The following is an 89311-nucleotide window of genomic DNA, read 5'->3' as shown; positions in this document are numbered from 1 at the left end:
CCCTGTTACTCGAATAAAGTAAAGGGCGTTAATTTTTGTTAATCGTCCCTTCTTAGGGACGCAATATATAAGAAAAGTAATGCGCCCCTTTGGCTGGGTGCAATATATAAGGCTTCCCCGCGCCCGGCCGCGTGCCAACCGTCGTCAGGCGGTCTTGAGCCTGCTTAACGGTATCCCCTCATCAGGCTGTAACCGTTGGCTTTCATGCAGTAGAAAACCAGCTTGGCGGCTTTCTGTTTTTCCAAACGGTTTGCATCGACATCTTTGCGGCAGTAGCCCAATTGGTCGAGTGCCTCTTGCTTGGAGACCCCGTCCTTATGCCAATATACATACGGTGTGGCGCAGGCAGCCAAGAGGGCTGCCGATACCGACATCAAAGCAATACGGTTTACTCTCATTTTTTACCCTTCTGAATAAAATTTAAAAAATTTTGATGTGCTGCATTTGAAATATTATTCTATTTTACAAATTTATTCAACTATAGTTTTATTTTAACAAGCTATAGTTTATTGTTTGAATATTGGGATTTTTCCATACTCCCTGCATGGAAAAACCGACCACCCCAAACCCCTACCGCCTTATCTTCGCCCAAAATATGAGGCAGGTCAGGCGTTTGAAAGAGCTTTCTCAAGAAGAGTTGGCTTTCAGTGCGCGCGTAAGCAAAACCTATATCAGTGAAATAGAACGCGGCAGCCGTTCGGTTTCCATTGATGTGATGGGTCAGATTGCCGATGCGCTGGGTATGCCTTTGGAAGAACTGGTTAGAAAAGACCTGCTGCAACTCAGATAATGTCGGCGCACCCGCCCTATGCCGCCGACCGCCATCGTACAGTTTCTGTTTTGTTTTCAAACGGTATCCTTCCGTTTCTATTAAAATAGCGCATTCCACTTTTCAGACGGCATCCTTATGTTTCCCGACCAATCCGCCCCCAACCTCCTGCAAGGCTTAAACCCCGAACAACTCTCCGCCGTAACCTGGCCGCCGCAATCCGCCCTCGTTTTGGCAGGCGCGGGCAGCGGCAAAACGCGCGTACTGACCACGCGCATCGCATGGCTGTTGCAAACCGGTCAGGCAAGCGTACACAGCATTATGGCGGTAACGTTTACCAACAAAGCCGCCAAAGAAATGCAAACCCGTTTGGGCGCGATGATTCCCATCAACGTCCGCGTCATGTGGCTCGGCACGTTCCACGGTCTCTGCCACCGTTTTCTACGGCTGCACCACCGCGATGCCGGTTTGCCGTCATCCTTTCAAATCCTCGACAGCGGCGACCAACTTTCCCTGATCAAACGTCTGCTCAAAAGCCTCAACATCGCCGAAGAAATCATCGCGCCGCGTTCGCTGCAAGGCTTTATCAACGCGCAAAAAGAATCCGGCTTGCGCGCTTCCGTCTTGAGCGCGCCCGACCCGCACACGCGCCGCATGATTGAGTGCTACGCCGAATACGACAAAATCTGCCAACGCGAAGGCGTGGTCGATTTTGCCGAACTCATGCTCCGCAGCTACGAAATGCTGCAAAGCAACGAAATCCTGCGCCAGCATTACCAAAACCGCTTCAACCACATTCTCGTTGACGAGTTTCAAGATACCAACAAGCTGCAATACGCCTGGCTCAAACTCATGGCGGGCGGCAACGCGGCAGTCTTTGCCGTCGGCGACGACGACCAAAGCATCTACCGCTTCCGCGGCGCAAACGTCGGCAACATGACCGCGCTGATGGAAGAATTCCACATCGACGCGCCCGTCAAACTCGAACAAAACTACCGCTCCGTCGGCAATATCCTCGCCGCCGCCAACGCCGTCATCGAAAACAACGACGAACGCCTTGGCAAAAACCTGCGCACCGACGCCGAAGCAGGCGACAAAATCCGCTACTACTCCGCCTTTACCGACCTCGAAGAAGCCCGGTTCATCGTTGACGAAACCAAAGCTCTCGAACGCGAAGGCTGGGATTTGGACGAAATCGCCGTCCTCTACCGCAGCAACGCCCAATCCCGCGTCATCGAACAAAGCCTGTTCCGCAGCGGCATCCCCTACAAAATCTACGGCGGCTTGCGCTTTTACGAACGCCAAGAAATCAAACACGCACTCGCTTACCTGCGCCTTGCCGTCAATCCCGACGACGACAACGCTCTCTTACGCGTCATCAACTTCCCGCCGCGCGGCATCGGCGCACGCACCGTCGAAAACCTTCAGACGGCATCACAAGAGCAAGGCGTTTCACTTTGGCAGGCAGCCTGCAACGCCGGCGCAAAAGCCGCCAAAATCGCCGCCTTCGTCCGCCTGATTGAAGCCCTGCGCAACCAAGTCGGACAAATGCCCCTGCCCGAAATCATCGCCGGCATCCTCAAAGACAGCGGTCTGACCGAACACTACAAAACCCAAAAAGGCGACAACCAAGACCGCCTTGACAACCTCGACGAACTCGTCAACGCCGCCATCGAGTTCAAACCCGAAGACAGCAATTTTGAAATCCTACCCGAAAACATTTCAGACGACCCCGCCTTCCCCATCCTCGCCTTCCTCAGCAACGCCGCCCTCGAATCCGGCGAAAACCAGGCAGGCGCAGGCGAAAAAGCCATCCAACTGATGACCGTCCACGCCGCCAAAGGCTTGGAATTTAACGCCGTCTTCCTCACCGGCATGGAAGAAGGCCGCTTCCCCAGCGAAATGAGCCTTGCCGAACGCGGCGGCCTCGAAGAAGAACGCCGCCTCATGTACGTCGCCATCACCCGCGCCCGCAAACGCCTCTACATCACCATGGCGCAACAACGTATGCTGCACGGACAAACCCAATTCGGCATCCTCTCCCGCTTCGTCGAAGAAATCCCCCCCGAAGTATTGCACTACCTGTCCGTCAAAAAAAACGCCTACGACAGCTACGGCAGCCCGCGCCAAACCGCCGCACCCAAAGACAAAATCATCGACGATTACAAACAGCCCCAAACCTACGCAGGCTTCCGCATCGGACAAAACGTCCGCCACGCCAAATTCGGCACCGGCGTCATCATCGATGCCGTGGACAAAGGCGAATCCGCTCGACTGACCATCAACTTCGGCAAACAGGGCGTGAAAGAGCTGGATACCAAGTTTGCGAAATTGGAAGCGATGTAAATTTGAAATGCAGGCCGGATATTCGTATCCGACCTACGGCAAAAACCTTAGCAGGAGAGAATAGAAACCCGTAGCGTGGGCTTTTCCTATGAATCAAGCCCAAAATTTCAGACGGCATTTTTAGCCGTCATTATCGTGGATGAAGCCCACGCTACAATGTACACACACAGAGCAAATAGAGATGTGGGTCGGATATTCGTATCCGACAAAAACATTTGACGCGCCTATTGTTTCCGAAACACCGCTGTTGGAAATGTCGGATACAAGAATCCGACTTACGGCAAAAAACGTAGCAAGGACAAGGCAAAAGGCCGTCTGAAAACGGGAAGGGCAATTTTGCCGCAACCGCCGCCGTCATTCCCGCGCAGGCGGGAATCCAGACCTTTCGGCACGGAAACTTATCGGATAAAAGGTTTCTTTAGATTCCACGTCCTAGATTCCCACCTGCGTGGGAATGACGGATGGTAAAAGCCGGGTATGAATACCCACTCTCTGTTATCACTGAAATCAATAAGGAAGAACATTATGTCCCAAGTTTTTAAAGATTTTGACTTGTCCTCTGTGTGGGAATCCGACAGTTGGGCAGATGAAAACTACAAAGAAGCCCCGTTTACCCCTGAAATTTTGGCTGCTGTAGAAAGTGAGCTAGGCTGTAAATTGCCGCAAAGTTTTATTGAATTGATGGCAGTACAAAACGGCGGGATATTTGTTAAAAACTGCTTTCCGACCACTCAGAGAAATTCGTGGGCGGAAGATCATGTGCAAATTTGCGAGGTATCGGGAATCGGTTCTGAAAAAGAAGGGAGTCTGTGCGGCGAAACAGGGCAAAAACTTTGGCTGGAAGAATGGGAGTATCCGCCCATCGGCGTGTATTTTGCCAACGACCCGTCAGGCGGTCATGCCCTGTTTGCCTTGGACTACCGAGAGTGTGGAAAAGACGGCGAGCCGAAAGTGGTGTTTGTCGAACAAGAATCGGATTTTGAAATCGTCGAACTCGCCCCCGATTTTGAAACCTTTATCCGCAGCTTGCGGCATGAAGATGAGTTTATTGACGAAGAAATATAAAACGGCGGTTGAAAAACCGGAATCATCAAGGGAAAACGGGCGAAATAACAGATAACCGGTTGAATCTGTAAGGAAAACGATTCGGCGGAACGTGCCATCCAAGACCTTTGCAAAGAAAAACTGTCCCCGACAGCATTGACATTATTAACAGAACTTATCAAATTTGGAGCTATCTCAAATATAATTCGGTTATCCTTTTGTATCCATTAAATTATATGCTTCAATTAAATGTTGTTCTAGCTCTTGCACTAATTGAGGATTGCGAATTCCTGACACAATCTCAAATTCTTCTGCATCTATGCAAACACCTGCATAAATTTCAATAACAAGGGAACGCAATAATTGAAGCTCTTCTCTTGTTAAAGAAATAATAATGTCATCACCTGTGTAATTGATTATATTCATAATAATTTTATTTTTGCTTGTCAAAGTAAGTTTTACCTAAGGTTGGTCTAAATGCAGTCCCACCATCTTTTGAATTTGGGTCTCTAATTACAATTGCTCCAGACTTATCATCCCAAATTGCTCTTATGTGTTTGGATTGTAATCTTCGAATTCCCAAGAAAAAAATCGTAATAAGTTTGAAAGTGTCAAATCCCAAGTTTCTTTTGAGCAATATTCTAATATTTTATCAATTTCACTTTTAATCATCTTATGATCAAACTGTTCTAATATTAATGCATTAGACCAAAAAAAACCTTCTTTATTACAATGATGGGAAATCCATTTAGGAGAACAAATGCAAAGTGAAAAAATAGATGAGCCTTGTTCTCCTTCGATTCCGATATCCAAATCTATCCATCTATGAAAATTATCTGGAATTTCGGGGGTAAATTTTTCAAAATCAATATCATATAAATTTATGCTTTTTAAATCCAATTTAATCATTAGGGCTGTCCTAGATAACTAGGGAAATTCAAATTAAGTTAGAATTATCCCTATGAGAAAAAGTCGTCTAAGCCAGTATAAACAAAATAAACTCATTGGGCTATTTGTCGCAGGTGTAACTGCAAGAACAGCAGCAGAGTTAGTAGGCGTTAATAAAAATACCGCAGCCTATTATTCTCATCGTTTACGATTGCTTATTTATCTAGGACAGCCCCATATCTTTTATAGATAGCTGCTTACCAAGTATCCTTAATTGCTAATTCAAGTCACTCTTCAAAACTATTAAAAAATTCATGGTTTTCTATATTATCTAAATTAATGACAATAACCCTAGGATTTCCTGTTACATCATTACCATCAAAATAAGCTTCCCATTCTCCATTACTAGCGAATGGGATAAGATTTAAATCAGGCAGGATAGAATTTCTAAATATATAAGCTACTTCTGTCCCTTCTGTTCCATAATTCTCAAACCACCAGTGAAAATTATGTCGCTGAATATAAGGTATTAAAGATGTATCGTTAGAGATACGAACATACTTTTCAGGATAACAAAACCCTTCAGGAAACATATTACTAGGATATAAATTAAATTCATTTTGAATAATCATTTCGTTACCTTAGGATCATAAATACTACCATTAGGAAACTGGGTAGACCAAATTACTAAAAATTAGATTAGTTTCAAAAATGAAAAATTACTGTTTTTCCATTTTTTATAGCATATTCAAGTACATGAATAATATTTTTCACTAAGGACTCTGTAGAAAAATCTGAATTTTGTAATTTTTCTTTTACAGCCAAAATACTTTCCTTATCTATTAGCCAATCCCCCTCACTTGGTCCAAATAACCAATTATCGGTAATTTCAGAAACAAGCCTCCATAATCCACGATTTTGATATTCAATAATTTGATTTTCTGTAATTTCTACAACTGTTTCAGATTGAATGTTTTTATAAGCCCAATCAATCATTTCAGTATATTCACTAATTGAAACATTGTCTTTTAAACAGAAAATTAACAGGTTGTGTTCATTCATTTGTCTAAGTTTTTGATATGAGTTTGTTGTTGTAAATAATCTTTTGCTTGCTTACCTTGTAAATTACCGGTTTTCACAACATTACCATTTGAATCAAGATACTGTTTTCGTGAATTATCATAGATTCTAAAATAGTTGTTTTCGTTATCTTTTATAATTGTAATTTTTCCATCTAAACTAGTGTATCGAGTTTTAACTTTATCAGGACTTAAAATACCAGGTGCATTGGGAGTTAGTGTTTTGTGCACTGAATCAAAACTTGCTGAACTCCAGTTACTACTAAACTTCTCAAAACTTTGTTTTCTTTTTTCAGCGGTGCTGTTTGGTAAAGATTTAATAGGTTTATTCCCACCTGCCATCTCCCCATCTACAGTCTGCATATGGCGGGCAGTAGGTTTTTCATAGCCGGTATTTTTAACCCAATCCCATTTAGTCGGGTTAAGTTCTACTTTTTTTACCTCTCCAAACCGTACCTGCGGCCTCTGCTACGGCAAGGGCAGTTTGGGCTGTTGCAGTTATATTCGGATGGACATCAGCCCATTGTCTGGCGGAATTGATGCCGTCTTTTACCGCAAAAGCACTGTCTTGTAATAGGCTCGCGGCAGCAAGTTGTGCTTCCGGACTTAAATTTCCTAATTCATTAATATCTTGTAAAGTTTGCTGCGCAGAGATGTAGGTCGGATATTTGTATCCGACAAAAATATTTGACGCGTCTATCGTTTCCGAAATGCCGCTGTTGAAAAATGTCGGATCCGAGAATCCGACCTACGGTTGCTGAACAATGTTTTGTAGAACTTGCTCAAAATCCATGTTTCGCCATTTTCCTTTATATATACCTAATGCAGCACGGGTTACGATTTCGTTTAAGTCATAAATAGCCATTTACGTCCTCTGCTAATTTTCAGCGAGTAGATTGGGTTACCAAACCCAACAAAAAAGCAGCCTGAAAAATTTCAGGATGCTTATTTTATGTTTTTTATCAATGAATTAGATTTTAATCCAGCCTGCGCTTGCTAGTTAAACAGTATTTACATAAAAATCTTGCACTGAACAAACAAGCGTATCATGTTCATCATGAAATGATGGGCATAACGTTAATCTACAAATGTTTACATTTAAAGATATTTTTTCAGTTTCAATATTTTTAATTTGTAAGGTTAATACATGAGGATATTTGTGATATAGCTGATTTTTTAATTGTTCGTTGTCTAATATAGCAAAAGGTAATTTTGCACACAAATAACCAATAACTTTGTTTTTATGAAAAAAAACTATCCAATTTTCAATTCCTTCATCCCAATCAAAAGTAAAATCCGTTCCTTCTATGATAAATTTAGCACAAGATATTAAATCTAACTTAACCCAAGTGGATTTATACAGACTCAATGCTGATGAAGTTATAATATTATCTAAATTATAAATTTTCATAAATCAACGTTCCTTACCTGGTGTTCCATGCACAGGTCTAATCCCATCTTTATTCGGCTTTCTACGATAAATGTTAATTATATGTGTCGGTTTTCCGTCTGTATAGCCAACTACGTCGTTCGTTGGAACTTTTGCCTTATTTTGACTATCCCATAAATTATGTTCATCTGCATATCTAGCAGCATCTAATGTAGCTTTTTCCGCATCAACATCTGATTTAAATAAACTTTTGCTATCTATCTTGTCTAGACTAGATGCATCAGGTTTGTGTCGTACCATACTGAGAGGGTCAGTAATATATTTGCCATCTGTAATAGCTGATCCACCATTATAGGTAGTATGCGTATAATTTTTTTGTGGAACGAGACTATTTTGCAAAGATTGTTGTGTAGAAACGCCAGCTTTGTCATTAGGAGTAGCTTGCTTCGCTGGCTTATTCCCACCTGCCATCTCCCCATCTAAAGTCTGCATAGGGCGGGCAGCAGGTTTTTTATAGCCGGTATTTTTAACCCAATCCCATTTGGTCGGGTTAAGTTCTACTTTTTTACCTCTCCAAACCGTACCTGCGGCCTCTGCTACGGCAAGGGCAGTTTAGGCTGTTGCTGTAATGTTCGGATGGGCATCAGCCCATTGTCTGGCGGAATTGATGCCGTCTTTTACTGCAAAAGCACTGTCTTGTAATAGGCTCGCGGCAGCAAGTTGTGCTTCCGGGCTTAATTTTCCTGAATTATTAATACCTTGTAGAGTCTGCTGCGCAGAGATGTAGCAACTGTATTTTTACCCCGTCGGGTAAAAATACAGTTGCTACGGCTGCTGGGAAAGCAGTTACTATTTTCCCAGTGGCTCAAAATTAATTGTTTCAGCAGATATTTTTATAATAATCCCTACATCAATAATAATTTCACTATAAAATAGGTATTTATATAGCTCTATTTCGGGTATAAACAAGGGAAACAAGCTATCTTCCTTATCCTCATAATCTACGAAATTATTTGTATCTAATTTAAAATTCAAAATATTACTGCATTTGATATATCCGAAATAATTACCTTCAATTGTATCTGTAAAAGATAATGTAAGGGTATTTCCATTATCGGAAAAGATTATTTCATAAAGGCTTACATTGTGAAAAATATTTTTTTTCATTTGACAAAGTATCCAGAATGATGATGATTATTTGGCAATGGATTGCCTTCATAATCTTGTCGTTGCGGATATTTTCCCTGTACACCATCGGTTCGCGGCACTCTTTGGGTTCTTATAACCTCTCCATTTGGACGAATATCTATTTTCACGCCATCAGGACCTTTCCATGTTTCATATTGAGCCGCATCTGAACCAGTACGTCTAAAACCTTGTTCTTGCAATGCTTGACGTAATTCATCTCGCGTAGTTGGGCTGATAGATTTAACAACTGGCTTGTTTCCTCCTGCCATCTTACCGTCCAACGTCTGCATAGGGCGGGCAGCAGGTTTTTTATAACCGGTATTTTTAACCCAATCCCATTTGGTCGGGTTAAGTTCTACTTTTTTACCTCTCCAAACCGTACCTGCGGCCTCTGCTACGGAAAGGGCAGTTTGGGCTGTTGCAGTTATATTGGGATGGGCATCAGCCCATTGTCTGGCGGAATTGATGCCGTCTTTTACCGCAAAAGCACTGTCCTATAATAGGCTCGCGGCAGCAAGTTGTGCTTCTGGACTTAAATTTCCTAAATCATTAATACCTTGTAGAGTCTGCTGAGCGGCTGTATCTGTGACCGGGCTTACCGCACTGTCTGTAATTGCCCCAATCCATACTCCTTGAAAACCCATTAAAAAAGGATTAACCGCACCTTGGACGATGCCGCGAATATCATCCATACGGTTAGCCCACCAATTTTTATTGGGGTCGTTTTCCCATATCAGTTTTCCTGCTTCATCCGCACGGCTGAAAAAACCAGAGGCGGCACCGGCATTTTCTTTTAGCCAACGGTCTGAAAATGGGGCTTGAGGGACAATATTAGTCTTTGTTTTTGTTGAAGTTCCTTTGACATAATAGCTGTATATATCCCTTGCTCCTCCGGGGGGCGGATAATCGCTGCCTTGCGGCCCGTCATATCCATCCTCCGGATGGATTTCCGACCCTGTCCGATGAAGTTGGTAAACGGTAAAACCGCCGTCTACACCGCCGCTGAAATCAGAAGTGCTTTTTGAATCATGATGATCAAACGGACTGTGTACTTCATGTCCATGTCCTGAAAAATGGGTTTCATAACCGATGACACCTTCAAATCCTGTCCGTTCGTGTGTAATAGGCAGTATGGGGCCGACCGCAGTTGCATCAAATGTTTGGACGGCGTAAACCCGATTTTTAACACTGCCGCGACCATTACCAAACAGATGGTATTTACCACCCGGTTCGTAGTGTTTTGCCTGCATATCATCGCGCAAACGGGCATCCAAACCGTTCGCATGACTAATGGGGATTTGCAGCAACGATATTGCTGCTGCAAACAGCATCATGAATTTTTGAATAGGCAATTTCATTTTGTTTTCCTTGGTAGCAAGCGGTTATGGCAGTGTGAATTAAGGTTGCCCTTGTCTATGTTGTCGCACTGCTTCATCGCTGTATCCATACCCCTCATGACTGTTATCAGTCTCTACGGATGGGGCAGAGTTACCCGTATGATTGCCGTATGGTTGGATATCGGAGAAATCGACCATTAATCCTTCTGTCGGTTTGATTCCTTTGCTTACTTTATACGGTCCCATCCACAATGCGTAATTTTCTTTATAGGCAGCTTCAAACGCATTGGTTTTTGGTTTGATGAGCAATTTTTTATTGGTTCTGTCTACTGCGAAATATTCCAGTTTTGTTTGGGCTTTCAGTGTTTCGGCATTGTATAGGTGCATTTCGGTTCTGTTGCGTATAGTTCCGAATACGTCGATGTTAATAAACACATCTGTATCGGCATTGGCAGGAGAAACAACGTCTATGCCGCGCAGGAAAAATACGGTCTGTACCAAGTGGGAAAGAAAGGCAGTGTCGCGCGGGTTAGTCGTCAAGGTTTCATTTCGATAATCCCCCATCCCGCCAATATTTAAGCCCAGACTGCTTTTACTTCCGCTACCGTCTGATTGGGTGCGCGAGAGTGCAGGGGCATTAAGTGTAGATAAAGAAGTGGTTAAACCCGTCAAACCGCCTGATGTTGTTTCAGCGGTGGTTTCGTAACGTGGATAGGTGTAATCGGTACGGACGGCAGGGCTGTTTATGTATTCGCCACGAATCAGTGCATCAATGGAGTAACGCCCTCCCGTCAAACTGCCTGAACCTTGGTCGCCCATAGTTGCAATGTACAATGCAACTTTTCGTCCGTGTAATGCCTGTAAATCCATGTTTTTAACAGCAGCTCTGGCAGAAGCGGCCACAAGTTCTTGTTCGACCGCAAAGCGTTTACCTCCGCCATGCGATGGAATACCTGTCAGTGTCCCGCAGGCGGATAAAATAAAAACTGAAAAAAGAATAGGTATCAGCAGCCGTGCCCGCATAGATTTTCTCCTTTGATAAAAGACAAATTGTATCAAAATTGTAAATAAATCATAAATTAAATAAAATATTTCTTTACTGGTTTTGTGGTTTGGTTTTCAATAGGCTGCCCGCACATAGCGGGATTTGCGGTTGCAATGGCGGCGGCGGATTTTAGGCTTTTTCCGGTCAGTTGCCGGTTAATCAGTCCCGGCAGTTCGGACAGGGTGTCGTCTTGTGCCAACCTGTTGCGGTAACGGCATAAGGTGCTGTAATCGGGGATGCTTGGTTCGTCAAAACGGCAAAACAGGTTGAAATCGGTGCGGGTGATGAGTACGGCGTTGCCCTTATGCCGATTTTGTCCGCCTGCTGCAAGGCGGTTTGCCCAATGAAAAACAAAATGCCGTCTGAACATCGTTCAGACGGCATTTTCAAATGGAAGGCAATATAGTCGGCATATGAAAAATTGATGTATAAGGCAGGATGGGTTTAGGCTTGTTAATCTCCATATAATAAATGGCCGTCTGAAGCCCATATGCGACTATATCTGCCGGCCTTATGGGCAATCAGCAGTGAACCAGTGTGCCCTCGTCTTCGCCGGTAATGACGCGTTTGAGCGAGCCTTGTTTGGCGATGCCGAAGACGACGATATTGAGTTTGCGTTCGCGGCAGAGCGCAAAGGCGGTCGCGTCCATCACTTTGAGGTTTTTCAACAAGGCTTCATCAAAGGTAATGGTTTCGTAGCGTGTGGCGGATGGGTCTTTTTTCGGGTCTGCGGTGTATACGCCGTCGACGTTGGTGGCTTTGAGCATCACGTCGCAGTTCATTTCCGCACCGCGCAATGCGGCGGCAGTGTCGGTCGTGAAGAACGGGTTACCGGTACCGGCGGCGAAAATCACGACTTTGCCTTCTTCCAAATATTGAATGGCTTTGGGGCGGGCGTAGGTTTCAGCGATTTGCTGCATAGACAGTGCGGATTGTACGCGCGCTTTGATGCCCAAAGTTTCAAATGCGTCTTTGAGTGCCAACGCGTTCATTACGGTTGCCATCATGCCCATGTAGTCGGCAGTGGCGCGGTCCATACTGCCTGCTTGGGCGGATACGCCCCGGAAAATATTGCCGCCGCCGACAACGATGCCGACTTGCACGCCCATTCTCACGATTTCGGCAATTTCGCCGACAGTTTGAACGATGGTATCGTGATTGATACCGAACGGATCGGAACCCATCAGGGATTCGCCGGAGAGTTTCAGTAATACGCGTTTGTATTTGATTTGCTGTGTCATGGGATACCTTGCTTTCTTTGGGTTGGTTAGTGCCGAGTGTTTAGAGCACTGCTTCAATTTGGGGAAAGGGCGTTTGATTTTTCAGACGACCTTTCGGGATGTTTGGCTGACAGGGTAACGCGTTTTCCGTGGGCGTATGGGTTTGGATAAATTATTATTGGTTGGTTATGATGAAATATTTTCTGTTCGACAGTATAGTGGATTAACTTTAAACCGGTACGGCGTTGTCTCGCCTTGCCGTACTATTTGTACCGTCTGCGGCTTCGTCGCCTTGTCCTGATTTTTGTTAATCCACTATATTTTAAACAGTGTAACTCTCAAAAAAAAGCACCCTGATTCGTTTGGAATCCAGGTGCTTTCTTTTTCATAGGTGCCTTACACTTTAGCAGCGGCGGCTACTTCTGCCGCGTAATCGACGGCTTTTTTCTCGATACCGTCGCCTACTTTGTAGCGGACGAAGCTGACCACTTCCGTGCCGTTTTCTTTGGCGAATTGGGCAACGGTTTGATCGGGATTCATCACGAATGCTTGGCCGTTCAGAGTGATTTCAGCCAAGAATTTGCGGATACGGCCTTCAACCATTTTCGCGGCGATGTCGGCAGGTTTGCCGGAAGCGATAGCTTGTTCGGTGTAGATGTGGCGTTCTTTTTCAACGGTTTCGGCATCTACTTCGGCTTCGCTTACGCATTGCGGTTTGGCGGCAACGATGTGCATACCGATTTTGCGTGCCACGTCTTCAGAGCCTTTGTACTCAACCAATACGCCTTCGGTAGCCAAAGCACCGTGGATGTAGGCAACCAGTTGGTTGGCAGTGTCGATCACTTGGAAGCGGCGAACAGACATGTTCTCGCCCAATTTAGCGATGATGGCTTTACGTTCTGTTTCAACCAATTCGCTCAGTTCTTCAACGGTAGCCGGTTTTTTCTCGGCAGCAGTTTTAGCAACGAAGTTGGCAAATTCTACGAAGCCGGCGTCTTTGGCAACGAAGTCGGTTTCGCAGTTTACTTCAACCAATGCGCCGACATTGCCGTTGATTGCGTAAGCCAATACGCCTTCGGCAGCAGTACGGCCGGCCAGTTTACCGGCTTTCGCACCGGATTTAATACGCAGGATTTCTTCGGCTTTGTCGAAGTTGCCTTCAGCTTCAACCAAGGCTTTTTTGCATTCCATCATGCCCAGGCCGGTAGCGGCGCGCAGGTCGGCAACCATTTTTGCAGTAATTTCTGCCATTTTGAATCTCCTAGATTTTGGGGAAACACGGAAAGAATTTTCCGTATTTGGGAATCGTGTGCCGCGAACGGACGTTCAGACGGCATATTTGAGAAAAGGGGCATAACGCCCCTCTTCGGTTTGCCGGATTACTCGGCAGCAGCTTCTTGGGCAGCGGCTACGGTTTCTTGCAGAGCTTGGTTTTTGCCTTCCAAAACCGCATCGGCGATGCCTCGGCAGTACAGGCGGATGGCTTTGGCGGAGTCATCGTTACCGGGGATGACGTATTTCACGCCGTCGGGGCTGTTGTTGGTATCGACTACGGCGATAACGGGGATGCCCAGTTTTTCAGCTTCAACCAGAGTACCTTTTTGGTAGCCGGTATCGATGACGAAAATCGCGTCGGGCAGACCTTTCATGTTTTTGATACCGCCCAAAGAACGTTCCAGTTTTTCAACGTCGCGTTGCATTTCCAGAATTTCTTTTTTGCTGAAACCACTTTCGGCAGCGTTTTCCAGGGCAGCGGTTTTTTCTTCCAGGCGTTTGATGGATTGCTTAACGGTTTTGTAGTTGGTCAGCATACCGCCCAACCAGCGGTGATCAACGAAAGGCATACCGGCGCGGGTAGCTTCTTCGCGGATGATGTCGCGGGCTTGGCGTTTGGTACCTACGAACAATACTGTACCTTTGTTGGCAACCAGACGGCGTACGGCTTCTTGCGCGTCTTGGAACATCGGCAGGGTTTTTTCCAGGTTGACGATGTGGATTTTGTTGCGCGCGCCGAAAATGTATTGTGCCATTTTCGGGTTCCAGAAACGGGTTTGGTGGCCGAAGTGGACACCGGCTTCAATCATCTGACGCATAGTAATTTGAGACATTTTGATTTCCTTGAAAGGGTTAAGGGCACACATTCAATCGCATAGAACTTGATAGGCGGCGCCTATTGTCAAGCACCCTTCGGCGAAAGTGGGCATAAGTTTTAAAAAATAAAAGCGTGTTTCCGAAATGGAAAACTGACGGATTATAGCGGATAAGAGGCCGTCTGAAAAGGGATTTTATACCTTCCCGTCCTGTTTTTCATCCGCCTGTACCGCCTTTTGGCGGGCCGCTTCAAACTCCGCCTGCTCCTGCCGTTTCATCAGGCGGTTGCGGCGGCGGATGGTCACGACAAAGACCGTAAACACAGTGGGCAACACTGCCCAAAAAACCAAATAAATCAACGCGCGCACGATGCTGGGCTGGGCGGCGGAATACATGACGGCGACGAAGAGGTAGCCGATAAGGACGATATGCCACATGGCGGAATCCTGTTTCGAGGTTAACAGAGTGTTTATAATCGCCGTATTCTACAACAACACTTAAAAGGCCGTCTGAAATGAGGAATGAGGAAAAACACGCCCTGCGCCGAGAATTGCGTCGCGCCCGCACGCAGATGGGGCATCAAGGGCGGTTGGCGGCGGGGCAAACGGTTAACCGCCTGCTCAAGCGTTATATTAAAAAAGGGCGGAAAATCGGCGTGTATTGGCCGATGGGCAACGAACTGCGGCTGGACGGTTTCGTCTGTGCGGCGCAAAAACGCGGTGCCAAACTCTATCTGCCTTATATCGAACCGCGTTCGCGGCGGATGTGGTTTACGCCTTATCCTGCCGACGGAGTAAAACAGGAACGCAAGCGCGGTAGGGCGAAGCTGCATGTCCCTCAGTTTGCAGGTCGGAAAAGGCGTGTACACGGTTTATCCGTATTATTCGTCCCGATTGTCGGCATAGACCGAGAAGGCTACCGTTTGGGGCAGGCAGGCGGTTATTACGACGCGACGCTTTCGGCGATGAAATACCGTTTGCAGGCAAAAACCGTGGGCGTGGGCTTTGCCTGCCAGTTGGTGGACAGGCTGCCGCGCGAACCGCACGACCTGCCGCTGGACGGTTTTGTGTCGGAGATGGGGATATTGTGCTTTTAGCCGTTCAGACGGCATTTCGGGCGGAAATGTCGTCTGAAGGCGGAATATCGGGAGAAAAGGATGTCGGAAAAGATAATACTGCCGGTCTTGTCGTTGGGCGGTGTTCGTCTCGAACCGTTGGATGTGCATCATGAAACGGGTTTGCGCGAGGCGGTTTGCGATGGGGAGGTTTGGAAGCTGGGGGTAACGTCCGCACCTCATCCGGATAGGGTGGCAGACTATATTGGAACAGCATTGGCAACGCGTTTGGCGTTTGCGGTTGTCGATGAAGAGGCGGACAGGGTGGTCGGGACAACGGCGTATTATCATTTTGAACCGCAGATTCCGCGTTTGGATATCGGATTCACATGGTATGCGGCATCGGCACAGCGGACACGGATAAACACCTGTTGCAAAATCATGCTGTTGGATTACGCATTTGATGTTTTGGCTTGCTGTTGTGTGGGATGGCGCACGGATATTCTGAACCTTGCCTCGCAACGTGCCATCGAACGGCTGGGCGCGGAAAAAGACGGCGTGCTGCGTATGCATATGCTCCGTAAAGACGGCAGTGTGCGCGATACGGTTGTGTACAGTATGCTGAGGAAAGATTGGTGCAAAAACAGGGAAATCCTGACCGGCAGGTTGGCAGGGTATGGCGTGCAGGTGTGAGGCAGTATTTTCAAATTTAAAAAACTTAACGCAATATGCTGACAATCTTTTAAAAATTAATATATAAACAATTTTGATTTTTTATCTATTAAAAATCTGATATATATAGATAAATAACTATTTTTATTTTTCATTTCGCAGTTCCACGGCTTGGCGGGCGACAGAAAATCTTTGCATTTCCCAGTAAAATCCACTACATTCACGATAACATATTACAAGCCCCTGAAGCGGTGTCGGAAGCCATACCTGCAACGCATTCCAACCCCGAAACGGCGTACTCGGACACACACCATTGCCGGTTTCCCCTGCTTTTGCGATTCAGGCGTTTGTAGTACGGCAAATAACCATAAGGGCAGAAGATGCCTGTTTTTTTAGGAGTAAACCATGGCTGAAGCGACAGACGTTGTCTTGGTGGGAGGCGGCATTATGAGCGCGACTTTGGGCGTTTTGCTCAAAGAACTCGAACCGTCTTGGGAAATCACCCTGATTGAACGCTTGGAAGACGTGGCGTTGGAATCGTCAAACGCGTGGAACAACGCCGGCACGGGGCATTCCGCGCTGTGCGAATTGAACTATGCGCCGCTGGGTGCAAATGGGATTATCGATCCGGCGCGCGCCCTCAATATTGCCGAACAGTTTCATGTCAGCCGCCAGTTTTGGGCGACGCTGGTCGCGGAAGGCAAGTTGGAAGACAATTCCTTCATCAATGCCGTGCCGCATATGTCTTTGGTGATGAACGAAGACCACTGCCGTTACCTGCAAAAACGCTATGATGTGTTTAAAACGCAGAAACTTTTTGAAAATATGGAATTTTCCACCAATCGGAACAAAATTTCCGATTGGGCTCCGCTGATTATGCGCGGACGGGACGAAAACCAACCCGTCGCCGCCAACTACTCCGCCGAAGGCACGGATGTCGATTTCGGACGGCTGACGCGCCAGATGGTGAAATATTTGCAGGGCAAGGGCGTAAAAACCGAGTTCAACCGCCACGTCGAAGACATCAAACGCGAATCCGACGGCGCGTGGGTACTCAAAACCGCCGATACCCGCAACCCCGACGGGCAGCTCACCCTCCGCACCCGCTTCCTCTTCCTCGGCGCGGGCGGCGGCGCGCTGACCCTGCTGCAAAAATCCGGCATCCCCGAAGGCAAAGGCTACGGCGGCTTCCCCGTGTCCGGCCTGTTCTTCCGCAACAGCAACCCCGAAACCGCCGGACAACACAACGCCAAAGTGTACGGGCAGGCTTCCGTCGGTGCGCCGCCGATGTCCGTCCCGCACCTCGACACACGCAACGTGGACGGCAAACGCCACCTTATGTTCGGCCCTTACGCAGGCTTCCGTTCCAACTTCCTCAAGCAAGGCTCGCTTATGGATTTGCCGCTGTCCATCCATATGGACAACCTCTATCCTATGCTGCGCGCCGGCTGGGCGAATATGCCGCTGACCAAATACCTGCTGGGCGAATTGCGTAAAACCAAAGAAGAACGCTTCTCCTCCCTGCTGGAATACTACCCCGAGGCAAACCCCGACGACTGGGAACTCATCACCGCAGGGCAACGTGTCCAAATCATTAAAAAAGACTCCGAAAAAGGCGGTGTGCTCCAGTTTGGTACGGAGATTGTCGCCCACGCCGACGGCTCGCTCGCCGCATTGCTGGGCGCGTCGCCGGGCGCATCGACCGCCGTGCCGCTGATGATCCGGCTGATGCACCAATGCTTCCCCGAGCGCGCCCCGTCTTGGGAAGGCCGTCTGAAAGAGCTGGTACCGGGTTACGGCATCAAGTTGAACGAAAACCCCGAAAGGGCGGATGAAATTATCGCCTATACCGCGAAAGTGTTGGATATTTAAGCCGAATCTTTCAAGAAAAGCCGTGCCCCATATGGTGTTGATGCCGTCCCTGCCGGTTATGCCCTTCATCCGGCAGGGCAGGTTTTGATACACGGGGCAGGTAATCGTTTTCCCCTTTGCGAGTAATGGGGAAAGGGTCAAAAAAACAGCGTTTTCATTTCTGAAAACGCTGTTTTTTGTTGCCTGATTAACGTGGGGAGCAGTCTTTGAAGACGATTTGGTTGTCAGGTGCGGTAATCATAATGGGCTGTTTGCGGTAGGATTTGCCATCCATCACGCCGGTACCCAAAACATAACCGCCTTCTTTACCGTAGAATGTTTCCACATTGTCGGATTTGTCCAAATTGACAGGCATTTGCACGCGTTTGCCGTTGATGACGGCGGAGGCGTATGTGGTCAGGCCTTGTTTGTTGAAGCCGTAGGTTACTTTGACTTTTTTACCTTGCTGGCAGACGTAGCTGACGGTTTTTTTGGCAACGGTGGGGTTGTTCGTGCCGGCGGCGGCAGCCATACTGCTGAGCGCGATTGCGGAAGACAGGATTGCGGTGGTCAGAAGTTTCATTTTTATTCCTTTGGATAGATGTGGAGTTTGCCCGTTTCGGGCTATTTGACATTCTAATGTCGGCGTATCTTGAAATAAACAGGAAATTGGATAAAGTTTGTAAAAAGGCAGGTTCGGGCGGTTCGGCGGTTTGATGCAGGGGCGGCAGGCGGGGTACGGCAGCCTGTCCGGTGTTTCAGACGGCATTGTTTGCGTTCTTCGGAAATAAAAAACCTCCGGACATCCGGAGGTTGCGGTTTAACCTTGTTTTTTTCTTTCGGCCTTGGTCTGTTTGGACAACTCGGCATACAGGTCGGGATGGTGTTTTTTCAACAGGGCGGCGATTTCCATATCTTTTTTGTTGACTTTTGCCAAATCGAGGCATTCGATATGGACGAGGCGGAGCAGTTCGCGTACGGGTTTGGGCATTTTGCGGCCGGTTTCGTAGCGCGAGCCTCCGGACTGGGTAACGCCGACCTTGCCCCAGAAGTCTATCTGGTTCAGCCCGGTCTTTTTGCGGATGGCTTTAACATCTTCTATATTTTCAAATATTTTCATAAAACTTCCTTTAAGTTTGTCTGGTTGCGGGGCAAATTCCGATTTGCTTTGTTTTTGTAATGTGCCGGGTCAAGCCTGTTTTTATATTGTACATTATATCTGCCGTTTCTTTCAGACGGCATTGTTTGTTTTTATGGGGTGGATACGTCCGGCTTCAGGGTTTGCCGGAGGCGGGGCTGACGGTGAGGATTTCGTAGCCGGTTTCGGTAACCAAAACTTCGTGTTCCCATTGGGCGGAGAGGGAGCGGTCTTTGGTTACGACCGTCCAGCCGTCGTTAAGGATACGCAGGTGGCGTTTGCCTTGGTTGATCATCGGTTCGACGGTGAAAATCATACCCGGTTTTAGAACGGGGCCCTGTCCTTTTTTTCCGTAGTGCAACACTTGCGGGGCTTCGTGGAAACCACGCCCGATGCCGTGGCCGCAGAATTCCTGTACGACGGAATAACCTGCATTTTCGGCAACCTGTTGGCAGGCGTAACCTACGTCGCCCAGCGTCGCGCCGGGTTTGACGGCTTCGATGCCCGCCATCATAGAGGCGTGGGTTACGTCGATCAGGCGTTGGGCGATGGGGGAGACTTTGCCGACGGTAAACATACGGCTGGAGTCGCCGTGGAAACCGTCTTTTTTGATGGTCAGGTCGATGTTGATGATGTCGCCTTCTTTGAGCGGCTTGTCGTCGGGGATGCCGTGGCAGATGACGTGGTTGACGGAGGTGCAGCAGGATTTGGGGTAGGGCGGGTTGCCGTAGTGGAGGGGGGCGGGATAGCCGCCTTGGACGTTGACGTGGTAGTCGTAAACGAGTTTGTCGATTTCGTCGGTGGTTACGCCGGGTTTGACGAATTGTCCGATGTAGTCGAGGGCTTCGGCGACGAGTTTGCCCAGCTCGCGCATTTTTTCGATTTCTTCGGGGGTTTTGATGATGATGCCGTTCATAATGCTTCCTTGTATTGCGGGTGTGCCTGCCGCGCCGGGTCAGAAGAGGTTGTCGAGAATCTCTTTATGGGGTTTGGGCGGCGTGTTTTTCGGGGTGTCCGGTTTGGTATGGTTTTCTTTGGGCGTTTCTTTGGGCTGCGCCTGTTTTTCGGGTGTTTCTTTTTTGGGCTCAGGACGGGGGATGTTTGTGGGCAGTACGGGGGTTTCGTTGAGTGTTTTTTCAGCTTGTGTTTCGGTGGCGGTTAACGGATCGGCAGCCCGGGCCGCATCCGAAGGACGCGGTTTGGCACGGTTTTTTTTGGCAGGGGCGGGAAGGGGCGGTTTGCCGCCGCTTTCGTTTTCATTGTCCGCACTTTCGGGTTCGGACGAGGCCGGTTCGGGATGTGCTGCGCCTTGTCCGACTGCGCCGTTTGGCAGCCAGAATTCGGTTTCGCGGGGGCTGTCGGTGTGTTGCGGTTCGGTTTGGAGGGTTTTGTCGCCGTTCAGGTTGAATGTGCTGACGATGCCTACTGCCAATGCGCCGATGGCGGTGATACAGATGAGCAATACGGCGCGTATCAGGAGTTTTGGGGTCAGCCTGAAGGGTTTGTTCGGTTTTTTTGTCATTTTGCTTGTGCTTGGTGTCGGACAATGCCGTCTGAAGGCGGTTCAGACGGCATGGGTATCAGCGTTGGACGTAGTTTTGGTAGAGGGTGATGACTTTTTGTACGCCGACGGTGGTGCTGACTTTTTGGGTAACCAGAGCCTGTTCTTCGGGGGTAAGGATGCCCATAACGTAGGTTACGTTGCCGTAGGTAACGATTTTGACGCGCACCTGTGTGGCGGGGCTGATGCCCAGCAGCGCGGCACGGACTTTGGACGTGTTCCAGGTGTCGCCGGCGATGTCGCCGGCGGTGCGCGGCAGGGAGGCGACGGTAATGTAGTTGTACACGCCTTCGGCTGCCTGTTCGGCACGCGCAATCTGACCGACGAACTGTTTTTCGTCTTCGGTGGCGACTTGTCCGAGCAGCAGCAGGTGGCGGTTGTAGCCGACGACGGAGATTTGGGGCGTGTAGCCTTTGGTTTGGTTGTTTTGGCGCAGGTAGGAACGGGCGGTGGTTTCGATACGCAACGCCATAACGTTGTCGTCTGTTTGCGCGCCGGTGGTGCGGCGGTCGACGGCGGATTTCGCGCCGACCGCCGCACCACCGACGACTGCGCTGAAACAGCCGCCGAGGGCAAGGCTGAGGACGGCGGCAATCAGGGTGCGGACGGTGTGCGGTTTGAGTTTCATCGGGGGCTTCCTTTCTTGGGCGTTTCAGACGGCATTGCTTTGCGCCATGCCGTCTGAAAAGGGTTACATTCCTTCCAGCAGTACGGAGTCGATACAGTCGCACATGGCGTGTATCAGCAGGATGTGGTTTTCCTGAATGCGGGCGGTGCGCGGATGGGGGACGTTGAGCAGTACGTCGGTGTCTTTGAGCATCGCGGCGATTTTGCCGCCGTCACGGCCGGTCAGGGCGATGACGTGCATATCGCGTTCGTGTGCCGCTTTGATGGCTTCGATGACGTTGGCAGAATTGCCGGAGGTGGAAATGCCGACCAATACGTCGCCTGCACGTCCGAGCGCGCGCACTTGTTTGCTGAATACATGGTCGAAACCGTAGTCGTTGCCGATGGCTGTCAGCGCGGAAGTGTCTGTTGTCAGTGCGACGGCGGCCAATTCCATGCGCTCTTTTTCAAAACGGCCGGTCATTTCTGCGGCGAAGTGTTGCGCGTCGGCAGCCGAACCGCCGTTGCCGCACGCCAGAATCTTGCCGTCGTTCATCAGGCATTGCAGCATCAGTTCGGCAGCCTGCGCGGCCGGTTCGGCGAGTACTTTTTCGGCTTCCTGTTTGGCACGGATGCTTTCGGCAAAATGGGCGGCAACGCGTTCTTGTAATGTCGTCATATCGTCAACCTGTAATATTCTTTATCCACTCGGGCGGGCGGTTTCCTTCAATCAGTACCGCATCGAGGCGGCACGGTACGTTTGTCAACCTGTTCTGTTGCAGATAATACTCTACACTTCGTTGCAGTTTCAATAATTTGGATGGGGAAATGCTGTATGCGGCACCGCCGAATTGCCGATTTTTGCGGTATTTTACTTCAACAAACAGAATCATGCCGCCGTTTTTGACAATCAGGTCGATTTCGCCGTAGGCGCAGTGCCAGTTGCGGGCAAGCAGCGTGCAGCCTTGGGATTGGAGAAAGGCAAGCGCGGCATCTTCCCCTGCCGCACCCTGTTTGTGGTTTAAGCGCATAATCGGTTTAACCTTTATAATGTCTGTTTTTCAGACGGCATTTTTTATGTTTCAGAAACACTTGCAGAAAGCCTCCGACAGCGTCGTCGGAGGGACATTATACGTGGTTGCCACGCCCATCGGCAATTTGGCGGACATTACCCTGCGCGCTTTGGCGGTATTGCAAAAGGCGGACATCATCTGTGCCGAAGATACGCGCGTTACCGCGCAGCTTTTGAGCGCGTACGGCATTCAGGGCAAACTCGTCAGCGTGCGCGAACACAACGAACGGCAGATGGCGGATAAGATTATCGGCTATCTTTCAGACGGCATGGTTGTGGCACAGGTTTCCGATGCGGGTACGCCGGCCGTGTGCGACCCGGGTGCGAAACTCGCCCGCCGCGTGCGAGAAGCAGGGTTCAAAGTCGTTCCTGTTGTCGGCGCAAGCGCGGTGATGGCGGCTTTGAGCGTGGCGGGCGTAGCGGAATCCGATTTTTATTTCAACGGTTTTGTGCCGCCGAAATCGGGCGAACGCAGGAAACTGTTTGCCAAATGGGTGCGGGCGGCGTTCCCCGTCGTGATGTTTGAAACGCCGCACCGCATCGGGGCGACGCTTGCCGATATGGCGGAATTGTTCTCCGAACGCCGATTAATGCTGGCGCGCGAAATCACGAAAACGTTTGAAACGTTTTTGAGCGGCACGGTTGGGGAAATTCAGACGGCATTGGCGGCAGACGGCAACCAATCGCGCGGCGAAATGGTGCTGGTGCTTTATCCGGCGCGGGATGAAAAACACGAAGGCTTGTCCGAATCCGCGCAAAATGTGATGAACATCCTTGCTGCCGAACTGCCGACCAAACAGGCGGCGGAGCTTGCCGCCAAAATCACGGGTGAGGGAAAAAAAGCTTTGTACGATTTTGCCTTGTCTTGCAAAAACAAAGATTTGATTTAGCCTTCTGCCGGTTCGGGCGGTGTGTGGGGGATGGTTTCCCGTCCGGGCAAACAGGATTTTTCTGGCCGGCAAGGTCCGATTAACGCCACATCGGCGATATGGGTATTTCGGGGGAAGGCGGGGAGGTTCGCACAATAAGCGGCGGCGGAATCGGGCGGGTATGAAAACCGTTGTTGCAAAATGCCGCCGCGCCGTCCGGCGTTCAGACGGCATCGGACACCGCCGTGCCCCGTTCCTGCCTGCGCGTTTCAGACGGCATCCGGCAATCGGCGGTTCGGCGTATCCGGACGGACAATCCCGATACCGGGCCGCCATTTGGACGGGTGCGCCCCGAGCGGCGGAATCGGCAAGGGTGCGCCTGTGCCGAAGGCGGACACAGTTTGCCTTCATGGCGCAGATTCGTTTCAAAACCCATCAGGGCGGGCGGGGCAAATCGTCGCCCCCACGGTATGTGAAATACCGCTTATCCCTTATAATAGCGTCCGAAATTCTGTTCAGACGGCATCAAAACACACGGCAATCCGCCTGAAACCTTATTTGAAACCAACAAACAAGAGCATTGAATGAAATTCATCGACGAAGCAAAAATCGAAGTCGCCGCAGGCAAAGGCGGTAATGGCGCAACCAGTTTCCGCCGCGAAAAATTCGTACCGCGCGGCGGCCCGGACGGCGGCGACGGCGGCAAAGGCGGCAGCGTCTGGGCAGAAGCCGACGAAAATACCAACACCCTCGTCGAATACCGCTTCGTCAAACGTTACCAAGCCAAAAACGGCGAAAAAGGCCACGGTTCCGACCGTTACGGCGCAGGTGCGGACGACATCGTCCTCAAAATGCCCGTCGGCACCCTCATCCGCGACCTCGACACCGACGAAATCGTTGCCGACCTCACTTATCACGGCCAGCGTGTCTGCCTTGCCAAAGGCGGCAAAGGCGGCTTGGGCAACATCCACTTCAAGTCCTCCGTCAACCGCGCGCCCAAACAGTCCACGCCCGGAGAAGAAGGAGAAACCCGTTCTCTACAACTCGAACTCAAAGTCCTCGCCGATGTCGGCTTGTTAGGCATGCCCAATGCCGGTAAATCCACCCTGATTACCGCCGTATCTGCCGCACGTCCCAAAATCGCCAACTACCCCTTCACCACACTACACCCGAATTTAGGCGTCGTGCGCATCGACGAAAACCACAGCTTCGTCATGGCCGACATCCCCGGCCTGATTGAAGGCGCAGCAGAAGGCGCAGGCCTCGGCCACCGCTTCCTCAAACACTTATCGCGTACCGGCCTGCTGCTGCACGTCGTCGATTTAGCCCCCTTCGACGAAACCGTCAATCCCGCCGAAGAAGCCCTTGCCATCATCAACGAACTGCGCAAATACGATGAAGAACTCTACGACAAACCGCGCTGGCTGGTACTGAACAAACTCGACATGCTTGACGAAGAAGAAGCCCAAACGCGCACTGCCGCCTTCCTCGAAGCCATCGGCTGGGATTACCCCAAACCAGACGACCGTTTCCAATTCGACATGGAAACCCCGCGCCTCTTCCAAATCAGCGCACTGACCCACCAAGGCACACAAGACCTCGTGCGCCAAATCGGGTTGTATCTGAACGAGAAAAAACGCTTGGAAGCCGAAGCGGCTGCCGTGGAAAAAGCCGCCGCGCAAGCGGAAATTGCCGATATGCGGCTGAAAACGGATACCGGCGTGTTTAAGGCGGAGTAGATTTGATAGGTTTAAATAAATGAATGCAGCTCAAATAGATGCGATTCGATTGGAAGTAAATAACAGATTAAATCAGTCTTCTAAATTAAAATTTGCTCAGTTTATGACGCCCTCTATCATTGCTGATTTTATGGCAGGACTTTTTACGCCTAGTCAAAGTAAAATTTCCCGTTTATTAGATTGTGGTGCTGGTATCGGTTCATTAGCTTTAGCAGTAGATAGAAAAAAGATTGGTATTAGTCATACTGATTTTTGGGAAATTGACCCAGTTATGGCTCATGAATTGGAAAAAAATGTCCGTTTTGCTTCATTCACTAGTGATATTCATATTTCTGACTTTATTGAAGACGCTGTTAATAATATACATCGATATCGATATACTCATGCAATTCTGAACCCACCTTATAAAAAATTAAACAGTCGGTCAAAACATCGAAAATTACTTAATAGTATTGGACTTGAGACCGTTAATTTATATAGTGCATTTTTAGGGCTAACCATTCTTCAAATGCAATATTTAGGGCAAATTGTCGCTATTATCCCTCGTTCTTTTTGTAATGGTGCTTATTATAAAAATTTTAGGAAATTTATTTTGCAGCATTGCGCAATCGAACATATTCATATTTTTGAAAGCCGAAAAAAAGTTTTTCACGATGACTGCGTTTTACAAGAAAACATTATTATTAAATTGATAAAAGGAAAAAAACAAGAATCTGTTGTTGTATCCTCTTGTAAAGATAGTGAATTTAATGGATATTCTTCTAATATTTTTCCATTTTCTCAAATTGTAACAGAGGGAGACTCTGAAAATTTCATCCGAATTCCTAACCAAAGTTCAATTAATATTCCACGTGCTTTTAAATATAATTTAACTGATATTGGTTTACAAGCCAGCACCGGTCCAATTGTCGATTTCAGAATAAAATCTCTACTGGAGCAGAATATCAACAATGAAAATATTCCTTTGTTCTATCCACATCATTTTTCAAAAGACGGTCTTATTCACCCAAGACAGCATAAAAAACCTAATGCGATAAAATACACAAAAGATTCTGAAAAATATCTACTGCCTAATGACGGTTGGTATGTAATAGTAAAACGATTTTCTGCGAAAGAAGAAAATAAAAGAATCAATGCTTTTATAATCAATCCTGAAAAGATTCAGCATTCTTTTATTGGGTTAGAAAATCATTTAAATTTTTTTCATATAAACAAACATGGATTTGATGAATTTTTAGCAAAAGGATTAATCTGTTTTTTAAATTCAACTTGGCTAGATAAATATTTCAGAGAGTTTTCTGGCCATACTCAAATCAATATAACTGATTTAAAAAATTTACCTTACCCATCTTTGGATATTTTAAGAAGTTGGGGTAAAAAATATCATTCCGATATGTCTTCCGAAGAAATAAACACTTTTATACAGCAATATGTTTGAAAAATCATCTCACTCTAAAATTGACCAAGCTCTCCAGATATTAGAGCTCTTAAACATGCCTAGAGCACAACAGAATGAACGGACTGCTTTATGCTTATTATGCCTAGCAGGCATAACACCTGATTCTGATTGGGAAAGGGCATTTAATCCATTAGTTGGTATTACACCAATTATGCAGTGGTGCCTGACCCATTATGGCAAAGAATACGCCCCCAATACACGAGAAACATTCAGGCGACAATCTATGCACCAATTCGTTGAAGCAGGTATCTGTTTATATAATCCTGATGAACCCACACGCGCAGTTAACAGCCCCAAAGCAGTATATCAATTGGAATCAAATTTTTTAGCTGTTTTAAAAACTTTTGGCACCTCCAATTTCGAAAGCGAGTTACAAAAATATCTTGAAACACGTCCATCTTTAGTACAAAAGTATGCACTCGAGCGTGCAATGGTACAAATCCCATTAAAACTACCAAATGAACAAACCTTTATGCTATCCGCAGGAAAGCACTCCCAATTAATCAAAGATATTATTGAAATTTTTGGTGCACAATTTGTACCAAACGGCTTATTAGTTTACGTTGGCGATACAGGAAGTAAACATGGCTTCCTTGATACAAAAACTTTTTCTAAATTAGGAATATCCTTAGATAATCATGGTAAATTACCAGATGTTGTTATTTACGATGACACAAGAAATTGGTTGGTTTGCATAGAATCTGTTACTAGTCACGGTCCAGTTGATTCAAAAAGATATTTTGAATTGAAAACATTATTTTCCCAATCTTCAGCCGGATTAGTTTTCATCTCAGCTTTTCCCGACAAAAAAACCTATACACGTTTTAGCAACGAAATTGCTTGGGAAACAGATGTATGGATTGCAGATAACCCCAGCCATATGATTCACTTTAATGGAACACGTTTTTTGGGTCCTTATGACCAATAACATTAATATAATTATTTTATCCATGAAGATTACGCCATGCTAACCATCTACAACACCCTTACCCGCCAAAAAGAACCCTTTGCCCCCATCGACCCTAAAAACGTGCGTATGTACGTTTGCGGTATGACCGTTTACGACTATTGCCACTTGGGCCATGCCCGCGTGATGGTTGTGTTCGACATGATTGCCCGTTGGCTGCGCGAGTGCGGTTATCCGCTCACTTATGTGCGCAACATTACCGACATCGACGACAAAATCATCGCGCGCGCGGCTGAAAACGGCGAAACCATCGGCGAACTGACCGCGCGTTTCATTCAGGCGATGCACGAAGATGCCGATGCTCTGGGCGTATTGCGTCCCGACATCGAGCCGAAAGCGACGGAAAACATTCCGCAAATGATTGCCATGATTGAAACCCTGATTCAAAACGGCAAGGCATATCCTGCTGCAAACGGCGACGTTTATTACGCCGTGCGCGAGTTTGCCGCTTACGGCCAATTATCGGGCAAATCGTTGGACGACCTGCGCGCGGGCGAACGCGTGGAAGTGGACGGTTTCAAACGCGATCCGCTTGATTTTGTGTTGTGGAAAGCGGCGAAAGCAGGCGAGCCGGCGTGGGAAAGCCCTTGGGGCAACGGCCGTCCGGGTTGGCACATCGAATGTTCCGCGATGAGCGAAAACCTGTTCGGCGATAATTTCGATATCCACGGCGGCGGCGCGGACTTGCAGTTCCCGCACCATGAAAACGAAATCGCCCAAAGTGTCGGCGCAAGCGGTCATACCTGCGGACATGACCACGCGCAAACCCACCACGGGCAAAGCATCGCCAGCCACGTCAAATACTGGCTGCACAACGGCTTCATCCGTGTGGACGGCGAAAAAATGTCCAAATCGTTGGGCAACTTTTTCACCATCCGCGAAGTGTTGAAACAATACGACCCCGAAGTCGTGCGCTTCTTCATCCTGCGCGCCCACTACCGCAGCCCGCTGAATTACTCCGACGCGCATCTGGACGACGCAAAAGGCGCGCTGACCCGTCTGTACACCACCTTGAAAAACACGCCGACGGCCGCGTTCGAATTGTCCGAAAATGCCAACGGCTACACCCGCCGCTTCTACGCCGCCATGAACGACGATTTCGGTACGGTCGAAGCGGTTGCCGTGTTGTTTGAGCTGGCAGGAGAAGTGAACAAAACCAATGATGCACACCTCGCCGGCTGCCTGAAAGCCTTGGGCGGCATCATCGGCCTGCTGCAACGCGATCCGACCGAGTTCCTGCAAGGCGGCGCGGTTTCAGACGGCCTCTCCAACGAAGAAATCGAAGACTTAATCGCCCGCCGCAAACAGGCGCGCGCGGATAAAAACTGGGCAGAGTCCGACCGCATCCGCGATCTTTTAAACGAACACAAAATCATTTTGGAAGACAACGCCGGCGGCACGACTTGGCGGCGCGGTTGAACTGTATCGGAAAGGGCAAAAGTAATAAACATGGAAGATATTATTAATAATATTAAAATCAGATTAAAAGATCTTGGATTTAACCCGGAAGACTTTCTGGAAATAAAAAAATATCTAATATTATCAATAATAAGCAAAATAATTTTAATAGATGGATTTATAGTTTGCATAGAGTACTCTATGAAATTGGATTAAATGATAAAGAATTGGATGACTTATTAAATAAATTACTAGATTATGGAGAATAAGATAAGAGGTGTTTTTGTGAAAAGTACCGCCTTTTGCCCTTTTCCGTTTTCAGACGGCATTTCCCGCTTGAAGCCCCACCGTTTTCAGCAGGCAGGGTTGAATGGGAAATGCCGGGCGGCGCACCAGGTGCCGCTTTGTGTATGGGAACATTGTGAGAACTTATTTTTATTATGCTTAAAATCATTTCCGCCAACGTCAACGGCATCCGCTCCGCTTATAAAAAGGGATTTTACGAATACATCGTCGCATCGGGCGCGGACATTGTCTGCGTACAGGAACTCAAAGCGCAGGAAGCAGATTTGTCTGCCGATATGAAAAATCCGCACGGGATGCACGGCCATTGGCATTGCGCCGAGAAGCGCGGTTACAGTGGTGTGGCGGTGTACAGCAAACGCAAACCCGACAATGTGCAAATCGGTATGGGCATTGAAGAATTCGACAGGGAAGGGCGGTTTGTGCGTTGCGATTTCGGCAGGTTGAGCGTTATTTCGCTTTATTTGCCCAGCGGCAGCAGCGCGGAAGAACGCCAGCAGGTGAAATACCGTTTCCTCGATGTGTTTTACCCTATGCTCGAAGCGATGAAAAACGAAGGGCGCGACATCGTCGTCTGCGGCGACTGGAACATCGCCCACCAAAACATCGACCTGAAAAACTGGAAAGGCAACCAGAAAAATTCAGGCTTCCTGCCCGAAGAGCGCGAGTGGATGGGCAAGGTTATCCATACGCTGGGCTGGACGGATATGTGGCGCACGCTCTATCCCGATGTGCCGGGCTACACTTGGTGGAGCAACCGCGGACAGGCGTATGCGAAAGATGTCGGGTGGCGCATCGATTATCAGATGGTTACGCCCGAACTTGCCGCCAAAGCCGTGTCCGCACACGTTTATAAAGACGAAAAATTTTCCGACCATGCGCCGCTGGTCGTGGAGTATGACTATGCTGCCGAATAAAGTTTTGGGTAAATATGATTGGAATGTGGACGGAAAAACAGGAATAGGCGCGGCATGGGTCGTGGCGGCATTTGTGCTGCCTATGTCGGTGTGGGCGGTGTTTATGCTGGCGCGGATGCAGGGCTGGCTTGCGCCGACCAAGGCAAACCTGATATGGGCGTTGGTGTGGCTGCTGATTTGCCTCCCCTGCCTGCTGATTGCGGCCAAATGTTTGGGTTGGAAAGGCTGGCGGCTGTTGGCAAACGTTCTTGCCTGCCTCGCCGTGTGCGCCATATTGAGCGTACCCGCTTCGCTGCTCATCGCCTTTACCCTCCGGGACCTGCTGAAATAGGCGGGGCGGTATGCAGGGTTTTGAACTCGAAGATTTGACGCTTTGGCTGATACGCGATGCCGGAGAGGATCAGATGTGGATAGACCGTTGGGCGGTCAGTTATCCCGTCGTGCAGATGTCCGAAGCATCCGCAAACAGCAGCACGGAAGCGTGGCAAACCGCGCTTCAGACGGCATTCGAACGGATACAGGGCAGGCATATCGCCGTTGTCGCACACGGAGCGGGCGCGGCCGCATTCTTGGCGTGGCTGTATCGGGCAGACATCCTGACCCGGAAGAAAATTGCCAACATCATCCTTGTACCGCAGCGTCTCGATATTTTCTCCGATGATGCGGAACACACTTTCCAACGCGTCCGCTGTCCCTGCCGTGCCGCATTGGTGGTGTCCGAACACGGCGGCGTGCCGCACGGTTGGGCGCAAAAACAGGCGGATTTGTGGAACGCGCGCCTGTTGGTTTCCCCGCATTCGGGCAGTTTGAACGGTATGCTCGGCGGCTGGCAGTGGGGTATGAAGCTGATGCAGGAAATGTTGCTGGCGTGAACGCTTGCCTTATCGGAATTTCGTCCAATTGGGGTTGCAAGGAAAATGCCGTCTGAAACAGGTTTCAGACGGCATTTCCATTCAAACAGGGCTTACAGGCTGCCCAACACGATACGCAGCACGCGGCGCAGAGGTTCGGCCGCGCCCCACAAAAGTTGGTCGCCGACGGTGAACGCGCTGATGTATTCGCCGCCCATGCCCAGTTTGCGGATGCGTCCGACGGGGACGGACAGCGTGCCGGTAACTTTGGCGGGGGTCAGCTCGTGGATGCTGGCTTCTTTTTCGTTGGGGATGACTTTCACCCAGTCGTTCGCGCCTGCCAAAATCGTTTCGATTTCGGAAACGGGCAGGTCTTTTTTCAGCTTCAGGGTAAGGGCTTGGCTGTGGCAGCGCATAGAGCCGATGCGGACGCACAAGCCGTCGATTACGGTCGGATTGTCGCTGCGTCCGAGGATTTTGTTGGTTTCCGCGCCGCCCTTCCATTCTTCTTTGGACTGGCCGTTGCCCAAGTCCACGTCAATCCACGGAATCAGGCTGCCGGCGAGCGGTACGCCGAAGTTGGCTTTCGGATAGTCTTCGCTGCGGAGGAAATCGGACACTTTGCGGTCGATGTCAAGAATCGCGCTGGAAGGATCGGCAAGCTCGTCCGCCACTTGGGCGTGAATCGCGCCCATGCCGCTGATGAGTTCGCGCATATTTTTCGCACCCGCGCCGGAAGCGGCTTGGTAGGTCATGCTGGTTGCCCATTCGACCAAATCGTTTTGGAACAGGCCGCCCAAAGCCATCAGCATCAGGGAAACGGTACAGTTGCCGCCGATGTAGTTTTTCACGCCGTTTTTGAGGCCGTTGTCGATGACGTTGCGGTTGACAGGGTCGAGGACGATAATCGCGTCGTCTTTCATACGCAGTGAGGATGCCGCGTCAATCCAGTAGCCGTTCCAGCCGCTGTCGCGCAGGGCTTGGAATACGGATTTGGTGTAATCGCCGCCTTGGCAGGTAACGATGATGTCCATTTTTGCCAGCTCGGCAACGTTGTTCGCGTCCAATAATGTTTTAGCCGCCTGACCGAAATCAGGGGCTGCGCCGCCGACGTTGGAAGTGGTAAAGAAAAACGCTTCGGGAATGTGGGCGAAGTCGTTTTCTTCTTTCATACGCTGCATCAAAACCGAACCGACCATACCGCGCCAGCCGACGAAACCTACTTTCATTGTGTTGCTCCTTGAGGAAAAATCGTTAATAAAATTATGTATGGCGTAAAGGGAGCGTTTTAACGCCGTCTTAAGAAAATGTAAAGTTCTTTATCGGGATTTCTTTAAATATTGGCGTTTTCGGTGTCAGAACGGTAGAATCGGGGTCAGTTAAGAACCATTATCAGGAAGAGACATGGAAGAAAGAAACAACTATATCGGTGTGGCCGGTGTCGGCAGGTCTGACATTCAGGAAATCGAGGTAACGGTTGCCGGTGCCGGAGACCGGATACTTGCGGCCCTGCTGAACCAATTGTTTACCTTTTTGATTCTGCTGATTCCGTTTGTCGGACTGATTGTCTTCGCCATCAAGAATGAAGGCAGAATCGTCGGCAGTGAGGAAATAGTCGGACTGCTTTTGGGCACAACTTCCTTTTGGGTAGGACTGGCGGGCATTTTGGTTTATACCGTCGTTCAAATCTACTATATGAGCCGGGACGGGCAGTCATTGGGTAAGAAAATCATGAGAATCCGCGTGTTGAAAACCGACGGCCGCAATCCGGGCTTTGTCGGTACGGTTTTGGTACGCGAAATCGCATGGTCGGTTTTGGTTGCCATTATTGCCGCCGTTATCGGTCTTGCAGTAGGTGATAACGGAGAAAACGCTATCAACCTGCTGGCATTTCTTGCCAACTTTGTCCTGCTCTTTATGGTCAAACGCGACCGCCGCACGCTTTACGACATACTGGCGGATACGGTTGTCGTCAAGCTGCCCAAATAAACGGACACGGCAAAATGCCGTCTGAAAGCCTTTCAGACGGCATTTTTATCTTCAGAACCGCTCAAGTATCGTGCAGCGAAGCTGCGTGCAAAGTGTTTTCCATTAATGTGGCGATCGTCATCGGACCCACGCCGCCGGGAACGGGCGTAATCATCGCCGCCCGTTCTTTTGCCGTTTCAAATTCCACGTCGCCGCACAGGCTGCCGTCGTCCAAACGGTTGATGCCCACATCAATAACGACCGCGCCGGGTTTGATCCACCCGCCTTTGACAAAGTTCGGAATGCCCACGCCGACCACCAAAATATCGGCCCCGGCAACTTCATCGGCAAGATTTTCGGTCGCACTGTGGCAGATTGTTACCGTTGCACGCGCCAGCAGCAGTTCCAAAGCCTGCGGACGGCCGACGATATTCGACGCGCCGACCACGACCGCTTTTTTCCCCTTCGGATCAATGCCGTAAGCTTCCAAAAGCGTCATCACGCCCTTGGGCGTACACGGGCGCATCAGCGGCATTTTGACCGCCAGCCTGCCGACATTGTAAGGATGGAAGCCGTCCACGTCCTTATCCGGCGAAATACGTTCCAAAACCGCCTGGCTGTCGAGGTGCTTCGGCAGGGGCAGCTGAACCAGAATACCGTCCACTTCGGAATCGGCGTTCAGGCGGTTGACCAGTGCCAACAGTTCTTCCTGCGATGTTGATTCGGGCAGCTCGTAAGATAGCGACTTGATGCCGCATTTTTGGCAGGCGGTTTTCTTGTTGCGGACATAAACCGCGCTGGCTGGGTCGCCTCCGACCAAAACCACGGCCAGGCAAGGCGTGTGCAGATTGTCCTGTTGGCGTTGCGCCACCGCTTCGGCAACCGCCTGCAGGCGTTTTTGCGAAACTTCTTTACCGTTGATCAGTTGTGCCGACATATCCGTCCTTTTGTTAAACAGGTAGAAAATGCTGAAAATTATCGCATTTTCCGTTTGTTTTTACAGCAGGATGCCGAAAATAAATTTGTCCTGAAATAAAATACGGCTGTTTGGACGGATTAAATATTTTTTCAAATCAAAAAACTATATTTTTCATCTTGGTGTTTTGAAAATAAATGTTGACGCATCTTTCCCTGAACTGTATAGTTCGCTTCTTCAAGTCGGGGCGTAGCGCAGCCCGGTTAGCGCATCTGCTTTGGGAGCAGAGGGTCGTGAGTTCGAATCCCACCGCCCCGACCAATCAATCAGCACGAATCGGCATGAGCGCCCGTAGCTCAACCGGATAGAGCACCGACCTTCTAAGTCGGGGGTTACAGGTTCGATTCCTGTCGGGCGTGCCAAGAATTTGATTGAAAACCGTTTTTATGGTGGCTGTAGCTCAGTTGGTAGAAGCCCCGGATTGTGATTCCGGTTGTCGTGGGTTCGAGCCCCATCAGCCACCCCAGATAAAGGCCCGTACTTTTCGGTACGGGTCTTTTTCCGTTTGCACGTACTGTCCGCACCGTCGTACCGGTGCGGCGGTATGCCATCTGAAAGCTGGGCCGGTCATACGGAAACCGCTTCAGACGGCATTTGCGCCTTCGGCTTTGCCTTTCGCATATGCTTCTGTATCATGTGGGTTTTTCTGTCTTTTATGGTTTTTGTCGGAGGCTTTGATGGTTGACGCTTGGTCTGTCCCTGATTTTGAATCGAAAATCTGTCCGCCCGAGGCGTTGGTGGCGCGTTTGGCGTTGTTGCCGCGCCCGCTGGTGTTTACCAACGGCTGTTTCGACATCCTCCACAGGGGGCACGTTACTTATCTGGCGCAGGCGCGTTCGGCAGGGGCGGCGTTGGTGCTGGCGTTGAATACCGATGCTTCGGTGCGGCGTTTGGGCAAGGGCGGCGACCGCCCGATTAATCCTTTGGAGAACCGTGCCGCCGTTGCCGCCGCGTTGGAAAGTGTGGATTTGGTTACTTGGTTTGACGAGGATACGCCGGCGGCTTTGATTGAGGCGGTGAAGCCGGAGGTGTTGGTCAAGGGCGGCGATTGGGCTGCGGATAAGATTGTCGGCGCGGCGGAAACGCTGGCGCGCGGCGGTCAGGTGTTTTCAATTCCGTTTCTGCACCAGACTTCGACAACGAAGACTTTGGCAAAAATCCGTGCGGCAGAGGGCGGGAAATGACGGTTTTGAAGCCTTCGCACTGGCGGGTGTTGGCGGAGCTTGCCGACGGTTTGCCGCAACACGTCTCGCAACTGGCGCGTGTGGCGGACATGAAGCCGCAGCAGCTCAACGGTTTTTGGCAGCAGATGCCGGCGCACATACGCGGGCTGTTGCGCCAACATGACGGCTATTGGCGGCTGGTGCGCCCCTTGGCGGTTTTCGATGCCGAAGGTTTGCGCGCGTTGGGGGAGAGGTCGGGTTTTCAGACGGCATTGAAGCACGAGTGCGCGTCCAGCAACGACGAGATACTGGAATTGGCGCGGATTGCGCCGGACAAGGCGCACAAAACCATATGTGTGACCCACCTGCAAAGTAAGGGTAGGGGGCGGCAGGGGCGGAAGTGGTCGCACCGTTTGGGCGAGTGTCTGATGTTCAGTTTTGGCTGGGTGTTTGACCAGCCGCAGTATGAGTTGGGTTCGCTGTCGCCTGTTGCGGCAGTGGCGTGCCGGCGCGCCTTGTCGCGTTTGGGTTTGAAAACGCAAATCAAGTGGCCAAACGATTTGGTCGTCGGACGCGACAAATTGGGCGGCATTCTGATTGAAACGGTCAGGACGGGCGGCAAAACGGTTGCCGTGGTCGGTATCGGCATCAATTTCGTGCTGCCCAAGGAAGTGGAAAACGCCGCTTCCGTGCAATCGCTGTTTCAGACGGCATCGCGGCGGGGAAATGCCGATGCCGCCGTGTTGCTGGAAACATTGCTTGCGGAACTGGACGCGGTGTTGTTGCAATATGCGCGGGACGGATTTGCGCCTTTTGTGGCGGAATATCAGGCTGCCAACCGCGACCATGGCAAGGCGGTATTGCTGTTGCGCGACGGCGAAACCGTGTTCGAAGGCACGGTTAAAGGCGTGGACGGACAAGGCGTTTTGCACTTGGAAACGGCAGAGGGCGAACAGACGGTCGTCAGCGGCGAAATCAGCCTGCGGCCCGACGACAGGCCGGTTTCCGTGTCGAAGCGGCGGGATTCGGAACGTTTTCTGCTGTTGGATGGCGGCAACAGCCGGCTCAAGTGGGCTTGGGTGGAAAACGGCACGTTTGCAACCGTCGGCAGCTCGCCGTACCGCGATTTGTCGCCTTTGGGCGCGGAGTGGGCGGAAAAGGCGGATGGAAATGTCCGCATCGTCGGTTGCGCCGTGTGCGGAGAACTTAAAAAAGCGCAGGTTCAGGAACAAATCGCCCGCCCCATCGAATGGCTGCCTTCCGCCCATCAGGCTTTGGGCATACGCAACCACTACCGCCACCTCGAAGAACACGGTTCCGACCGCTGGTTCAACGCCTTGGGCAGCCGCCGCTTCAGCCGCAACGCCTGCGTCGTCGTCAGTTGCGGCACGGCGGTAACGGTTGACGCGCTTACCGATGACGGACATTATCTCGGCGGAACCATTATGCCCGGTTTCCACCTGATGAAAGAATCGCTCGCTGTCCGAACCGCCAACCTCAACCGCCCCGCCGGCAAGCGTTACCCTTTCCCGACCACCACAAGCAATGCCATCGCAAGCGGTATGATGGACGCGGTTTGCGGTTCGGTTATGATGATGCACTGCCGTCTGAAAGAAAAAAACGGCGCGGACAAGCCTGTCGATGTCATCATTACCGGCGGCGGCGCGGCGAAAGTCGCAGAAGCCCTGCCGCCTGCATTTTTGGCGGAAAATACCGTGCGCGTGGCGGACAACCTCGTCATCCACGGGCTGCTGAACCTGATTGCCGCCGAAGGCGGGGAATCGGAATACGCTTAGAAAATATGCCCTTTTTCAACACGGGGCGGCATCCGTCCGAATCCATCCGGATTCTGCCGCCCGACAGACTGCCGCCCGGGCGGGCGGGGTTTCAAACATTGAGGAAATTCTAATGAAATGGCTCTTCACCCTTTTGGCGGTACTCAATATTGCCGTATTCGGCGGCACGGTGGGCTATAAATTGGCCGTTAAAGCGACGGGCGGCGTGCCGGAAAACCGGGCCGTCGAAAACACGCCCCCCACAACGCCCGCCGCCGGCAATGCGGCGGCATCCGTGGAGGATACGGTGGCACTGCTCAAACCGGGCGACATCCTGACCGAAGAGCAGGCCGAGCAGTTGCGCTTGAAAAAGGAAGCGGAACAGAAAAAACTGAGGGAGAAAAAACAGCGTGAAGAAAAAGCCCGCCGCGAAAAACTCGCCGCCGAAAAGGCGCAGGCGGAACGCGAAAACGGAGCAGCAGATGCCTTATGCGCCGCGCAGGCAAGCCTCACGATGGACGAAGACGACTACCACCGCATCAAAGGGCTTTTGGGCAAATGGTCGCACGTTGCCAGCAGGAGCGTTGAAAAACGTACCGCCAAAGCCAAACCTGCCGACAAAACCTATCGCGTCGTCCTGCCCGTTTCCGCCGATGCCGAAAATCAGGCGGCGGAGCTGTCTGCCAAAGGTTTCAACCCCATACCGTTTGACGGCGCATTGAGCCTGGGTGTCGGCAGCAGCCGGGAAAACGCCCAAGCCCTGCAAAACCGGCTTGCCGGCGCAGGATTCGGCGGGGCGCATATTGTTGAACGCGCTGCGGAAACCGGCCGGCAGGACGATTCTTTGAGCGTGTCGCGTATGACGGTTTTGTTTACCGGCGTGAATGCCGCCGATGCGGACGAAATCCGTAAAATCACGTCCCCATACGGCAAACTGAACCTCAAGTCTTGCAAATAGGCGCGAAAGCCGGACAATAAATGCCAAACCCACCGCGAAGGTGGGTTTGGCATTTCGGTTTTGAGTATCTGATATATAAAAAGGGAATGTATGTCTCGTATATGCCGACTCCAAGTGTGAAAGTGAATGATGAGGGAATACAGTGTTTAATGGTTCGGAATTGACGACTTCCGAGTGGTTTTAATTATACGCTAATAATAATAATTATCAATAAAAATTTAAAAATAAATGTGGATTTTTTGTAATGCGATGAAAAATAAACAAATTAAACTATTTGCCGATGTTTGTGATTCGGGTCGGCAAACTTTCATTGTGCCGGACAAATCGGGGTCGGCAGGCATAGCTGAGGGCTTCGTGCCTGACGGAAATAAGGTTGCCCGTGTTTGAACATCCGTCCGATTTGGCGCGGACAGGGTTGTCATTCGGGGGTGTTTGAGCGTGGATTCGGGGATGCAAAAGCGGTGAAACCGTTGCGGATGAAGGCTTACGGATGGCTTTAGGTATTTTTAAATGTATTCAAACAACAACAAAACGCTTCTTCTGTTGCTGTACTTGGGGCTTGCGCGGCAGCCTGCGCACCGTGGAGGCCGGGTGTTTCGTTGGTTGCGGTGTCGGGGCGGGCGGCAAGGTTTTCCGGCTGGTTTCCCTATTCCTCACGACAAAGCCGTGATGCCGGGGAATGGCGGTTTGTCCGTTTCAGGCTGCCGCCGTTTTGAGCCGCGATGCCGTCTGAAGCCTTCAGACGGCATTTTTGCCGCCTTTTTCAATATTCCGCCGAATGCCAAAATGGCTGCCCCACGGTCGGCGTACTGGCTTGCGCTTTGGTGCGCGCCTCGATCGGTTCGGCTTCAAATGCCAGCCGTCCGGATTCGACGGCGAGTGCGAAGGCGCGCGCCATATTGACCGGATCGCCGCTGCGGGAAACGGCGGTGTTCAAAAGCACGCCGTCAAAGCCCCATTCCATCACTTGCGCCGCCTGTGAGGGCAAACCCAAGCCCGCGTCGATAATCAGCGGCGTGTCGGGCAGGCGTTCGCGCAGGACTTTGAGCGCATAGGCGTGAACCGCGCCCAAACCCGTGCCGATCGGAGCCGCCCACGGCATCAACGCCTGACAGCCCGCGTCGAGCAGGCGGCGGCAGGCAATCAGGTCTTCGGTGCAATAAGGCAGCACTTTGAAGCCGTCTTGAATCAGGATTTCCGCCGCTTCGACAAGTTGGAACACGTCGGGTTGCAAGGTGTCGTCGTCGCCGATGAGTTCGAGCTTAATCCAATCGGTTTCAAACACTTCGCGCGCCATCTGCGCCGTCGTAACCGCTTCCTGCACGCTTTGGCAGCCTGCTGTGTTCGGCAGCATCGGGATACCGCTTTCTTCCAATAGCGACCAAAACCCCTGACCGTGTGCCTCCCCACCGCTTCCCGCGCGGCGCAGCGAGACGGTAATCATCGCAGGCTGGGCGGTTTGGATGGATTGTTTGAGGATTTCGGGGGTCGGGTAGGCAGCCGTACCGAGCAGCAGCCGTGAAGGGAAAGTTTCTCCGTATAGGGTGAGCATGATGGGTTCCTTGGTATGGTTGTCGGGTGCGATGCCGTCTGAAAGCCAGCGGCGTGCCTTTGGGGTTTCAGACGGCATTCAGCCGCCGACCACCGGCCGCACGATGTCGACTTTGTCGTTTTCGTTTAAAACCGTTTCCGCATACGCGCCTTTGGCGACAAATCCGGTATTCACCGCCACAGCAAAGGGCTGTTGCGGCGCGGTTTGGGCGATGAGGTCGGCAATGGTCGTGCCGTGAAGTTCGGCGGGTTCGCCGTTTAAGATGATGTTCATGGTTTCTCGATATTTCGGTGTTTATAGAGGTTTTCAGACGACCTTTGTAAATGTTGGGTTGCAAGCGAACCTGCAACATTTGCGTCCATTAATATTTTTATGTTCAATTATTTATTATTTTTCTATTTCAATCCCATTAATATAGGCAAATTTAATCATAGTATCTCCAACAAATTCACATATGTCTAATGAAATGCTTTCCTTTGGTAATTCATTCAAAGAATTATAAAAACCAATATACTTTTTTCTTAATTTGTCTTTTTTGATTATTTTATTAAAATACTGCTGCGCCTTAGCTTTTCCGCTAAAATAATAGATGTAATACAATAAATTATAGTCATTCATATCCTCATTTATAATTTTTTCAATATTAGTTTCTGTGTCCTCAAAATCGTCAAATAACGGTATTATATGCTCCCTTATGAGTTTGCTAACATCCTCTACCGTATATTTATAGCTTGCTCCTGCTAACTGCCACCAAGTCCAAGGTTTTCTATTTATCAAACTCCCCAACTCTCCGCCATATATAAAACCATTATTGATATTTGCCTTTTTCATATCTTTTGAGTAAATGGCGATATGTGGAATAAATTGCACGCTACATTGATAATTGTGCCTATCAGCCTGAAAATAGATTTCAAATGTAATATCCCTGTTTTTAGATACTCTCTTTAATTTCTGCCCTTTAGAAATTATCTTAAAATCAGGAAATTTACTTGCTATTTCTTGCCATGCTTTTTCACATAACTCTCTTGGTTTCATTGTTATCAAATTGCTCCTTATGTATCTTTTTAAAATTTTAAAATATGACAAAAATGAATAAAATAAAAAATAAATTCCTCTGTAAATATATTATCTGGTACGTCTGGTTTTAGACTTTATTATTTTCAGACGACCTTATTCATTCCACAAAGCCTGAAACGCTTTAACCACGGCTTCGGGATTTGTCGCTTCGGTAACGGCACGGACGACGGCGAGTGAGGAAACGCCGGTTGCCAATACCTCTTCAGCATTGTTCAAATCGATGCCGCCAATGGCGACGACGGGCGTGCCGCCTGCCTGTTTCACATATTCGCGCAGTTTGTCCAAGCCTTGCGGGGCGGTGGGCATTTGCTTGGTCGTGGTCGGGAAAATCGCGCCGCTGGCGACGTAGCTAGGGTGTACGGACAGGGCGCGGTCGAGTTCGGCGACGGAGTGCGTACTCAAACCCAAGCGCAAACCGGCGGCGGCGATGGCGGCAAGGTCGGCGGTGTCCATGTCTTCTTGTCCGAGATGTACGCCGTACGCGCCTGCTTCTATCGCTTCGCGCCAGTGGTCATTGATGAAAAGCTGCGTACGGCTGCCCTGACAGGCGGCGACGCAGCGGGCGATTTCACGTTTCAATTCATCGCCGTGCAGGGTCTTGCAGCGCAGTTGCACCGTGTCGGCACCTGCTTTGACCATGCGCCCCACCCAATCGGCGGTGGGAACGACGGCGTAGAATTTAAGCGGAGATTTGAGTGGTGGGAAGGTCATGGGGTGTCCTTTTAAGTTATCGCTGATGGCGTTCCTGCAGGCGTTCGGTATGCGCCCGCAGTTTTTCGCCGTCGGCTTGGTATTCGTTTGAAGACAGCACGGCAGTTGCCGCTTCTATTTCCTGCGGCAGCAATAAGGTCGTCTGAAAATGTCTGATATAGGATGCTGCCTGTCTGATACGGCAGACATTCGGCGGCATTTGCGTTTTCAGTTCACAATCGCCGAGGAAAACCACCATCGAATGAAATTTTTCTTCCGGCAGTTGCAGCAGTTCGGATAATGCCTTGATGTGTGCGTAATTCTGGCGCAACGGATTTTGAAAGTAGTGTTTCTGCTTATAGACGACTTGTGTCCATTTCGATTGCTTCTCGCTGCCGAAAATCCAACCTGTGTAATTCTTGGTTTCTATGACAAATATCCCAAAAGCCGAAACATAGATATGGTCGATTTGCGTCGTGCCGCTGCGGGACGGAATAATCAAATCGTGAAATTCGATATAGGTTTCCTCATCCAAATCTTTTCCGATTACTGAACGGACTGCCCGTTCGCCTATGCGTCCTTTCACTTTGGGGGTTTGGAGCAGCGCTTTCAAAAGAAGCAGGGGAATGACGAGCAGGAAAATCCAAAAGATACCTGACAGGTTTCCTATTGCTTGTTCAATCATGACGTTTTCCTTTTTGTTTTATTGTTTAATGAAAGTGAGCCCGGTATAGCCATCTGATGAGGTCGTCTGAAACTCATTTCCTGCGTTTCAACAAGGCTTTTGCTTCGGGATAATCTTTCAAGCGAAACGGGTTGTCGTTCCAAGAGCCGCTTTTCTGTCTTTCGGGCTGCTCGGCAAGTGTGCTGCGGATATCATGGCACAGGTAGGTTTCCAGTGGTTGCGGCGTGTCGTCTCCGACAGGTAAAACATAGAGCCGTTTGCCGTCCGCGCCGGCAAGAAAGCGTTCGCCTTCAACGGTGTTGCCTTTGCCGTCAAACAGGACGATTTCGTAATACGGATAGCCTTGCATGGGCTGCGACACGATTTCAAAGCGGTAGGCAGCGCGTTCTTCGGCAGTTTTGTATGGCGAATGGCGAACTGCTTCCAGTCCGACAATCAGGTTTTTGTAGCGGTTGATGCGTTGCAGAATATCGCGTTCGGCGGCGGTGTAGGCAAACGGGTGCGGATAAAATTTGCTGTTTCGTTCGATGTCGGAAGCGGTGCGGCGAGTGTCGCTGGGGGCAACGGTATTGCCGCGCGCGTCCATCATGCCCCAAGTGCCACCCTGTACGGTAGTGTGTTCTTCGTCCACGCGAACTTCTCGGCAGTCGTCGCAAAATGCAGCATAGCCATATTCAAACTGTCCTGCCCAATCGTGTTGGGCTGGAGTGACCAAGTTGCCCGCGCGGTCGGCAAAACCGACCTTGCCGTCTTTTGAAACATAGCGGCGTTTGCCTTCCGAAAAAATAGTCTGCCGCCGCGTCGTACATCATCGGTTGATGTAAAAACTTGCCCTGCCGCGAATGCAGGAAAAACGGCGAATAGGCAACTTTGCCCCGAATTTCTCGGCTGCTGTCCAGAAACAGTAACTCGCCATCGGCAGTTTCACCATGTTCGCACATAAATTCGCAGTTGTATTGCGCAGGGACGATAATTTTGCCGCTTGTGGTTTTTGCGCCGAATTTGCCGTTTTGTTCGAAATAAATAATTTTTTCGGCAGAACGCGGTTTCAGGTTGTTTGAAAACTTGGGTGCGGCAAGGGCGGCGGAGTGGGCGAGTAAGAGCGCGGGCAGTAAATACAGGGATTTCAGATTCATTGGAAACCTTGCTGATATTAAGTAGATTGAGACGATGCGACGTTGGCGCGCCTTGTCGTATTATATTCATACAGGCTGGTGTCGGGGTGTGCCGCTTTGCTGTAAAACCTATGCCGCGACGTTTTCAGACAACCTCAAACTTATTTTTCAATATACGCCAAACCGCTTTCTTCATCACGTTCGGGTGCATCTTTTCCGTCAAACAGTGCCACTGCCAATCTGACGGCGGCGGCGGTTACGGCGGGGGAAATCATAAAGCCGTGGCGGAACAGGCCGTTGATTTCAATCAGGCGTCGGGTGCGGCTGTAACGGATTTCGGGGTTGTGGTGATTGAGCGTGGGACGCAGGCCGGTAGCGATTTCGAGGATGTCGGCTTCGCCGAAGGCAGGATGGACGGCATAAAGCGCGGATAAAAGTTCCAGCCCGGAACGCACGCCGGCGGGGGCTTGGCTTTCGCTTTCGATTTGGGTCGCGCCGACGACGAAAATGTGATTTTCTTTTGGGGCAATGTAGAGCGGGTAACGTGGGTGCAGCAGGCGCACGGGGCGGTTGAGCGTGATTTCGGGTGTGTAAACCCGCGCCACTTCGCCGCGTATGCCGCGCAGGGTGCTGGTGTGTTCGGCAGAAGCATTCCAAGCGGTTTTTGCGCCGTAGCCGCGGCAGTCGATCAGCCAGTCGTATTGGGCTTGCAGGTCTTCGGGGGCGCATTCGTGTTCCCAATGGCAAGGGACGTTCAGCCTGTCCAAAGCATCGGCAAGTGCAGACAATATTTGCCGCCCGTCGAGCTGTCCTTCGGTCGGCAGGTAAATGCCGTCTGAAAAACGTCCGCCGAGTTGCGGTTCGCGTTTGGCGATGTCGTCGGCGCGCCAACGGACGATTTCGTCATCCGCTACGCCGCCGCGTTTGAGATGGCGGACGAACTCGTTGGATAAAGGTTTGTCCTGCCCGTGCCACACAATCAGGCTGCCGTTTTCCTGCATCATCGTGTGCGTGTTCAGAAGGCATCGGATGCCGCGCCAAAGCGGGATGCTCTGCCTGCCCAGTCTGATGACTTCGGGCGTTGCCTCGACCGCTTCCGCCGCAGGCGCGAGCATGGCGGCGGCAACATAGGCGGCGGCGTGTTCGCCTTGGCGCGTTCCTTTGTCGAAAAGTGCAATCTGGTAACCTTGTTCTGCAAGCTGCAATGTGGTCAGCCTTCCGGAAAGGCCGCCGCCGAGGACGGCGATACGGGTCATGACGGGTTCCTTTGCAGGTATCGCGATTTGTCGGAAAAAAGGCGTGCCGCTGCTGCGGCGGGTGAGGGTTGTTGTGAGGCATTGCCCGACATATCAAGTCCTTAAAAAACATGAAAACGGGGCGGGGAAGTGCGGAAAAGGGAACGGAGGCCCGAAAGGGCGGGGAGGTTTTGTTTCCTACGCAGGCATTACCCCGACAGGTTCTACGGATTCTGCTTTCGCAATCTCAGCCGCCCGGCGATGGGCGGCACTCCGACAAGAAGGCTTTAAGTTTACACAAAGCAACGTGCGTTGGCAAAATTCTTACATTTTCGGCGGCACGGCGCATTTCTATAGTGGATTAACAAAAATCAGGACAAGGCGACGAAGCCGCAGACAGTACAAATAGTACGGCAAGGCGAGGCAACACCGTACTGGTTTTTGTTAATCCACTATATAACAAATGCCGTATAATCAAGCCCCTGATTTTTTTTATGCGCCGACACTATGCATCCGACCTATTCCGCCGTACAGGCGCGGCTGCTCGAAGCCAACCGCCTTTCCCCCGAACTGCTCGCCAAAAGCCTGTGCATCATCGGCGCGCACCACGTCGATTATGCCGACATCTACTGCCAGCGCACCGCCTATGAAAGCTGGCATTTGGAAGAGGGCATCGTCAAATCGGGCAGCTTCCAAATCGATCAGGGCGTGGGCGTGCGCGCCGTTTCGGGCGATAAAACTGCTTTTGCCTACGCCGACAGCCTGTGTATCGATTCGATCAACCGCTCTGCCAAAGCAGTTCGCGTGATTGGTGCGACCGGTGGCGAGGCCAGCGTCAAAGTGCCGACACCTGCCTACGGCAAGCCTGTCCACATGGCGATGGATCCTATTGCCAGCCTTGATTCCGCTGCCAAAGTCGCGTTGTTGAACAAAGTCGAAATGCTGGCCAAAGCCGCCGATCCGCGTATCGTGCAAGTGATGGCCGGTTTGACCTGCGAATACGATATGGTGTACATCGCCCGTTTGGACGGTAAACACGCCGCGGATATTCGTCCGATGGTGCGCCTGAACGTTACCGTCATCGCCAAACAGGGCGAACGCCGCGAACAGGGCAGCGCGGGCGGCGGCGGACGCTATGACTTGGCTTATTTCGATGAAACTTTGGTACGGCAGTTTGTCGATTCCGCCGTCAAACAAGCCCTGATTAATCTCGAATCCCGTCCTGCGCCTGCCGGTGAGATGACCGTCGTTTTGGGCAACGGCTGGCCTGGCGTGTTGCTGCACGAAGCGGTCGGACATGGTTTGGAAGGCGATTTCAACCGCAAAGAAACCAGCGTTTTCTCCGGCCGAATCGGCGAGCGCGTGGCCGCCAAAGGCGTTACCGTTGTGGATCAAGGCGATATTGCCGACAGACGCGGCTCGCTCAATATCGACGACGAAGGCAACGAAACCCGCCGCACCGTATTGATTGAAGACGGTATTTTGGTCGGCTATATGCAGGACGAAACCAACGCCCGCCTGATGGACACGCAATCGACCGGCAACGGCCGCCGCGAAAGTTACGCCTCCGTCCCGATGCCGCGCATGACCAACACCTTTATGGAAAACGGCGCCTACGAACCCGACGAAATCATCGCGTCCATCGACAAAGGCATTTACGCCGTCAACTTCGGCGGCGGACAGGTAGACATTACCAGCGGCAAATTTGTGTTCAGCGCGTCCGAAGCGTGGTGGGTGGAAGGCGGCAGGCTGCAATACCCCGTCAAAGGCGCGACTATTATCGGCAACGGCCCCGAAGTGCTGAAACACGTTTCGATGATAGGCAACGATACCGCGCTCGACAGCGGTGTCGGCGTGTGCGGCAAAGAAGGGCAGAGCGTCCCTGTCGGCGTGGGGCAGCCGACCTTGCGGATTGATGCCGGACTGACTGTCGGCGGTAGCGAAATCTGACGCGGAATCCGGCACGATGCCGTCTGAAAGGTTTTCAGACGGCATCGCCTTATTCTTTTTTCCGATGTTTGATATTCCCAAGCATTCTTTAACATTATCTTGCAAGTTCATTAAAATACCGCCTTTCGTTAAGCTGATTTCTGATTCTGATGAACTGGCCTTATTTAATCGATGCCGTACCCAAATTCGCCGATGCGGCAAAGCTGACGCTGGAATTGTCCGTTTACGGCGTTGTTTTGTCGTTGCTGTTCGGCCTGCCTGTCGCCGTGGTAACGGCATACCGCATCCGTCCCTTCTACGCATTGGCGCGCGCCTATATTGAGCTGTCGCGCAATACGCCCCTGCTGATTCAGCTATTTTTCCTGTATTACGGCCTGCCGAAAATGGGCATCAAATGGGACGGTTTCACCTGCGGCGTAATCGCACTGGTTTTCTTGGGCGCAAGCTATATGGCGGAAGCCGTCCGCGCCGGCATCCTCGCCGTGCCAAAAGGGCAGGTCGAAGCGGGCAAGGCAATCGGTTTGAGCCGCTTTCAAGTGTTCCGCTATGTCGAATTGCCTCAGGCTTGGGCGGTCGCCGTTCCTGCTATTGGTGCAAACGTATTGTTTTTAATGAAAGAAACATCCGTTATTAGCGCGGTCGGTATTGCGGAATTGCTGTTCGTTACCAAAGATGTGATTGGTATGGACTACAAAACCAACGAGGCTTTGTTTTTGTTGTTTGCCGCTTATCTGATTATCCTGCTGCCTGTTTCTTTGTTGGCGCGGCGATTGGAAAACCGCATACGGGGTGCGAAATATGGCGTTTGAATGGCTGTTTGAAGGGCAAAACGCGACACGCTTGGGCGAAGGCCTGTTGCTAACGGCGCAGATTTCCCTGACCTCCGTTGCCGCCTCCTGCGTATTGGGTACGCTGTTCGGCTTGGTTTTGCGTTCGCGCAACCGGCTCATCCGCTTTATCGGACGGTTTTATCTCGAAACCATCCGAATCGTGCCGATTTTGGTGTGGCTGTTCGGCCTGTATTTTGGACTGTCCGCTTGGACGGGCATCCACATCGGCGGATTTTGGGTCTGCGTCTGGGTATTTTCCCTGTGGGGCGTTGCCGAAATGGGCGACTTGGTGCGCGGCGCACTGGAATCGATTGAAAAACATCAGGTGGAATCGGGCTTGGCACTGGGTTTGAGCCTCCGCCAAGTGTTCCGATACATCGAATTGCCGCAAAGTGTCCGCCGCGCTTTGCCGGGGGCGGTTAATTTGTTTACGCGAATGATCAAAACCAGTTCGCTCGCCTCGCTTATCGGCGTGATCGAAGTGGTCAAAGTGGGGCAGCAAATTATTGAAAACTCGCTGCTGACGCAGCCCAATGCTTCATTTTGGGTTTATGGACTGATTTTTATGCTGTATTTCTTCTGTTGCTGGCCGCTGTCCCTGCTGGCGGCAAAGCTGGAACAAAAATGGGAACACTGATATGGCTTTACTGAGCATCCGCAAGCTGCACAAACAATACGGCGGCGTAACCGCCATCCAATCCTTAGACTTGGACTTGGAAAAAGGCGAAGTGATTGTGTTGTTGGGCCCGTCCGGCTGCGGCAAATCCACCCTCCTGCGCTGCGTCAACGGTTTGGAGCCGCACCAGGGCGGCAGCATCGTGATGGACGGCGTCGGCGAATTCGGCAAAGACGTTTCCTGGCAAACCGCCCGGCAAAAAGTCGGCATGGTTTTTCAAAGCTATGAACTGTTTGCCCACATGACCGTCATCGAAAACATCCTCTTAGGCCCGGTGAAAGTACAAAACCGCAACCGTGCCGAAGCAGAGGCACAAGCTGACAAACTGTTGGAACGCGTCGGCCTGCTCGACCGCAAAAACGCCTATCCGCGCGAACTCTCCGGCGGTCAGAAACAGCGCATCGCCATTGTCCGCGCCCTGTGCCTGAATCCGGAAGTCATCCTGCTGGACGAAATCACCGCCGCACTCGACCCCGAAATGGTGCGCGAAGTCTTGGAAGTGGTTTTGGAACTCGCCCGCGAAGGGATGAGTATGCTCATCGTAACCCACGAAATGGGGTTCGCCCGCAAAGTTGCCGACCGCATCGTCTTTATGGACAAAGGCGGCATAGTCGAATCGTCCGACTCCGAAACCTTCTTCTCCGCCCCAAAAAGCGAACGCGCCCGCCAATTTCTGGCAGGTATGGACTACTGATTTACCGCAAACCGTCCGAACCCCTTTCAGACGGCATTCCATCCCAAGCAAACATTCAAAAAGGAGATTACCAATGAAACTGAACGCCAAACTCAAAGCCCTTTTGGCTTCCGCCGCCATCGCCGTCGGACTGACAGCCTGCGGGGGCGGCTCCGGCGATGCCCAATCTTCACAAAGCAGCGGCGCGGCAACTGTTGCCGCCATCAAAGAAAAAGGCGTGATCCGCATCGGCGTATTCGGCGACAAGCCCCCGTTCGGCTATGTTGATGCCAACGGCAAAAACCAAGGCTTTGACGTTGAAATCGCCAAAGACCTGGCCAAAGACCTGCTCGGCAGCCCCGATAAAGTCGAGTTCGTCCTGACCGAGGCCGCAAACCGCGTCGAATACGTCCGTTCCGGCAAAGTCGACCTCATCCTCGCCAACTTCACCAAAACCCCCGAACGCGCCGAAGCCGTCGATTTTGCCGACCCCTATATGAAAGTGGCGTTGGGCGTGGTTTCCCCCAAAGGCAAACCGATTACCGACGTTGCGCAATTGAAAGACCAAACCCTGCTGGTCAACAAGGGCACGACCGCCGACGCTTTCTTCACCAAAAGCCATCCCGAAGTCAAGCTGTTGAAATTCGACCAAAACACTGAAACCTTCGACGCACTGAAAGACGGTCGCGGCGTAGCACTCGCCCACGACAACGCCCTGCTGTGGGCATGGGCAAAAGAAAACCCGAATTTTGAAGTCGCCATCGGCAACCTCGGCCCTGCCGAATTCATCGCCCCGGCTGTTCAAAAAGGCAACACCGACCTCCTGAACTGGGTCAACGGCGAAATCGCCGCCATGAAAAAAGATGGCCGTCTGAAAGCCGCCTATGAAAAAACCCTCTTGCCCGTGTATGGCGAAAAAGTCAAACCGGAAGCATTGTTGGCCGAATAAGTTTGTTTGACAAGAAAATCCGTATCCGCATTTGAAGGCGGGTGCGGATTTTTTTCAGCCGCCGAAAATATCGAAAGTCCAAAGGAAAAATCAACTATATCATTGTTTTCTTTATTTGTTTTATCATTCTTGTATGTACGGAAATCAAGTTCGTCCGGTTTTGCCTGTGTTTGAATTTCGGGCAACTTTCAAATCGTCATTCCCGAAAAACGCTTCAGCCTTAGGTTTCCGGATGACCGTTTTCGCGGGATGACGGCGGAGCGTTTCTGTTATTCGGATAAATTCCTACGGTATTGAAACGGCGATAAGGTGTTTTTCTTTATTATATAATTTCAATGCAAAATGATATTTTTTGAATCAGCGTGCCGCAAAGCCGGAAAAATGTTCGAGCCGCATCGGCGGCAGACGGGATAAAAAATGACGTTTGACGAATGGTTGGGCTTGTCAAAACTGCCCAAAAATGAAGCAAGAATGCTGCTGCAATATGTTTCGGAATATACGCGCGTGCAGTTGTTGACGCGAGGCGGGGAAGAAATGCCGGACGAAGTCCGACAACGGGCGGACAGGCTGGCGCAACGCCGTCTGAACGGCGAGCCGGTTGCCTATATTTTAGGTGTGCGCGAATTTTATGGCAGACGCTTTACAGTCAACCCGAACGTGCTGATTCCGCGCCCTGAAACCGAACACTTGGTCGAAGCCGTATTGGCGCGCCTGCCCGAAAACGGGCGTGTGTGGGATTTGGGGACGGGCAGCGGCGCGGTTGCCGTAACCGTCGCGCTCGAACGTCTCGATGCGTTTGTGCGCGCATCCGACATCAGCACGCCCGCCCTTGAAACGGCGCGGAAAAATGCGGCGGATTTGGGCGCGCGGGTCGAATTTGCACACGGTTCGTGGTTCGACACCGATATGCCGTCTGAAGGGAAATGGGACATCATCGTGTCCAACCCGCCCTATATCGAAAACGGCGATAAACATTTGTCGCAAGGCGATTTGCGGTTTGAGCCACAAATCGCGCTGACCGACTTTTCAGACGGCCTAAGCTGCATCCGTACCTTGGCGCAAGGCGCGACCAAGTATCTGGCAGACGGCGGGTTTCTGCTGCTGGAACACGGTTTCGATCAGGGCGCGGCGGTGCGCGGCGTGTTGGCGGAGAATGGTTTTTCGGGAGTGGAAACCCTGCCGGATTTGGCCGGTTTGGACAGGGTTGCGCTGGGGAAGTATATGAAGCATTTGAAATAATTGTTTGCAAAATTGGCGGGCTTTCCGTTATTGGGTTATGATGTGTTTCGATATGTAAACATTTATAGGTTTGGAGCGATAAACAATGAATGCAGTCGTAGTTGCCGTAATCGTTATGCTGGTGCTGTCGCTGTCGCGCGTGCACGTGGTATTGAGCCTGACGGTCGGCGCGTTTGTCGGCGGCGCGGTGGCGGGTATGCCGCTGCAAAACATTGCCGATGCGGCGGGACAGGTCAGTCAGGCGGGGATTATCCCCGTGTTCAACAAAGGTTTGGAAGGCGGCGCGAAGATTGCGCTTTCTTATGCGATGCTCGGCGCGTTTGCGATGGCGATTACCCATTCCGGCCTGCCGCAGCAGCTTGCCGGCGCGGTCGTCCGCAAGCTGAACCGGGGCGGTATGCCCGACAGCGTGCGTTCGGGCGAGGGCGCGGTCAAATGGCTGCTGCTTTCCATCATCCTTGTGATGGGCATTATGAGTCAGAACATCATACCCATCCACATCGCCTTTATCCCGATGATTGTCCCGCCGCTGCTTTTGGTGTTCAACCGCCTGAAAATCGACCGCCGCCTGATTGCGTGCGTCATCACTTTCGGGCTGGTTACGACCTATATGTTTCTGCCTTACGGCTTCGGCGCGATTTTTTTGAACGAAATCCTGTTGGGCAACATCCATTCCGCCGCGCCGGAACTCGACGTTAAAAACATCAACGTGATGGCGGCAATGGCGATTCCCGCATTGGGTATGGTAACCGGACTCCTGCTGGCGTTTGTCCACTACCGCAAACCGCGACTGTACCAAAGCAACAATGCCGATACGGCGGGCAACGCCGATGCAGCAAACCGTCCGCAGCCGTCCGCCTACCGCAGCCTGGCCGCTGCCGCCGCCATTGCCGTATGCTTTGCCATACAGTTGATGTATGAAGACTCGCTGGTGTTGGGCGCGATGCTCGGTTTCGCCGTATTTATGATGTTGGGGGTCATCAACCGCGACAAGGCAAACGACGTATTCGGCGAAGGTATCAAGATGATGGCGATGGTCGGCTTCATTATGATTGCCGCGCAGGGTTTTGCCGCCGTGATGAATGCGACCGGGCATATTCAGCCGCTGGTGGAAAGCAGTATGGCGATATTCGGCAACAGCAAAGGTATGGCGGCGTTGGCGATGCTGGTGGTGGGGCTTTTGGTAACGATGGGCATCGGTTCGTCCTTTTCCACTTTGCCGATTATCGCCGCGATTTATGTGCCTTTGTGTACCGGTTTGGGTTTTTCGCCGCTTGCCACCGTCGCCATCGTCGGCACGGCGGGGGCGTTGGGCGATGCCGGTTCGCCCGCGTCCGATTCCACGCTGGGCCCGACGATGGGGCTGAACGCCGACGGGCAGCACGACCACATCCGCGATTCCGTCATCCCGACCTTCATCCATTACAACATCCCGCTGCTGATTGCCGGCTGGATTGCCGCGATGGTGCTGTAAATGGACGCGGTTCAAGAGTTGGAACGCCGTATTGTCGAACTGGAAATCCAAACCGCGCTTCAGGAGGACGTAATCTCCAGCCTGAACGCGATGGTGGCGGAATTGCGGCAGACGCTGGATTTGCAGCAGGCGCAATTGAGGCTGCTGTATCAAAAAATGCAGGACAGGAATCCCGACGCGCAAGAGCCGTATTCCCTGCGCGACGAGATTCCGCCGCATTATTGATGCGCCGTCGGCATCCGGATTCCCCCTAAAAGCTGTGTTTGAATATTCCGCCGGTGCAAACCTAAGATATATAGTGGATTAACAAAAATCAGGACAAGGCGACGAAGCCGCAGACAGTACAAATAGTACGGAACCGATTCACTTGGTGCTTCAGCACCTTAGAGAATCGTTCTCTTTGAGCTAAGGCGAGGCAACGCTGTACTGGTTTTGTTAATCCACTATAACTTTAATCAGTCGGACAAAATGCCTTTTATCCGATGAAACCGATTCTTGTCCGAACGGCAATGAGCGGCTTCCCCCGCTGCAAACAGATAAAACCAACCGGGTATTCATACACAGCCAAAAAAAAGCCGTCCGAACCCAAAGGGGACAGACGGCCAAACACATTACGGGGAAAACGTCTTACTCAATGAGTCTGCGAAACAGACATTGCTAAAACAACTGCAATTATAAGGTAAGTTTATTTTTTTTTTTTTTTTTTTTGCAAAGAAATGTAAATTTTTAAATTTTTAAAACCGTTCCTCCGCATCCGTTTGGATACCGTCTGAAACGGCGGCAGGGTTTTACCGTTCCGCGCCGCAAATCGGGCATTCGGGGTTGCGCGGCAGGTCGAAATATTGCCAGCCCCCTTCCAAGGCACGGTAAACCGCCAGCCTGCCGTGCGACGGTTCGCCCGCATCCAGCAGGATTTTCAGAGCTTCCGCCGCTTGGGTACTGCCGATGATGCCGACCAGCGGCGAGAACACGCCGAAGAGGGAACAGATGCCGTCTGAAGCCGATCCGCCGTCAAACAGGCAGGCGTAACACGGCGAGTCGGGCAAGTCGGGACGGTACACGGCAAGTTGCCCTTCAAAGCGTACCGCCGCCCCTGAAACCAGCGGTGTTTTCGTTTGCACGCAGGCACGGTTGACGGCTTGCCGCGTGGCGTAGTTGTCGCAGCAGTCTAAAACGATGTCGGCGGCTTGAACCAAACCGGTCAGGCGGCAGCCGTCGAGTTTTTCGTTGACGGCGCGGACGTTGACGGTATGGTTGATGCGTTTCAGGCGGTCTGCCAAGGCTTCGGCTTTGGGCTTGCCGACATCGCCCTCGTCAAATGCGACTTGGCGTTGCAGGTTGTGCAGTTCGATCGTGTCGGAATCGGCTATGGTCAGCGTGCCGATGCCGGAAGCGGCAAGGTAGGGCAGGGCGGCGGCACCCAATCCGCCGCAGCCGACGACCAAAATATGCGCGGCGGAAAGTTTCTGCTGCCCTTCGATGCCGATTTCGTCCAAGAGGATGTGGCGGCTGTACCGCAGCAGGAGTTCGTCGTCGTTGTCGTGTTCGGTCGTGGTCATGATGATGTTCGGAAAAAACAGTTGCGGGCGATTGTAACGCTGCCGTCGGGCGGCGTTCAACTTCAGACGGCATTTCGGGACACGGGCGGTTAAAGTGTGAACGGTTTGGCACGGATGCGGCATTTGGGGTACATTTACAATATTTACGGCAAACGAGAGAGAAAAATCATGCAACTGCATATCCTGAACAATCCGAAGGACGCGGCTTTGGCGGCGGACGCGGAATTTCTGAAACAATCCCTGTTCAACCTCCTGCACGAAGAAGCCTCGCCGTTGGTTGTCGAAACGGTCAAACTCTTGTCCACTTCCGACGACAGCGCGGCACTGATTGAAAAAGTATTGCCGCAATTGGACGAACGGCAGACCTACGATCTGACGCTTGCCTGCGGGCTGTTCGCCCAGATTCTGAATATCGCCGAAGACGTGCACCACGAACGCCGCCGCCAAATCCACGAAGATGCCGGCCACAACGCAGCAGAAGGCAGCCTGACGGAAACCGTCCGCAGGCTCAAAGCGGGGAAAGCCGACGGCAAATCGGTGCAGCGGCAGTTGGACAATACGTCCGTTACCGCCGTTTTGACCGCGCACCCGACCGAAGTGCAACGCCAAACTGTTTTGAATTTCAACCGCCGCATCCGCGCGCTGCTGCCGCAACGCGAACGCTGCACCAATGCCGACGCGCTGGCACGGCTGCGCCGCGAAATCGACACCGTGCTTTTGGGCTTGTGGCAGACCAGCGAAACGCGCCGCCACAAACTCAGCGTCAACGACGAAATCAACAACGGCGTGTCCATCTTCCCGATGAGCTTTTTTGAAGCCCTGCCCAAACTCTACCGCAAGATGGAACACGACTTTCAGACGGCCTATCCCGATGTCCGCGTTCCGGACATCCTCAAAATCGGCGGCTGGATCGGCGGCGACCGCGACGGTAATCCGTTCGTTTCTGCCGAAACCCTGCGCTTTGCGTTCAGACGGCATGCCGATGCCGTGTTCCGTTTTTACCGCAGCGAACTCGACAAACTTTACCGCGAACTGCCGCTCTCCATCCGCCGCGTCAAAGTCAACGGCGATGTGATGGCGTTGTCCGACAAATCGCCCGACGAAGAAATCGCCCGCACGGAAGAACCCTACCGCCGCGCCATCGCCTACATCATGGCGCGCGCCATGGGCAAAGCGCGCGCGCTCGGTTTGGGTATGGGTTGCAAATTCGGCTTCCTCGAGCCTTATGCTTCGGCACAAGAATTTCTCGATGATTTGAAAAAATTGCAACGTTCCCTTATCGACAACGGCAGCCGCCTGCTTGCCGAAGGCCGTTTGGCAGACCTCATCCGTTCCGTGTCCGTGTTCGGCTTCCATATGATGCCGCTCGACCTGCGCCAACACGCAGGCAAACACGCCGATGTGGTTGCCGAGCTTTTCCAACACGCAGGCTTGGAAGACTACAACAGCCTGAACGAAGAGCAAAAACAAGCCGCCCTGTTGCGCGAGTTGAGTCATCAACGTCCGCTGTACAGCCCGTTCATCACATATAGCGACCATACCCGCCACGAACTGGCGATTTTCAACGAAGCGCGAAAAATCAAAGACGAATTTGGCGAAGATGCCGTAACACAAAGCATTATTTCCAACTGCGAACAACCCAGCGACCTGCTCGCCTTGGCGTTGCTGCTGAAGGAAAGCGGCCTGTTGGTGGTGGAAAACGGCAAACCGCGCAGCCGCATCAACATCGTGCCTCTGTTTGAAACCATCGAAGCGCTCGAAAATGCCTGTCCGGTCATGGAAACCATGTTCCGCCTCGACTGGTATGATGCCCTGCTCGAAAGCCGCGGCAACATCCAAGAAATCATGCTCGGCTATTCCGACTCCAATAAAGACGGCGGCTACGTTACCAGCTCATGGTGTCTGTATCAGGCAGAGTTGGGCTTGGTCGAACTCTTCAAAAAATACGATGTCCGCATGCGCTTGTTCCACGGTCGCGGCGGCAGCGTAGGTCGCGGCGGCGGCCCTTCTTACCAAGCCATTTTGGCGCAACCGGCCGGCAGCGTGGCGGGGCAAATCCGTATTACCGAACAAGGCGAAGTCATCACCGCCAAATACGCCGACCCTGGCAACGCACAACGCAACTTGGAAACCTTGGTTGCCGCCACTTTGGAGGCCGGTATCCCGACAGACAAAAAAGACCCAGATGCCAAGCTGATGCAGGATTTGTCGGACGTATCGTTCAAATACTACCGCAAGCTGATTACCCATCCCGACTTCATCGACTACTTCCTGCAAACCAGCCCGATTCAGGAAATCGCCACCCTCAACCTCGGCAGCCGCCCCGCCAGCCGCAAAACCCTGGCGCGGATTCAGGACTTGCGCGCGATTCCGTGGGTATTCTCATGGATGCAGAACCGTCTCATGCTGCCGGCTTGGTACGGCTTCGGCAGCGCGGTGGAAACCTTGTGCGAAGGCAGCCCCGAAACACTCGCCGCCCTGCGCGGACACGCCCACAGCAACCCCTTCTTCCAAGCGATGCTCTCCAATATGGAGCAAGTAATGGCGAAAACCGACATCACCTTGGCGGAAAACTATGCCGGCTTGAGCGAATCGCCCGATAAGGCAAAAGTCATCTTCGGTATGATCAAGGAAGAATACCGACGCAGCCGCAAAGCCCTGCTCGACCTGCTGCAAACCGAAGAGCTCCTGCGCGACAACCGCAGCCTCGCCCGTTCGCTCGCTTTGAGGATTCCATACCTGAACGCGCTCAACGGTTTGCAAGTCGCCATGCTCAAACGCCTGCGTAAAGAACCCGACAATCCGCACGCCCTGCTGATGGTCCACCTGACCATCAACGGCGTGGCGCAAGGTTTGCGTAATACCGGCTGATAGTGCCGCATCGGGGCAAAATGCCGTCTGAACACCTTTCAGACGGCATTTCCCTGACCGCACTTGCAGAGAAACACCGATTGTTTTAAAGTGAACGGCAGTGATATGTTGAAAGACGACCAATGAAAATTACCGTTATCGGCGCAGGTTCGTGGGGTACGGCGCTCGCCCTGCATTTTTCCCAACACGGCAACCGCGTATCCCTGTGGACGCGCAACGCAGACCAAGTCCGTCAAATGCAGGAAGCGCGTGAAAACAAACGCGGACTGCCGGGCTTTTCCTTTCCCGAAACCTTGGAAGTGTGTGCGGATTTGGCAGACGCGCTCAAAGACAGCGGGCTGGTGTTGATTGTTACTTCTGTCGCAGGTTTGAGAAGTAGTGCGGAACTGTTGAAGCAATACAATGCAGGACATCTTCCGATTCTAGCCGCCTGCAAAGGCTTCGAGCAGGATACCGGGCTGCTGACCTTCCAAGTATTGAAAGAAGTATTGCCCGACAATAAAAAAATCGGCGTACTCTCCGGTCCGAGTTTTGCACAGGAACTGGCCAAACAACTGCCCTGCGCCGTTGTCCTCGCTTCCGAAAACCAAGAATGGGTCGAGGAACTTGTCCCACAACTCAACACTTCGGTTATGCGGCTTTACGGCAGTACCGACGTTATCGGCGTGGCAGTCGGCGGTGCAGTCAAAAACGTCATGGCGATTGCCACCGGATTGTCCGACGGTCTAGAGTACGGGCTTAACGCCCGCGCCGCATTGGTTACGCGCGGATTGGCCGAAATCACCCGCCTTGCCTCCGCAATGGGCGCACAGCCTAAAACCATGATGGGGCTGGCCGGTATCGGCGACCTCATCTTGACCTGTACCGGCGCACTCTCACGCAACCGCCGCGTCGGCTTGGGTTTGGCAGAAGGCAAGGAACTGCATCAGGTGCTGGTCGAAATCGGGCACGTTTCAGAAGGGGTCAGCACCATAGAAGAAGTCTTTAATACTGCCTGTAAGTACCAAATCGACATGCCGATTACCCAAACCCTGCTGCAACTCATCCGCAAAGAAATGACCCCGCAACAGGTTGTCGAAAGACTGATGGAACGCAGCGCTCGTTTCGAATAAACAACAAACAGATGCCGTCTGAAACCCCAGACGGCATACAGACAGGTAAGGTCATGAAACAAAATATCGAAAAACTCGAAAGCAGCGTTTATACGTTGGTACAGAAATTCGAAACCCTCATCAGCGAAAACCGCCGCCTCAAAGAAACCGTCGCCGAACTCAAACGGGCGCACGAGCGACAGGAATACGAACACAAAACCGCCGTTGACGAACTCAGCGAAGCCCTGCTCATTCAAGTCAGCAAACTCAAGGAAGACCTGCAAAACAAGATTGACAGCCTGATGGAAGAAAATTCACGATATCGCACCCTACTCGAACAGAGCAGGGCAAGAATCGAAGCACTGATTGCACAGCTTCCACAAAATCAGGAAACGCAGTGATAAGGAGTAGAGGATGAATATCGAACAAGTCCACATCGAAGTCATGCACGCCCAATTGACCGTCAACACGCCGGCAGAAGAAAAAGACACACTTTTGCAGGCAGTCGAAATGCTCAACAGAAAAGCCGAGGCAATCCGAGAAGGCGGACGAGTTGCCGACAGCGAGAAAATCGTCATTATGGCCGCACTCAATGTCGTCCATGACCTGTTGAAAATTTCCCTTAACGGCGATTTGGCAATCGGCGATTTTGCGCGTAAAATAACCGACATGGACAACGCCTGCCAAAAAGCACTATCCCGCTTGGGGCAGGAATAACAGTTTTTCCCTGCGGTGTCAGCGAAGGCATATATTCCTTTGAACCAATAAGTTCGCTTAAGGTTGTCGGGAGCCGTAGTGGGCGCGAGCGTCCTTTTGCGGACGCACCCGAAACTACCCGAGGCAGCCGCCTTGTCAGCAAGGTTCAAGCGGATTCGGCCGAAACGGCTCTCGCGGGGATTCCCATATAAGGCCGCATCGCAAGATGCGGCCTTTCCTTTGGAATAAAACGCCTAGAGAAATGCAAACTGTCCGCAACCGATGGTGCAATGAGAAAACCTCGTTGTAACGCAGTAATGCGATTGACAAAATGCGCCGTCATCTTTAAAATTTACAACTTTCTATATCTATCTGGATTTCCACTATGAAAACCTTTTCAGCGAAACCCCACGAGGTGAAGCGCGAATGGTTCGTCATCGATGCTCAAGACAAAGTCTTGGGTCGCGTTGCAGCCGAAGTCGCCAGCCGTCTGCGTGGCAAACACAAACCTGAATACACCCCTCACGTCGATACCGGCGATTACATCATTGTTATCAATGCGGACAAACTGCGTGTAACCGGTGCCAAATTCGAAGATAAAAAATACTTCCGTCACTCCGGTTTCCCGGGCGGTATCTACGAACGCACTTTCCGCGAAATGCAAGAGCAATTCCCGGGCCGCGCTTTGGAACAAGCCGTAAAAGGCATGTTGCCTAAAGGTCCACTGGGTTACGCTATGATTAAAAAACTGAAAGTGTACGCTGGTGCAGAACATGCCCATGCCGCACAACAACCCAAAGTTTTGGAATTGAAATAAGGACGCGACATGAACGGTAAATACTACTACGGCACAGGCCGCCGCAAAAGTTCAGTGGCTCGTGTATTCCTGACTAAAGGTACAGGTCAAATCATCGTAAACGGCCGCCCCGTTGACGAATTCTTCGCACGCGAAACCAGCCGAATGGTTGTTCGCCAACCCTTGGTTCTGACTGAAAACGCCGAATCGTTCGACATCAAAGTCAATGTTGTCGGCGGCGGTGAAACCGGTCAGTCCGGCGCAATCCGCCACGGCATTACCCGCGCCCTGATCGACTTCGACGCTGCGTTGAAACCTGCCTTGTCTCAAGCCGGTTTCGTGACTCGCGATGCACGCGAAGTCGAACGTAAAAAACCGGGTCTGCGCAAAGCACGCCGTGCAAAACAATTCTCCAAACGTTAATGTTGGAAATTCAAAAAACCCTGCTTATCGCAGGGTTTTTTATTTGTAACAGACGGTTTCCATTGGTAATCTAAAGATTACGGATTGGGCAAAAATCAAAAAACAGTAGATGAAAAATAGAAAAAACGCCCGGGTATGGTTTGAACAAGGGAAATCAGACCGGTTCCAATTCGCTCAGTCCGGGCAAATCTGCAAAACCGCGTTCGCGTATGATTTGGCAAAAATTGTTCAGATAACTTTTATCTGTGTCTTCAGTACGGATGGCGGCATACAGTTTGCTTTGCAGTCCGTCGTCGGTAATTTGCCGGTGAACGACATAGCCTTTTTCAAGGTAGGGCATGACTGTCCAATAGGGAAGGGCGGCAATGCCACGTCTGCTGGCAACCAGTTGGATGATGGCAATGGTCAGTTCGCTGTGTCGGCGCGGCGGGTTGATGTTTTTCGGAATCAGGATTTTCTTGGGCAAATCCAGCATCTCGTCGGGAACGGGATAAGTAATCAGGGTTTCCCCGATAAAGTCTTCGGCTTCCCAGACAGTTTTGGCGGCAAGCGGGTGATCTTTGGCGCAAATGCCGACCATTTCGTAGGCAAACAGCGGTTGGAAGGAAATACCGTTTTGTTTTTCCGCTTCGGAAACAATGGCAAGATCGGCGCGGTGTTGCAGCAGCAGTCCGATAGGGTCCGCTTGGAATCCCGATACGATATCCAATTCGATTTGGGGCCATATCGGGCGGAATTCGCCCATGGCGGGCATGAGCCAGTCGAAACAGGTATGGCATTCGACGGCAATCCGCAATTCTCCTGCCTCTCCTTCTATAATACGCGCCAAATCACGTTCTGCATCGGTAACTTGCGGCAACAGGTCGTGGGCGAGGCGTAACAGCCTTTCTCCAACCGGGGTAAAGCGCAAGGGCGTGGATTTGCGTTCGAACAGCGGCGTGCCGTAGTGGTTTTCAAGCATACGGATTTGGTGGGAAAGTGCGGATTGGGTAAGGAAAACCCGTTTGGCGGCAAGGGAGACGCTGCCGGTTTCTTCAAGTGCCAGCAGGGTCTTGAGGTGGCGCAATTCGATGATGGAATCCATAAGGCTTCAGACGGCATATTGAACCGGCGCATATTAAAATAATTCATATGCGGGTGCAAATCGGAAAAATGGGCGTTTCGGGTATTTGCGGTTAGAATGCCCGCTTGTTTGGAAAGGACAGGAAAAAATATGGTTTTGCGCAGAGATTTTTTAGCCTGGTGCGACGAAACGTTGCAGACGGCATCGTTTAAAGATTACGCCCCTAACGGCTTGCAGGTTGAAGGGAGGGAGTATATCGGGAAAATCGTTACGTCGGTAACGGCAAGCAGGGCAGCGATTGATTTTGCCGTGGAGCAGAAGGCAGATTTGCTTTTGGTGCATCACGGTATGTTCTGGAAAAGCGAGCTGCCGACCATTACCGGTTGGAAAAAAGAACGGATTGCTGCGTTATTGGACAATGATATCAATATGGCGGCTTACCATTTACCGCTGGATGCGCATCCTGAATTAGGAAATAACGCCCAACTTGCTGAAAAACTCGGTTTTACAGTCGAAAGGCGTTTCGGCGAACAAAACCTGCTTAACTCAGGAAGCCTGAAACAAGCCAAGACACTTGGTGCATTGGCTGTCCATATTGAAGCAGTTTTGCAGAGGAAGCCGGTCGTTATCGGCGATTTGAACCGTGAAATCAGAAAGGTTGCATGGTGTACCGGCGGTGCACAGGGCTTTTTTCAGACGGCAATAGATGAAGGCGTCGATCTGTATCTGACGGGGGAGATTTCCGAAGCCCAATACCACCTCGCCAATGAAACGGGTACGGCTTTCATTTCGGCAGGGCATCACGCGACGGAACGCTACGGTGTGCGCGCGCTGGCAGAATCGGCGGCAGAGGCTTTCGGGTTGGAAGTGTGCCATTTTGACGAAAACAACCCGGCTTGAGTATTGAGAAATATCATAAAACTTTACCTTATTTTAAATAATGCTTTGAGTATCACTGCAAACTGGGTAAAATTGCAATGTTTAATGGCTCGGTATTCCCAAAATATTAGGACGACTGAATAATGGATAATCAAGAAATCAATAACGGCCGCCGCCGTTTCCTGACACTCGCGACCTGCGGCGCGGGCGGAGTGGCAGCATTGGGTGTGGCAACGCCGTTTGTGGCCAGTTTTTTCCCTTCGGAAAAAGCCAAGGCCGCCGGTGCTGCCGTCGAAGTGGATGTCAGTAAAATCGAAGCGGGTCAGCTGCTGACTGCTGAGTGGCAAGGCAAACCGATTTGGGTGGTCAACCGTACGGATCAACAGCTTAAAGACCTGAAAAGCCTGAACGGCGAAGTAGCCGATCCCAATTCCGATGTGGAACAACAGCCGGAATACGCTAAAAACGAGACACGTTCGATTAAACCGAACATTCTCGTTGCCATCGGTATCTGCACTCACTTGGGCTGTTCTCCGACCTACCGTCCCGACATTGCGCCTGCCGATTTGGGTGCGGGCTGGAAGGGCGGCTTTTTCTGCCCCTGCCACGGTTCGAAATTCGACATTGCAGGCAGGGTGTATAAAGGTGTTCCTGCGCCGACCAACTTGGTCGTACCGCCTTACAAATATCTGAGCGATACTACCATCTTGGTGGGCGAAGACTGAGAATAAGGAACGATAATTATGGCAAACCAAACCAATAGCAAAGCAAAAGCATTGTTAGGCTGGATGGACGCTCGTTTCCCCCTGTCTAAGATGTGGAATGAGCATTTGGCTCAATACTACGCACCAAAGAACTTCAACTTCTGGTATTACTTCGGCTCTTTAGCCTTGCTTGTCCTCGTGATTCAAATCGTCAGCGGTATTTTCCTGACTATGAACTACAAACCGGACGGCAACCTTAACGCCTACCATCTGCCTGCTGCCTTTACCGCAGTAGAGTACATCATGCGCGACGTGTCCGGCGGTTGGATTATCCGCTACATGCACTCCACAGGTGCATCTTTCTTCTTCATCGTCGTTTATCTGCATATGTTCCGTGGTTTGATTTACGGTTCGTACAAAAAACCCCGTGAGTTGGTGTGGATTTTCGGTTCTTTGATTTTCTTGGCATTGATGGCGGAAGCCTTTATGGGCTACCTGTTGCCTTGGGGTCAGATGTCCTTTTGGGGCGCGCAGGTAATTATTAACCTGTTCTCCGCCATTCCCGTCATCGGTCCTGATTTGTCCACTTGGATTCGCGGCGACTTCAACGTTTCCGACGTTACCCTGAACCGTTTCTTCGCCCTGCACGTTATTGCCGTACCGCTGGTATTGCTCGGTTTGGTCGTGGCACACATCATCGCCCTGCATGAAGTGGGCTCTAATAACCCCGACGGTGTGGAAATCAAGAAAAACAAAGATGAAAACGGCATTCCGCGCGACGGCATCCCGTTCCACCCTTACTACACCGTTAAAGACATCTTGGGCGTCGTTGTATTCCTGATTGTCTTCTGTGCCGTATTGTTCTTCGCACCGGAAGGCGGCGGCTACTTCCTCGAAGCGCCAAACTTCGATGCAGCAAATGCGCTGAAAACACCTCCGCATATTGCGCCGGTATGGTACTTCACTCCGTTCTACGCCATTTTGCGTGCGATTCCCTCGTTTTTGGGAACACAGGTATGGGGTGTAATCGGTATGGGTGCGGCAGTTGTACTGATTGCCCTGCTGCCTTGGCTGGATAAAGGCGAGGTTAAATCCGTCCGCTATCGTGGTCCGATCTTTAAAACCGCATTGGTTCTGTTCATCATTGCCTTTATCGGTTTGGGTATTTTGGGTGCGATGGTGGCAACTGATACGCGTACTTTGGTTGCGCGCATCCTGTCCTTCGTCTATTTTGCATTCTTCCTGGGTATGCCGTTCTATACCAAACTGGATACCAACAAACCGGTTCCCGAACGTGTAACCATGAGTACCGCCAAACAGAAAATCATGTTTTTTGTTTATGTAGGCATTACGGCGGTTTGTGCATATCTGTTTGCAACCAACATCTGATGAGGGCAGTTAAAATGAAACAAGTTATGAAAAACTGGTTTGCTGCCTTACTGTTGGCAGTACCTATGAGTGCGGCATTTGCTTCGGGCGGTCATGCACACTATGAGAAAGTCGATATCGATTTGCGCGACCAAGTAAGCTTGCAGCGCGGCGCACAAATCTTTACCAACTACTGTCTGTCATGTCACTCGGCAAGCGGTATGCGTTTCAACCGTTTGAAAGACATCGGTTTGACTGACGAAGAAATCAAGAAAAACCTGATGTTTACCACCGATAATGTCGGCGATGTGATGCATGCTGCAATGGATCCTAAAGATGCGGCAAAATGGTTTGGTGCTGCTCCGCCCGATTTAACGTTGATTGCGCGTTCCAAAGGTGCAGACTACCTTTACGCCTATATGCGCGGATTCTATAAGGATCCTACGCGTCCGAGCGGCTGGAACAATACCGTATTTGATAAAGTCGGTATGCCTCACCCGCTGTGGGAACAGCAAGGCGTTCAAGCCGTTGAGTTGGATGCCAAAGGTCAGCCGGTTATGGTAAAAGACGAACACGGCGAGATGAAGCCTAAACTGTATTGGGAATCTACCGGTTTGCACAGCCGCCGTCTGCCTAACGGCAAAGTCATCCAAAAAGAGTACGATACTTACGTACGCGACTTGGTCAATTACCTTGTGTACATGGGCGAACCTGCTCAGTTGCAACGCAAACGTATAGGCTATATCGTGATGATTTTCCTATTTGCGGTTATGCTGCCTTTGGCGTATTTCCTGAAAAAAGAATATTGGAAAGACGTACACTAAGCGTTTGGAACAAAAGGGCAAATCCTTTAGGGTTTGCCCTTTTTGCATGCTTCGGCCCTTTGGGAAAGTCAGCACCCGTATGCCGTCTTAACATACCTGCAACATTTCAGACGGCATCATTACATAATTGCCATGGCTTAGGACAACGACAATGTATTACTGACGGATATAGAACTGGAGGAGATCTTAAAATGGGTAATGAAAGAACTATTTTTGAATTAAATAAAGCGAAGGAGAAATAAAATGAAAATAAGATTTTTATTCTTAATACCCTCAATCTTATTGCTTACAAGCTGTAGTGGATGGTTTCAACCACTTCCACCATATGATCATTGGCGCTTACATAATGCAGATGCATTATTCCCTGAATCAGATCCTAATGTTTTAACTAAATATGTTGATAGAAAAGAAAAAGATATGAAGGATTGCGGTATGGATTTTGTTACCGGTGAAAGTGATAATCCGGAGGTCAATCTTTGTTTAGAGAAAAGAGGCTGGTATTTAGAAGGTGGACCAATCTGTGAAGAAAAAACAATGTGGAATAGACCTGCATGTATTCAATAGCGAAAAAAACATAGCAAACCTGATGCTAAGCCTTGGCAGTAATTAACAAAGGTGCTTACTAAAAATGTCAGACATCGGGAACTTAATCAGGGTTTGTGGCAGATTGATATTGAATTAGGAAAAGGTCTGAAACCGCAAGCAGCATGGTAAGGCGATGTCGAACAGGTTTAAAGCCAATCCGCTATATTTTTTGGAGCGATGTCGAACAAACAGGTAGAATCGGAATAAGCGGCAGTTTTGTCCGGTGTGAAAAATGTTTGAATATTAGGATGATTTATGGAGCTGATGACTGTGTTGCTATTGCTGGCGGCTTTGCTGTCAGGCGTGTTGTTTACATGGTTACTGATGAAGAGCCAGTTTCAAGGTGTATTAGCCGTATTGAACGCGCAGTTGGCGGAAAAGGCGGCAAGATGTGATTTTGTTGAACAGGCACACGCAGAAATTGCATCGGAATTGGCCGTTTTGGATGGGAAATACGAGCATTTGCAGGACGAAAATTATGCTTTGGGCAACCGTTTTTCCGCAGCCGAAAAGCAGATTGCCCATTTGCAGGAAAAAGAGGCGGAGTCGGCGCGTCTGAAGCAGTCGTATATCGAGTTGCAGGAAAAGGCGCAGGGTTTGGCGGTTGAAAACGAACGTTTGGCAACCCAGCTCGGACAGGAGCGGAAGGCGTTTGCCGACCAATATGCGCTGGAACGCCAAATCCGCCAAAGAGTCGAAACCGATTTGGAAGAAAGCCGCCAAACTCTCCGCGACGTGCAAAACGACCTTTCCGATGTCGGCAACCGTTTTGCCGCAGCCGAAAAACAGATTGCCCATTTGCAGGAAAAAGAGGCAGAAGCGGAGCGGTTGAGGCAGTCGCATACCGAGTTGCAGGAAAAGGCACAGGGTTTGGCGGTTGAAAACGAACGTTTGGCAACGCAAATCGAACAGGAACGCCTTGCTTCTGAAGAGAAGCTGTCCTTACTGGGCGAGGCGCGCAAGAGCTTGAGCGATCAGTTTCAAAATCTTGCCAACACGATTTTGGAAGAAAAAAGCCGCCGTTTTACTGAGCAGAACCGAGAGCAGCTCCATCAGGTTTTGAACCCGCTAAACGAACGCATCCACGGTTTCGGCGAGTTGCTCAAGCAAACCTATGATAAAGAATCGCGCGAGCGGCTGACGTTGGAAAACGAATTGAAACGGCTTCAAGGATTGAATGCGCAGCTGCACAGCGAGGCAAAGGCCCTGACCAATGCGCTGACCGGTACGCAGAACAAGGTTCAGGGCAATTGGGGCGAGATGATTCTGGAAACGGTTTTAGAAAATTCCGGCCTCCAGAAGGGACGGGAATATACGGTTCAGGCAGCATCTGTCCGTAAGGAGGAAGACGGCGGCACACGCCGCCTTCAGCCCGACGTTTTGGTCAACCTGCCCGACAACAAGCAGATTGTGATTGATTCCAAGGTCTCGCTGACGGCTTATGTGCGCTACACACAGGCTTCAGATGCGGATGCGGCGGCACGCGAGTTGGCGGCGCATGTCGCCAGCATCCGTGCGCACATGAAAGGTTTGTCATTGAAGAATTACACCGATTTGGAAGGTGTGAACACATTGGATTTCGTCTTTATGTTTATCCCTGTCGAACCAGCGTACCTGCTGGCGTTGCAGCATGACGCGGGCTTGTTCCAAGAGTGTTTCGACAAACGGATTATGCTGGTCGGCCCCAGTACGCTGCTGGCAACTTTGAGGACGGTGGCGAATATTTGGCGCAACGAGCAGCAAAACCAAAACGCGCTGGCGATTGCGGACGAAGGCGGCAAGCTGTACGACAAGTTTGTCGGCTTCGTACAGACGCTCGAAAGCGTCGGCAAAAGCATCGATCAGGCGCAAAACAGCTTTCAGACGGCATTCAAGCAACTTGCCGAGGGGCGCGGGAATCTGGTCGGACGCGCCGAGAAACTGCGTCTGTTGGGTGTGAAGGCAGGCAAACAGCTTCAACGGGATTTGGTCGAGCGTGCCAACGAACAGACGGCATTTGCTTTGGGCAAACCTTCGGAACAGAAGGCGGCTGACGAAGCCGAATAGGAAGGGCGGATGTGTTTCAGACGGCATCAGTGCAGATGATGCCGTCTGAAGGCCGTAGGAAAGGCGGTTAGAAAAACGGATTGTGCCGCTTTTCGTGTCCGATGGAAGTCATACGCCCGTGTCCGGCGACAACTTGCACGGTTTCGGGGAGGGCGAATAATTTGTTGCGGATATTATTGATTAAGTCGGCGTGGTTGCCGCGCGGAAAATCGGTTCTGCCTATGGTTTCGTAAAACAGCACGTCGCCTGCAATCAGCAGTTCCGCTTCGGCGCAATAGAAAACCACGTGTCCCGGCGTATGCCCCGGAATATGCAGCACTTGGAAGGTATAGCGTCCGACCGTGAGCGTTTCGCCTTCTTCGAGCCAACGGTTCGGTGCAAAGGCGGGTGAGACGGGGAATCCGTATTGCGCAGTGGTTTGCGGCAGCGATTGGAGCAGGAATTCATCTTCGCGGTGCGGGCCGAGGACGGGGACTTTATGCGTTTTCAACATTTCGACCACGCCGCCTGCATGATCGAGATGGCCGTGCGTCAGCCAGATTGCCGTGAGCGTAAGTTTGCGGTTTGCCAACTCTTGCAGCAGGAACGGCACGTCGCCGCCGACATCGGTCAGGACGGCTTCGCCGCTTTCGTCGTCCCAAATCAGGGTGCAGTTTTGGCGGAAGGGGGTAACGGGGAGGATTTCGTAACGTAGGGTCATCGGCGTGTTCCTAAACGGTTTTTCAGACGGTATCGGGTTTACCGTTTATTTTATGGCGGTTTGCCGCCTGTTTGGATATTGGGGGAATCAGGTGATTAAAAAGATAATCGGCGGCATCATACCGATTTTTACGGCGGTTTTCATCCCTGCATCGGCAGGCGCGGCGGATTTGATGCTGGCGCAGGAATACAAAGGTCAAGAGATTGCAGGCTGGGCGATGAGCGAGAAACTCGATGGCGTGCGCGCCTATTGGGACGGAAAGCACCTGATGAGCCGTCAGGGTTATGCGTTTGCTCCGCCCAAAGGTTTTACCGCGCAGTTTCCGCCTTATCCTTTGGACGGCGAATTGTATAGCGGACGCGGTCAGTTTGAGCAGATTTCCGCCGCCGTGCGTTCGTCTTCCGGCGATTGGCGCGGTATCCGCCTGCACGTTTTCGATGTACCCAAGGCGCAGGGCAACCTCTACCAACGTTTGGCAGTCGCAACGCAATGGCTGAAAACGCATCCGAACGCGCCGATTACCATCATCCCGCAAATCAAAGTGCGCGACCGGCAGCACGCGATGGACTTTTTAAAACAAATCGAAGCGCAGGGCGGCGAAGGCGTGATGCTGCGCCAGCCCGAATCCCGTTACAGCGGTGGCAGGAGTAGCCAATTATTGAAGCTGAAAAGTCAATACGACGACGAATGCACGGTAACGCGGCACTATGAGGGCAAAGGGCGAAACGCCGGACGGCTGGGCGCGGTCGGCTGCAAAAACCGACACGGCGAATTCCGCATCGGCAGCGGTTTCAAAGACCAAGACCGCGACAATCCGCCAAAAATCGGCACGCTGATTACCTACCGCTACCGTGGCTTTACGCAGAAAGGTACGCCGAAATTCGCCACCTTCGTGCGCGTGCGTACCGACCGCTGAGCAGGACGGTTCGGACGGCAGCCGATACTTTGGTTTATAATTTTCCTTTTACCGACCGATTCCGACATATGACCGATTTAGAAACCAAACGCCTTGAAACACAGGCGATGCTTGAAAACGCCGAACTTTTGTTCGACCAAGGGCAATGCCGCGCCGCGCTGCAAAAAGTAGCGGACGAGATTACGCGCGATTTGGGCGGCAAATATCCGCTGTTGCTGCCCGTGATGGGCGGCGCGGTGGTGTTTACGGGGCAGTTGCTGCCGCTGTTGCGTTTTCCGTTAGATTTTGATTACGTTCACGTTTCCCGTTACGGCGACAAGCTGGAGGGCGGCGCGTTCAACTGGAAACGTATGCCCGATGCGGAACAAATCCGGGGCAGGCACGTGGTCGTGTTGGACGATATTTTGGACGAAGGGCATACGATGTCCGCCATTCAAGCCAAACTTTTGGAAATGGGGGCGGCAAGCTGCCGTGCGGCGGTGTTCGCCAATAAATTAATCGACAAAGAAAAACCGGTCAAAGCCGATTATGTCGGACTGGATGTGCCGAACCGTTATGTTTTCGGTTACGGTATGGATGCGGCGGGCTGCTGGCGCAATTTGGGCGAGATTTACTCATTGGGCGGAAAATAAGGATGCAATGCCGTCTGAAGGCCTTTCAGACGGCATTGCGCCCATACGCCGGCAGGACAACGGGGAACAGGACGCATAATATGATAGGGCTTTTAATCATCACACACGAAACCATAGGCGAAGCCTACCGCAAGCTGGCGCATCATTTTTTTCCGGGCGGGCTGCCTGAAAACGTCCGCATACTCGGCGTGCAGCCGACGGAAGACCAAGACGACATCATCAACAACGCCATTGCCGCGCTGCAAGAGTTTCCTGAAAACCACGGCGTATTGATTATGACCGACATCTTCGGCGCGACCCCCTGCAATGCCGCCCGCCGCCTCGTGCGCGAAAACAAATCGGCGATTTTGACCGGGCTGAACGCGCCGATGATGGTCAAGGCCGTCCAATATTCGCCGGCGGCGGAAGACCTTGCCGCCTTTACCGAATGCGTCAGAGAGGCGGCGGTAAAGGGCATTTTCGCCATCACGTCCGCGCCCGAAGATTTGGTGTGCCGGCGCAGAGGCGATGCCGTCTGAAGAAGCGGCAGGGCAGGAAAATATTTTAAACGGCATCTGCTGCCGATATACATAAAACGGGAATCGAAATGCTCAAACAATCCATCGAAATCATCAACAAACTCGGACTTCACGCCCGCGCGTCCAGCAAGTTCACCCAAACCGCGTCCCAATTCAAAAGCGAAGTCTGGGTTACGAAAAACGGCAGCCGCGTCAACGGTAAAAGCATTATGGGGCTGATGATGCTCGCCGCCGCCAAAGGTACGGTCATCGAACTGGAAACCGACGGTTTGGACGAAGCCGCAGCCATGAAGGCATTGACCGACTTAATCAACGGCTACTTCGGCGAGGGCGAATAATGAGTATCGTGCTGCACGGCGTGGCGGCGGGCAAAGGCATTGCCGTCGGTTGCGCCCACCTGATTGCGCGCGGCACGGAGGAAGTGCCGCAGTATGATGTTGCGGAGGCGGACACCGATGCCGAAGCCGAACGTTTCGATGCCGCCGTCAAAGCCACGCGCAAAGAGTTGGAACAGCTCCGCAGCGCGATTCCCGAAAACGCCCCGACCGAGTTGGGCGCGTTCATCTCGCTGCACCTGATGCTCTTGACCGATGTTACCTTGTCGCGCGAACCCGTCGATATTTTAAGGGAACAAAAAATCAACGCCGAGTGGGCATTGAAGCAGCAGAGCGACAAACTCGCCGCCCAATTCGACAATATGGACGATGCCTATTTGCGCGAACGCAAACAGGATATGCTGCAAGTCGTCCGCCGCATCCACAACAACCTGATCGGGCAGGGCAACGAGTTGGAAGTCGCCGACAACCTGTTTGACGAAACCGTGCTGATTGCAAACGACCTTTCGCCCGCCGACACGGTTTTGTTTAAAGAGCAGCGCATAGCCGCCTTTGTTACCGATGCCGGCGGCCCCACCGGGCATACGGCGATTTTGGGCAGGAGTTTGGACATCCCGTCCGTCGTCGGGTTGCACAACGCGCGCAAACTGATTACCGAGGGCGAAACCGTCATCGTGGACGGCATCAACGGTATCCTGATTATCGCGCCCGATGAAACCGTCTTGGACGAATACCGCCGCCGCGCCCGCGAATACCGCAGCCACAAACGCGAGTTGAACAAGCTCAAAAAAACCGCCGCCGCCACCGCCGACGGGGTCTGCATCGAGCTTGTGGGCAATATAGAATCCGCCGAAGACGTGAAACCGCTGCACAACCTCGGTGCAGACGGCATCGGGCTGTTCCGCAGCGAGTTTCTTTACCTGAACCGCGATACGATGCCGTCTGAAGACGAGCAGTACGAAGTGTACAGCGCGATTGTCAAAAAAATGAAGGGCAAAAGCGTAACGATACGGACAGTCGATTTGGGTGTGGACAAGAATCCGCGCTGGTTCGGGAAAAACAGCACGCCCAACGGCAGCCTCAACCCCGCGCTGGGCATGACCGGCATCCGCCTGTGCCTTGCCGAACCGGTCATGTTCCGCACCCAGATGCGCGCCATCCTCCGTGCGGCGGTACACGGCCCCGTCCGCATGATGTGGCCGATGATTACCTCCGTATCCGAAGTGCGCCAGTGCCTGATTCATTTGGACACCGCCCGCCGCCAGCTTGCCGAACGCGGCGATACCTTCGGCGAAGTCGGCATCGGCTGCATGATTGAAATCCCGTCTGCTGCGCTGACCGTCGGCAGCATTTTGAAACTGGTCGATTTCATCTCCGTCGGCACCAACGATTTGATCCAATATATTCTGTCAGTCGATCGCGGCGACGACAGCGTCAGCCACCTCTACCAGCCCGGCCATCCCGCCGTGCTGAAAATGCTGCAACACGTCATCCGTACCGCCAACCGCATGGACAAAGACGTATCCGTATGCGGCGAAATGGCGGGCGATACCGCGTTTACCCGCGTTTTATTGGGTATGGGGCTGCGCCGTTTTTCCATGAATCCGAACAACATCCTGCCCGTCAAAAACATCATTCTGCACAGCAATGCCGGACAGCTCGAAAACGATATTGCGAAAGTCATCCGCTGCGAAGACGAAGAGAAGTCGGAAAAGCTGATCAAACAGATCAACAGCGTGTCGGTCGAGGAAGAGGGCGAAGCCAAAGTGCGGAAATAAATATTGTTGACAATGGAAAAAGATTGCAGTCAAATAACGCCCTTAAAAAATACAGCTGCTTTGGTCAAGAAATGCCGTCTGAAAAATTTTCAGACGGCATTTTGTTTGGCAGGCATTTCTGCCGCATCATCGGAAACGGACGATACGCCCTTCATCGACGCGGATGCGTACCGTACCGTTTCCGGAAATACCGTCCGTATGCTGTCCGACAGTCAGGTTTAAGGTCAGCTCGCCGTGTTCGGGATGGACGGCGGAAAGCCGGAGCGAGTCGGGCAGGCGGACGAGGGACAGCAGACGGCATTCCGTTCCATGATTGTCCAAGCACACGGCATGTTGCGGAATATGGCGGTCATCGTCGGTATTGGGCAGCCCCATCAGTCGGGCGACCTGCACGCAGGATGGTGTTTTGACCAATGTTTCGGGCGTGCCGTATTGTAGAATCCTCCCTTCATGCATCACGGCGATTTCGTCTGCCGTCGTACAGGCTTCTTCGGGCGAATGAGTAACCAAAACGGCAGGGATGCCGCCGTTTCGGATGCGTTCGGCAGTCATGCGGCGCAGCCGGTCGCGCAAATGCGTGTCCAAACTGGAAAACGATTCGTCCAGCAACAGCAGGGAAGGGCGGACAACCAAAGCGCGCGCCAGTGCCAACCGTTGCTTCTCGCCTCCGGAAAGTTTTTCAGGCTTGCGGTGCGCCTCGTTTTCCAGTCCGACTTCGGCAAGTGCCGCCATGGCAAGGCGTTCGGCTTCGGCTTTCGGCATTTTTTGCATTTTCAAACCGAATGCCGCATTTTCCAGCGCACTCATATGGGGAAACAGCGCGTAATCTTGAAACATCAGCGAAATACGGCGTTTTTCGGGCGGCATACGGGTAATGTTTTCCCCGTTCAGCCATATTTCCCCGCCGTCCGGTCGGACAATCCCCGCAATCATATTCAGCAGGGTGGATTTGCCGCAGCCCGACCGCCCCAAAACGGCGAGTATTTTGCCGCGCCCGACAGTCAGGCAGATGTTGTCGGCAACCGTTTTGCCGCCGAAGCGTTTGCAGAGTCCGTTCAGTTCAAGCATGGCGCATCCTATAAACGTATGCCGTCCAGCCACTCGGACAGCGGATGGGCGGCATCAATCAGACCGTAACGGCAAAACGCGTCCAGCGTAACCAGTTGCGCGTCGTGCATCATGTTTTCCGACAACATGGCATCCAACAGACCGCCGATGTCCATCTTTTCAAAACACGCAACCTCGCCGTCCTGATTTTCAGGCAGGAAGGTTTCGGGTAGGACGGCATCGAATACATACAGGATTTCATTGTGCACACCCCGGCTGACGGGGCGCAGGCTGTGCAGCCGCGATACCGGGCGGATGAGCGGAAACAGAGTTTTATCCAAACCGGCTTCTTCGCTGCTTTCGCGACACACGGTTTCAGACGGCATTTCGCCGCCGGAAACACCGCCGGCGGCAGTATTGTCGAGTTTGTCGGGATCGACTGCTTTGTGCGGACTGCGCCTGCCTATCCAGAAATGCCATCGGCCGTCCGATTCGGTCAGACCGTTGAGATGGACGGCGCGGCTGAGCAGTCCGAACGGACGGAAAGCGGCGCGTTCGAGTGAGAACAAGATATTGCCGCCGCCGTCGGTCAGGTCGAAACACTCGTTGCGCCATCCGTGAAGCAGCCCCGCCTTGTTCCATGTGCGGGCGAGGTGCTGCAAGCGGCCGCCCATATCTGACCAGCCGTCCGCATTCAGGAAAATGCCGTCTGAAGACTCCGAGCAGCCTGCCTCCCAGTCTTTTTTGACGCGTTCCACCCATTCCGGCGACAGGTTGCCCAAAGGCAGGCCGTTCAGATACAGCGTTTTCCAGCAACTTTCTGCACCGTAACTTGCTTTTGCCCACTCGAACAGGGCATCAAGGTCTTGTTTGCTGACGGATTCGGTAAAACGGACGGTCGGCATAGTCGGCTTTCTTGAACATAATGCGGAAGATTGTAGCCAAACTGCCTGAATTTGCAACCGCAAACAGACGGCGGGCTGCCGTTCCGATATTGCGGCAGGAAGGAAGATCCGGCAAAAAACGGAGGCGGCAGGAAACAGGCAAAACAAAACCCCTCGGCATTGAACCGAGGGGTTTGATATTTGGTTGCGGGAGCAGGATTCGAACCTACGACCTTCGGGTTATGAGCCCGACGAGCTACCATGCTGCTCCATCCCGCGTCAGAAGATGAAACTATACGGCAGATTTTTTATGTTGTCAAACATTACTTCCGCGAAAAATCATAAAATTTTGCCGTCCGGTGGTTTATGCCTGATTTGAAATATTATTTTCTTTACAAAAGTTCATGTTCGTGATTTAATTTTGGTTAACATTGAAACAGGGGTGCTGCCTGATGTTCAGGCGGCTGAGAAATACCCTTTACACCCGATCGGGATAATACCTGCGTGGGGAGTTTTCACGGATTCTGTCTTTCAGACGGCATTGGTTTTCAAATGCCGTCTGAAAACGCAAAACGCTCCTGTTTCTTTATTCTAAACGAGAAAACAGGAGCATTTTTTATGACTACGCCAAAAAAAACTGCCAAAACTTCCGGCAACGAAGCGCGCGAGCTTGCCGACTTGAGCGAAGACATCGGCATCCGCTTCAAATATCCGAACTCCGAACGCGTGTATCTGCAAGGCAGCCGCGACGACATCCGCGTGCCTTTGCGCGAAATCCGTCAGGACGACACCTACACGGCGCAGGGCACGGAAGCCAATCCGCCGATTCCCGTCTATGACACCAGCGGCGTGTACGGCGACCCGGCGGCGCACATCGACCTAAAACAAGGGCTGCCGCACGTCCGCACGGCATGGCTGGATGAACGGGGCGATACCGAAATCCTGCCCAAGCTCTCCAGCGAATACGGCACCGAACGCGCACACGATCCGAAAACCGCCCATCTGCGCTTCAACCAAATCACCCGTCCGCGCCGCGCCAAAGCAGGCCGCAACGTAACCCAGCTTCACTACGCTCGACAAGGCATCATCACGCCCGAAATGGAGTTTGTCGCCATACGCGAACGTTTAAAATTAGACGAATTGTCCCAAAAACCGGAATACGCCAAGCTCTTGAAACAGCACGCAGGGCAAAGTTTCGGTGCGAACATCCCGACCCACCCCGACCAAATCACGCCCGAATTCGTGCGCCGAGAAATTGCCGCCGGACGCGCGATTATCCCTGCCAACATCAACCACCCCGAACTCGAACCGATGATTATCGGCCGCAACTTCCGCGTCAAAATCAACGGCAATTTGGGCAATTCCGCCGTAACCTCCAGCCTGACCGAAGAAGTCGAAAAAATGGTGTGGTCGCTGCGTTGGGGTGCGGACACGATTATGGATTTATCCACCGGCGCGCACATCCATGAAACGCGCGAATGGATTATCCGCAACGCGCCAGTCCCCATCGGCACAGTGCCCATCTATCAGGCTTTGGAAAAAACCGGCGGTATTGCCGAAGATTTGACTTGGGATTTGTTCCGCGACACCTTAATCGAACAGGCGGAACAAGGCGTGGACTATTTCACCATACACGCGGGCGTGTTGCTGCGTTATGTGCCGATGACCGCCAACCGCCTCACCGGCATCGTATCGCGTGGCGGCTCCATCATGGCGAAATGGTGTCTCGCCCACCACAAAGAAAACTTCCTCTACACGCATTTCGACGAAATCTGTGAAATCATGAAGGCGTATGATGTGTCGTTCAGCCTCGGCGACGGCCTGCGCCCCGGCTGCATTGCCGATGCTAACGACGAATCCCAATTCGCCGAGCTGCACACCTTGGGCGAATTGACCGCCAAAGCGTGGAAACACGACGTACAAGTCATGATTGAAGGTCCCGGCCATGTGCCGCTGCAACGCGTCAAAGAAAATATGACCGAAGAGCTGCAACACTGCTTTGAAGCGCCTTTCTATACACTCGGCCCGCTCGTTACCGACATCGCCCCCGGCTACGACCATATCACCTCGGGCATAGGCGCGACCAATATCGGCTGGTACGGCACGGCCATGCTTTGTTACGTTACCCCTAAAGAACATTTGGGGCTGCCCGACAAAGAAGACGTGCGCACCGGCATCATCACCTACAAACTCGCCGCCCACGCCGCCGACCTCGCCAAAGGCTGGCCGGGCGCACAGTTGCGCGACAACGCCTTAAGCAAAGCGCGTTTCGAGTTCCGTTGGCGCGACCAATTCCGCTTAAGCCTCGACCCCGAACGCGCTGAGAGCTTCCACGACGAAACCCTGCCCGCCGAAGGCGCGAAAATCGCCCACTTCTGCTCGATGTGCGGCCCCAAATTCTGCTCGATGAAAATCACGCAGGAAGTGCGCGACTACGCCGACAAGCAAAAAGCCCAACGGCAGGGTATGGAAGAAAAAGCGGTCGAGTTCGTCAAAAAAGGCGCGAAGATTTACAGTTAAACATCAAGCAAAAAATGCTGTCTGAAAACCGGATGTCGGGTTTCAGACGGCATTCTTTCGCTTGTGAAAATGATTAAACAACCGATAATTAAAGTAATTTTTAAAATTTTTATAGTGGATTAAATTTAAACCAGTACGGCGTTGCCTCGCCTTAGCTCAAAGAGAACGATTCTCTAAGGTGCTGAAGCACCAAGTGAATCGGTTCCGTACTATTTGTACTGTCTGCGGCTTCGTCGCCTTGTCCTGATTTTTGTTAATCCACTATATATTCACATAGATGGGGATGATGGGATTTAGGGTTCTGATTTTGTTTTTGAGAGAATGAAGGAATTTGAGATTGTGGGCGATTATCGGGAAAAATAGAATCTTTCCGCCGTCATTCCCGCGCAGGCGGGAATCCAGACTGGTCGGCACGGAAACTTATATGTCGTCATTCCACCCGTCCCGCGCCACCCTCAACGGTTCAAATCCACATAAAAAACACATCCCGTCATTCCCACGAAAGTGGGAATCTAGGACTCGGGGTTGGAGAAACCGTTTTATCCGATAAGTTTCCGCACCGACAAAACTAGATTCCCGCCTGCGCGGGAATGACGGCATATCGGCAGGCACAGGATAAATGCGTAAGGCACTGTATATGGCTACCGTGGTAGCGACACGTTTTGAACCGCTTATTCGGGATTTCTACCAACGCCTGCTGTCCAAGGGTAAGCCGTATAAGGTTGCCGTTACGGCATGTATGCGCAAACTGCTGACGATATTGAATGCCCGGATGCGTGATTATTTTGCCGAAAACGATACCGCCGAAAACGGTATCCGGACGGCTCGATTTGAGTTTTGGTATTTTTGCCCGACGGGGTGAAAAATACAGTTGCTACGGCTCGATGAATCGTCAGAAATACCCGAACCGTCATTCCCGCGCAGGCGGGAATCCAGACTGGTCGGCACGGAAACTTATCGGGAAAAAAGGTTTCTCCGGCCCTGAATCCTGGATTCCCACTTTCGTGGGAATGACGGCGGTAGATTTGGCGGGTGCGGCGGATTCGGCAGGTCTCAACCCATCCTACAATCCACCCTGCCCGCCTTTTACGAATTCGCCGCCATCCCGGAAAACGCAAAAAAATGCCGTCCGAAAACCTTTCAGACGGCATTTTCGCGGGCAAATCAGTAAAAGACTTCGCGCCAGCTTAAGCGTTTCATACCGCACGTCGGATCGGGCGGGTTTCGGAAGGGCGGTGTGAAATGAAACGCGGCGGACGGCACGGATGCCGTCTGAAAGCGGCGGGCCGACCCGGCAGCGTCAACCCAAGGCGAAAAGTTCCCTGCCGCGGTTTTTGAGCCATTGTTTGGCTTCGTCCGCGTAGGGTGCGAAGCGGCGGGTCAGCGCCCAGAATGCGCGGCTGTGGTCGGCGTGGGCGAGGTGGCAGAGTTCGTGTATGCAGACATAGTCGGCAACGTATTCCGGTGCGCCGACCAGCCGCCAGTTGAGGCGTATGCCTGTGGTTTTGCGGCACACGCCCCAGAAGGTTTTGGCAGAGGTCAGCGAGGAGGAGGCGGGGAACAGTTGTGTGGCGCGGGCGTGGTGTTCGAGGCGGGGAAGCAGGTAGCTTTGAGCCTGCCGTTTCAGAAAGGTTGCCAACAGTGCCGCCTGTTTGTCGTGCGTGTCTTCGGGAACGCGGATTTCAGACGGCATCAGCAGGATTTGCGTGTCTTGATGGGCGGTGAGGGCAAGCTGTCTGCCGTGGAACCAGATATGTTCAGGCAGCCGGTTTGCCGTATTGTGCGGCGGTGTTTTTGCCAGTGTTCGCCGCAGGATGGCTTCGTTTTCATACAGCCAGCGGTTTAGAGCGGAGACGGAGAAGCAGGGTGGGACGCTGATACTGACGGTATGTGTGCCGATAGGGCGGATAATCAGGTTTTTCTTGGTACGGCGCTTGATTTCTATGGTCAGTTCCATGCCGTCTGAAAGAGTGTGGATCAGGGAGGTCATACGGTTTCAGACGGCATTTTGGCGGCAAACGGGCCTGTGCCGGAAATGAGCGGCTGCTGCGTTTCGATGAGGTGTTCGCATTTTTCCATCAATTCGGCTTCGCTGCCGCTTGCGTGCGGGATGGTCGGACAGATGACGACGGTGATTTCCCCCGGATATTTCAGAAAGGAATTTTTCGGCCAAAATTCGCCGCTGTTGAGGGCGACGGGGACGATGTCCATCTCAAACATTTTCGCCATGCGCGCTCCGCCGAGTTTGTATTTGCCGCGTTTTCCGGGTGCAAGGCGCGTGCCTTCGGGGAAAATGGTAATCCAATAGCCTTCGTTTTTACGCGCCAAACCCTGTTTTATGAGCTGTTCGTTGGCTTCGCGGCGGTTGTTGCGGTCTATGCCTATGGTTTTGACCAGCTTCAAACCCCAACCGAAAAAGGGGATTTTGAACAACTCGCGTTTGGCAACGTAAACCTGCGGCGGAAAAATGCCCTGAAGGGCAAGCGTTTCCCAGCCGCTTTGGTGTTTGGCGCAGATGACGGCGGGGCGGTCCGGAATGTGTTCCGCGCCGATGATGCGGTATTTGAGCCCGACGATGTGTTTGAGCGACCAGTTGAGGATGCCGACCCAGACCCGCGCCATCTTGTGCGCCCCGTCCCGGAAAGGCGAAGCGAGCAGCATAAAGGGAAAGAGGAAAATCAGGCTGGAACAGAGTATCAGCCAGTAAATCAGGTTGCGGATGATGAGCATGGTTTTGCCTTGTCGGAAATGCGGTATGTTCAGTCAGTTTGCAGTGCGGCGTTTTCCTGCATGATGTATTGTGAGAAATCGAGCAGGGTATCGAAAACCTGTGTGTGTTCGGGCAATTCGTGTCCGTGTTGGGAGAGCGTTTTTTTGCCTTTTCCGGTCAGAACCAGCGCGGGTTTTCCGCCGACGGCATCGATTGCCTGCAAATCGCGCAGGCTGTCGCCGACCAGCCAAGTTTCCGAAGCTTGGGCGTTGAAGCGTTCGAGGATGTCTTCAATCATGCCCGGTTTGGGCTTGCGGCAGTTGCAGTTGTCAGCGTTGGTGTGGGGGCAGAACCAGATGCCGTCGATTTCCCCGCCTGCCTGACGGATGAGGCGGTGCATTTTGGCATGCATTTCGGTGAGGTCTTGAACGGTAAAATATTTGCGGCCGATGCCGGATTGGTTGGTGGCGACGGCAACGGTGCAGCCTGCCTGCGTCAGGAATGCCACTGCATCCATGCTGCCTTCGATAGGTATCCACTCGTCAACGGATTTGACGAAGTCGTCGCGGTCCTGGTTGATGACGCCGTCGCGGTCGAGAATGATGAGTTTCATCGCGTTTCCTTTGGATTGGGGCAGGTCGGGGGTGGCATTATACTGAAATATCGGCAGTGATGCGCCTGTGGCGCGCGATAACGAGGCAATGCCGTCTGAAGCTGCCGGCGGGCTTCAGACGGCATTTTGCCTTTATCCTTTAAATACGGGGACGAGTTCCATTTGGCTCAATACCTGTGCGGCGATGTTGACGATGCCGAAAAGGAAGACCCAAACCATCAGCCACAAGCCGCCGTAAACTTTATAGGTTTTGCCTGCGCCGAATTTTTTGCGCGAACGGTAGAGCAGCATGGCGGGGATGATGCCTGTCCAAATGGTTGCCGCCAGGCCGACGTAACCGATGGCGGTAACGAAGCCGGTGGGGAAGAGCAGGCAGGAAATTAGAGGCGGCAGGAAGGTCAGCGCGGCGGTTTTGGTGCGGCCGGAGATGCTGTCGTTCCATTTGAAGATGTCGGCGATGTAGTCGAACAGACCTAAGGTTACGCCTAAAAACGAGGTGGCGATTGCCATATAGGAAAACAGGGACAATATTTTATCCATATTGCCGGTTTGGGCGAATTTGGACAGGGTTTCAATCAGGACGGAGACTTGCCCTTCGGCGGCGATGACGGGGGCGAACTCGTTGCGCGGCAGGTTGCCTTGGATGGCGATTTGCCAGAGGACGTAAATCACCAGCGCAATCAGTGTGCCCGTCCAGATGGATTTAGCCACTTTGGGCGCGTCGCCTTTAAAGTATTTGAGTAGGCTGGAGACGTTGCCGTGGAAGCCGAAGGAAGCGAGGCAGACGGGCAGGGCGGTGGCGGCATAAATCCAGTAGCTGGTGCCGACGGGGGCTTGGGTGTCGAACAGGACGGACGGTTTGGCATCGGCAATCAGCCCGCCGGTTGCCCAAATAAAGGTCAATACCATGCCGCCGATGAGGATGCCGGTGAATCGGTCGACCAAGCGTGCGGATGCCCACACGCAAAAGGCGAGGATGCCGAAGAAGACGAGTTGTCCGGCGGTGAGCGAAACATTGCCGCCCAAGGCGTTGCCGATGCCTTTGGCGGTCAGGTCGCCGCCGACGAAGATGTAGGCGTAGGTGAGCAGGTATAGGACGAAGGCGACGGCGATGCCGTTGATGATGTTCCAGCCGCGTCCGAGCAGGTCTTTGACCATGGTGTCGAAACTTGCGCCGTGGGGGTAGTGGGTGTTGACTTCCAAAATCATCAGGCCGCTGGAGAGCATAGAAAACCAGGTGTAGAGCAGCACAATCAGCGAGCCGGCAAACCATACGCCGGAGGTGGCGGTCGGGTTGGCGAGCATACCGGCGCCGATGACCGTACCGGCGATAATCATCGCGCCGCCGAACAGGGAAGGGGTTTTGTTGGGCATATTTTGTCTTTCTGCCAAAAAAAAGCGTGCCGCCATTATGCCGTAAAGTGTAAGGGTTTGTAAGGTATTTGCGCCGCGCCGCCCGAAAAGGCTTTCAGACGGCATCGCGTTCCATAGTATAATCTTGGGTTTTGGAGTGGGGCGGTTCGTCAGATGGGAGGGAAAATGTCCGACAAAAAATATAATGTCGATGAGGGGGAAATCGCCAAATTCAGCCGGATTGCCGACAAATGGTGGGACAAATCGGGCGAGTTCAAAACCTTGCACGACATCAATCCGCTGCGGCTGGATTATATCGACGGACACGCGGATTTGCGCGGCAAACGGGTTTTGGACGTGGGCTGCGGCGGCGGAATTTTGGCGGAAAGTATGGCGCGGCGCGGCGCGGCGTTTGTCAAAGGCATCGATATGGCGGAGCAGTCTCTGGAAACCGCCCGCCTGCACGCGGCTTTGAACAATGTCGCCGATATCGAATACGAATGTGTCCGCGTGGAAGACCTTGCCGAGGCGGAACCGCACTCGTTCGATGTGGTAACGTGCATGGAAATGATGGAACACGTTCCCGATCCCGCCGCCATCGTGCGTGCTTGTGCCAAGCTGGTCAAACCGGACGGCATGGTGTTTTTTTCTACCATCAATAAAAACCCGAAATCATACCTGCATCTGATTGTGGCGGCGGAATATCTGTTGAAGTTTGTCCCCAAAGGCACGCACGACTGGAAAAAATTTATCGCGCCTGCCGATTTGGCGAGGATGTGCCGTCAGGCGGGCTTGGATGTGGTGGATACGAAGGGTATGACTTACCATGTGTTGTCGCAAACTTATGCCCTGTGCGATTCGACCGATGTGAATTATATGTTTGCCTGCCGTCCGGCGTTCTGACGGCGGGTTTGATTGTTTTGAACGGGTGAATGGATATGTCTGTTTATACCAGTGTTTCCGATGATGAAATGCGCGGCTTCCTGAGCGGTTACGATTTGGGGGAATTTGTTTCCCTGCAGGGCATCGCGCAGGGGATTACCAACAGCAATTATTTTCTGACGACAACTTCGGGACGTTATGTGCTGACCGTGTTTGAAGTGTTGAAACAGGAAGAGCTGCCGTTTTTTCTGGAGCTTAACCGGCATTTGAGTATGAAGGGCGTGGCGGTTGCCGCGCCGGTTGCGCGCAAAGACGGCCGGCTTGATTCCGTTTTGGCGGGCAAGCCCGCCTGCCTGGTTGCCTGCCTGAAAGGTTCGGATACCGCGCTGCCGACGGCGGAACAGTGTTTCCATACCGGCGCGATGTTGGCGAAAATGCACCTTGCCGCCGCCGATTTCCCTTTGGAAATGGAAAACCCGCGTTACGATGCGTGGTGGACGGAGGCGTGCGCCCGGCTGCTGCCCGTCCTGTCGCAAGACGATGCCGCGCTGCTGTGTTCCGAAATCGATGCGCTGAAGGACAATCTTGGCAATCATCTGCCTTCGGGCATCATCCATGCCGACCTGTTTAAAGACAATGTGTTGCTTGACGGCGGTCAGGTATCGGGCTTCATCGATTTCTATTATGCCTGCCGGGGCAATTTTATGTATGACTTGGCGATTGCGGTCAACGATTGGGCAAGGACGGCGGACAATAAGTTGGATGAGGCGTTGAAAAAGGCGTTTATCGGCGGTTATGAGGGCGTGCGCCCCTTGAGTGCCGAAGAAAAGGCGTATTTCCCGACCGCCCAACGTGCCGGCTGCATCCGTTTTTGGGTGTCGCGCCTGTTGGACTTTCATTTTCCGCAGGAGGGCGAAATGACGTTTATCAAAGACCCGAACGCGTTCCGCAACCTGCTGTTGAGTTTGGGTTGATACCGTCTGCCGGGTAGGAATCCGATGTCGTCTGAAAGGGTTTCAGACGGCATTTTGTTTCGGGTTTGAATATGTTTTCCGGTTCGGCGTACCGGTTTCGGCTGCTTTGTTACGCACCCGCGCCGGTGTTTGCCTCTGAATTCCGGCGGTTGGCGGCGGTTTGACTGAGGACGGATAAAATTGTGCAGTCATTTTTGATCGGCTTTGGGTACAATCCAGCCATTATGTTTTGAAATGGGAAAACGGATGGATATGCGGCGTTGGGCGGTTGTCGGATTGGTTACGCTGCCGCCCCTGTTTTTTTTGACCGCGATGGTGCTTGCGCCTTTGTGGGCGATGGCGGCATATGACGGTTTTGCATGGGGCGCGGTGCTGTCGGATGCTTATATGCTCGAACGTTTGGCATGGACGGTATTTCAGGCGGCGGCAACCTGTATCTTGGTGCTTCCCTTGGGCGTACCTGTCGCGTGGGTGCTGGCGCGGCTGGCGTTCCCGGGGCGGACTTTTGTGCTGCGCCTGCTGATGCTGCCGTTTGTGATGCCCACGTTGGTGGCGGGCGTGGGCGTGCTGGCCTTGTTCGGGGCGGACGGCCTGTTATGGCGCGGCTGGCAGGATACGCCGTATCTGTTGTTGTACGGCAACGTGTTTTTTAACCTTCCTGTGTTGGTCAGGGCGGCATATCAGGGGTTTGTTCAAGTGCCTGCGGCACGGCTTCAGACGGCACGGACGTTGGGCGCGGGGGCTTGGCGGCGGTTTTGGGACATTGAAATGCCCGTTTTGCGCCCGTGGCTTGCCGGTGGCGTGTGCCTTGTCTTCCTGTATTGTTTTTCCGGGTTCGGGCTGGCATTGCTGCTGGGCGGCAGCCGTTATGCCACGGTCGAAGTGGAAATTTACCAGTTGGTCATGTTCGAACTCGATATGGCGGGGGCTTCGGCACTGGTGTGGCTGGTGTTGGGGGTAACGGCGGCAGCGGGATTGCTGTATGCGTGGTTCGGCAGACGCGCGGGTTCGGATAAGGCAGTTTCCCCTGTGATGCCGTCTGAACCGCAGTCGGTCGGGGAATATGTGCTGCTGGCGTTTGCGGCGGCGGTGTTGGGTATATGCTGCCTGTTCCCGCTGGCGGCGGTCGTGGTAAAGGCCTGTTCTGCGGGAGAATCTTGGCAGGTGTTGGCGGAACGCGAAACTTGGCAGGCGGTGTGGAATACTTTGCGCTTCTCGGCGGCGGCGGTATTTTCGGCGGCGGTATTGGGTGTCATGTATGCGGCGGCGGCGCGGCGGTTGGCGTGGATGCGCGGGCTGATGTTTTTGCCGTTTATGGTGTCGCCGGTTTGTGTTTCGGCAGGCGTGCTGCTGCTTTATCCGCAGTGGACGGCTTCGTTGCCGTTGCTGTTGGCGATGTATGCGCTGCTGGCTTATCCGTTTGTGGCAAAAGATGTTTTGTCGGCCTGGGATGCACTGCCGCCGGATTACGGCAGGGCGGCGGCGGGTTTGGGCGCGGATGGTTTTCAGACGGCATACCGTATTACGCTCCCCCTCTTGAAACCGGCGTTGCGGCGCGGCCTGACTTTGGCGGCGGCAACCTGCGTGGGCGAATTTGCGGCGACATTGTTCCTGTCGCGTCCGGAATGGCAGACGTTGACGACTTTGATTTATGCCTATTTGGGGCGTGCGGGTGAGGACAATTATGCGCGGGCAATGGTGTTGACATTGCTGTTGTCGGCATTTGCGGTGGGCATTTTCCTGCTGTTGGACAACGGCGAAGGCGGAAAACAGTCGGAAACGTTATAATGTGAACCCTTTTTCAGAGGACGGCAAAATGAGCGAGTTGAGCGAAATCCTTTCCTATAATCAGAAGTTTGTCGAGTCGGGCGAATATGAGAAATATTTTACCGACAAATACCCGGGCAGGGAGTTGGCGATTTTGTCCTGCATGGATGCGCGGATTATCGAGCTGCTGCCCGATGCCTTGGGTTTGAAAAACGGCGATGCCAAGCTGATTAAAAATGCCGGCGCGCTGGTTACTCACCCGTGGGGTTCGGTGATGCGGAGCCTGCTGGTTGCCGTGTTTGAGCTGAAAGTCAAAGAAATTATGGTCATCGCCCACCACGATTGCGGTATGCAGGGGCTGAATGCCGAAGAATTCCTCGGGCGCGTCCGGGAAAGCAGGATTCCCGAAGACCGTATCGAAACCCTGCGTTATGCAGGTGTCGACCTCGACGGCTGGCTGACCGGTTTCGACAACGTCGAAGACAGCGTGCGCCATACGGTCGAACTCATCCGCCGCCATCCGCTGATGCCGCGCCATATTGCCGTTCACGGATTGGTCATCCATCCCGTTACCGGCAAACTGACCCTGATTGTGGACGGCAGTGTTTCAGACGGCATGGACTTATCGGAAGGAACGGAAACATCATGAAGAAAATCGGACTGTTCGGCGGCACTTTCGACCCGATACACAACGGACATCTTCATATCGCCCGTGCCTTTGCCGATGAAATCGGGTTGGACACGGTTGTTTTCCTGCCGGCAGGCGGCCCATATCACAAAGATGCCGCCGCCGCTTCCGCTGCCGACCGCCTTGCCATGGTCGAACTGGCGACGGCAGAAGACGCGCGTTTTGCCGTCAGCGACTGCGACATCGTCCGAGAAGGCGCGACTTACACTTACGATACCGTCCAAATTTTTCGCCAGCAGTTCCCGTCCGCGCAACTTTGGTGGCTGATGGGCAGCGACAGCCTGATGAAGCTGCATACTTGGAAAAAATGGCAGTTGCTCGTGCGCGAAACCAATATCGCCGTCGCCATGAGGCAGGGCGACAGCCTGCACAAAATGCCGGGCGAACTGCACGCATGGCTGGGCAAGTCCCTTCAGGACGGCAGCGTCCGCATCTTGTCCGCCCCGATGCATAATGTGTCGTCAACGGAAATCCGCCACAACCTGAGTGCCGCCGGTGTTTCAGACGGCATCCCGCCTGCCGCCGTCCGTTATATCCGAGAACACCGGCTGTACGAAAAATAAAGTCAAATCAGTAAGGAACGGCTATAATGCCGTCTGAAAACATCCCGTTAGGAAAATAATGAACGAACAAGAACTGCAAGACCTGCAAAAAATGGTCGAGGTCGCCGTCAACGCCCTCGAAGACATCAAAGCCAAAGACATTTCCGTTCTCGAAACGCAAGACAAAACTTCGCTGTTTGCCAGAATGATTATCGCCAGCGGCGACAGTACGCGCCAAGTCAAAGCACTGGCCAACAACGTTGCCGTCGATTTGAAAGAAGCCGGTTTTGAAATCCTCAGTACCGAAGGCGACAGCGGCGAATGGACGTTGGTTGATGCAGGAGACCTCGTCGTCCACGTCATGCTCCCTGCCGTGCGCGACTTCTACGACATCGATACCCTCTGGGGCGGCGAGAAACCGAGTTTCCACGCCGGAATGCAGAAGCCGTGGCACGCGGCAGACTGATTCCCGATGCCGTCTGAATGTTCAGACGGCATTTTCCTGTAAGGGAGAAAGCATTGAACATTACCGTTTTGGCAGTCGGCACCAAAATGCCGCGCTGGGTTGATGAGGCCGTCGCCGAATACGCCAAACGCTTCGGACGCGACGTCGCCTACGCACTCAAAGAAATCAAACCCGAAAAACGCGGCGCGGGCGTGAATGCCGCCCAAGGTATGGCGGCGGAAGAAAAACGCATCTTCGAAGCCATACCGCAAGGCGCGTTCCTCGTCGTTCTTGACGAACGCGGCAAAGCACCGACCTCCGTCGAGCTGGCGGAACACCTCAAAAGCTGGCAGCAAAACGGCGAACACGTCTGCTTCGTCATCGGCGGCGCGGACGGTATGACCGACCGCCTCAAACAGCAGGCACGCATGATGATGCGCCTGTCCAGCCTGACCCTGCCGCACGGGATGGTGCGCGTCCTTCTGACCGAGCAGCTCTACCGCGCCGCCTCCATCCTGCACAACCATCCCTATCATCGGGAATAAGAAGGCTTTTGTCCGTATCCCTAATCGGTTAAAATCACCCCGTTATTTCTGAACACAGCAAAGGAATCCGCTATGGCACGAATGGTATTCTGCGTCAAGCTCAACAAAGAAGCCGAAGGCATGAAATTTCCACCGCTTCCCAACGAATTGGGCAAGCGCATTTTTGAAAACGTATCGCAAGAAGCATGGATGGCGTGGACGCGCCACCAAACGATGCTGATTAACGAAAACCGCTTAAGCCTTGCCGATCCGCGCGCGCGCGAATACCTAGCTCAGCAGATGGAGCAGTATTTCTTCGGCGACGGCGCGGATGCTGTTCAGGGCTATGTTCCGCAATAAATGGTTTCCTGCTTCAAATAAAGGCTGTCCGAACCTGTTTCAGACAGCCTTTAAAATACTCAGGACAACCTTATCTTGACGCAACCGAACAAGTTTTGACGTTGAACAATGTTAAAATCCCCAAGTATTCCCAAGCACACTTTCAGGAGCATATGCCATGCAGCACGACGTTTACGACTACACCGCGCATACAGTTTCTAAAAACACCGTTTTGCAAAAAACTTACCGCCTGCTCGGGCTGTCCTTTATCCCTGCGGTGGCAGGTGCGGTATTTGCCGCCGGCATGGATTTCAATTTTTATGCCGCCTTCGGTTCGCGCTGGATCAGCCTCATCGCATTCTTGGTATTTTTCTACGGCATGACTTATCTTATCGAGAAAAACCGTTACAGCAATACTGGCGTTACCCTGTTGATGGTATTCACATTCGGTATAGGCGTATTGATCAGCCTTGTGCTGCAATATGCGCTTCATATTACCGACGGTGCGAAAATCGTCGGCATTGCCGCAGCCATGACCGCCGCCGTCTTTTTAACGATGTCCGCATTGGCACGCCGGACCCGGCTCGATATGAACGCGCTCGGACGTTTCCTGACCGTAGGTGCAGTCATTCTGATGGTCGCCGTGGTTGCCAACCTGTTCTTAGGCATCCCCGCACTCGCCCTGACCATTTCCGCCGGGTTTGTCTTGTTCAGTTCCTTAATGATTATGTGGCAGGTGCGCACCGTCATCGACGGCGGAGAAGACAGTCACATCAGCGCGGCACTGACACTGTTTATCTCGCTTTACAACATCTTCAGCAGCCTGCTCAACATCCTGTGTCCTTAAACGGCGATGATTGATGTAGGCGAAGCACCATGCAAACCATGCCGTCTGAAAGCACTTATTTCAGACGGCATTTTGTTTTGGGCATACAATACGGATACACACACATAAAAACACAGCTGGCTATGAAGTCGGGAGGAATCATATGTTACCGAATACACCGCGCCGCGCCGTTTATGCCGGCAGTTTCGATCCGCCCACATTGGGGCATCTGTGGATGATACGGCAGGCGCAATCTATGTTTGACGAACTCATCGTCGCCATCGGCATCAATCCCGACAAACGCAGCACCTATACCGTCGCTGAAAGGCAGGATATGTTGTGCGCCATTACCGACAACTTCCCAAACGTCAAAATTGAAGTGTTTGAAAACCGGTTTCTGGTGCATTACGCCCGCGAAGTGCAGGCAGGATTCATCGTGCGCGGCATCCGTTCCGCCTCCGATTATGAATACGAACGTTCCATGCGCCATATCAACAGCGACCTCGCCCCCGAAATATCCACCGTATTCCTTATGCCGCCGCGCGAAATCGCCGAAGTGTCGTCCACTATGGTTAAAGGCTTGGTCGGGCCGGAAGGCTGGACGGAAACCGTCAAAAGATATGTGCCGCCGGCCGTGTACCAAAAAATGATTGCAGAACATCACAACAATGCCTGACAGAAAGCTTCTGTCAAATATATTCAGGTTCAAATATGTGGGAAATCTTATTCAGACACCAAGATTTTGTCGCCATCAATAAACCTCAAGGCATATCCGTCCACCGTTCCGACGGCGAAGTCAGTCTGACGGCAACACTTGCGGCACAGTTGGGCGTAGAAAAGGTATGGTTGCTGCACAGGTTGGACAAGCAGACCGGAGGCATACTGCTGTTTGCCCTTAATTCCCAAAGTGCCGCTGTTCTTGCCGCACAATTTGCCGAAAGGAAAATGAAGAAAACCTATTTGGCTTTGTCCGACCGCAAACCGTCCAAAAAACAAGGATGGATAAAAGGCGGCATGGAAAAATCCAGGCGCGGGATGTGGAAGTTGACGCGCAATATGGAAAATATTGCCGTTACCCGTTTTTTTAGTATACGTATCAGTGAAAAAATGCGGCTGTTCATTCTTGAACCCCATACGGGTAAGACACATCAGCTGAGAGTAACAATGAAAAGTCTGGGCAGTCCTATTTTGGGGGACCGCTTATATGGAGGGACAGAATCCGAAACTACGTTCCTGTATGCATGGAAAATACAATTTACCTATCAACAACAAGAAATCGAAATTACTGCACCTTTGAAAAATGCATGGCAGGCTGAAAATATCTCTCATGCGCTGGAAGAATTTTATATGGCAAAAGCAGGTTAATAAATATAAATTAATTTATAAACAATATGATAAATATTTTTATAAAAATTTTTCAAGAAAACGGTTGACCGCAAATCTCTTCAAGCGTATAGTTCGCTTCTTCGCTGCTGACGAAGCGGCGGTGATGAAGCAGTTCAAACGCTCTTTAACAAAACAGATTACCGATAAGTGTGAGTGCCTTGGGCCTCACACTGTTTGAAAGACAGACA

94 protein-coding genes, 4 tRNA genes, 1 other RNA gene, 8 pseudogenes and 2 riboswitches are annotated in these 89311 nt (G+C 52.0%); of the genes and pseudogenes, 62 read left to right on the top strand and 45 right to left on the bottom strand.

Annotation, left to right across the window (positions count from 1 at the left end; translation table 11 throughout):
- Positions 1-164: 164 nt before the first annotated feature.
- Positions 165-398, bottom strand: coding sequence for a YgdI/YgdR family lipoprotein (locus Q9J79_RS06080; protein WP_003753310.1), 234 nt, complete (start codon positions 396-398; stop codon positions 165-167).
- A 146-nt stretch (positions 399-544) separates the two neighbouring features.
- On the opposite strand from Q9J79_RS06080, the gene Q9J79_RS06075 reads away from it, so the two are divergent.
- The 3 genes from Q9J79_RS06075 (at position 545) to Q9J79_RS06065 (ending at position 4180) form a co-directional block, all read left to right on the top strand.
- Entirely contained in the window at positions 545-790 is a 246-nt protein-coding gene (locus tag Q9J79_RS06075; protein WP_003753308.1) for a helix-turn-helix domain-containing protein, read from the top strand.
- A 117-nt stretch (positions 791-907) separates the two neighbouring features.
- Complete coding sequence (uvrD, locus tag Q9J79_RS06070; RefSeq protein WP_301912210.1) at positions 908-3115, top strand: DNA helicase II; 2208 nt, start codon at positions 908-910, stop codon at positions 3113-3115.
- A gap of 525 nt (positions 3116-3640) precedes the next feature.
- Positions 3641-4180: an SMI1/KNR4 family protein gene (locus Q9J79_RS06065; protein WP_304717638.1), complete on the top strand. Its 540-nt coding sequence runs from the start codon at positions 3641-3643 to the stop codon at positions 4178-4180.
- A gap of 189 nt (positions 4181-4369) precedes the next feature.
- Here the strand turns inward: Q9J79_RS06065 and Q9J79_RS06060 are convergent, their stop codons facing one another.
- Together Q9J79_RS06060 and Q9J79_RS06055 are read right to left on the bottom strand one after the other, a co-directional pair.
- On the bottom strand, positions 4370-4585 hold the full coding sequence (locus Q9J79_RS06060; protein ID WP_118792977.1) for a hypothetical protein: 216 nt from the start codon (positions 4583-4585) through the stop codon (positions 4370-4372).
- A gap of 123 nt (positions 4586-4708) precedes the next feature.
- Positions 4709-5068, bottom strand: coding sequence for an immunity 8 family protein (locus Q9J79_RS06055; RefSeq protein WP_301673903.1), 360 nt, complete (start codon positions 5066-5068; stop codon positions 4709-4711).
- 52 nt (positions 5069-5120) lie between these two features.
- Here Q9J79_RS06055 and Q9J79_RS06050 point away from each other — a divergent pair.
- Positions 5121-5288, top strand: a pseudogene (locus Q9J79_RS06050) (IS1595 family transposase); the annotation flags it as partial.
- A gap of 46 nt (positions 5289-5334) precedes the next feature.
- Here Q9J79_RS06050 and Q9J79_RS06045 read toward each other — a convergent pair.
- From Q9J79_RS06045 to Q9J79_RS05970, 15 genes and pseudogenes are all read right to left on the bottom strand, one after another.
- On the bottom strand, positions 5335-5679 hold the full coding sequence (locus Q9J79_RS06045) for a hypothetical protein (protein WP_304717637.1): 345 nt from the start codon (positions 5677-5679) through the stop codon (positions 5335-5337).
- A gap of 73 nt (positions 5680-5752) precedes the next feature.
- Entirely contained in the window at positions 5753-6109 is a 357-nt protein-coding gene (locus Q9J79_RS06040; RefSeq protein ID WP_304717636.1) for a DNA mimic protein DMP12, read from the bottom strand.
- Positions 6106-6468, bottom strand: a complete 363-nt coding sequence (locus Q9J79_RS06035) for a MafB protein (protein ID WP_304717639.1) — start codon at positions 6466-6468, stop codon at positions 6106-6108. Before Q9J79_RS06035 ends, Q9J79_RS06040 begins: the two co-directional genes overlap by 4 nt.
- Positions 6442-6787 (bottom strand): annotated as a pseudogene (locus tag Q9J79_RS06030) (MafB family polymorphic toxin); the annotation flags it as partial. The gene Q9J79_RS06035 and the pseudogene Q9J79_RS06030, both read right to left, overlap by 27 nt.
- A gap of 339 nt (positions 6788-7126) precedes the next feature.
- Positions 7127-7537, bottom strand: a complete 411-nt coding sequence (locus Q9J79_RS06025) for a hypothetical protein (RefSeq protein ID WP_002224186.1) — start codon at positions 7535-7537, stop codon at positions 7127-7129.
- A gap of 3 nt (positions 7538-7540) precedes the next feature.
- Positions 7541-8296: pseudogene (locus Q9J79_RS06020) on the bottom strand (MafB family polymorphic toxin); the annotation flags it as partial.
- A gap of 69 nt (positions 8297-8365) precedes the next feature.
- A complete protein-coding gene (locus Q9J79_RS06015; RefSeq protein WP_304717635.1) occupies positions 8366-8683 on the bottom strand; it encodes a hypothetical protein in 318 nt (105 codons plus the stop codon).
- Entirely contained in the window at positions 8680-8940 is a 261-nt protein-coding gene (locus Q9J79_RS06010) for an adhesin (RefSeq protein ID WP_373321236.1), read from the bottom strand. Before Q9J79_RS06010 ends, Q9J79_RS06015 begins: the two co-directional genes overlap by 4 nt.
- A pseudogene (gene mafB, locus Q9J79_RS06005) lies at positions 8941-10062 on the bottom strand (polymorphic toxin MafB class 3); the annotation flags it as partial. It abuts the gene before it with no gap.
- A 39-nt stretch (positions 10063-10101) separates the two neighbouring features.
- Positions 10102-11064 carry an adhesin MafA gene (gene mafA / locus Q9J79_RS06000; protein WP_301912206.1) on the bottom strand — a complete coding sequence of 321 codons (963 nt, stop codon included), beginning with the start codon at positions 11062-11064 and terminating at the stop codon, positions 10102-10104.
- Positions 11065-11195: 131 nt separating this feature from the next.
- Positions 11196-11375 (bottom strand): annotated as a pseudogene (locus tag Q9J79_RS05995) (IS5/IS1182 family transposase); the annotation flags it as partial.
- Positions 11376-11607: 232 nt separating this feature from the next.
- Complete coding sequence (gene pyrH / locus Q9J79_RS05990) at positions 11608-12327, bottom strand: UMP kinase (protein ID WP_013448298.1); 720 nt, start codon at positions 12325-12327, stop codon at positions 11608-11610.
- 375 nt (positions 12328-12702) lie between these two features.
- The gene (gene tsf, locus Q9J79_RS05980; protein ID WP_301912205.1) at positions 12703-13557 is read right to left on the bottom strand and encodes a translation elongation factor Ts; all 855 of its coding nucleotides are present in this window, start codon (positions 13555-13557) and stop codon (positions 12703-12705) included.
- Positions 13558-13685: 128 nt separating this feature from the next.
- A complete protein-coding gene (gene rpsB / locus Q9J79_RS05975) occupies positions 13686-14414 on the bottom strand; it encodes a 30S ribosomal protein S2 (RefSeq protein WP_002224704.1) in 729 nt (242 codons plus the stop codon).
- A 177-nt stretch (positions 14415-14591) separates the two neighbouring features.
- A complete protein-coding gene (locus Q9J79_RS05970; RefSeq protein WP_301673908.1) occupies positions 14592-14834 on the bottom strand; it encodes a hypothetical protein in 243 nt (80 codons plus the stop codon).
- Between the two features lie 77 nt (positions 14835-14911).
- Between Q9J79_RS05970 and Q9J79_RS05965 the strand changes: the two genes are divergently transcribed.
- From Q9J79_RS05965 to Q9J79_RS05955, 3 genes are all read left to right on the top strand, one after another.
- Positions 14912-15493 carry a 5-formyltetrahydrofolate cyclo-ligase gene (locus Q9J79_RS05965; RefSeq protein ID WP_301673909.1) on the top strand — a complete coding sequence of 194 codons (582 nt, stop codon included), beginning with the start codon at positions 14912-14914 and terminating at the stop codon, positions 15491-15493.
- A 60-nt stretch (positions 15494-15553) separates the two neighbouring features.
- On the top strand, positions 15554-16144 hold the full coding sequence (locus Q9J79_RS05960) for a GNAT family N-acetyltransferase (protein ID WP_301673910.1): 591 nt from the start codon (positions 15554-15556) through the stop codon (positions 16142-16144).
- 384 nt (positions 16145-16528) lie between these two features.
- Positions 16529-17995: a malate:quinone oxidoreductase gene (locus Q9J79_RS05955; protein WP_301912204.1), complete on the top strand. Its 1467-nt coding sequence runs from the start codon at positions 16529-16531 to the stop codon at positions 17993-17995.
- A 187-nt stretch (positions 17996-18182) separates the two neighbouring features.
- Here the strand turns inward: Q9J79_RS05955 and Q9J79_RS05950 are convergent, their stop codons facing one another.
- From Q9J79_RS05950 to Q9J79_RS05920, 7 genes and pseudogenes are all read right to left on the bottom strand, one after another.
- A complete protein-coding gene (locus Q9J79_RS05950) occupies positions 18183-18557 on the bottom strand; it encodes an ACP-like domain-containing protein (protein WP_002215074.1) in 375 nt (124 codons plus the stop codon).
- A gap of 237 nt (positions 18558-18794) precedes the next feature.
- Positions 18795-19094, bottom strand: a complete 300-nt coding sequence (locus tag Q9J79_RS05945) for a helix-turn-helix domain-containing protein (RefSeq protein WP_107819570.1) — start codon at positions 19092-19094, stop codon at positions 18795-18797.
- Between the two features lie 154 nt (positions 19095-19248).
- On the bottom strand, positions 19249-20028 hold the full coding sequence (gene map, locus Q9J79_RS05940; protein WP_002218216.1) for a type I methionyl aminopeptidase: 780 nt from the start codon (positions 20026-20028) through the stop codon (positions 19249-19251).
- A gap of 39 nt (positions 20029-20067) precedes the next feature.
- A pseudogene (locus Q9J79_RS05935) lies at positions 20068-20687 on the bottom strand (hypothetical protein).
- A 5-nt stretch (positions 20688-20692) separates the two neighbouring features.
- Positions 20693-21301, bottom strand: a complete 609-nt coding sequence (locus Q9J79_RS05930; RefSeq protein ID WP_301912203.1) for a BON domain-containing protein — start codon at positions 21299-21301, stop codon at positions 20693-20695.
- A gap of 63 nt (positions 21302-21364) precedes the next feature.
- A complete protein-coding gene (locus Q9J79_RS05925; protein WP_301912202.1) occupies positions 21365-21958 on the bottom strand; it encodes a phosphoheptose isomerase in 594 nt (197 codons plus the stop codon).
- A 4-nt stretch (positions 21959-21962) separates the two neighbouring features.
- Positions 21963-22310, bottom strand: coding sequence for a YraN family protein (locus tag Q9J79_RS05920; RefSeq protein ID WP_301912201.1), 348 nt, complete (start codon positions 22308-22310; stop codon positions 21963-21965).
- 46 nt (positions 22311-22356) lie between these two features.
- Here Q9J79_RS05920 and rsmI point away from each other — a divergent pair, with 46 nt between their 5' ends.
- The 9 genes from rsmI to Q9J79_RS05875 all read left to right on the top strand — a co-directional run bounded on the left by rsmI (position 22357) and on the right by Q9J79_RS05875 (position 30875).
- A complete protein-coding gene (gene rsmI / locus Q9J79_RS05915) occupies positions 22357-23241 on the top strand; it encodes a 16S rRNA (cytidine(1402)-2'-O)-methyltransferase (RefSeq protein WP_301912200.1) in 885 nt (294 codons plus the stop codon).
- Positions 23242-23401: 160 nt separating this feature from the next.
- Entirely contained in the window at positions 23402-23770 is a 369-nt protein-coding gene (locus Q9J79_RS05910) for a hypothetical protein (RefSeq protein WP_301912199.1), read from the top strand.
- A gap of 34 nt (positions 23771-23804) precedes the next feature.
- Entirely contained in the window at positions 23805-24959 is a 1155-nt protein-coding gene (obgE, locus tag Q9J79_RS05905) for a GTPase ObgE (RefSeq protein ID WP_301912198.1), read from the top strand.
- 19 nt (positions 24960-24978) lie between these two features.
- Positions 24979-26397, top strand: coding sequence for an Eco57I restriction-modification methylase domain-containing protein (locus Q9J79_RS05900; protein ID WP_301912197.1), 1419 nt, complete (start codon positions 24979-24981; stop codon positions 26395-26397).
- Positions 26390-27346, top strand: a complete 957-nt coding sequence (locus tag Q9J79_RS05895; protein ID WP_301818181.1) for a BsuBI/PstI family type II restriction endonuclease — start codon at positions 26390-26392, stop codon at positions 27344-27346. The genes Q9J79_RS05900 and Q9J79_RS05895 overlap by 8 nt, the downstream gene beginning before the upstream one ends.
- A 36-nt stretch (positions 27347-27382) precedes the next feature.
- Positions 27383-28804, top strand: coding sequence for a cysteine--tRNA ligase (cysS, locus tag Q9J79_RS05890; protein WP_301912196.1), 1422 nt, complete (start codon positions 27383-27385; stop codon positions 28802-28804).
- 419 nt (positions 28805-29223) lie between these two features.
- On the top strand, positions 29224-30003 hold the full coding sequence (locus Q9J79_RS05885) for an exodeoxyribonuclease III (RefSeq protein ID WP_301912195.1): 780 nt from the start codon (positions 29224-29226) through the stop codon (positions 30001-30003).
- Positions 29990-30334: a hypothetical protein gene (locus tag Q9J79_RS05880; protein WP_301912193.1), complete on the top strand. Its 345-nt coding sequence runs from the start codon at positions 29990-29992 to the stop codon at positions 30332-30334. The genes Q9J79_RS05885 and Q9J79_RS05880 overlap by 14 nt, the downstream gene beginning before the upstream one ends.
- 10 nt (positions 30335-30344) lie before the next feature.
- Complete coding sequence (locus tag Q9J79_RS05875; protein WP_301912192.1) at positions 30345-30875, top strand: alpha/beta hydrolase; 531 nt, start codon at positions 30345-30347, stop codon at positions 30873-30875.
- Between the two features lie 92 nt (positions 30876-30967).
- Here Q9J79_RS05875 and asd read toward each other — a convergent pair whose 3' ends face one another.
- Positions 30968-32083, bottom strand: a complete 1116-nt coding sequence (gene asd / locus Q9J79_RS05870; RefSeq protein ID WP_301912191.1) for an aspartate-semialdehyde dehydrogenase — start codon at positions 32081-32083, stop codon at positions 30968-30970.
- Between the two features lie 175 nt (positions 32084-32258).
- On the opposite strand from asd, the gene Q9J79_RS05865 reads away from it, so the two are divergent.
- Positions 32259-32843 (top strand): RDD family protein, encoded by a 585-nt coding sequence (locus Q9J79_RS05865; protein ID WP_301912190.1) that lies wholly within the window; start codon positions 32259-32261, stop codon positions 32841-32843.
- Between the two features lie 61 nt (positions 32844-32904).
- Here the strand turns inward: Q9J79_RS05865 and folD are convergent, their stop codons facing one another.
- Complete coding sequence (gene folD / locus Q9J79_RS05860) at positions 32905-33759, bottom strand: bifunctional methylenetetrahydrofolate dehydrogenase/methenyltetrahydrofolate cyclohydrolase FolD (RefSeq protein ID WP_301912189.1); 855 nt, start codon at positions 33757-33759, stop codon at positions 32905-32907.
- A gap of 222 nt (positions 33760-33981) precedes the next feature.
- On the opposite strand from folD, the gene Q9J79_RS05855 reads away from it, so the two are divergent.
- From Q9J79_RS05855 to Q9J79_RS05830, 6 genes are all read left to right on the top strand, one after another.
- A tRNA-Pro gene (locus Q9J79_RS05855) sits at positions 33982-34059 on the top strand.
- 24 nt (positions 34060-34083) lie between these two features.
- Positions 34084-34160: transfer RNA gene (locus tag Q9J79_RS05850), tRNA-Arg, on the top strand.
- A 27-nt stretch (positions 34161-34187) separates the two neighbouring features.
- Positions 34188-34264 (top strand) — tRNA-His (locus tag Q9J79_RS05845).
- A gap of 211 nt (positions 34265-34475) precedes the next feature.
- Entirely contained in the window at positions 34476-34982 is a 507-nt protein-coding gene (gene rfaE2, locus Q9J79_RS05840; RefSeq protein WP_118997405.1) for a D-glycero-beta-D-manno-heptose 1-phosphate adenylyltransferase, read from the top strand.
- Complete coding sequence (locus tag Q9J79_RS05835; RefSeq protein ID WP_301912188.1) at positions 34979-36757, top strand: bifunctional biotin--[acetyl-CoA-carboxylase] ligase/type III pantothenate kinase; 1779 nt, start codon at positions 34979-34981, stop codon at positions 36755-36757. Before rfaE2 ends, Q9J79_RS05835 begins: the two co-directional genes overlap by 4 nt.
- 112 nt (positions 36758-36869) lie before the next feature.
- A complete protein-coding gene (locus Q9J79_RS05830; RefSeq protein ID WP_301912187.1) occupies positions 36870-37694 on the top strand; it encodes an SPOR domain-containing protein in 825 nt (274 codons plus the stop codon).
- 763 nt (positions 37695-38457) lie between these two features.
- Here Q9J79_RS05830 and Q9J79_RS05825 read toward each other — a convergent pair.
- The 8 genes from Q9J79_RS05825 to Q9J79_RS05790 all read right to left on the bottom strand — a co-directional run bounded on the left by Q9J79_RS05825 (position 38458) and on the right by Q9J79_RS05790 (position 44069).
- Positions 38458-39246, bottom strand: coding sequence for a thiazole synthase (locus tag Q9J79_RS05825; RefSeq protein ID WP_301912211.1), 789 nt, complete (start codon positions 39244-39246; stop codon positions 38458-38460).
- Between the two features lie 78 nt (positions 39247-39324).
- Positions 39325-39519, bottom strand: a complete 195-nt coding sequence (gene thiS / locus Q9J79_RS05820; RefSeq protein WP_107863697.1) for a sulfur carrier protein ThiS — start codon at positions 39517-39519, stop codon at positions 39325-39327.
- Between the two features lie 114 nt (positions 39520-39633).
- A complete protein-coding gene (locus Q9J79_RS05815) occupies positions 39634-40281 on the bottom strand; it encodes a DUF4304 domain-containing protein (RefSeq protein ID WP_025457468.1) in 648 nt (215 codons plus the stop codon).
- 135 nt (positions 40282-40416) lie between these two features.
- Positions 40417-41034 (bottom strand): thiamine phosphate synthase, encoded by a 618-nt coding sequence (gene thiE, locus Q9J79_RS05810; protein WP_301912186.1) that lies wholly within the window; start codon positions 41032-41034, stop codon positions 40417-40419.
- Positions 41035-41050: 16 nt separating this feature from the next.
- Positions 41051-41698 carry a nuclease-related domain-containing protein gene (locus tag Q9J79_RS05805; RefSeq protein WP_301912185.1) on the bottom strand — a complete coding sequence of 216 codons (648 nt, stop codon included), beginning with the start codon at positions 41696-41698 and terminating at the stop codon, positions 41051-41053.
- A 73-nt stretch (positions 41699-41771) separates the two neighbouring features.
- Positions 41772-42413: a hypothetical protein gene (locus Q9J79_RS05800; RefSeq protein ID WP_301912184.1), complete on the bottom strand. Its 642-nt coding sequence runs from the start codon at positions 42411-42413 to the stop codon at positions 41772-41774.
- Positions 42373-42834 carry a hypothetical protein gene (locus Q9J79_RS05795; protein ID WP_301912183.1) on the bottom strand — a complete coding sequence of 154 codons (462 nt, stop codon included), beginning with the start codon at positions 42832-42834 and terminating at the stop codon, positions 42373-42375. Before Q9J79_RS05795 ends, Q9J79_RS05800 begins: the two co-directional genes overlap by 41 nt.
- A gap of 140 nt (positions 42835-42974) precedes the next feature.
- Positions 42975-44069 carry an FAD-dependent oxidoreductase gene (locus Q9J79_RS05790; protein ID WP_301912182.1) on the bottom strand — a complete coding sequence of 365 codons (1095 nt, stop codon included), beginning with the start codon at positions 44067-44069 and terminating at the stop codon, positions 42975-42977.
- Between the two features lie 157 nt (positions 44070-44226).
- A riboswitch (TPP riboswitch) is annotated at positions 44227-44334 on the bottom strand.
- Between the two features lie 221 nt (positions 44335-44555).
- On the opposite strand from Q9J79_RS05790, the gene tldD reads away from it, so the two are divergent.
- From tldD to Q9J79_RS05750, 8 genes are all read left to right on the top strand, one after another.
- A complete protein-coding gene (gene tldD, locus Q9J79_RS05785) occupies positions 44556-45998 on the top strand; it encodes a metalloprotease TldD (protein ID WP_301912181.1) in 1443 nt (480 codons plus the stop codon).
- 149 nt (positions 45999-46147) lie between these two features.
- On the top strand, positions 46148-46807 hold the full coding sequence (locus Q9J79_RS05780) for an amino acid ABC transporter permease (RefSeq protein WP_301884414.1): 660 nt from the start codon (positions 46148-46150) through the stop codon (positions 46805-46807).
- On the top strand, positions 46797-47465 hold the full coding sequence (locus Q9J79_RS05775) for an amino acid ABC transporter permease (RefSeq protein ID WP_301912180.1): 669 nt from the start codon (positions 46797-46799) through the stop codon (positions 47463-47465). The genes Q9J79_RS05780 and Q9J79_RS05775 overlap by 11 nt, the downstream gene beginning before the upstream one ends.
- Before the next feature lies 1 nt (position 47466).
- Positions 47467-48198: an amino acid ABC transporter ATP-binding protein gene (locus tag Q9J79_RS05770; RefSeq protein WP_301912179.1), complete on the top strand. Its 732-nt coding sequence runs from the start codon at positions 47467-47469 to the stop codon at positions 48196-48198.
- A gap of 73 nt (positions 48199-48271) precedes the next feature.
- On the top strand, positions 48272-49126 hold the full coding sequence (locus tag Q9J79_RS05765) for an amino acid ABC transporter substrate-binding protein (protein WP_301912178.1): 855 nt from the start codon (positions 48272-48274) through the stop codon (positions 49124-49126).
- A 417-nt stretch (positions 49127-49543) separates the two neighbouring features.
- Positions 49544-50365 (top strand): peptide chain release factor N(5)-glutamine methyltransferase, encoded by an 822-nt coding sequence (gene prmC, locus Q9J79_RS05760; protein WP_301912177.1) that lies wholly within the window; start codon positions 49544-49546, stop codon positions 50363-50365.
- An 85-nt stretch (positions 50366-50450) separates the two neighbouring features.
- On the top strand, positions 50451-51839 hold the full coding sequence (locus tag Q9J79_RS05755) for a Na+/H+ antiporter family protein (RefSeq protein ID WP_301912176.1): 1389 nt from the start codon (positions 50451-50453) through the stop codon (positions 51837-51839).
- Positions 51840-52064 carry a SlyX family protein gene (locus Q9J79_RS05750; protein WP_301912175.1) on the top strand — a complete coding sequence of 75 codons (225 nt, stop codon included), beginning with the start codon at positions 51840-51842 and terminating at the stop codon, positions 52062-52064.
- 563 nt (positions 52065-52627) lie between these two features.
- Here Q9J79_RS05750 and Q9J79_RS05745 read toward each other — a convergent pair.
- A complete protein-coding gene (locus Q9J79_RS05745) occupies positions 52628-53521 on the bottom strand; it encodes a HesA/MoeB/ThiF family protein (RefSeq protein WP_301911239.1) in 894 nt (297 codons plus the stop codon).
- Between the two features lie 45 nt (positions 53522-53566).
- Between Q9J79_RS05745 and ppc the strand changes: the two genes are divergently transcribed.
- The 7 genes from ppc (at position 53567) to rpsI (ending at position 59275) form a co-directional block, all read left to right on the top strand.
- The gene (gene ppc / locus Q9J79_RS05740) at positions 53567-56269 is read left to right on the top strand and encodes a phosphoenolpyruvate carboxylase (protein ID WP_301911238.1); all 2703 of its coding nucleotides are present in this window, start codon (positions 53567-53569) and stop codon (positions 56267-56269) included.
- A gap of 122 nt (positions 56270-56391) precedes the next feature.
- Positions 56392-57381, top strand: coding sequence for an NAD(P)H-dependent glycerol-3-phosphate dehydrogenase (locus Q9J79_RS05735; protein ID WP_301911237.1), 990 nt, complete (start codon positions 56392-56394; stop codon positions 57379-57381).
- A 53-nt stretch (positions 57382-57434) separates the two neighbouring features.
- A complete protein-coding gene (locus tag Q9J79_RS05730; protein WP_107961122.1) occupies positions 57435-57761 on the top strand; it encodes a hypothetical protein in 327 nt (108 codons plus the stop codon).
- Positions 57762-57774: 13 nt separating this feature from the next.
- Positions 57775-58077, top strand: a complete 303-nt coding sequence (locus Q9J79_RS05725) for a cell division protein ZapA (protein ID WP_250314700.1) — start codon at positions 57775-57777, stop codon at positions 58075-58077.
- A 4-nt stretch (positions 58078-58081) separates the two neighbouring features.
- Positions 58082-58261: non-coding RNA, 6S RNA (gene ssrS, locus Q9J79_RS05720), on the top strand.
- A 180-nt stretch (positions 58262-58441) separates the two neighbouring features.
- Positions 58442-58873 (top strand): 50S ribosomal protein L13, encoded by a 432-nt coding sequence (gene rplM, locus Q9J79_RS05715; protein ID WP_002215010.1) that lies wholly within the window; start codon positions 58442-58444, stop codon positions 58871-58873.
- Positions 58874-58882: 9 nt separating this feature from the next.
- On the top strand, positions 58883-59275 hold the full coding sequence (gene rpsI, locus Q9J79_RS05710) for a 30S ribosomal protein S9 (protein WP_002227789.1): 393 nt from the start codon (positions 58883-58885) through the stop codon (positions 59273-59275).
- A gap of 154 nt (positions 59276-59429) precedes the next feature.
- Here rpsI and Q9J79_RS05705 read toward each other — a convergent pair whose 3' ends face one another.
- Positions 59430-60359 (bottom strand): LysR family transcriptional regulator, encoded by a 930-nt coding sequence (locus Q9J79_RS05705; RefSeq protein WP_301911236.1) that lies wholly within the window; start codon positions 60357-60359, stop codon positions 59430-59432.
- A 129-nt stretch (positions 60360-60488) separates the two neighbouring features.
- Here Q9J79_RS05705 and Q9J79_RS05700 point away from each other — a divergent pair, with 129 nt between their 5' ends.
- The 6 genes from Q9J79_RS05700 (at position 60489) to Q9J79_RS05675 (ending at position 66744) form a co-directional block, all read left to right on the top strand.
- Positions 60489-61238, top strand: a complete 750-nt coding sequence (locus Q9J79_RS05700; protein ID WP_301911235.1) for a Nif3-like dinuclear metal center hexameric protein — start codon at positions 60489-60491, stop codon at positions 61236-61238.
- Positions 61239-61360: 122 nt separating this feature from the next.
- Complete coding sequence (gene petA / locus Q9J79_RS05695; protein WP_301911234.1) at positions 61361-61942, top strand: ubiquinol-cytochrome c reductase iron-sulfur subunit; 582 nt, start codon at positions 61361-61363, stop codon at positions 61940-61942.
- 18 nt (positions 61943-61960) lie between these two features.
- Positions 61961-63310, top strand: coding sequence for a cytochrome b (locus Q9J79_RS05690; protein WP_301911233.1), 1350 nt, complete (start codon positions 61961-61963; stop codon positions 63308-63310).
- A 14-nt stretch (positions 63311-63324) separates the two neighbouring features.
- The gene (locus tag Q9J79_RS05685) at positions 63325-64113 is read left to right on the top strand and encodes a cytochrome c1 (protein WP_301911232.1); all 789 of its coding nucleotides are present in this window, start codon (positions 63325-63327) and stop codon (positions 64111-64113) included.
- A gap of 243 nt (positions 64114-64356) precedes the next feature.
- Positions 64357-64677, top strand: a complete 321-nt coding sequence (locus Q9J79_RS05680; protein WP_301911231.1) for a hypothetical protein — start codon at positions 64357-64359, stop codon at positions 64675-64677.
- Positions 64678-64953: 276 nt separating this feature from the next.
- Positions 64954-66744, top strand: coding sequence for a DNA recombination protein RmuC (locus tag Q9J79_RS05675; protein ID WP_301911229.1), 1791 nt, complete (start codon positions 64954-64956; stop codon positions 66742-66744).
- A 67-nt stretch (positions 66745-66811) separates the two neighbouring features.
- Here Q9J79_RS05675 and Q9J79_RS05670 read toward each other — a convergent pair whose 3' ends face one another.
- Positions 66812-67444, bottom strand: a complete 633-nt coding sequence (locus Q9J79_RS05670) for an MBL fold metallo-hydrolase (RefSeq protein WP_301911227.1) — start codon at positions 67442-67444, stop codon at positions 66812-66814.
- Between the two features lie 91 nt (positions 67445-67535).
- Here Q9J79_RS05670 and Q9J79_RS05665 point away from each other — a divergent pair, with 91 nt between their 5' ends.
- The 5 genes from Q9J79_RS05665 (at position 67536) to ptsP (ending at position 71623) form a co-directional block, all read left to right on the top strand.
- On the top strand, positions 67536-68360 hold the full coding sequence (locus Q9J79_RS05665) for a DNA ligase (protein ID WP_301911241.1): 825 nt from the start codon (positions 67536-67538) through the stop codon (positions 68358-68360).
- Between the two features lie 68 nt (positions 68361-68428).
- The gene (locus tag Q9J79_RS05660) at positions 68429-68992 is read left to right on the top strand and encodes a hypoxanthine-guanine phosphoribosyltransferase (RefSeq protein ID WP_301911226.1); all 564 of its coding nucleotides are present in this window, start codon (positions 68429-68431) and stop codon (positions 68990-68992) included.
- An 80-nt stretch (positions 68993-69072) separates the two neighbouring features.
- Positions 69073-69510: a PTS sugar transporter subunit IIA gene (locus tag Q9J79_RS05655; RefSeq protein ID WP_301911225.1), complete on the top strand. Its 438-nt coding sequence runs from the start codon at positions 69073-69075 to the stop codon at positions 69508-69510.
- Positions 69511-69578: 68 nt separating this feature from the next.
- Positions 69579-69848: an HPr family phosphocarrier protein gene (locus Q9J79_RS05650; protein ID WP_107819613.1), complete on the top strand. Its 270-nt coding sequence runs from the start codon at positions 69579-69581 to the stop codon at positions 69846-69848.
- Complete coding sequence (gene ptsP / locus Q9J79_RS05645; protein ID WP_301911224.1) at positions 69848-71623, top strand: phosphoenolpyruvate--protein phosphotransferase; 1776 nt, start codon at positions 69848-69850, stop codon at positions 71621-71623. Before Q9J79_RS05650 ends, ptsP begins: the two co-directional genes overlap by 1 nt.
- Positions 71624-71749: 126 nt before the next feature.
- On the opposite strand, the gene Q9J79_RS05640 is transcribed toward ptsP, so the two are convergent.
- From Q9J79_RS05640 to Q9J79_RS05630, 3 genes are all read right to left on the bottom strand, one after another.
- Complete coding sequence (locus Q9J79_RS05640; protein WP_301911223.1) at positions 71750-72691, bottom strand: ABC transporter ATP-binding protein; 942 nt, start codon at positions 72689-72691, stop codon at positions 71750-71752.
- An 8-nt stretch (positions 72692-72699) separates the two neighbouring features.
- Positions 72700-73575 carry an NUDIX hydrolase gene (locus Q9J79_RS05635; RefSeq protein WP_301911222.1) on the bottom strand — a complete coding sequence of 292 codons (876 nt, stop codon included), beginning with the start codon at positions 73573-73575 and terminating at the stop codon, positions 72700-72702.
- A gap of 181 nt (positions 73576-73756) precedes the next feature.
- A tRNA-Met gene (locus Q9J79_RS05630) sits at positions 73757-73833 on the bottom strand.
- Positions 73834-73982: 149 nt separating this feature from the next.
- Positions 73983-74082: riboswitch (TPP riboswitch) on the top strand.
- Positions 74083-74172: 90 nt separating this feature from the next.
- Here Q9J79_RS05630 and thiC point away from each other — a divergent pair.
- Together thiC and Q9J79_RS05620 are read left to right on the top strand one after the other, a co-directional pair.
- Entirely contained in the window at positions 74173-76074 is a 1902-nt protein-coding gene (gene thiC / locus Q9J79_RS05625; protein ID WP_301911221.1) for a phosphomethylpyrimidine synthase ThiC, read from the top strand.
- A 619-nt stretch (positions 76075-76693) separates the two neighbouring features.
- Positions 76694-76936: pseudogene (locus tag Q9J79_RS05620) on the top strand (hypothetical protein); the annotation flags it as partial.
- Between the two features lie 438 nt (positions 76937-77374).
- Here the strand turns inward: Q9J79_RS05620 and Q9J79_RS05615 are convergent.
- The 4 genes from Q9J79_RS05615 to Q9J79_RS05600 all read right to left on the bottom strand — a co-directional run bounded on the left by Q9J79_RS05615 (position 77375) and on the right by Q9J79_RS05600 (position 80771).
- A complete protein-coding gene (locus Q9J79_RS05615; RefSeq protein WP_301911220.1) occupies positions 77375-78064 on the bottom strand; it encodes a YgjP family zinc-dependent metalloprotease in 690 nt (229 codons plus the stop codon).
- Positions 78061-78804 (bottom strand): lysophospholipid acyltransferase family protein, encoded by a 744-nt coding sequence (locus tag Q9J79_RS05610; protein ID WP_301911219.1) that lies wholly within the window; start codon positions 78802-78804, stop codon positions 78061-78063. Before Q9J79_RS05610 ends, Q9J79_RS05615 begins: the two co-directional genes overlap by 4 nt.
- 29 nt (positions 78805-78833) lie before the next feature.
- The gene (gmhB, locus tag Q9J79_RS05605) at positions 78834-79397 is read right to left on the bottom strand and encodes a D-glycero-beta-D-manno-heptose 1,7-bisphosphate 7-phosphatase (protein ID WP_301911218.1); all 564 of its coding nucleotides are present in this window, start codon (positions 79395-79397) and stop codon (positions 78834-78836) included.
- 132 nt (positions 79398-79529) lie between these two features.
- Positions 79530-80771 carry an aromatic amino acid transporter gene (locus Q9J79_RS05600; RefSeq protein WP_301911240.1) on the bottom strand — a complete coding sequence of 414 codons (1242 nt, stop codon included), beginning with the start codon at positions 80769-80771 and terminating at the stop codon, positions 79530-79532.
- Between the two features lie 153 nt (positions 80772-80924).
- Between Q9J79_RS05600 and ubiG the strand changes: the two genes are divergently transcribed.
- From ubiG to Q9J79_RS05545, 11 genes and pseudogenes are all read left to right on the top strand, one after another.
- Positions 80925-81653: a bifunctional 2-polyprenyl-6-hydroxyphenol methylase/3-demethylubiquinol 3-O-methyltransferase UbiG gene (ubiG, locus tag Q9J79_RS05595; RefSeq protein ID WP_301911217.1), complete on the top strand. Its 729-nt coding sequence runs from the start codon at positions 80925-80927 to the stop codon at positions 81651-81653.
- A 35-nt stretch (positions 81654-81688) separates the two neighbouring features.
- Positions 81689-82606: a homoserine kinase gene (gene thrB, locus Q9J79_RS05590; RefSeq protein WP_003753519.1), complete on the top strand. Its 918-nt coding sequence runs from the start codon at positions 81689-81691 to the stop codon at positions 82604-82606.
- A gap of 246 nt (positions 82607-82852) precedes the next feature.
- Entirely contained in the window at positions 82853-84394 is a 1542-nt protein-coding gene (locus Q9J79_RS05585; protein ID WP_301673284.1) for an ABC transporter permease, read from the top strand.
- 28 nt (positions 84395-84422) lie between these two features.
- A complete protein-coding gene (locus tag Q9J79_RS05580; RefSeq protein WP_301673308.1) occupies positions 84423-85022 on the top strand; it encodes a beta-class carbonic anhydrase in 600 nt (199 codons plus the stop codon).
- Entirely contained in the window at positions 85019-85624 is a 606-nt protein-coding gene (nadD, locus tag Q9J79_RS05575) for a nicotinate-nucleotide adenylyltransferase (protein WP_301911216.1), read from the top strand. The genes Q9J79_RS05580 and nadD overlap by 4 nt, the downstream gene beginning before the upstream one ends.
- A 58-nt stretch (positions 85625-85682) precedes the next feature.
- A complete protein-coding gene (gene rsfS, locus Q9J79_RS05570; protein WP_002246503.1) occupies positions 85683-86069 on the top strand; it encodes a ribosome silencing factor in 387 nt (128 codons plus the stop codon).
- A gap of 53 nt (positions 86070-86122) precedes the next feature.
- The gene (gene rlmH, locus Q9J79_RS05565) at positions 86123-86593 is read left to right on the top strand and encodes a 23S rRNA (pseudouridine(1915)-N(3))-methyltransferase RlmH (protein WP_301911215.1); all 471 of its coding nucleotides are present in this window, start codon (positions 86123-86125) and stop codon (positions 86591-86593) included.
- A 72-nt stretch (positions 86594-86665) separates the two neighbouring features.
- Positions 86666-86932 (top strand): oxidative damage protection protein, encoded by a 267-nt coding sequence (locus tag Q9J79_RS05560; protein ID WP_002223157.1) that lies wholly within the window; start codon positions 86666-86668, stop codon positions 86930-86932.
- A 157-nt stretch (positions 86933-87089) separates the two neighbouring features.
- Positions 87090-87772 (top strand): annotated as a pseudogene (locus Q9J79_RS05555) (Bax inhibitor-1 family protein).
- Between the two features lie 128 nt (positions 87773-87900).
- Entirely contained in the window at positions 87901-88413 is a 513-nt protein-coding gene (gene coaD, locus Q9J79_RS05550; protein WP_301911214.1) for a pantetheine-phosphate adenylyltransferase, read from the top strand.
- 35 nt (positions 88414-88448) lie between these two features.
- Positions 88449-89102 carry a TIGR01621 family pseudouridine synthase gene (locus Q9J79_RS05545; RefSeq protein ID WP_301911213.1) on the top strand — a complete coding sequence of 218 codons (654 nt, stop codon included), beginning with the start codon at positions 88449-88451 and terminating at the stop codon, positions 89100-89102.
- Positions 89103-89311: the final 209 nt, after the last annotated feature.

The sequence above is a fragment of the Neisseria viridiae genome (assembly GCF_962747995.1).
GTDB lineage: Bacteria > Pseudomonadota > Gammaproteobacteria > Burkholderiales > Neisseriaceae > Neisseria > Neisseria viridiae.
Note: the sequence above shows the minus strand (reverse complement) of the source record. Positions and strands in the feature narration are given on the sequence as shown.

Coding starts and splice junctions, on each gene's coding strand:
- Q9J79_RS05925 (WP_301912202.1), bottom strand. CDS start 21,958: ATGACGACATTACAAGAACGCGTTGCCGCCCATTTTGCCGAAAGCATC.
- Q9J79_RS06055 (WP_301673903.1), bottom strand. CDS start 5,068: ATGATTAAATTGGATTTAAAAAGCATAAATTTATATGATATTGATTTT.
- Q9J79_RS05690 (WP_301911233.1), top strand. CDS start 61,961: ATGGCAAACCAAACCAATAGCAAAGCAAAAGCATTGTTAGGCTGGATG.
- Q9J79_RS05970 (WP_301673908.1), bottom strand. CDS start 14,834: ATGTGGCATATCGTCCTTATCGGCTACCTCTTCGTCGCCGTCATGTAT.
- rpsI (WP_002227789.1), top strand. CDS start 58,883: ATGAACGGTAAATACTACTACGGCACAGGCCGCCGCAAAAGTTCAGTG.
- Q9J79_RS06045 (WP_304717637.1), bottom strand. CDS start 5,679: ATGATTATTCAAAATGAATTTAATTTATATCCTAGTAATATGTTTCCT.
- thrB (WP_003753519.1), top strand. CDS start 81,689: ATGTCTGTTTATACCAGTGTTTCCGATGATGAAATGCGCGGCTTCCTG.
- thiC (WP_301911221.1), top strand. CDS start 74,173: ATGACTACGCCAAAAAAAACTGCCAAAACTTCCGGCAACGAAGCGCGC.
- Q9J79_RS05560 (WP_002223157.1), top strand. CDS start 86,666: ATGGCACGAATGGTATTCTGCGTCAAGCTCAACAAAGAAGCCGAAGGC.
- Q9J79_RS05955 (WP_301912204.1), top strand. CDS start 16,529: ATGGCTGAAGCGACAGACGTTGTCTTGGTGGGAGGCGGCATTATGAGC.
- rfaE2 (WP_118997405.1), top strand. CDS start 34,476: ATGGTTGACGCTTGGTCTGTCCCTGATTTTGAATCGAAAATCTGTCCG.
- Q9J79_RS05900 (WP_301912197.1), top strand. CDS start 24,979: ATGAATGCAGCTCAAATAGATGCGATTCGATTGGAAGTAAATAACAGA.
- Q9J79_RS06040 (WP_304717636.1), bottom strand. CDS start 6,109: ATGAATGAACACAACCTGTTAATTTTCTGTTTAAAAGACAATGTTTCA.
- Q9J79_RS05705 (WP_301911236.1), bottom strand. CDS start 60,359: ATGGATTCCATCATCGAATTGCGCCACCTCAAGACCCTGCTGGCACTT.
- Q9J79_RS05790 (WP_301912182.1), bottom strand. CDS start 44,069: ATGACCCGTATCGCCGTCCTCGGCGGCGGCCTTTCCGGAAGGCTGACC.
- Q9J79_RS05965 (WP_301673909.1), top strand. CDS start 14,912: ATGAGGAATGAGGAAAAACACGCCCTGCGCCGAGAATTGCGTCGCGCC.
- mafA (WP_301912206.1), bottom strand. CDS start 11,064: ATGCGGGCACGGCTGCTGATACCTATTCTTTTTTCAGTTTTTATTTTA.
- Q9J79_RS06060 (WP_118792977.1), bottom strand. CDS start 4,585: ATGAATATAATCAATTACACAGGTGATGACATTATTATTTCTTTAACA.
- tldD (WP_301912181.1), top strand. CDS start 44,556: ATGCATCCGACCTATTCCGCCGTACAGGCGCGGCTGCTCGAAGCCAAC.
- Q9J79_RS06080 (WP_003753310.1), bottom strand. CDS start 398: ATGAGAGTAAACCGTATTGCTTTGATGTCGGTATCGGCAGCCCTCTTG.
- rsmI (WP_301912200.1), top strand. CDS start 22,357: ATGTTTCAGAAACACTTGCAGAAAGCCTCCGACAGCGTCGTCGGAGGG.
- Q9J79_RS05770 (WP_301912179.1), top strand. CDS start 47,467: ATGGCTTTACTGAGCATCCGCAAGCTGCACAAACAATACGGCGGCGTA.
- rpsB (WP_002224704.1), bottom strand. CDS start 14,414: ATGTCTCAAATTACTATGCGTCAGATGATTGAAGCCGGTGTCCACTTC.
- asd (WP_301912191.1), bottom strand. CDS start 32,083: ATGAAAGTAGGTTTCGTCGGCTGGCGCGGTATGGTCGGTTCGGTTTTG.
- Q9J79_RS05750 (WP_301912175.1), top strand. CDS start 51,840: ATGGACGCGGTTCAAGAGTTGGAACGCCGTATTGTCGAACTGGAAATC.
- nadD (WP_301911216.1), top strand. CDS start 85,019: ATGAAGAAAATCGGACTGTTCGGCGGCACTTTCGACCCGATACACAAC.
- ubiG (WP_301911217.1), top strand. CDS start 80,925: ATGGGAGGGAAAATGTCCGACAAAAAATATAATGTCGATGAGGGGGAA.
- pyrH (WP_013448298.1), bottom strand. CDS start 12,327: ATGACACAGCAAATCAAATACAAACGCGTATTACTGAAACTCTCCGGC.
- uvrD (WP_301912210.1), top strand. CDS start 908: ATGTTTCCCGACCAATCCGCCCCCAACCTCCTGCAAGGCTTAAACCCC.
- Q9J79_RS05685 (WP_301911232.1), top strand. CDS start 63,325: ATGAAACAAGTTATGAAAAACTGGTTTGCTGCCTTACTGTTGGCAGTA.
- Q9J79_RS05600 (WP_301911240.1), bottom strand. CDS start 80,771: ATGCCCAACAAAACCCCTTCCCTGTTCGGCGGCGCGATGATTATCGCC.
- Q9J79_RS06035 (WP_304717639.1), bottom strand. CDS start 6,468: ATGGCAGGTGGGAATAAACCTATTAAATCTTTACCAAACAGCACCGCT.
- Q9J79_RS05640 (WP_301911223.1), bottom strand. CDS start 72,691: ATGCTTGAACTGAACGGACTCTGCAAACGCTTCGGCGGCAAAACGGTT.
- Q9J79_RS05745 (WP_301911239.1), bottom strand. CDS start 53,521: ATGCCGCATCCGTGCCAAACCGTTCACACTTTAACCGCCCGTGTCCCG.
- Q9J79_RS05585 (WP_301673284.1), top strand. CDS start 82,853: ATGGATATGCGGCGTTGGGCGGTTGTCGGATTGGTTACGCTGCCGCCC.
- Q9J79_RS05880 (WP_301912193.1), top strand. CDS start 29,990: ATGCTGCCGAATAAAGTTTTGGGTAAATATGATTGGAATGTGGACGGA.
- Q9J79_RS05775 (WP_301912180.1), top strand. CDS start 46,797: ATGGCGTTTGAATGGCTGTTTGAAGGGCAAAACGCGACACGCTTGGGC.
- Q9J79_RS05910 (WP_301912199.1), top strand. CDS start 23,402: ATGAAAACCGTTGTTGCAAAATGCCGCCGCGCCGTCCGGCGTTCAGAC.
- Q9J79_RS05780 (WP_301884414.1), top strand. CDS start 46,148: ATGAACTGGCCTTATTTAATCGATGCCGTACCCAAATTCGCCGATGCG.
- ptsP (WP_301911224.1), top strand. CDS start 69,848: ATGAGTATCGTGCTGCACGGCGTGGCGGCGGGCAAAGGCATTGCCGTC.
- Q9J79_RS05865 (WP_301912190.1), top strand. CDS start 32,259: ATGGAAGAAAGAAACAACTATATCGGTGTGGCCGGTGTCGGCAGGTCT.
- Q9J79_RS06025 (WP_002224186.1), bottom strand. CDS start 7,537: ATGAAAATTTATAATTTAGATAATATTATAACTTCATCAGCATTGAGT.
- Q9J79_RS05930 (WP_301912203.1), bottom strand. CDS start 21,301: ATGAAACTCAAACCGCACACCGTCCGCACCCTGATTGCCGCCGTCCTC.
- Q9J79_RS05830 (WP_301912187.1), top strand. CDS start 36,870: ATGAAATGGCTCTTCACCCTTTTGGCGGTACTCAATATTGCCGTATTC.
- obgE (WP_301912198.1), top strand. CDS start 23,805: ATGAAATTCATCGACGAAGCAAAAATCGAAGTCGCCGCAGGCAAAGGC.
- Q9J79_RS05635 (WP_301911222.1), bottom strand. CDS start 73,575: ATGCCGACCGTCCGTTTTACCGAATCCGTCAGCAAACAAGACCTTGAT.
- Q9J79_RS05815 (WP_025457468.1), bottom strand. CDS start 40,281: ATGAAACCAAGAGAGTTATGTGAAAAAGCATGGCAAGAAATAGCAAGT.
- Q9J79_RS05765 (WP_301912178.1), top strand. CDS start 48,272: ATGAAACTGAACGCCAAACTCAAAGCCCTTTTGGCTTCCGCCGCCATC.
- thiE (WP_301912186.1), bottom strand. CDS start 41,034: ATGACCTTCCCACCACTCAAATCTCCGCTTAAATTCTACGCCGTCGTT.
- Q9J79_RS05835 (WP_301912188.1), top strand. CDS start 34,979: ATGACGGTTTTGAAGCCTTCGCACTGGCGGGTGTTGGCGGAGCTTGCC.
- Q9J79_RS05805 (WP_301912185.1), bottom strand. CDS start 41,698: ATGATTGAACAAGCAATAGGAAACCTGTCAGGTATCTTTTGGATTTTC.
- folD (WP_301912189.1), bottom strand. CDS start 33,759: ATGTCGGCACAACTGATCAACGGTAAAGAAGTTTCGCAAAAACGCCTG.
- Q9J79_RS06065 (WP_304717638.1), top strand. CDS start 3,641: ATGTCCCAAGTTTTTAAAGATTTTGACTTGTCCTCTGTGTGGGAATCC.
- coaD (WP_301911214.1), top strand. CDS start 87,901: ATGTTACCGAATACACCGCGCCGCGCCGTTTATGCCGGCAGTTTCGAT.
- gmhB (WP_301911218.1), bottom strand. CDS start 79,397: ATGAAACTCATCATTCTCGACCGCGACGGCGTCATCAACCAGGACCGC.
- Q9J79_RS05735 (WP_301911237.1), top strand. CDS start 56,392: ATGAAAATTACCGTTATCGGCGCAGGTTCGTGGGGTACGGCGCTCGCC.
- Q9J79_RS05700 (WP_301911235.1), top strand. CDS start 60,489: ATGGTTTTGCGCAGAGATTTTTTAGCCTGGTGCGACGAAACGTTGCAG.
- Q9J79_RS05960 (WP_301673910.1), top strand. CDS start 15,554: ATGTCGGAAAAGATAATACTGCCGGTCTTGTCGTTGGGCGGTGTTCGT.
- Q9J79_RS05885 (WP_301912195.1), top strand. CDS start 29,224: ATGCTTAAAATCATTTCCGCCAACGTCAACGGCATCCGCTCCGCTTAT.
- Q9J79_RS05675 (WP_301911229.1), top strand. CDS start 64,954: ATGGAGCTGATGACTGTGTTGCTATTGCTGGCGGCTTTGCTGTCAGGC.
- petA (WP_301911234.1), top strand. CDS start 61,361: ATGGATAATCAAGAAATCAATAACGGCCGCCGCCGTTTCCTGACACTC.
- Q9J79_RS05895 (WP_301818181.1), top strand. CDS start 26,390: ATGTTTGAAAAATCATCTCACTCTAAAATTGACCAAGCTCTCCAGATA.
- Q9J79_RS05795 (WP_301912183.1), bottom strand. CDS start 42,834: ATGAATCTGAAATCCCTGTATTTACTGCCCGCGCTCTTACTCGCCCAC.
- Q9J79_RS05875 (WP_301912192.1), top strand. CDS start 30,345: ATGCAGGGTTTTGAACTCGAAGATTTGACGCTTTGGCTGATACGCGAT.
- Q9J79_RS05920 (WP_301912201.1), bottom strand. CDS start 22,310: ATGCGCTTAAACCACAAACAGGGTGCGGCAGGGGAAGATGCCGCGCTT.
- Q9J79_RS05755 (WP_301912176.1), top strand. CDS start 50,451: ATGAATGCAGTCGTAGTTGCCGTAATCGTTATGCTGGTGCTGTCGCTG.
- Q9J79_RS05945 (WP_107819570.1), bottom strand. CDS start 19,094: ATGAAAATATTTGAAAATATAGAAGATGTTAAAGCCATCCGCAAAAAG.
- Q9J79_RS05650 (WP_107819613.1), top strand. CDS start 69,579: ATGCTCAAACAATCCATCGAAATCATCAACAAACTCGGACTTCACGCC.
- Q9J79_RS05680 (WP_301911231.1), top strand. CDS start 64,357: ATGAAAATAAGATTTTTATTCTTAATACCCTCAATCTTATTGCTTACA.
- Q9J79_RS05950 (WP_002215074.1), bottom strand. CDS start 18,557: ATGAAACTTCTGACCACCGCAATCCTGTCTTCCGCAATCGCGCTCAGC.
- Q9J79_RS06075 (WP_003753308.1), top strand. CDS start 545: ATGGAAAAACCGACCACCCCAAACCCCTACCGCCTTATCTTCGCCCAA.
- Q9J79_RS05545 (WP_301911213.1), top strand. CDS start 88,449: ATGTGGGAAATCTTATTCAGACACCAAGATTTTGTCGCCATCAATAAA.
- Q9J79_RS05610 (WP_301911219.1), bottom strand. CDS start 78,804: ATGCTCATCATCCGCAACCTGATTTACTGGCTGATACTCTGTTCCAGC.
- rplM (WP_002215010.1), top strand. CDS start 58,442: ATGAAAACCTTTTCAGCGAAACCCCACGAGGTGAAGCGCGAATGGTTC.
- tsf (WP_301912205.1), bottom strand. CDS start 13,557: ATGGCAGAAATTACTGCAAAAATGGTTGCCGACCTGCGCGCCGCTACC.
- rsfS (WP_002246503.1), top strand. CDS start 85,683: ATGAACGAACAAGAACTGCAAGACCTGCAAAAAATGGTCGAGGTCGCC.
- map (WP_002218216.1), bottom strand. CDS start 20,028: ATGAACGGCATCATCATCAAAACCCCCGAAGAAATCGAAAAAATGCGC.
- Q9J79_RS05655 (WP_301911225.1), top strand. CDS start 69,073: ATGATAGGGCTTTTAATCATCACACACGAAACCATAGGCGAAGCCTAC.
- Q9J79_RS05670 (WP_301911227.1), bottom strand. CDS start 67,444: ATGACCCTACGTTACGAAATCCTCCCCGTTACCCCCTTCCGCCAAAAC.
- Q9J79_RS05660 (WP_301911226.1), top strand. CDS start 68,429: ATGACCGATTTAGAAACCAAACGCCTTGAAACACAGGCGATGCTTGAA.
- Q9J79_RS05615 (WP_301911220.1), bottom strand. CDS start 78,064: ATGACCTCCCTGATCCACACTCTTTCAGACGGCATGGAACTGACCATA.
- Q9J79_RS05725 (WP_250314700.1), top strand. CDS start 57,775: ATGAATATCGAACAAGTCCACATCGAAGTCATGCACGCCCAATTGACC.
- Q9J79_RS05730 (WP_107961122.1), top strand. CDS start 57,435: ATGAAACAAAATATCGAAAAACTCGAAAGCAGCGTTTATACGTTGGTA.
- Q9J79_RS05825 (WP_301912211.1), bottom strand. CDS start 39,246: ATGCTCACCCTATACGGAGAAACTTTCCCTTCACGGCTGCTGCTCGGT.
- ppc (WP_301911238.1), top strand. CDS start 53,567: ATGCAACTGCATATCCTGAACAATCCGAAGGACGCGGCTTTGGCGGCG.
- Q9J79_RS05580 (WP_301673308.1), top strand. CDS start 84,423: ATGAGCGAGTTGAGCGAAATCCTTTCCTATAATCAGAAGTTTGTCGAG.
- Q9J79_RS06015 (WP_304717635.1), bottom strand. CDS start 8,683: ATGAAAAAAAATATTTTTCACAATGTAAGCCTTTATGAAATAATCTTT.
- cysS (WP_301912196.1), top strand. CDS start 27,383: ATGCTAACCATCTACAACACCCTTACCCGCCAAAAAGAACCCTTTGCC.
- prmC (WP_301912177.1), top strand. CDS start 49,544: ATGACGTTTGACGAATGGTTGGGCTTGTCAAAACTGCCCAAAAATGAA.
- thiS (WP_107863697.1), bottom strand. CDS start 39,519: ATGAACATCATCTTAAACGGCGAACCCGCCGAACTTCACGGCACGACC.